This window comes from Enterocloster lavalensis, from assembly GCF_046603895.1.
Classification (GTDB): Bacteria; Bacillota; Clostridia; order Lachnospirales; family Lachnospiraceae; genus Enterocloster; species Enterocloster lavalensis.
Window position 1 is genome coordinate 230,685 of sequence record NZ_CP176637.1, and the last position, 115,343, is coordinate 346,027.

The window sequence follows — 115,343 nt, forward strand, 5'->3', positions numbered from 1 at the left end:
CGGATCTGGTGGGCAAGGTGGAGATCGGAATCCCTGAGGACGATCCCCGCAACCCCGCCGTGATCGCGGACAATGTGGGCGACAATGTGGGCGACGTGGCCGGAATGGGCGCGGACCTGTACGAATCCTACGTGGGTTCCGTGATCTCCACAGCCGCCCTGGCAGTGGCGGCTGGCCTGGAATTTAAAGGGGTGACCATTCCAATGGCCCTGGCCTCCGTTGGCATCCTGGCCTCCATCCTGGGTTCCTTCCTGGTGAGCACCCGGGAGGACGCCTCCCAGAAGGAACTGTTAACCGCACTGCGCCGGGGAATCTGGGGCAGCGGCGTGATTATCGCGGCGGTGGCCTGGCCTCTGATCCGCATCGGCCTAGGCCCGGGCTACACCGGCGTATACGCCGCGGTGCTCTCCGGGCTGGTGGCCGGTATCCTGATCGGCTACTCCACCGAGTATTTCACCTCGGACACCTACGGTCCCACCCAGAAGCTGGCGGACTCCTCCGTGACGGGCCCGGGCACCGTGATTATCCGCGGAATCTCCCTGGGAATGTATTCCTGCGTGTTCCCGGTGCTCATCGTAGGCGTGTCCGTGCTGGTCAGCTTCTATGCGGCGGGCGGCAGCGCCAACTTTAACATGGGGCTCTACGGCATCGGCCTGTCCGCGGTGGGCATGCTCTCCACCCTTGGGATCACCCTTGCCACAGACGCCTACGGCCCCATCGCCGACAACGCGGGCGGTATCGCGGAGATGGCCCACCTGGGCGAGGACGTGAGAAAACGCACCGACGCCCTGGATTCCCTCGGAAACACCACGGCGGCCACGGGCAAGGGCTTTGCCATCGGCTCCGCGGCCCTGACGGCCCTGGCGCTGATCGTGTCCTACATCAATCAGGTCAAAGTGATCGACCCGGAGTTTGTGTTCGACATGCAGATCACCAATCCGTCCGTGCTGGTGGGCCTGTTCATCGGCAGCGTGCTGCCCTTCCTGTTCGCATCCTTCACCATGGAGTCCGTTGGCGAGGTGGCCCAGAGCATCGTGGTGGAGGTGCGGCGGCAGTTCAGGGAGATCGCCGGGCTGATGGAAGGAACGGCGGACCCTGACTACGAGGCCTGCGTGGATATCTGTACCAAATCCGCCCAGAAGGAAATGATCCGCCCCGCAGTGGTCGCCATCGCGGCTCCCCTGCTCACCGGATTGATTCTGGGCGTCAACGGCGTGATCGGTATGCTGGCCGGGGCTACGGCCTGCGGTTTCATCCTTGCGGTCATGATGGCCAACTCCGGCGGCGCCTGGGACAATGCCAAGAAATACATCGAGAGCGGCAAACACGGCGGCAAGGGCAGCGAGGCCCACAAGGCGGCCGTGGTCGGCGACACCGTGGGGGATCCCTTCAAGGATACTTCCGGGCCGTCCATCAATATTCTCATCAAGCTGCTGAGTATGGTGTCCATTGTGTTCGCGGGAGTGATTTTGCATTTTTCGATTATGTGAGATGGCGGTGAGGCGTTAAAAGCAGGGAGGCGGTCCGAAAAATGGATCGCCTCCCTGCCTTTTAATCCCACATCCAAAAATTATTTTTTATCCAACCATATGCTCAATCGCCTCTTCCACGGCAGCATTTAAACTTTTTCCATGTTCGATTGCATAGGTGGCAATCGTTCTGTGTAAATCCGGGCTGATTCTCACATTAAATGTTCCCTTGTATGGCAATTCCGGCTGTACACCGCGCTCTTCACAATCTTTCAAATATTCATCAATTACACTACGAAAGTCCGCTTCCAACTCGCGTACCGAGTCGCCCTCATAGGAAAGCAAGGACTTTACACCAATTACCTTTCCGTACAAACAATTATCGGCTTTTGAATATTCCACTGTTCCGTTATAATTCTTATAGGATAATAGGCTGCTCATAGTTGGCCATCCTTTCTCAATTTCTCGGTTACCTGATCTAATACATATTTTTTCAATACACCATTGGGATGCGGCTTATGAAAATTAATTACCTCGTTGCTCCCTTCTTTGATGAACTTCACTCCTGAACCGGTTCCGCCTTGTTTTAACTCATATCCAAAGTATGACAATAATAATACCATTTCATCAAATGTAAAATCCTTCGGTTTCTTCATGAGTCTGTCGATTAATTTTTCCTTCTTGCTCATCCTGACATCCCCTTTATCAATACTATACGCTTTTCATCCGATTTATGCAACTATTTTTAGTTGCATTTTGCCCATATGATCACCCGTTATTGTAATTTAAAACGTGTATGAACAAAGGAGAGGCAACTCCCACCCCGGGAATCCCTCTCCTTCTCCATCTCCCCCTCACATCAGCGGCGCAAACAACCGCAGCGCCCTGCCCGCCGCCCGCTTAAAGAACGGATATCTCCGGCATTCCTCCAGCGTGACCGGTTTACATTTCGTGATGGTCGCCTGGAAGTCCCGCTCGATCTCCAGGACCACGGGATTCTTGTAAATATACGCGGCGCACTCAAAGTGCAGGTACAGACTGCGGAAGTCCAGATTGATAGTTCCCACCACCGCCTTGCTGTCGTCGCTGATAAATTCCTTTGCGTGCACAAATCCCGGCGTGTACTCATAGACCTTCACGCCGGCCTCGATTAACTCCGGGTAATAGGTCCTGGCCAGAAGGTACGCGTACAGCTTGTCGGGAATGTGGGGCATGATCAGGGTCACGTCCACGCCCCGCTTGGCTGCGAAACAAAGCGCGTTCTCCATCTCATCGTCCAGAATCAGGTAGGGCGTCATAATGTGCACATAGTCCTCGGCCTGATTCAGGATATCCAGATAGAGCTGCTCTCCCACCTGCTCGTTGTCCATGGGGCTGTCGCCGAAGGGGAGGACATAACCTTCCCCGCCCTCCACGGGCAGCGGCTCCCGCAGAAACGCCCGGTAGTCGTCCTGTTCCTTCTCGGTCACATTCCACATCTGCAAAAACATCATGGTAAAGCTGGTCACCGCGTCGCCCTTGATCATCACCGCCGTGTCCTTCCAGTGCCCGAAGCGCACCTTGGCGTTGATGTACTCGTCCGCCAGATTCACGCCGCCCGTAAACGCGGTGCGCCCGTCGATCACCACGATCTTGCGGTGATCCCGGTTGTTCTGGTAGGTGGACAGGGTGGGCTTTATGGGTGAGAACATCTTGCAGCGGATGCCCATTTTCTCCAGCTCCTTCGGGTAACCGTAAGGGAGCAGGATCAGGGAGCACATGCCGTCGTACATCACCCGGACCTCCACGCCCTCCTTCACCTTCTGCTCCAGAATTCCCAGAATCTGGTTCCACATCGTGCCGCGCTCGATGATAAAATACTCCATGAAAATAAATTCCTTCGCAGCCCGCAGCTCCCGCTTCAGCGCCTCAAACTTATCCTCCCCCAGGGGGAAATGGCAAACCGAGGTATTTTCATATACCGGAAAACCCGCCCAGCGGTTCATGTATCCGGCCAGCCGGAACTGGGACGGATCGTCTTTGGCCAGCCGGTCGGTGACAGCCGCGTTCTGGGTCAGGCAGGGCGCAGCCATTTTCCGGGTCATTTTCAGGCGCAGCTTCAAAATCCTGGTCCGCAGCTGCACGTGCATGAACAGGAAAAACAGCACGCCGAACACCGGAAATACCAGCACCGGGATGATCCATGCCATCTTAAAGCTGGCGTTCTCCCGGGCGTTTAAAATATAGATCACGGCGAAGGAAGTGATGATCAGCGCAAGTCCGTAGGCGTAAATCAGATAATCTCCCAACCAGCGGATCACTCCGAACAGGATCCCAACCTGAATCAGCAGGAACAAAATCACAAAGGCCGTCCGCCCAAACACGACGCGGAACAATCCGCGCAATTTCTTCATAAACGTTTTCTCCTTCCTCGCCGCCGTTTTTCCTTTGTCAGCCGGACGGTCAGTCCTCCAGAGCCTGGCGGATGTCCTCGATAATATCGTCCGCGCTCTCAAGCCCCACGCTGAACCGGATCATGGACGGGTCCACACCGGCTTCCACCAGCTGCTCATTGGTCAGCTGACGGTGGGTATGGCTGGCCGGATGGAGCACGGCCGTTCTGGAGTCCGCCACATGGGTCTCGATGGAGCACAGTTTCAACTTATCCATAAACTCCGCAGCGGCCTCCCTTCCCCCTTTCAGTCCAAAGGAGATCACGCCGCAGGTTCCGCCTGGCATATACTTCTGCGCCACCTGGTAATACTTGTCGCCGGGCAGTCCGGGATAACGCACCCATTCCACGTCCTCCCGGGACTGCAGATAGGCCGCGATCTTAAGCGCGCTCTCGCAGTGCCGCGGCATGCGCAGGTGAAGGGTCTCCAGGCCAAGATTTAACAGGAAGGAGTTCTGAGGGGACGGAATGGACCCCAGATCGCGCATGAGCTGGGCGGTGGCCTTCATAATATAAGCCATCTTTCCGAACCGCTCCGTGTACACGATGCCGTGGTAGGACTCGTCCGGCTCGGTGAGACCGGTGAAACGGTCGTGGTGGGCCTCCCAGTCGAAGTTTCCACTGTCCACGATGCAGCCTCCCACACAGGAGGCGTGGCCGTCCATGTACTTGGTGGTACTGTGGGTCACAATATCCGCTCCCCACTCAAAGGGACGGCAGTTGATGGGGGTGGCGAAGGTGTTGTCCACGATCAGCGGCACGCCGTGCTCATGGGCCACCTTGGCAAATTTTTCAAAATCCAGCACGGTCAGCGCAGGATTGGCGATGCTCTCGGCAAACAGCACCTTGGTGTTGGATTTGAACGCCGCGTTCAGCTCCTCCTCGGTGGAATCCGGGCTGACCAGCGTGCACTCCACGCCCATCTTGGGGAAGGTGACGGTGAACAGATTGGTGGAACCGCCGTAGATCGCGGAGGAAGCCACGATGTGATCTCCCGCCTGGCAGATGTTGAGCACCGCGTAAAAGTTGGCCGCCTGGCCGGAGGACGTCAGCATGGCTCCCACACCGCCCTCCAGCTCACAGATCTTCGCCGCCACCGCATCGCTGGTGGGGTTCGCCAGACGGGTGTAGAAATATCCGTTCTCCTCCAGATCGAACAGACGTCCCATCTGCTCGCTGGTGGTGTATTTAAATGTGGTGCTCTGGTAGATGGGAAGCTGACGGGGTTCCCCGTTTTTCGGCTCCCATCCTCCCTGTATGCAGATCGTGTCCAGTGAACGTTTCGTACTCATGCCAAATCCTCCTGTTGGTCGCTTTTTATATGTTTATTTTAACAAATTCCTCAGATGGTGATCAGATTGTACTCCCGGTTTCCCAGCCCAAGCTTCACGCCGTGGTCGATGCAGGTCTCCCAGTTGGTATCCGGGTGGGTGTCCTTAAAATGGTCGTGGTGGCAGTGCTCCTGCTCCGCCAGATAGCTGCCGTTGATCACGGGCTGGCGGTTGACCGCGTCCACGCAGGCCATATCCAGGGCCACCGGATCAAAGGAGGCGAATATACCCACGTTTGGCACAATGGCCGCGTCGTTCTCGGAATGGCAGTCGCAGTTGGGGGAAACATCCACCACCAGGCTCACATGGAAATGCGGGCGGTCCTTTAAAACAGCCCAGGTATATTCGGCAATCTTCTTATTTAAAATGTCGTTGGCCTCGTCGCACATGCTGTCCACCGCGTCCACGGGACATGCGCCGATGCAGCGGCCGCAGCCCACGCACTTGTTCACGTCGATGGAAGCCTTGCGGTCCTCAATGGTGATCGCCCCGTGAGCGCAGTTCTTTTTGCAGGAACCGCAGCCCACGCAGAGCTCCTGGTTCACAAAGGGCTTGCCGGCATTGTGCATCTCCATCTTTCCGGCTCTGGAGCCGCCGCCCATGCCCAGGTTCTTCAAAGCCCCGCCGAAGCCGGTGGACTCGTGTCCCTTGAAATGGGTCAGGGAAATGACGATGTCCGCATCCATCAGCGCCCGGCCGATCTTGGCCTCCTTCACATATTCCCCGTCGATGGGAACCAGCACCTCGTCCGTGCCCTTAAGGCCGTCGGCGATGATCATATGGCAGCCGGTGCAGAAGGGATTGTAGCCGTTCTCATAGGCTGCATCCAGGTGATCCAGGGCGTTCTTGCGCCGGCCCACATAGAGGGTGTTGCAGTCGGTGAGGAAGGGACGGCCGCCCTTGGAACGGATCAGGTCCACCAGCACCTTGGAATAATTGGGCCGCAGGTAAGCCAGATTCCCGGGCTCGCCGAAATGTATCTTGATCGCGGTAAATTTATTTTCAAAGTCCATGTCCATCATGCCGGCCTTTCTGACCAGCCTCTCCAGCTTCTGCAGGAGATTTTCCTGTAATGTGGTGCGCATGTTGGTGTAATATACGTTCGATACTGCCATGATATCCTCCTTTGGAATCGTTATAATCCATTATTATACTTCATCCGGAGCGGATATTCAATCTACATTTGGAAAAGCCTTCCGCGACTTTTAACATTTTTCTAACGCCCCTGGTTCTTGCAAAAAGCTTCGTCCCTGTGTTAAGCTATTATCGTTATACAGAGCTAACCGGAGCCGGGTCCCGGCTCCAACATTCTCATAGACGCACCAACTGTATTGGCGACGGACTGACCTTCGATCAATCGTCCATTTTTCCGTTTTCATGATTTGCTTCGGGTATGCGTGCAAATGCAACCCAATGTCCGCCCACAGCGGACCGCCTGCCTGCGCCAAAACCGGGAATGCCGGACTCCCGGTCCGCGCTCTGGGAACAGGCAAAATCCAGTTAATAGGAGGAATCTGTTTGAATAAAAAATTAAATGAAAAAATTTCCGAATCTCTCTCCTGTGTCCTGCCGGTGACCTGCATCGTGCTGCTTCTTTGTATCACGATCACCCCCATGCCGCTGGACCCCCTTATGCTGTTTCTGGCCGGGGCCGCCTTTCTGATCGTGGGTATGGGCTTTTTCACCCTGGGCGCGGACATGGCCATGATGCCCATCGGCGAACGGGTGGGCGCCAAACTCACCTCATCGGGGCGCCTGTCCCTGATCGCGTTGGCCTGCTTTATCATCGGTGCGGTGATCACCATGGCGGAACCGGACCTGAAAGTGCTGGCCAACCAGACCCCTGCCGTGCCGGACGCTGTGCTGATGGTCTCGGTTGCGGTGGGCGTTGGCATTTTTCTGGCCCTCGCCTTCCTGCGCAGCCTGTTCGGCTGGAGCCTGTCCCGGATACTGCTGGTCTGCTACGGCGTGCTGTTTCTTCTGACCGCCTTCGTGCCCGGCGATTTTCTGGCCGTGGCTTTTGACTCCGGCGGCGTGACCACAGGACCCATCACGGTTCCCTTTATCATGGCCCTGGGCGTGGGCCTGACCTCCGTGGGGCGCACCCGGGAGGGCGGGAGCAGCAGTTTCGGCCTGGTGGCCCTCTGTTCCGTCGGTCCCATCCTCTCGGTCATGCTGCTGGGTATGGCCTACAGCTCCTCCTCCGGCAGCTATACGCCCTTTACCATCCCGGAGATCGCCAACTCCCAGGACCTGTGGCTGGCCTTCCAGCGCCAGTTTCCCGAGTACGCTCTGGAAGTATTTTCCGCGCTCTTCCCCATCCTGCTGTTCTTTCTGATCTTCCAGGTCTTTTTTCTGCGGCTGCGCAGGCGGCAGGTGGTAAAGATCCTGGTGGGCATGCTCTACTCCTACATCGGCCTGACCCTGTTTCTCACCGGCGTCAACGTGGGCTTCATGCCCGCGGGGAATTACCTTGGAATGCAGCTGGCTTCCCTGCCCTACCGCTGGATCATGGTCCCGGTGGGTATGGTGATCGGCTACTACATCGTCAAGGCCGAGCCTGCAGTGCAGGTGCTCAACAAACAGGTGGAGGAGATCACCGGCGGCACGATTCCCGCCAAAACCATGATGCTGGGGCTCTCCGTTGGAATGGCCATCTCCCTGGGCCTGTCCATCTTCCGGGTGCTCACCGGTCTGCCCCTCTTGTACCTGCTGGCGCCGGGTTACGCCCTGGCCCTGGGGCTCTCCTTCGTGGTGCCGCCCATTTTCACCTCCATCGCCTTCGACTCCGGCGGCGTGGCCTCCGGCCCCATGACCGCCACCTTCCTTCTGCCCTTTGCCATGGGCGCCTGTGAAGCCGTGGGCGGCAACATCCTGACGGACGCCTTCGGAATCGTGGCCATGGTCGCCATGACGCCCCTGATCATCATTCAGCTGATCGGCCTGCTGTACAAGGTAAACGCAGGCAAGCCGAAACCCAGCCATACATCCCCCGCGCCCTCTGCCGCCGGGGAAATCATCGACCTAAACGAGGAGGAGCCAGCATGAGCCAAAACCGAATCCAATGGATCGCAGCCATTGTAGACCGAAAAAAGGGAACGGCAGCCGCAGAAATATTCCGCGAAATGGGCGCTGAGGTCCTGACCGTAATCCGCGGCCACGGCACCGCCAGCTCCCGGATCATGGACTGTCTGGGCCTTGACGAGCCGGAAAAAGAGATCGTCACCGGCATCGCCGGGCCGGGAGCTGCACCAGGCCTGTTTAACGCCTTAAAATCCCGGCTGAATTTTTCCCGCCCCGGAAAGGGCATCGCCTTCGCGGTTCCCTTATCCGGCGTCAGCGCCGCCATCTCCGGCCGCCTGGACCTCCAGGCCCCGGCCCCAAAGTCGAATACAGCACCAAACCATCCAAAGGAGGACCACGCCATGTCAAACCCAACCGCCTATGAACTGATCGCCGCCGTCATCGACGACGGCCTGTCCAACACCGTGATGGACGCCGCCCGCCTGGCCGGCTGCCGCGGCGGCACCCTGGTCAAGGCCCGTGAAACCGGCGGAGCCGCCTCCCGGACCCTGTTCGGCCTGACCATGGCCGAGGAGCGCGAAATCCTCTTCATCCTGGTCCCCTCCACGGACAAAAAAACCGTGATGAATGCCATCAGCCAGACCATTCTGCGCGAAACCGGAGACCACGGCACCGTGTTTTCCATGCCCGTGGACGCTGTGGCCGGGCTGGTACCGGAAGAGGCAGCGCAGTAAACCTGCGCAATCCACTGTTCCACGCACAAAATCGCCGCCTGGAAATCCATATTGCAGGATTTCCGGGCGGCGATATACAAATTTCATTATTCAGTCGTAATCTGCACTATGAGCACATCATACTTTCTCTCACAGCCTCTTTATAATCTCCTCCACATACTCCGCCGTCGTCGCGTTCCCCCCGATATCCGGCGTATTAAACGCCCCTTCCTCCAGCACGGTATCCACGCTCCTTCGGATCTTCGCCGCGCACTCCATCTGGCCAAGGTGCTCCAGCATCATGCAGGCGGACCAGAGCAGGGCCGTGGGGTTGGCGATCCCTTTGCCTGCGATGTCCGGGGCGCTGCCGTGTACGGCCTCGAACATGGCGAATTCCTCGCCCAGATTGCTGGAGGGCAGAAGCCCCAGACCGCCGATCAGGCCGCTGGCCAGGTCGGAGAGCATGTCCCCGTAGAGATTGGGCATCACCATCACGTCGAACTGCTGGGGATTCATGACCATCTGCATGCACACGTTGTCCACGATCTTGTCGTCCGCCGCAATCTCCGGGTAGGCCTCGCGGATCTCGTAGAAAATATCCCGGAACAGGCCGTCGGAGATCTTTAAGATATTGGCCTTGTGCACGCAGGTCACCTTCTTCCGGCCGTGGGCCCTGGCGTACTCGAAGGCGTCCCGGATGATGCGCTCGCTGGCCCTTCTGGTGATGAGCTTGGTGGCGTGCACGGTGTTCTCGTCTATCTTCTCCTCCACTCCCACGTACAGATCCTCGGTGTTCTCCCGGAAAATTACAATGTCCACATCCTGAAAGGGCGTTTTCACCGCATGGTTGCTCCTCGCCGGGCGGATATTGGCGTAAAGGTCGTATTTCTTGCGCAGGAACACATTGAGGGACCGGAAGCCCTTACCCACGGGCGTGGTGATCGGGGACTTTAAAAGCACCTTGTTGCGCTCCATGGATTCAAACGCAGCATTGGGAATCAGCTCCCCGTGGGCCTCGTACTCCGCCTCCCCAACATTGTAAATCTCATAGTCCAGTTCCGCGCCGGCCGCGTCCATAACGCGGATCACCGCATCCGTGATCTCCGGCCCGATTCCATCCCCTTTAAATACCGTAATTGTCTGTCTCATCGCTGTTTTCCTCCTACTGTCCTTCATCTGTTTTAATCCCCCCGGCCTTTTGCCGGATGGCGATCGCCTGCAGGCCGCGCTGGCGGCCCATCGCATCCAACTAAAAATGGGCAGACCGAATCCTCAGCCATGCCCCATTGCAAACCGCTGTTTAACACTATATAATAATTTTTTCTATTTGTCCAGTTTTTTCATTGTTGTTTTCACAACTTTTTAACTGTATTAATTGGTGTAAAGAACTCTGCCGTACGCCAACGGGTCCGGCAGAGTTCCTTTCGCATCTAACGAAAATGAGAAGATAACAAATTAACGGTTGCGGTTGTAGTTGATCAGGCAGCCCGCCTTCACAATCTCCCGCTCTTCGGCCGTCATGTCGGCAACGTAGAGGTCTAACTCCTTCACGGTATCGCCGATCACATATGCCTTGATGTGTTTCATATCGCCTTCCAGGGCCTTGCGGATTCCCGGAACGTAAATGTAGTCGCCCACCTCGAACTCGGGATCGGCTTCCATCTGGAAGGGGATCATACCCCAGTTCATCACGTTGGAGCGGTAGCGCTTAGTAGCGTATTCCTTACAGATATTCGCCAGGCCGCCGATCACACGCTGGCAGCTGGCAGCCTGCTCGCGGGCGGAGCCGTCGCCGGGTTTCACAGCGTAAACCATGCTTCCGATCTCCGTCTCTCCTGCCTTCACGTTCTCGCTTCCGGGGATGGTGCGGATGGTCTCAAATACGCCCTTTAACTCGGGAGCCAGGCCGGTCTCAGCCTCCTCTCCCTCGTTCACTCTGGCCTTCTCCAGCTGGTCCACAACCTTGGTTCTGCCCACGTACTCGGGATCACGTCTGGACAGGGTGAATTCTGCCAGTCCCAGGGGATTGGAGCGGAAGGAGGAGGTCTCGCCGGAGGGGATCAGCTCGTCGGTGGTGGTGACGGGATCCATGATCTTGGAGCAGACCTTCAACAGGATGTTGTCGGTCAGCGGGCTCATTTCCGGCCAATCCTTGATGTTGGGGCCGTAAATCAGCTCTTTCTCCGTCTCCGCCTTCTCGTAACCGAAGTATACGCGGTTCTTGTAGGAGCTATCGTCGAACTCATACTCCGGAATATTCCCCCAGCAGTCAAGTTCAGCCGCGGAGGTGAGCACGCCGCCCTTGGCAGCGGTAGCCGCGATGGAACGGGCGTCCATGAGGGCCACTGCGGACATCTGTCCGTTACCCGGCTTGGAGCCTTCGCGGTTGGGGAAGTTGCGGGTGGTGTGGCGGATGGAAAGTCCGTTGTGGCAGGGCGTGTCTCCGGCGCCGAAGCAGGGGCCACAGAACGCGGTGCGGATGATGGCTCCCGCCGCCATCAGGTCGGAGATGGCTCCCTTCTTCACCAGGTCGGCGAACACCGGCTGGGAGGAGGGGTACACGGCCAGGGAGAACTGGTCGCAGCCGCAGTCCTGTCCTCTTAAGGCGTTTGCCGCCTCGATCACGTTGGTGTAGTTGCCGCCCGCGCAGCCTGCGATGATTCCCTGCTGCACCATGAGCTTTCCGTCCTCCGTGATCTTATCCATCAGGGTGAAGGTGGATCTGCCGCCTGCGATCTTCTTGGCTTCCTCCTCCACGCCGTGGAGAATGTCCTTTAAGTTGGCGTTCAGCTCGTCGATCTCGTAGGCGTTGCTGGGATGGAAGGGCAGCGCGATCATGGGCTTCACGGTGCTCAAATCCACGTAAACGCAGCCGTCGTAGTAGGCAACATCCGCCGGGTTCAGCTCCTTGTAGGCGTCCTCTCTGCCGTGGGCCGCCAGGTAGCTTCTGGTGTCCTCGTCAGTTCTCCAGATGGAGGACAGGCAGGTGGTCTCGGTGGTCATCACGTCCACGCCGTTGCGGTAATCCGTGGTCATATGGGAGATGCCGGGGCCCACAAACTCCATCACTTTATTCTTCACATAGCCGTTCTTGAACACCGCACCGATGATAGCCAGGGCGATGTCCTGGGGTCCCACGTAGGGAGCGGGCTTGCCGTCCAGATAGATGGCGACCACGCCGGGACGGGCTACGTCGTATGTATCGCACAGAAGCTGCTTCACCAGCTCGCCGCCGCCCTCGCCGATGGCCATGGTGCCCAGCGCGCCGTAACGGGTGTGGCTGTCGGAGCCAAGGATCATTCTGCCGCAGCCGGCCATCATCTCGCGCATATACTGATGAATCACGGCGATGTGGGGGGGAACGTAGATTCCGCCGTACTTCTTGGCAGCGGAGAGACCGAACATGTGGTCGTCCTCATTGATGGTGCCGCCCACCGCGCACAGGGAGTTGTGGCAGTTGGTCAGAACGTAGGGGAGCGGGAACTTCTCCATACCGGACGCCTTGGCGGTCTGCACGATGCCAACAAAGGTGATGTCGTGGCTGGTCATGGAGTCGAATTTGATCTTCAGATTCTCCATGTTGCCGGATGTGTTGTGCTGCTCCATAATGGAGTAAGCCATCGTGCCCTTTCTGTCGCTCTCGCGGTCAGCTTCCCGTCCGGTCAGAGCCTTTACTTTCGCCGCTTCCGCTTCCGGAACGATCTCTTTACCGTTAACCAGGTAGACGCCCCCGTCATACAGTGATACCATAAAAATTTACCTCCTTATTTTTGCCCTTTTTCAATTCGGTACTTTTCTTTCTGATGATTCTAATATATACTATAAATAGTTTATAGGCAAATACTATATATCTTATAGCCTCTATAGAGTTTTCCTATACTTTTTCCGGCCTGTCCACAGCGCCGGTTACGGAGGAGGAATCACACCATGACCAGCAAGGAACTGATGTATGTAAAAACCATTGCGGAGGAGAAAACCATCTCCAAAGCAGCCCAGAAATTGTTCGTGGCCCAGCCCTCGCTGAGCCAGTCCTTACAGCGCATCGAGGAGGCCCTGGGCGCACGCCTGTTCAACCGCACGGCGGGCGGCCTGACCCTGACCTACGCCGGGGAGCGCTACTACCACATGGCCACTCAGATTCTGAAAATGTACCAGGACTTCGAGACCGAGGTCAGCGACATCAACAACCTGAAAACCGGGCGCATCCACGTGGGCATCACCAACCATCTGGGCACCATCGTGCTCTCCAGAGTTCTGCCCCTCTTCCACACCCTCTGTCCCAATGTGGAGGTATACGTGTCCGAGGAAAATTCCTGCGTTCTGGACCAGAAAATCCTCAGCGGGGAGCTGGATTTCGCGGTGATGCACGCCCCCGGCCGGGAGGATTTGCAGCCCCTGATCAATTATGAACGCCTGAAGGACGATCCCTTTCTCATCGTATTGTCAAAGGACCATCCCCTGGCCTCCCAGGGAAAGGCCGACCCGGACGCTCCCTACCCGGTGCTGGACCCCCGCCGCTTAAAGGACGAGCCCTTCATCATGCTCCACAAGCAGCAGCGCATCCGCCAGGTGGTGGACTACGTGTTGAAAAAGGCCCGCATCCAGCAGCCCCGCATCATCCTGACCCTGCGCAGCTACCAGACGGCCCAGCTTTTGGCCGCCCAGGGCCTTGGCGTCACCCTGGTGCCCACGGAGTACGCCAACTTCAGCCAGACAAGCTTCAATCCGGCCTTTCTCTCCATTCCCGCCAAGTACGAGGCGGGCTGGAGCATGTGCATCTCCACCTTAAAGAGCGGATTTCTCTCCCGGGCGGACCAGATGTTCATCTCCCTGGTACGGGAGCAGTTCGGGGACAAAGAGCCCGAGTCGCAGCCCTAGGGAAAGCAATTTTCAAACACACCCTAGTACTACAGCGAACAAGATAATTTCTTTTTACGGTGTGACAGGTAGGCACAATGATTCCTTTTTATGTGATAATATACAATTTTTTGCATACAGGAAGACGTGTACTCCATCATGCTATAGAACAACCTGACGACCATAGGCATTGTTAAAGGGACCCCCTTTTTTTAACGTTCTCTCGTATTTGGGTTGTAAACAGATGTGCGATCATTACAAATAGTATGTGACGTTTCCAGCCCGGATAGCTGCAACCCTCATAGTGGGTCATTCCAAGATAGCTTTTGCACTCCTCAAAGCATTGTTCGATTGGCCATCTTAGGGTTGCTGCACGGTCCAGCTCTGCACAGGGGATGTCTTGCGGAGCATTCGACACAAAATATTTGATGGTCCCATCCTCGTATTTACGGATATACAGCCAGACTTCTTTCCCCGGTTTTAAATAATTACGGTTTCCATCCTTACGGCAAGCGACAACGCGCAGCATGAATCTCTGTGCCAGGATGGGCCCCTTAGAACCTTCAGCCAGTGTTACCTGCTCCCATGGAGCAGCAGGATCTTCCGCTATGCTTTTGACACTGACTGGCTGTATCGTCCATATCGGATGTTTCTTTGGGCGGCCGCGGTTCTTGCCTGGTTCTGGGTTACATATCTGGGGCTGTTCCAGGAATACCTGTTCCTTTGCGTTTGTAGCCGCAAAATACCATACTTCTCCGGGCAGCTTCAGGCCATCCAAAAAGGCATGGTCACATCCATATGCAGCGTCACATCCGATCCATTGTGCCTGAAACCGTCCGGTTTCGAAGGCATGGTTGAGAAGGTTCTGGGCAATCTGGTTTTTTGTAAGGAAGCGCCGCTGTTCTGGGAGCCGGCATCTAGTACGCAGGTCCTGATGGGAGTCCTGGAACCATTCCTGGGGGATATAAAGCTCATAATCCACCAAACCGTATCCAGAGTCCCCGGCATAGGAAAGGAATACTCCAACCTGACAGTTTTCCCGTTTACCCAGTCTGCCACAGTATTGCCGCTTTACCCCAATGGAATGAGTCCCTTTCTTTACAAAGCTGGTATCATCAACAGAAAGCATTGAACCAGTGTGGTTTAGCTGGGCTGCCAGAAGCTGCTGGTAGGTATCAAGAATATCATCTTCCTTGAGTGGTGCACGTGTAAAAAACTGCTGCATGGGACGGACCGACTTTTCACCAGCTAGATGTAAAGCAATCGGTTCAATGGATTTACGGTCCAATGGACTAAGCAGCCCCCTGACAAAGTTTGCAAAATGTTTAGACTGTTTTTGAGAGGTAAAGGCGCAATCGTATTGATGCAGGTATGGCTCTAAGCATTGTTCAATTTCCTGGGTACTGTTTAGATCAACTGCCCACTGTTCTAATAGCCGTGGGTCGTATGCTGTATTTATCATCATAGTATCCACCCCCTTTTATTATATCAAAAACAGGGGGATATTTAAATAAAGTAATCAAAGTTCGCTGTAGTACTAGCGGCGGCGCCCGGCGTCCGGAAACCACTGTCCGCATAATTGAATTTTAAAATGGATCATGCTATGATTTGATCAGAAAACAAGTGATCACGGTTTCCGCGCAGCGGAAAAACCGGCCAGACGAAAGAAGGTATTATATGAATCCGAAACATGCGCAGTACATGCTCACGGTATATCAGGAGGGCAGCATCACCAACGCCGCCAAAAAGCTTTACGTCTCCCAGCCCTCTTTGAGCCAGATGATCAAGCTGGTGGAGTCCAATTTAGGCGCTCCCATCTTCAACCGCTCCACCGATCCCCTGACCCTGACCTACGCCGGGGAAAAATACATAGAAGCCGCCCAGAAGATTCTCACCATCAACGCCAACTTAGCCCGGGAGATCGAGGAGATCAACGACGAGGAGCACGGCAAAATCCGCCTGGGCATCCCCGTACAGCGCGGAATGCAGGTTCTCCCCTACGTGCTTCCCAAATTTTTCCAGAAATATCCCCATGTGGACATCGTGATCTCCGAGCACGGTTCCGCAGCCATCGACAAGCTGGTGTTAGACGGTTCGGTGGACCTGGCCTGCATGACCACGGTGCCCAAGCACGACGAACTGAACTACATCATCGTGGAACGGGAAGAGCTGGTGCTGTTGGCAAGCCGGAACACGGAGCTGGCCCGGCGGATCCCCAGCGGCACCCCCATCTCCATTCTGGAGGCCCGCAATGAGAAATTCGTCTCCAACAAGCACGGACACAGCGTCCGGGCGCTCCAGGACAGTTTATTCATCACCAACAACATCCAGCCCAAAATCATTCTGGAGACCATGAGCATCGAGATCGAAAAAAAGGTGGCCCTGGCCTGCGACGCGGTGACCATCTGCCCCTTAAACTACATTGAGAACACGGAGGAAATGCGCGCCCGCGCGGCCCTCTACCCGCTGAAAAACACGGAGAGCCTGCGCCACTGCTACATCTGCCACCGCAAGGAGCTCTATCTCACCCGGTATATGAAGGATTTCATCGACATCCTGCTGGAGGTGGAGAACCCCTTCCTGAAGGACAGTCCGCTACCCAAAAATCAGGCCCAGGACGGCTGCCAGTAGAATGGTCTTGGGCACGCTTAAGTGAAAACGGATCATGACCACCGCGGTGATCACGGCGATGAACACCATGTTCCACTGGACCAGGTTGTTGGCCAGCAGGATGGAGTGGCCCATGGTCAGCCCCACGGAGAACACCATACCCAGGCACACGGGCCGCACTCCGCTCATGGCGGACTCCAGCGCCGGATTGTCCTTCAGCTTGATAATGAACCTGGCCGCCAACATACACAGCGTGAGGGAGGGAACCATCACCCCCAGGCTGGCGGCCAGAGAACCGGCCAGGCCCGCGGTGCGCAGGCCCACGAAGGTGGCGCAGTTGATCCCCAGGGACCCGGGCGTCATCTCCGCGATGGCCACAATGTCCATCACCTCCCCCGAGGTCATCCAGCCGAAGCGCAGCACCTCGTCGTTGATCACCGGAACCATGGTGGTGCCGCCGAAGCTGAAAAAGCCGATTTTGAGGAAGGACCAAAAAAGCTGCAGATAGATCATCTGTGCCGCCCTCCTCTCTTCACGGCCAGGGCTAAAAGCCCGAAGACCGCCCCGCCAAGCACCACGAGAATTTTGTTCACCTTGGTGAAGGTACAGACAAACAGCGCGATCGCCGCCAGCACATAGCTGGATTTATCGGTCAGGGATTTCTCCCGCAGCCGCAGGGCCGCCCCCAGGATAATGGGGATCACCGCGCAGCGCACGCCGCCCAGGGCGCGGGCCACGATCACGTTGCTCTTAATCGCCGAATAGAAATATGTAACCACCGCGATGCTGATCAGGGCCGGCAGCGACAGCCCGAAGGCGGCCAGCACCGCACCCCAGAAGCCCGCCACCGTATAGCCGAAAATGACGGAGGTATTGATGATCATAATGCCCGGGAAGGACCTTCCCAGAGAGAGGAAATCGATCAGGTCCTCCTCCTCGATCCATCCCCTCCGGTCCACGAACTCCTCCTGCATCTGGGCTATAATCCCCCATCCTCCGCCGAAAGTGACGCAGCCCATCTTGAACATCACTATAAAAATCGTCAGAAGACGGTTCTCTTTTTTTCTTTCCGGCGCGCACGCCGCCTTTGCTTCCTGTGTGGTCTCCAATCCGCGACCCCTCTTTCCATCCGTATTTTTCCATTACCGGCCCCAAGGCCGCCGTTTTATCCATTATACCGCCAAACATGCTCTTTTTCACCCGTTTTTTGGCAAGGGGGACATATCTTTTTCCTTATATCCCGTATTGAAAAATGCTATATTGGCCGGCGGGCGGCCCAGAGGCAGAGGGTTGCAGTGCAGGACCGGCGGGCGCGGCGCAAACCGCCTAATCTCCCTGCCGCATGCCTCAACCCTCCCCTGGCGCCCCATTTAATAACAATAATAATGATACCCCGTCCGCAGATAAACGCCCTTTCCCTGCCGTCCACCCGACTGGAACACCACGTTCCCGGGCAGCACACTGCCGTTCTCCAGCAGCCACCTGGCGTTAGCCCAGTTGGCCTCGGTGGGCGTGCGGTAGTAGTTGCCGTCCCGGGTGCAGGAATACTGGCCCGGCTGGAACACCACGCCCCTGATGGTGCCCGGATACCGGCCACTGTTTCTGCGGTTTAATACCACGGAGCCGATGTAACGCTGCTCGTCGTCGGGACAATTCTGGGCCTCCCCGCAGATCACGTGGGCCAGCACGTAAAGGTCCTCCTCAGTCCAGCCCTGGACAGCGCCGTACCCCGTCATCTGCCCGGAAGCGGCGCTCCCCGGCCCTTCGCAGATCTCCACCCTTCCTTCCGGCGCGGTCTCCAGCGCCGTCTCCATGCCCGGCCCGCCGAACTTCACGTAGATCACGCCAGGGCCGTTTACGCTGGCCACCGCCTCCGGGGCCATAGCCTGAATTTCCTGGGCCTGAACCGTTGTCGCCATAACCGCCGCCGCAAACAGGGCCGCCGCTGCAATCTGTTTCAATTTATTAAACATAAAAAAATCCTCCTATTGGATTTGCATTCGCATCTCTTCAAAGAGGATTTTATCCATTTTTTCACTAATTATTACAAAAAGGTTACAAAATGATTAACTAATGCCGTCCGTCCATCCTCAACCGCGCCGCGATCTCCCTTAGCCTTGGCAGCGCGGCGTCAAAAAATCGCTTGTAAGCCGGGCAGAAATAGTTCTTCCCCAACGCCCCGTCCGGCCCGATTTCCCGGTTCCTGCGGCAGCCGCCCCGGCAGAGACGAAAGTAAGGGCAGGTCCGGCACTCCGCGTCCGGCTCCAGGGAAGCCTGCACAAAACCCGACTCCCTGCCGCCCTGCTCCAGCTCCTCCACCGTGTTCTCCAGGAAATTCCCCATCCGGTAGCGGTCCAGCACATAGAAGTCGCAGGGATAGACCGAGCCGTCGGCCTCCACCACGTACTGGAGGCTGCAGCGCCCCCTCTGCTCGCAGGACTCCGGCTCATAACCCAAAAGCAGAGCCACGTAGTTCTCGAACTGCCGGATGTAGGGCTGCCTGCCCTTCTGCAAATCCAGATACCACAGGTCGAAAAGCCGGATCAGAAAGTCCCCGTAGCGCTCCGGCGTCAGGGAATAATCCCGCCCTCCCGCCGGCTCCCCCATGGGGTCTAAGCAGGCGATGTACTGCTGGTAGCGGAAATGATTTTTCGCGTAAAAGGCGTATATCTTGTCCGCCCGCTCTGCGGTGGCCCGGTTCACCACGGTTAGAATATTGTACTCCACAGAAAAGCGCTCAAACAAGGCGATGGTCTTCATCACCGCCTCGAAGGTGCCCCCTCCGTCCGGCCCCACCCGGCAGGCGTCGTGGGTGTATTTGTTCCCGTCCAGGGAAACGCCCACGAGAAAATGGTTTTCCGCAAAAAAAGCGGCCCAGGCCTCATCCAGGCCGAAACCGTTGGTCTGGATGGCGTTGGAAATCTGCACCCCCTTGCGGTTGTGCTTCTCCTCCAGGCGAATCAGCTCCCGGAAGAAATCCAGGCCCGCCAAAGTGGGCTCCCCGCCCTGGAAGGTGAACCCACAGGACCGGTCCGCGTAGGCCAGGCTTTTCTCCACCACCGCCTCCAGGGTCTCCAGGGACATGATCCCATAGTTGGCCGTGCTGCGGAGGCTCATCTCATCCTCGTAAAAACAATATCTGCACCGCAGGTTGCAGGAACCTGAGGCGGGTTTGATCAAAAGCTGTATGGGCGGCATGGCCGTGTCCTCCTTTGTCTGTCCTTAAAACTCGTTTATACCGACACCCCAGTTATCCTGAACGCCCGCTCATCCCGTCCCTCCGGTCCGTCCTCCCCGCTCCGTCCCTCCGATCCGCCGGATTGACCGCCCCTCATAGATGCGCGGTTCGAACACATAGCTGTAGCCGTTGTCCGCGTACTCATGGTTCTCGATCATCCGCAGCAGGCGGCTCCCCACCTGCTGGCCCATCTGGTAGCCCGGGTGCACGGAGCAGGTGATCCCCGCCTCCTCCCAGTCGCTGCCGGAGTAGTCGAAACAGACCAGGGAGTAGTCCTCCGGCACCCGCTTGCCCGACTCCTCCATGGACCGCCGCACCGCCTGGAGAATCATGAAATTGCAGCAGACGATGGCCGTGCATTTGGGCAGCCCCTTCAGGAACTTCCCAACTTCCTTGTAAAAGCCCGGGCTGTGGGCCTCGTTGGACACGCACCACTTCACATAGTCGTCGTCGAACTCCACCCCGTACTTGCGCAGGGCCGTCACGTAGCCCCGGAATTTCTCAATACTCTGGTAATTGTCGTACACGAAAATCCCCGCGATGTGCTTGTGCCCCGCCCGGGCCAGAAGGCCCAGAAGCTCCAGGGCGCATTTCCAGTCGTTGTTGATCACCCGGGGATATTTCAGTTCCTTGTAATAGTTGTTGTAAAAGATCACCGGTATCTTCTTCTGGTAAATATACCGGTAGCAGTCCAGATTCGGGTTCAGCAGGCTGGCCTTCACGCCGTCCACGATGAACCCGTCGTAATCCTGGTAGGCCACCACGTTCAAGCAGTTGCGCTCGCTGGAAAACTTGTTGTCCGTGAAAAACAAATGGAGGTCCGCCTGCTTCTCCCGCATGACGTTGCGGATGCCGCTTATGAGCCCGGAGTTGGCGTTGGCGTCCTGGCCCTGTAAAATAAGCCCGATTTTAACACAGGCGGGAGCGTTGCCCATCTCCCTGGACAACGCCACCGCCTTATTGATATAGGTTCCGCTTCCCCTGACCTTGTAGACAAGTTCCTCCCTCGCCAGCCGGTCCAATGCCTGGCGCACCGTCTCCCGGCTCACGTCCAGCCGCATGCAGATCACATGCTCGGACGGCAGCTTTAAGTTGGCAGAAAACTTGTTCTCGTCGATATAGGCGCGAATCCAGTTGTATACCTGATCCGATTTTCGTCCCAGAGCGCTCATGCCCACCTCATTCCCGCAGAATCTCCCTATTCCCCGTCGATGATGCGGGGCCTGGCGCCCTCCGCCCGGTAAATCCAGTCCAGAAGCTTTCCTCTCAGCTCCTCCTTCACCGCCCCCATGGACGGGTCGGCCGCCCGGTTATTTAACTGGAAGGGGTCCGTCCTCATGTCGTAGAGGAAGTCGTCCGCGTACACCTCGGCGGCCGCGGCCTCCCCGCCGTTCACCCCCGGCGCGTACACCGCGTACAGGTAGTCGGGGGTGCGCACCGCCCGGCCCACGCGGCTCTCGGATATCTGCATATAGACCTCGTCAGGTCTATTATCAGTCTTTCCCAACGCCACGTCAAGCAGATTTTCCCCGATCATCCGGCCGCCCACGTCCACCCCGGCCAGGGCCAGAATGGTCTTTGGCAGGCTCTCCGTGCTCACCAGCTCCTTCACCGTCTTTCCGCCCTTAAAGGGGCCTCCCGCGATCACCAGGGGCACGTGGGCCGCCGCGTCGTGGCAGGAGCGTTTGTAGTCGTCGTAACCGTTCAGATGGCCGTCCAGGTTGCGGGTTCGGAAGTGGGAACCGTGGTCCGAGGCGAAAATGATCACGGTGTCGTCGTAAATCCCCTCGTCCTTAAGCTTCTGCACCAGACGGCCCAGATTCTCGTCCAGGCTGGCGCAGGCCCCCAGGTAGTCCGGGTATTCCTCCGCGCTGTCCCCCTTCAGGGCCTCCAAATCCCCCGGCAGCACAAAATTGCCAAACCGCTGCCTGGAGCCCTCCGGCCCCTCGTAGTGCTTCCGGTCGTTCTGGTGGTGGGGTTCGATGTGGGAAATCGTCATAAAAAACGGCTTCTCCTTATCCCGCACCTTAAAGAAATCCAGGGCCAGGTCCGTGATACAGTCCACCCGGTAGCCCTTAAAATCCACCCGGTTATCATGTTCGTCGAACACGTACCCGTCGTAGCCGTGGGAGGTGAACTCCAGCACGTCCGCCGCCCGCCAGTACCCGGTGTAGCCGCCCCGCAGCTCCCGCGGAACAGCGGTCACGGTGTGGTCGATGCGCGGCGGCTTCTCCAAGTCCCCGTCGCTGGCCAGATGCCATTTCCCGATGTAGGCGGTCTCATAACCCGCCTCCTCGATGTAATCGGCCAGGGTCTTCACATTTCCCGGCAGCATGATATTGTTGCGGAAACACCCCGTCTCCGTGGCGTAGCGCCCAGTCTGGAACAGCGCCCGGCAGGGGCCGCAGACCGGCTGTGGCGAGAAGGCCATGTCGAACTTGACTCCCTCCCCGGCCAGGCGGTCCAGGTTGGGCGTGATGTCAAGGGGCTGCCCAAAGCAGCCGCAGGTGTCCGCCCTCTGCTGGTCCGTGAAATAAAAGATAATATTGTATGCCATGTCCTACTCCCCCTTCCCCGCGCTGCGTTCCCGTATCTTGCTCTTGATGATCATCGCCACCGCCGCCGTGATCAGCACCAGGAAGGCGATGCAGTAACCGCTGCTCACAAAGATCGACAATCTGCCCTCGGACAGCAGCAGGGCCCGCCGGAAATTGGTCTCCGTCATATTTCCCAGCACCAGCCCCAGAAGAATGGGCACCGTGGGGAAATCCAGCTTGTAGAGCGTCCAGGCGATCACCGCGAACACCAGGATCACCGCCACGTCAAAATAGGACTTGTTGACCGAGTACGCCCCGGCGAAGCAGAAAATCACGATGATGGGCGTCAAAATCTCCTGCGGGATGGACACCACCTTGGCGAACAGCTTCGTCAGATACTTTCCCTGGATCAGCATGAACAGGTTCACAAACAGCAGACCGATCATAATCGCGTACATGATATCGCCCTGGGTGGTGAACAGGCTCAGCCCAGGGTTGAGTCCGTTGATCATCAGCGCCGACAGCATGATGGCCACGCAGCCGTCCCCCGGGATTCCCAGCGTCAGAAGGGGGATCAGGGTCGCGCCGGTCACTGCGTTGTTGGCGCTCTCAGCGGCGGCGATGCCCTCCACCGAGCCGTGGCCGAACTCCTCCTTGTGCCGGGAAATGGCCTTGGCCCGGTCGTAGCTGAACCAGGACGCCATGGAAGCGCCGGTGCCCGGGATGATTCCGATGATGGTTCCGATGATGGAGGACAACAGCACGGGCGGCAGCATCCGTTTATACTCGCTCTTTGTGATGGTCCCGTCGTCCTTGATCCGCTCCGTGTCCAGCACAAGCCGCCCCGGCTTCTTCTCCGCCTTCTTTAATATCTCGATCAGCGCGAACAGGCCGATCAGGCAGATGGCCAGGTCCAGCCCCATGTAGAGTCTGGGGATTCCAAAGGTAAAGCGGTCGTAGCTGGTCAGCGGGTCAGAACCGATACAGGAGATGAACAGGCCGATGCAGGCGGAAATGATCCCCTTGATCATGCTCTTTCCCGAGATGCCCGCGATGATGGTCAGACCGAACAGGCAGACCAGGAAATATTCCGCGGTTCCCAGCTGGGCCGATACCCGGGCCACCTGGGGCGCCAGAAACAGCAGCATCAGGGCGGAGAAAATACCGCCGAAGGTGGAGGCGTACAGGGCGATTTTTAACGCCGCCTTGGTTCTGCCCTTCTGGGACAAGGGATGGCCGTCCAGCATGGTGGTAGCCGCGTGGGGCGTCCCCGGAGTGTTGATCAGGATGGCGGAAACGCTGCCGCCGTAGCCGCCCGCGCAGTAGATTCCCAGCAGAAACATCATGCCGGGGATGGCCGTCATCTTGTAGGTAAACGGCAGAAACAGGATGATACACAGGATCACCGTCAGGCCCGGAATGGCCGCGAACACGGAGCCGATAAACACGCCCAGGTTGATCCAGAGGAAATTTTCCAGCGTAAACAGCATTTTAAGCGCCGGAAGAATAAACTGCGACATAAAAATCCCCCTCTCTAAAACCGGACGCCAAGGCCGAAGCGGAACGCCGCCCAGATGAGCACCGCCATGCCGATGGTAATCCCGTAATACAGCTTCTTTTTACAGCGGAAATAGACCAGAAACGCCACGGCGCAGAACACCGCGCCCGCCACAAACAGATCGGTCCATTTGCAGATCAGATAGGCCGCGATCAGGATGCCCAGGATGATCAGGGCCTTGACCTCGGTCAGCAGATTGATGGTGCAGGTGTGAAGCGGCTCCTTCTTCGCCAGCTTGATCAGATTCTGGATCAACAGCAGGGCGCAGCAGACGATCATCAGCCACATGAGCATGGCGGGGAACTGCCGCCCGTTTACCACGTCCGCCTCCGACACCGGCACCTGCCCCGGCATCAGATAAAGGATCAGAGCCGCCAGAATCAGAAACAGCGCCGCCCCCAGCAGGTCCGTGGGCACCGTGATCTCCTTCCTTCGCAGCCGCCCGGCGATCTCATCCAGCCTGGCCTCCAGACCCTTTCCGGTTTTCTCTTGGATTTTCATGGTCAAATCCCTCCAATCTCAAAGATGGCGCAGGCGGATATTTTCCCTGCGCCATCTCCAATTACTCACAGCCGCATATCAGCCGTTTTCCTACTGAACCACGATATCACGGTACTCGTTTACGATGTTCTGCACGTTCTCGATGTGCTCTTTCACCTGCTCTCCGGTCATGGTGTCAACCTCCAGCAGCATGGTGTCTGCCAGCCAGTCCGCCACTTCCTTATCCGCCAGAATCTTGTCGTAGAGCTCCTTTAACTCCGCCACCTTCTTGGCGTCCGTTCCCTTGCGGGCCAGGATGAAGCAGCGGTTGCGGAAATAGGGGTAGCCGTGCTTTCCAACGCCCTCCACTCCGGCGAAGGGACCGTCGGAGATGTCCTCTCCGTCAAAGGCGCAGACGATGGAAGCGCCCTTCTGCTGCCAGGTTTCCAGAATCTGGGACTGATGGGACACGGCGAAATTGGTCTCGCCCTTGGCTACGGCCTGGGCCGCCTCCGCCGCGGAGCTGTAGGCCACCAGCTTCATCTGGCCGCCGTAGCCCATTGCGCCGAACAGGGACGCCGCTAAAAACGCCTCGGAGCCGGTAGCGCCGTTGACAGCCACCGTCACCTGGTTCCCCGCCTTCATGTATTCCTCCAGGCTGCCGATGGAGTCGATCCCCAGCTTGGCGTCCGCGGACATCACGAACACGGAGGAGTAAAGGTTTTCCACAAACTCAAAGTCGTCGTATGTAAACTGCATCTTCGCCGGGTCCAAAATGGAGGTGATGGAGAACAGTCCCTCCCCCGCGAACACCAGCTTGGGATCATTGGCCTTGGTCCCGGCCACCCAGGTGTTCACCGTGGCCGCATCCCCCTTCACCGCGTCTGCCACCAGAATGATCTTCTCCGAGTACGTGTTGGAGAGCGCGGCCGCCTTCTGGCTCACCATCGCCGCCACGCCGGAGGGGGCCCAGGGACATGTGACGGTCCACGTCGTCGTCTTGCTGCCGCAGCCGGCCAGCGCGGCCGCCGCCATCGTCATTGCCAAACCGATTGCCAATACTCTCTTTTTCATCAATACACGCTCCTTTTTATTAAAATGCAAATACTGTGTCCAATGGTTATCTTGTAAATTAACAGTACCACAGCGTTTCACGGTTTTCAACAACTTAGGCAATTTTCTTTAAAAAGTTGTCTGTTTTTAGGCCGTTTAGACAAAAGTTGTATTGATATGATTCCAATTAAGGCAATATCTCCCAAATCCGCTCCCGGCGGAATTCGTAATTCTGCTGTCAAATCCGCTGTCACTACCCCGGCTCACCGGCAAATAGTCCAAACTCCGGTTCCTTCCCAGACGCCAGACAGGCGGTGCGCATACGCGCACCGCCTGTCTGTCTAGGGATTTATCGAATCATGGGGTTCCGAAAGAACCTTTACTTGAACTCATACTCTTTTACTTTGCGTACCACGTCGATGACGCTGCCGTCGCGGGCCTCGATGATGCCCACCACCTGGTCGTCGAACTGTACCGGATCGGGCTCGCCCACGATGGAGTAAGCCTTGTCGCGCAGCTCCTCGATGGTGCAGAAGGGCAGCTTCACGCCCTTCATAGCCTCGATCAGGTCCTGTCTGGCCGGGTTGATGGCGATGCCGTAGTCGGTGATCACCACGTCCACGGTCTCGCCGGGGGTGGTAACCGTGGTCACCTGGCTGCAGATAGCCGGGATTCTGCCCTGTAACAGGGGCGCGATCACGATGGTACACTTGGCTCCCGCCGCCGTGTCGGGATGTCCGCCCTGAGCGCCGGTGACCACTCCGTCGGAGCCGACCACCACGTTGCAGTTGAAGTTTACGTCCACCTCAAGGGCCGCCAAGATCACGAAATCCAGCTGGTTCACATAAGCGCCCTTGTTGAAGGGGTTGGCGTACTCGGACGCGGAAATCTCAAAGTGGCGCGGATTGTTCTTGATGGACTCAATGGCGATGGTGTCGAAATCCTGGGTGTCCACCAGCGTCTCGATCAGACCTTCCTCCAAAAGCTTGCACATGGGGCCCGCGATGCCGCCCACGCCGAATTTCATCTTGATCCCGCGCTCCTTCATGATCTTGCCCAGGGAGATGGTGGAGGCGATGGACGCGCCGCCCACGCCGGTCTGGTATGTAAACCCATCCTTGAAATACGGGGTGTTGATCACGAACTCCGTGCAGTAGTCCGCCATCAGGATCTTGCGCACGTCGGTTGTTGGCTTTGCAGCGCCGGTGGCGATCTTGGCCGGGTTGCCGATCTCATCCACTACCACCACGTAGTCCACGTCCACCTGAGAGATGCTGGCGGGCAGGTTGGGGGAGGGAACCAGGCAGTCGGTGATGGCCACTACCTTATCCGCGTACTTGGCGTCCGCCATGGCGTAGGATAACACGCCGCAGTCGCTCTTGCCGCCGTTGGCCCGCATGTTGCCGTACTCGTCGCAGGTGGGAGCGCCGATGAAGGCGATGTCGATGTGCACTTCGCCGCTCTCGATGGCTCTCACGCGGCCGCCATGGGAGCGCATGATGGCCAGATTCTGAAGCTTGCCCGCGGAGATGGCCTCGCCGATCTTTCCGCGCACGCCGGAGGACTGGATGCCGGTGACGGTGCCGTCCTCGATCATGGGAACGATGGGATCGTGGGCCTTACCCATGGAGCTGGCGCAGATGGTGATGTCCTTGATTCCCATCTTGTGCACTTCCTCCATCACCATGTTCACCACGTAGTCTCCCTCGCGGAAGTGGTGGTGGAAGGAAAGGGTCATGCCGTCCTTGATGCCGCATTTTACCAGCACGTCGTGGATGGAATCCACCCGTTTGGACTTATTGGGGTCCATGTAGGCGCGGACCGTGGGAGCGGCCTTTTTATATTCATAACCTTCCTTTGCGAAGGTGCCTCTGAAAATATCCTTGCCTGTTGCCTTTAATACTTCTTCCGGAATATCTCTTCCTACTGCGTTTATCATAATTACAGATCCCCCTCATATACACCAGATGCTTTGGCCAGATCGATGGTTCTCCTCGCTCCGTCATAGAATGCGATATCGATCATCTTGCCGTCTACGGTAAACACGCCGATTCCCTGCGCCTTCTTCTCATCGATTTCCCGGACTACCTTCTCGGCGAAGATAATCTCCTTCTGGGTGGGAGTGAAAATCTCATGTACAATGGCGATCTGACGGGGGTTGACCAGGCTCTTTCCGTCAAAGCCCATCATCTTGATCATCCGAGTTTCCTTCTCAAAGCCTTCCATATCGTCTAAGTTGGTGAACACGGTGTCAAAGCACTGCACGCCGGCCGCTCTGGCCGCCATGATCATGTGCTGTCTGGCGCCCATGAGCTCCACGCCAGTGCCGGTGATCACGGTCTGTAAATCCTTGGTGTAGTCGCCGCCGGACAGGGCGATGCCGATCAGGCGCTCGGAGGACTGGCACACCTCCAGGGCGTTGAGCACGCCTTTGCAGGACTCCAGCGCTGCCATCAGAAGGGTGCTTCCCTCGGGACGGCCGAACTCGCGCTCAGCAGCCAGCACGTGCTCCTCCACAGTCTTTACGTCCTGTGCGCACTCGGTCTTGGCGATGCGGATGGTGTCGGCTCCACCGGCCACACAGACGCGGATATCTTCCTGCCAGTGGGGGGTGTCCAGGCCGTTGATGCGGACCACGCGCTCGGTTCCGCGGTAATCGATCTCCTGTAATGCATGGTACAGGGAATAGCGGGCAGCGTCCTTCTGGTTCTCAGCCACGGCGTCCTCTAAGTCCAGCATGATGGAGTCGGCTCCGTAAATATAGGGATCCTTGATCAAGCCCGGCTTCTGGGCGTTTAAGAACATCATGGATCTTCTCAGTCTCTTTTTATTCGGATGAATCATTTGATCGCACCTCCCCAGGGCAGATTTTCTGTCACATCATTGGAACGGTAAACCGCGCACTCCACGCGTGCCTTCAGCGTGCAGTCCAAAGCGCCCTTGTCCACCACGGTCACTTTGGCGTCCTTCACGTCCAGACGGTCCAGAGTCTCCATCACCGCCGCCTTAATCTGTCTTCCAAACTGATGAATCACACTGCTCTCGATCGAAAGCTCAATCCCCTGTGCGCCAGGCTCCACTGTAACCTGTGCATCGCTGGATTCCAAGGTTCCGGCCATCGCCGCTTTCTTGATTTCCATTTCCATTCTCCTCCTTGTGGTTTTGCTCGGGGGGTACCCTCCAAATTGGTATCGGCCTCACATTTGCTATATTCATTTTATTCCTTTTTCCGGTATTCGGCAAATACTATATTCCTTATGTGTGGTATAGGTTTGACCTATATTTTGGGCCCCATTTTCCCTTATGAAAAACGGGGGACGTTTGTGAGCACGTTCCCCCGGGTTTGGTACGATTACAGGATCGGCAGATAGCCCAATGCAAGGCCCATGCCCATAAAGATGACGAAGATTCCGATACACCATTTGAAGATGTATCCCTGATATTCCGCCAGAGTGATTTCCGTCTTATCCATCAGCAGATAGATGAAGGGAACCAGCGGGCTCAAGAAGTGGAACGCCTGGCCCATCAGGGCTGCAAAGCCCACCTGCAGGTCGGTAAAGCCGTATGCCTGGGCCGTTGCGGCCAGAGGCGGCAGCACGCCGTAGTAGAAGGCGTCGTTGTTGAGCAGATAGGTGCCGGGGGCGCTGACAACGGCGATGACCACTGCGAAGAAACGGCCCATGGACTCCGGAATCACGGATACTAAAAACTGCGCGATGGCGTTTGACATGCCCGCATCCTCCGGTCCGTTTAACACGCCCATCAGCACGCCCGCTCCCAGTACCATCATAATCACGTTGATCATGTCAGGCGCAATGGAGCTGATCACATTTCTCTGCACCTTGTTCTTGGGATAGTTCACCAGCAGGGCGATGGCGGTACCTACGCCGAAGAGGATGGCGGAGCTTGCCAGTCCCATGATCAGGGCAGCGATGATGGCGGCGGTCAGAATCAGGTTGAAAATAATGAGTTTCGGACGCTTCCACGCCTTCTCCTCATCGGAGACTTCCACCTTGTTCACCGTGTAGGACACGTCCTTGGTAACGCCCAGGCGCTTGCGCTCCTTGAGGCCCAGATAATAGGACACGCCGATGACATACAGAGCGGAAAGAGCCATTCCGGGCACCAGGGGAGCCAGAATCTCGCCCGCATCCAGGTTCATCACGGACATCACGCGGGCGGTGGGACCGCCCCAGGGGATCAGGTTCATGATACAGTTCTGTAAAATGATCAGGTTTGCCAGATAAATCTTCTTGATTTTCAGGCGATTGTAAATCGGGATCATGGCGGTACAGCAGATCATAACCGTGGTGGTTCCGTCGCCGTCCAGAGAGACGAAGGCGGCCAGCACGGCGGTGCCTACCAGAACCTTGAGCGGGTCGCCCTTACACCAGGAAACCACCTTGTCGACCATGGGGTCGAACATGCCTGCGGTGAGCATCACGCCGAAGTAGAGAATGGCGAAGGTCATCATGGCGAAGGTAGAGGCCACGTCTTTGATACCGTCCATGGCGTATTTCAGCGTATCCCAGCCGTAACCGGCCAGCAGGCCGAACACGATGGGCACCAGAATCAGGGATGTAAAGGGACTCAGTTTCTTTGCCATAATCAGCCCCATAAATACTACGATCATAGCAAATCCAAGCAATGCTAAAGGCATAATCGTTTCTCCTCCTTGTGGAAAATAGTCATTTATTTTTAACTCAGATGGAGCGGGGCCGGCTTCCCTCTTCCAATGAGCTAAATTCCATCAGGTGTTTCTCTTATCTCCCGGCTTCCCGGTTGACCGCGTCGATCAGGGTCTGGCACTCAAGCGGCTTTAACAACAGCTCGTGGATCAGGTTCTTTCGGTAATACTCCAACACCTGGTCCTCCACCAATCCCGTGATCAGGATCACTTTGCAGTGCAGGCCCAGGGTTCTGGCCAGGGCTGCGATCTGCGCGCCGTTCATTTTCGGCATGGCGTAGTCCGTGACAATCACGTCGATGCCACCCTGCCGCAGAACGGCCTCCGCGTCCAGGGGATTGCCGATGGCCGTCACCTCAAATCCGGCGGCCGTCAGGGCTTTATCAAACAGTTTCAGGATTTTCTTGTCGTCTTCCACTAAAAGGATGCGCCTGGCGCTCCCACGGTTTCCCCCGGCGGGGCGGTTCAGACCTGCGCCCTCTTCTCTCCCGCCCTTACACAGGGGCAGGTAAAAGGTAAAGCGGCTGCCCTGCCCGGGTTTACTCTCCACGCGGATTCCTCCGCCCAGGGATTCCAGGATGCTGGTGACCGTGGAAAGTCCCAGCCCGGTTCCCTCCCCCGCCTGTTTGGTGGTAAAGAAGGGATCGAAAATGTGGCTCTGCTGCTGCTCGGGGATTCCCTCCCCGTCGTCCGCCACCCAGAAGCTGGCGTAGTCCTTCTCATACTGCGGGGCGTGGAACAGAAGCTTCGCCTCCTCCCCGCTCACCATGCCGCCGCCCAGGCCCAGATGGCCGTCCCGGCTGCGCATGGCGTAAAACGCATTGGTACAGAGATTTAAAATGATCTGGTTGAACTCCGTCTCGCTGCACCGGATATGGCAGCCGTCCGTCCAGGAAAAACAGGTGGTCAGGTGTACATTGGGCGGGATCACGGTGTCGATGATCCGCAGCACCCGCTCCGCCGCCTGGCGGATCTCCAGGGGCTTTACCGCCGTCCCCGGCTGTTTGCGGGACAGGGAGGCGATTTGCCGGATGATCTCTTTGGCCTTTTCCGCCGCGCTGTAAATCTCCTGGGCGCTGTCGTAGACGTCGTCCGCGGGGTCGGCCTCGGCCAGAATCATGCCGGAATACCCCATAATGGGGGTCAGCAGGTTGTTGAACTCGTGGGCGATGCCCCCGGTGAGCGTGCCCATCAGCTGAAGGCGCTGGTTGTGGGCCATCTGTTCCTGCCTGCGGCGCAGCTCCTCCAGCTTGCTGTTGAGTTCCCGCAGATATTCATTCTCCTCCTCCGCCCTGGTCCGGGCAATGGAGGAGATTCGCAATTTATAGAGAACCACCACAAAGGTGGTCATGAGTGCAATGGTGAGCAGCGAGATGCTGATCATAGCCTGGCTGATGGGCGCCGCGATCTCGTCGTAGTCGATAACCGCGCTGACGATGATGAAATCGTCCTGGAACCAAACCGGCGTGTAAGCCGCGATCTTTTTCACCCGCTGGGGAACCTCGTCGGTCCACCAGTAGGAATGGTAGATTTCCGCCGCCTCCCGGCCCTGCTTCTGGTGCTCGATCAGGGTTTCCAGCTCGCTTAAATCAAAATCCGGGTACATGGCTTCCCGGCCTGAGATCACATCCTTGCCGATCTGCTTTTTCACCGGGTGCATGAGGATGCGGCCGGTGGAGTCCTTGATCATCACGTAACCGTTCTGGCCCACCTTGATGTAGGAGGCCACCTTCTGGTACATGCGCTCGATGTTGATCACAAAGTACAGCCGCAGGCTCCCGTCCAGCGTAGGCATGGACAGTCCCAGGTAAAACTGGTTCTCCTCGTCCTGCAGAATGTCGATGCGCGAGTCCTTCTCCTTGCCGTCAAAATAGTTGACGCTGGTGTAGGTCCGATCCTCTCCGCCCTGAATCAGCACCTCGTGCTCCCCGTCGTTCTCCGGGTCGCTGCTGACCAGGAAGTTGGACACGTCCTCGTTCTGGATCCGCATGTGCTCGGTGAGGAATTTCCGGATCGGCCCTTCCTCCCCTGTCTCCAGGTACAGCTTTCCGGCCTCCTGGTACTCGTCGTATGTATTCACATCCAGCAGATCCGCAAAGTAGAAATCCGTGTACACGGAGATGCTGTTGGAGACCGCCTTGGCGATGGTCAGAAGCTGTTCCTCCTGTTCCTCGATGATCTGGTCCTTATATTGGTTGAAGCTGTAGACCAGCCCCAGGGCCAGGGCCGCCGCCAGTGCGAACGCCGCCGCGATTCCCAGATGGAACCGGACGTTTGTTTCCCTCCACCGTTTCATAGCATTTGTACCTCCCATTTTCGGCTTGTATTTCCGTTTTACATCCATTATACTATAGACATCGCTCAAAGGGTATTTCGATATTGTTTCGCTTTTCATCGGGGATTCACATTTGCTATGATTTTATTATAAATGCCCGATCTTAATATCCCATAAAATAGTCTTAAAATTTTTTAATAATTTGTTGATTTCTGTTATTTTAACAGAAAATTAACGATTGATTTTCGTGTATTTTCCTATATAATAGGAGAATAGACAGGTGGTATAGCCACAAAAGGGGGAAATCATTATGGCGGATGAAAAGGTGCTGATCGTGGACGACGATCCGGCCATACGCAAGCTGCTGACCAAGGTGGTGGAGAACAACGGTTTCAAATCCATGACCGCCGCAAACGGCCAGGAAGCCGTGGCGCTGGCTCAAAACCGGAAATTCGACTTGATTCTTTTAGATATTATGATGAACGGAGTGGACGACGGCTTCGACGCGATCCGCAATCTGCGCGCCACCGGCAACGACATTCCCATCGTCATTCTCAGCGGGCGCACTGAGGATTTCGACACCCTGTACGGCCTGGACATCGGGGCGGACGACTACATCACCAAACCTTTCAATCCCGTGGTGCTGGGGGCCAAGATCAAGGCCCTGATCCGCCGGAACAAGAAGGCCGCCTACAACGCCCACAATTTCATCACGGCCGGGCCCTTCCGCTACAGCAACATGACCCTGGAATTTTTCAAGAACGAACAGCTGATTCCCCTCTCCTCCAAGGAGAACGTGATGATGAAGCTGTTTATCAGCAACGTGGGAAGGGTTTTCACCAAAGAGCAGCTCTACGAGCTGGTGTGGGGCAATTCCATTGTGGACGAAAACGCCATCATGGTCTACATCAGCCATCTGCGCAACAAGATCGAGGACAATCCCAAAAGCCCCCGCTACATCAAAACCGTGTGGGGCCTTGGTTACAAATTTACCGTAAATGAAGGAGAATGATTTATGTCGGATTATCATTTCAGCCAGATCCGTTACCGCGACAAACTGGCCGTCCGCCAGATGGAACAGCTTCTGGCCCAGGAGGGCATCGAGCGGGACGGCAATCTGGACTACACCGTCGGCCTCTACGACGAGGACTACAACCTGGCCGCCACCGGCTCCTGCTTCGGCAACACCCTTCGCTGCCTGGCCGTGGACAACCGCCACCAGGGCGAGGGACTTTTAAATCAAGTGATCAGCCACCTGATCGACTATCAGTACCGCCGTGGCATCCTGGACCTGTTCCTCTACACCAAGTGCAATACCGCCCTGTTTTTTAAGGACCTGGGATTTTACGAGATCGCCCGGGTGGAGGGCAAGGTGGTGTTCATGGAGAACCGAAAGGGCGGATTCGAGCGGTATCTGGAGCGGCTTCTGGCGGAGACGGAAAAGTCCGGGCTTACCGGAGAGCGGGTGGGCGCGGTGGTGATGAACGCCAACCCCTTTACCCTGGGCCACCAGTACCTGGTGGAGACCGCCGCCGCGGACTGCGACGTGCTGCACCTGTTTGTGGTCAGCGAGGACGCCTCCCTAGTGCCCTTTGCAGTGCGGGAACAGCTGGTAAAGGAAGGAACCGCCCATTTGAACAATGTGGTATACCACCGTACGGAGAGCTATATGATCTCAAACGCCACCTTCCCCTCCTATTTTTTAAAGGACAAGGACACGGTGATCCGCTCCCACGCGGTGCTTGACATCACGATCTTTGAGAAGATCGCAAAGACCCTGGGAATCCGGGTTCGGTACGTGGGCGAGGAGCCCTTCAGCGCGGTCACGGGCATCTACAATCAGGTGATGGCCGAACAGCTGGACGCGGCGGGTCTGACGCTCACGGTGATCCCCAGAAAGGAATCCGGCGGCACGGCCATCAGCGCCTCCAAGGTGCGGCAGCTGATCAAGGAAAACCGCATGGAGGAGATGCACGGCCTGGTGCCCGAGTCCACCTACTCCTATTTCATTTCCGATGTAGGACGGGAGACGGCGGAGAAGATCCGGGGCTGCGCGGACGTGGTACATTACTGACCATCAGGAGGAATTATGCCGGACACACAAGCTTTGAACAACAACCAGAACCCCGGCCTGCTGGAAGAAGTGGCGCTGGAAGATATGTTAAACGCAAGGGAGCGGCGGGCCGCCATCCAGAAGTCCTTTCTGGATGAGTTTCACCGCCCCCTTGTCTGCCTGACCTTAAACATCCCCGGCCCGGTCAAGGTGCTGGACCGGGTGCCCGAGGCCTTTGACCGGGGCTGCCGGCGCATCCTGGACGTTTTGGACGAGGCCGGTTTTACCGTACTCAGACAGCTGGTGATCCGGGAGAAAACCGGATACGAGCTGTTTCTCAGCGTGAACGGGGACGCCGTTGAGATCAAGGAGCGCATGGCCGCCATCGAGGACGGCGGCCGCCTGGGGCGGCTCTACGACATCGACGTGATCCGCCTGGACGGGCAGAAGGTCAGCCGCGAGGAATTCGGCCTGGCCCCCAGAACCTGCCTGCTCTGCGGCCAGCCGGCCCACGCCTGCAGCCGCAGCCGCCGTCACAGCGTAGCGGAGCTGGTGGAGGAGATTCAAACCATACTGAGGGAGGGGAGTTATCGGTCTGATGAATGAAAAAAGCAGCTGTGAGCACAGCCGCCGGGACGATACACGGTTAGACAACTTTTTGGATTGCATCAGGGACGCGGCCGCTTACGGCCTGCTGGAAGAGGTGCGCACCACCCCCAAGCCGGGCCTGGTGGACCTTCACGACAACGGCTCCCACCGGGATATGTGCTATGACACCTTTGTGGCGAGCACCGGGGCCGTGGTGCCCTATCTGGTGGAGATGGCAAAAGCCGGCTGGTCTCTCGATGGCTCCCCGTCGGAGCTGTTTCCCGCCATCCGCCCCATCGGGGTCAGAGCCGAGGCCGCCATGTTCGCCGCCACGGCCGGGGTCAACACCCACAAGGGCATCATCTTCTCCCTGGGAATCATCGCCGCATGCCTGGGCTACCGGTACCGGCGCACCGGCGTTTTGGACCCCTGCGAAGTGCTGGAACTGGGAGGGCTGGCTACCCGGGACTGGCTGGAGCAGGACTTTGACCGCATGAAAACCCGTCCCCCCGTGACCCATGGAGAGCATTTGTTCGCCGAGTACGGCTACCGCGGCATCCGCGGAGAGGCCCAGGAGGGTTTTCCCGCCCTGCGCCTCTTCGCGCTGCCCGCCATGAAGCAGGCCCTGGCCGTCCAGCCGGACGCCAACCGCGCCCGGCTCCACGTACTTTTAACCCTGATGGCCAATGTGGACGACACCAACATCCTGATCCGCTCCAATCCCCAAACCCTGGAGTACGCCCAGGAGGAAGCCCGCCGCCTGCTGCTCTCCCACCCCATTATCACGGACCAAGCCATGGAAGAGCTGGCCGCGCTGAACCGTGAATTTGTGGCCCGGAACATCAGCCCGGGAGGATGCGCGGATCTGCTGGCGATTGCTATATTTTTTGTGCGATTGCAGGAGCTTATGGATGAAAGAAAGGACAGGGATCAGCCATGCTGCAAAGCAAACAGCGCACCCCGGAAGAGATTGACGCTTACCTGGAAGAATTAAAAACCTGGTTAAAGGAGGACCGTGATACCCCTGCGGAGGAGATGACGGACTTTTTTTCCAAACGCCTGGGAATCTATGAGGACGTGCACCTGGGTCACTGGCCGGAGGAATACGCCCATATCGCGGATTTTTTCCGGGATGGGCTGAACAGCCTGCTGGACATCGGATGCGGCACCGGCCTGGAGCTGAACGCGGTTTACCGGCGTTTTCCCCAGGCGGAAGTGACGGGGATCGACCTCTGCCGGGATATGATGGATAAGCTTCAGCAGACCTACCGTGACAAACATTTCAAGGCCATTGTGGCCGACTACTTTGAATGCCCCTTTGAGGCGGAGCGCTACGATGCTGCCCTCTCCTTTGAGACGCTGCATCATTTTCCATATGAAAAGAAGAAACAGATCTACCAAAAGCTGTACCGCGCCCTCAAACCCGGCGGATACTATATCGAATGCGATTACATGGCCTGCTGCGCTGAGGAGGAACGCCTCTGCCTGGAGCAGTACGAGTACAAGCGCAAAAAAAGCGGCCTGCCCGGCCACGTATTCGTCCATCTCGACATCCCCTTAACCCTGGAGCGCCAGGTGGAGCTCATACGCAACGGGGGATTTCAGTCTGTGGACGTGCTTTATCAAAACGGCGGCACGGTGATCCTGCGGGCGGAAAAAAGCAGAAATTCATGACGCGCCAAAAGGGCGGGAAACGTGAGGGAAAACAGATGACAGAACGTGAAAAGATGCTGGCCGGAGAGCTTTACGACTGCGGCGACAGAGAGCTGCTGGACAGGTGGCACAGAGCCCAAAACCTGGTCCGCGACTATAATCAGACTGATTCCGACAATCTGGCGGAAAAGGACCGCATCCTCGGAGAATTGCTGGGAGGCCGCGGCGACAACCTCTGGATCACCGCCCCCTTTCATGTGGATTACGGAAACAATATTTATTTTGGCAACAACTGCGAAGTGAATATGAACTGCACCTTTCTGGACGATAACCGGATCGTAATCGGGGATAACGCGCTGATCGCGCCCAATGTGCAGATTTACACGGCCTTCCACCCCACCGATGCCAGAGACCGCTTCGGGGAAGCCCGGGAGGACGGCTCCTTTGCGTTCTGCAAAACCCAGACAGCCCCGGTGGTGATCGGGGACAATGTCTGGATTGGCGGAGGAGCCATCATCATGCCAGGCGTCACCATCGGGGACAACGTGGTGATCGGCGCGGGCAGCGTGGTGACCCGGGATATCCCATCGGACACCATCGCATACGGCAGCCCCTGCCGGGTCATACGTGAAAACCGCCAGCGCAGCTGATTATCTCACTCAATACCGGGCGCCGGTTGAGTGAAGCGCAGCTTCAATCCTGTTTTCTCACCGGCCTGATGTATTTCCAAAACCGCTCCGGATTGAAGTAAAAGTAGATAAGCCTGCCCGGGGTAGTGTCGTAGCAGTAGCCGGTGCCGGAGAAGTCAAAGTCGGCCATGGCCTTTTCAACGGTTTCCTCCACGCTGCGTTTTTCCTGCTCATAGTCAAAGGGGCCGTGTTCAAACACGAGATATTCCGCTTCCGGCACGTCCGCCAGAAGCATCTGCGGCGGCACTTCCCCGCTGTAATCAGCGGGCAGGCGCGCTCCGTAGCACTCCGTCCGCGGGATTCCCCAGTCGCAGAGCCTGCCCTGGGGATCGTTCATATACGCCATGATCTGGCCGCTTCCGCTGTTGACTTCACTCCCGCCGTCGTCGTCCAGCTTTCCCCTCATGCTGTCGAGCAGGCCGCAGATCGTCTCACAGTCCTGCCCCGGGATCACGCTCTGTTTTTGCCAAAAATCCCAATACCCATTGCTCTCATAGTTTTTGATGTGCAAGAACTTGTGCGCGGGGATGGTTACAAAATAAATCTTTACGTCGTCTGTGGATTTCATCATTCCAATTTCTCCCAATCCGAAAAAGTAGCGGTCGAAAGGGTTTATTTTGGTGCGAAGGACCAACAGCCGGGGCTGCTTCCGGTATTCGCTGGGGGTGACGCCGTACATGCCCTTGAACGCCCTGGTAAATGCCTCGTGGGAGGAAAAACCGTAGGCTACGGCTATCTCCAGGATGCTCTTTTTGCTGTCCCGCACCTCTTTCAGCGCAAAGGCCAGTTTTCGATGCCGCAGGTAATCCCGAAACTGCATACCCGATATCTCTTTGAATTTTCGGGTTGTGTAAAACTCGGAATACCCCAGACAGCGGGCCAGATCGCCAAGCGTCAGCGCCTCGTCCTCATAATTCCGGATACATTTGTCGATTTCATCAACGATCATTTGAATCTGCTTCTGCCATTCGTACATTCGTCTGCTCTCCCATTCAACCGCTCTGTATCCATTATAGGGAAACTGAGAAATACGCGCTTGATTTTACTTGCTGTATTTTTAAACAGCCCGCCTCAAAAGCCGGTACTTCCATCTCTACTGCCTGTGCGAAAACAGCTTCTTCATCACCTCGATAAAGTACCGCTCCGCCCCGTCCAGATAGGATTCCTTCAGATAAATCACGTTCACATCCCAGGCGTACGCCTCCCCCAAAGGATAACAGTTGAACTTTTCCCGTCCGCCGAAGATCTCCACGGCGCGTTCCGGCACAATGGTCGCCCCGTAGCCGGAGTTGGCCAGCTGCACCGCATTGATATTGCTGGTAGTCTCCATGATGATGTTGGGCGTGGCGCCGCAGTTCCTGAATAACCGGTCCACCGCCCGGCGGATGGCATGGCCCTTTTTGAGGATAATAAAGGGCAGGTCTGTGACCTTCTCCATCCGGATATACGCGCCGTCCTCCGTCAGCATATCCGGCGTCACCACCCCGGGGCCGGCCACAAACAGCAGCTCCTCCCGGTAGATCAGCTCCTCCTGAAGCTCCGGCCCCAGTCCATCCTCGTTTTTGGGGATCACCACCAGATTCGTCTCCCCCTTTTGCAGGCTTTCCAGCAGCACGGAGGCCTTGGCCTCCTGGGTGCGGATCTCTACCCCGGGGTAAACCTGGCGAAACTCCTTAAGCGTTTCCGGCAACATGTAGCCCGCCCGCTCCACCGGAATTCCCACGGTAATTTTTCCACGGACCCCATTGCCGATATCCGTCAGCTCCCGGCGCAGATTGTCCTTCATCATCAGAATTTTCCGGGCCGTGTCCACGTATTTCTCCCCCGCATAGGTCAGGGTGATGGGGTAAGCCGTCCGGTCGAACAGCTTGATGCCCAGGTCGTTTTCCACCTTGGAGATGATCTGGCTTAGGGACGGCTGTGAAATATACATTTTTTTCGCCGCGGCGGTCACGCTTTTGCAGTCCGCCACCACCGTGATATAGACCAATTCCCGAAAATCCATTCGCTCACTCCTCTCCGGCGCGGTCTTCCCGCTCCATCTGATCCAGGCGCTGTCTGGCGGTTTCTCTGAGTTTCAACCTACCGCCGTGAGCGCAAACCTCTGTCAGAAGCCTTCTCTCATCCCCAAACTGCCCGCGGCTGTGATACACGTCCGCCAGCACCATACAGACCTGCTGCTGGTGAAGGGGGCTGGCGCTCAGCCGGATTTCCTCCTCCAGATATTCGGTATCCACCGGACCGCCCCCGGCAAAGCTTAAGTATTCCCCGAACAGCCGGGCATTATAGGAAAGATTTTTGGCCACCGCAGGCTGCCTGCCCTGCATCTGCACGGCCAATTCCCGCAGCTGTTCCAGAGTTTCCTTCGCTCCCTCCAGATCGGACCGTGCATACTGGCACTGGAATTTCTGGTTCAGCACCAGTCCCAGGGCCGCCTGTCCCCGGTTTTTCAACAGCTCCGGCTTAAGGCTGTCCAATAGCTTCAGGGCTGTCTCCCACTCCCCCAGGGCGCTGTAGCCGCTGCTCACATACACCCAGGCCATGATTCCCTGAATGGTATCCCGGCGGCAGCGCCTGGCCGCAGGTTCAAATTCCCGCAAAAACGCTTCCGGGTCCAGGTCCCGGTTCAGAAAGGCCAGGTCCCGGTTCATCCGGTTCAGCGAACCGTACTGGGCAACGGCAAAGCTGATCACACCGACAACCGCGAAAATCAACACTCCATAGAGAATGCGCACAACCAGGTGCCCCGTCCCGCCAAGGCAGAAAAGCGCCCCGGCCGCCGCTCCCACCGCCATGCCGCCATATTTGATCCATCTGGTAAGCTGATAGCAATTACTCATGTGTGATTCTCCTTCCGCGAAATAAGCATCAGACCGCCACAGCCAAACAGCCGGGGCGAAAATGCCCCGGTTGTCTCCTATGGCTCTCTGTTATGATACTTTGGTTTCCTTGATTATAGCATAAATGAGAACATAAAGCTCGCCACAATTAATACAATTCCGCCGCCCAGACGGGAGGAAAGCTGTGCGTAAGCGATCAGTTCCATTCTGTCCGCAGCTCCGAGAACCGCGATATCTCCGTTTCCGCCACGGTTTGCCATACACAGGCCGGCGGTAACCGCGGAGTCGATGGGGTAGAATCCCACCAGATAGCCCACAACCGCGGAGCCCAAAATCGCTCCCACCACAACCATCAGCGCGATGATCACATTGGCGGGCGTACAGGCGCTGACCAGCTCTATCAGGTCGAAGTCACATCCCATGCCCACCATGATGATGATGGAACAGGCGCCGGTCATAAAGGACTGGAGGCGCTTGGCTCCGGCGCAGATATTGGCCGGGATAATTCCCGTTGCGGCCAGAATAACCACGAAAATAATCATGTACGCAAACTGGTGGATGCTGGCTCCAAAGATTGTGGGAAGGATCACCTTGGAAAACAGGCGGCCCACCGCGTAGCAGGTCAGGGCTACCATCATGGCTCCGGCCATGTCCTTGACGCCGGTCTGCACCTTTTTGTCCTCCCGGGCAAGGCCCGCGTTGTTGCGCAGCAGGTTTCTCTTATCTCCGGTCCACTCCGTTTTCACCGTGCCCAGCTTGTTGAGCAGCGCGCCGGCTAAAATACAGATGATGTTGGCGATGGTCAGAATAATGATGGCAAACGCGTAATAGTTGGCCGCCGGATCGCCCGTCACTTCCTCATAAATCTGCGACAGCGGAACCGCCCCGGCGCCGTTGCCTCCGCCCATAATGGGAAGCACATACTTGATCAGGATATCCGAGGGGCCGATTCCGAACACGAATCCGGTCACCACTCCAAAGAGCATGGCACAGACCAGGCCGCCCAGGATGGCGGGTATGTATCCCGCGAAGGATTTCAGCAGGATGTCGCGCTCCAGAGAGAGGATGGAGCCTGCGATCAGGAAAATGATGAAGAAGGTCAAAAATCCCGTATCACCGCTGATAAAGGTGTTGATGCCCTCCACATACTTTTCCGGGATCAGGTTGAACTGTACCAGCACTGCGGTTCCGAAGAATACCATCAGAAGGCCGCCGCCGATGTAGCTGTTCCAGATGGGAAGGCGTTCGCCGATCTCATTGAAGATCACCGCAATGGCCACGCAGAGCGCCAGCACGCTGGCCATATCCGTCCCCAGCACGCCCAGGTACGCGGATGCCAGGATAATCAGAATACATCCCAATGCAATATACCACGGTGCGCCGTTCAGTTTCAATCCGCTTTTTTTGTTTTCTTCCATGTGTTAGTCCCCCTATTTTTATACGATTGATCCAAGGCCGACAACCTTCACCTCCCCCCTGCCTCGGATATTAACTATATTTTATATGAAATCTTCCCATAGTTAAAATACATATAATTAGATAATGGTTATATGGTTTTTCCTATCGCTTCACCTTCTTGTAGTACCCGCCGGTCAGAAACTCCTCCACCATACCGCTGTCCGTCTCCGTCAGCCCAAAGCCTCCCATGGAAGCCAGCACGTTCATTTTACACATCTGCTCCGTGATCTCAACGGCCATTACAGCCTCCTCAAGACATGTGTCCAGGGTCAGAATACCGTGATTGGACATAAAAATCACCCCCGCCTCTCTCGCAGCCCGGGCGGCTCCCTGAGCCAGCTCAGGGCTTCCGGCGTGAAAATAGGGAATCCGCGCCACCTTCCGGTCATAGTACATGGCTTCGATGAACAGATTGGTTTTCAGCGTTATCCCGCTGCACGCGCAGAGCGTGGTGTAAAAGGGCGAGCAGTGGACAATTCCCTCTGCGTCCGGCCGTTCCCGATACACGGCCAGATGCATGCCCGTCTCCTTGGAGGGTTTTTTCTTACCGGCCACCACCCTGCCCTCCGGATCACAGACCAGAATATCCTCCTCCGTCAGCGCTCCGATCCTGGTACCGCTGGCCGTGATCCATACGCGGTCCTGTCTCCGCACGCTTAAATTGCCCGAGGTTCCCCAGGTCAGTCCCTTTTCCACAATCGTTCTTCCCGCCTCAATCAGACGTTTTGTCATCTCATCCATTATCCCGCTCTCCTCCCTCTGTCAGCCTCAACGCCCGCTCAAAAAAGTCCTCCGCGCCGAAATTGCCGGATTTCAAAATCAGCCGCAGCTCAGGCCGGTCCAGAGGCGTCATCACCGGCACGCCGGGAGCCACGCTTTCTCCGATCCGGTATCCCACACAGCCCAGAGCCCTTGTCACAGCGCCGGAGGTCTCGCCTCCCGCGGAAATCACTCTGGTCCAGCCCGCTTCCACGGCTCGGACGGCCAGCCCGGCAAACAGCCCTTCAATGGCCTGGGCCACCCGCGCTCTTCCCAGCTGCTGGCTCCTTAACACGTCCTCCGGCGCGGCGGAACTGTAGACCAGAGGCGCGCTCCGGGCATCCCGGATCTGCTCCCACACCGTATCCACAGTCTGCGCGCCCGCCACAATTTCTTCCGGAACCAGGCGCACCCCCAAGCATCCGTTTGCCAGGTAGACTTGAACCTGCCTCCTCGTCATGGCGGAGCAGCTCCCGGCCATAAGAATCGCCCGCCCTGGCGTCCCATCTCTCCTGGATTCCCTCGCAGATTTTCCAGTTTTTTCCTCTTCCTCTGCAAATACCCAGCTCAATGCCCCGGCCAGGCCGGATCCTCCTGTGAGAAAGGGCAGATGGCCGAAGGCCCTGGCAATCCCCTGGCCCTGACCGTCCGTCTCATAATCCGGCACGGCGTAGAGATGGCCCCAGCGGGCCGCCAGCTCTTCCAATTTCGCATTTATCCCGGCGATTGCGCCCGGCCCTGCGTCCATGCCGGTTTCACCCCCGGCCGGACACAGCGCGTTTGTCTCCGGCACACCGCTGGTCAAACCGGTGATCCTCCCGTTTCCGTCCACCGTCACACAGGGGTAATGGCTCTGCCCCCGCATAAGCTCGCTGATCCGGCAGTCCCACATAGGCGTCAGAGGATGGTTCCGCATATGGCTCTCATGCAGCGGGAGGCCGTTCACATACAGCGCCCCATCCCGCACCGTCCTGCCGTTCACCGGCAGGGAGGGGCAAAGCAGCGTGTAGGGGATTCCCAGCTCCTCCATCACAGCGTCCGCCACCGGGCCGATATTTCCCTCCGGCGTGGAGTCAAAGGTGGAGCAGTATTTAAAATACAGATGACGGGCCCCCGCCTTTCTCAGCCAACGGAAGGCCTCCATACTCTCCTCCACCGCACGCTCCCGCTCCACGGTCCTGGTTTTCAGCGCAATGACCACCGCCCGGGCCCCATGGATATTTTCCCATCCGGACTCCGGCACGCCGCTAAACAGCACCGTGTCCAGCCCGCCCTGCACCATAAAGGACGCGGCATCCGACGCCCCGGTGAAATCGTCCGCCACCACGCCCAGTTCAAACCCGCTCATAGTACCTCCCCGCTCACAGCCCTCATCAGGGACTGGTACGCGCTCTCCGGGCTGGTAAATACTCTGGCGTGTCCGGCCACACCACCGGCCGCCGCTCCGGCCATGGAAATCTGGGCCAGCACAATCTGCTCATACCGTCCGTCCAGTTCCCGTATCTTCTCCTGAATCAGGCGGTCGTGGGCAGCGAAATCCCGCCGTTTACCCGCCTCATAAGCCCCATCCACCACGTACATGTCCACCGTCTCCGGCAGTCCGCGCTTTCTTCGGAAACCACAGTACATATTCCGGGTAATATCCACGGTTCCGGTAAAGGTACAGAGAATCGCCGTCCGCCCCGGACATCCCGCGGCCTCGTCCAGCATGGCCCCGTCCGGACACACCACCGGTCTGGACAGCAGGCCGGAAAAATACTGCACATAGGGCGAGAAAATGGTACAGGTGAGGATCACGCCGTCCGCCCCGTCCGCACAGGCCGTTGAGAGCATGTCAAACATCCGGCGGACCGAACTGTCATTAATGCCGCCCTCGTTCCCCACCTTTTCCAGCAGATAGCTGTCCAGATAATTCACCAGGTGCAGTTCAGGATCCCGGCTGCTCAGATATTCGGTCATGGGATTGACCGCGTTCAGAGTCACGCTGACCAGCGCTATTTGTTTCTTCATCAATCGTTTCCTCCATTTCTACTGGTAATCGTACAGATACTTAAGCGTCAGAGCCGAGAGGGCCGACGCCCTGCGGCTGTCCGGCCACTGGCGGATCTCCATTGAGAGATAGCCCTCATACCCCATCTCCTCCAACGCCTGCAAAATCCTGCGGATCGGAAGCTCTCCCAACCCCGGAACCATGCGCCCGCTGTCCGCCATATGTACAAAACCCACCAGATCCCCGGCGGCCTTCAAGCTGTCCGCCACCGACTCCTCCGTGATGCCCATGTGATAGATGTCCGCCTGAATCCCCAGATTGTCCAGTCCCAGCCGCCTGATAAAGGCCAGCGCCTGGCCGATGGTGTTCAGATTGTTGATATTGTCGGGATTCTGGGGTTCCATGAGAACGCGGACGTTCCCAGCAGACGCGAACCCGCAGATTTCCCTGAACACACGGTCCAGGTCCGCCTCACGGCAGCCGGGCAAATCGGCCAGCTGCCCGCGGTATTTCCCGATCAGCACCGGTGCCCGGTAGTATTCCCCCAGCCGGACCAGTTCCCTGCAGCGAGCCATAGCCTCCCTGCGGTTCTCCTCCTCCGGGTGCAGTAAAAACAGGTGGTCCTGCACCTGCATGGGGCTGGTGCCGATGGCCGATACGCTCAGCCCCCACCGTTCCAGCAGGCCGTCCAGGCGCTCCACCGAGAGCGCGGCCGGGTCCCGCACCAGAATCTCCACCCCCGCGTACCCGTGTTCCGCCAGCCATTCAAACGCGGCCTCATATTCCCCGCAGAACGCCTGAACCTTGGCCTGGCTGTCCGGCGCGGAAACAGGATAAGACAACTTCATGATCCTTCCTCCCCTCCATCTCGGATGTGCCCTGCCGCGGCCCCGAAGGTCCGCGGCAAACACTCTCTCACCCCTGTTTTTTCTCAAACACCACGGCCCCGCTGTCCGCCGTGACTGCACGCCCGTTCTCGCCGAACACCTCGGGACAGGACACGCCGCGGCGCAGGGACTCCAGGTACAGACTGTCCAGAATATTCTCAGTCAGAGGAATGCCATTCTTCAGGGCCTCCTGCGACTTCCGGTCCTCCGGCTCGCCCGGCATCAGAATCTCGTCGCAACCGGCCGCCCTGGGCAGCGCCTTCAACCGCTTATAGTACACGTCCATGCGCTTCTTATATTCATCCTCGCTCACAAACAAATCCGGCCGCATAATAAACATCATATGCCCCAGATTCTGAGGCTCCTCAAACCGGTAATACAAGCTGCTCACATCACCCGCATAATTGCTGCCCGTATACATTCCCGCCATCATATCCATCAGCATCGCCAGAGCCGCCCCCTTGGGACCGCCGAAGGGCAGGCAGATTCCCTCAAACGCCTTCTTCGCGTCCGTGGTAGGATTTCCCTCCTGATCCAGAGCCAGGCCCTCGGGAATGGGCTGGTTATTAATCATAGCCACCCTGATCTTTCCTCTGGCCGTCACCGTCATGGCCATATCCAGCAGATAATCCGGGCTCTCATATCCCCCCGGCATCCCCGCCGCAAAGGGCGCGGCCCCCAGAAACGCCGTCCGTCCGCCGCACACGGGCAGGGCCGCGCTGGAGTTCGTATACACCATACACGCATACCCCTTAGCCAGGGCCTGCTTCACATACAGAGCCGACATCCCGAAATGGGTGCTCCGGGTACATCCCACCATCGCGATCCCCGTCTTTTCCGCCAGCTTAAGCCCCTCCTCCATAGCCTTATGCGCCACCAGAAACCCCATTCCATCGTCTCCATCCACCCGAAGCACTGCAGTCCCCACCTGCTCCACCCGGATATCCGGCCTGGGATTCACGCACTTACACTCAATCCGTTTCAAATACATCGGAATCCTGGAAACCCCATGGCTATTCAACCCCCTCATATCCGCCGCCACCAGATCCCCCGCTATCGTCCGCGCGTCCTCCTCCCTCAACCCTCCGGTCAAAAGCAACCGAAACCCCAAATCCTCCAACAATTCCTTCCCAAAAATCTCCACTTCCATCTCTTTTCCTCCTACTTAATCTCTTGATTCCCTTTATCTCTTTTCCCCTCACTCCCTGAAACGCCAGCGCCCGGGCGGGGTGGGTTTTCCCGGTCAGGTGCGCGGCGACTAATTTCGGGCGACAATGCCGCTTAGGCGGCCGGGGTGGGAAAATGCGGACCGAAAACCGGTTCTCAAAACCGGTTTTCGCTGAACCTGAGCGGAGAAAGCCTTTCAGGATTTCTCCGCGAATGTGAAGGCAGTCCGCATTTTCCCACCCCGGGCGTCTTAGCGGCATGTCGTTCGAAATCCGGAGCCGCGCACCTGACCGGGAAAGCCCACCCCGCCCGGGCGCGTACCATTCTCACATCCTCCCCACAATCTCCTCCGCCACCCCCATCGTCGTACCCGTTCCGCCCAAATCCGGTGTCAGCGAAAGACGCTCATTCAGCACCTCCGCCACGGCCTGTTCCACCCGTATTGCCTGGTCACACCGTCCGATATGGCGCAGCAGCAGCGCGCCGGACAAAATCAGCGCAATGGGGTTTGCGATCTCTCTTCCCGCAATATCCGGCGCAGCCCCGTGGGAAGCTTCCACCACGATCTCGCCGTTTTCCCCCACGTTGGCACCCGGGGCCAGCCCCAGGCTCCCCACCAGTCCGGCCGCCAGGTCGGAGAGAATATCCCCGTACTGGTTGGAGGCCACGATCACGTCAAATTTCTCCGGACATTTGGCCAGATAGTAAGCCGTGGCATCCACCATGAAGTCGTCGGAGGGGATATCCGGATTTCTCGCCGCCACCTCCCGGAAGCAGGCCAGAAACAGCCCGTCGGCCATGCTCACCGCGTTGGCCTTGTGCACGCAGGTCACCTTCTTGCGACCGTTTTTCCGGGCGTAGTCGAAGGAGTATTCCACCACGCGCAGCGCCGCCTTGCGGGTGGTCAGCTTGATGCACTCAGCCGCGCAGTCGCCCACCATGTGTTCAATGCCGCTGTACACGTCCTCCGTGATCTCCCGCATAATATGTACGTCCAAATCCTCGTACGCGCCGGAAATGCCCTTGAATCCCCGGATGGGCCTGGGGCAGACGTACAACCCCAGCTCCCTGCGGATGGCGTTGTTCAGCGAAGGGTAGACTCCCACGCTGCCGTCCTCGTGCTCGCAGTAGAGACGGCCCTTGAACTTATCCACCAGCAGCGGCGCCTTGATGGCCAGCTTCAGTTCCTTTAACAGCTTCACCGACTCCTGGGGCAGCGGATGGCCGTACTGCTCCACCCCCTCGTCCCCGATGGCCACCGGCACCCACTCAAACTCAATATCCGTGGCTTCCAGCACCCGCAGCGTAGCCTGCGTAATCTCCGGGCCGATTCCATTTCCCCTGATCACTCCAACTCTGATTCCCATTCTGCAACCTCCCTGAATTCATTTTGTTGATTCCCTCTGCATTCAGTGTACCGCAGCTTGACATCATTGTAAAATGGCATTATAGTATAGTTAATCATTCTAAAATCAAATGATAGAAAGGATGGAAAGCGCCATGAAAACCAGCGACTGGGCCTTAATCCAGACTCTCTACGAATGCCGCAACATCACCCGGGCAGCCGCGCAGCTCTACATCTCCCAGCCCACCCTGACCAAACGCCTGCGGGCCATCGAGGAGGAATTGGGCGTGGTGATCGCCTTGCGCGGAAAACGGGGCGTCACCTTCACGCCCGAGGGGGAGTACCTGGCGGTCAAGGCCACTCAGTTTCTCTCCCTCATGGACGAAGTCAACCGGCATCTCACCGAGCTGAAGGAGGAGCCCTCGGGCACCCTCTGCATCGGGGCGTCCAACTCCATGGCCCGCTTCTCCCTGCCCGGATTGCTGCAATACTATCAGGAATCCCACCCGGGGATCAGCTTTGAGATCACCACCAGTCTGAGCAGCCAGCTCTGCAAGCGGGTGGAACGCCGGGAGCTGGATCTGGCCTTTGCCTTCGGCGACATCCCATTTAAGGGGGTAAAGTACCGGTTTGCCAGCGAGCAGGCCTACCTGGCCAGCGTGAAGCCCCTGGACATGTCCCGTCTGTCCTCCTATCCCTATATCACCTACTTCAAGGACAAATACACCCAGCAGCTCATCGAGAACTGGTGGGCGGAATACTACCTGACGCCGTTTCCCAGAGGGCTGGTGGTCCAGCACGGGGACATCTGCCGGGAAATGATCTTAAAGGGCCTGGGTTACAGCTTTTTCTTTGTCCGGGGCTACATGGCGGACCATCCCCAGTACGTCTACCCGCTGCACTACAAGGACGGAACGCCCCTGCTGCGCAACACCTGGCTGCTATGCCCGGACCAGCCGGAAAACCTGCGGCCGGAGGTGCAGAGCTTCATCCGGGAAGCCCTGGACTACAGCCGCTCGCAGCCCTCCCACGCGTGATGGACACAGCCGAATTCCGTTTCTCCACAAGGGCGGACAAGACTGCCTCCAAGGCCCTGGCCAGGTCCTGCGGTTTCTCCTGCCTCTATTCGGAGCAAAAGACGGACCCCCGAAACGGAAAACGCTATGAACTGGAGGTTTACAGCAAAAAACTGTGAGCCCGCGGCTCATTACATTCAAAAAAGCGGGACCCCTGTGGAATCCCGCTCTCTCTCTTATTTCAGACCGCCCGTCAGAAGCCCCGGAAGCTCCGCCAGACTGTCGATGTACCAGTCTGCGCCCCTCTGATCCACTGGGAACCTCCGCTCCCGCCGGACCGCAACGGGAATCCCCGCCCGGACCGCGGCCTCTATGCCATAGGGCGAGTCCTCCACCACCAGGCATTTCTCCCCGGGCAGTTTCAGAAGCTCCAGACATTGCAGATAGATTTCCGGGTTGGGCTTGCTCTCCCGGAACATATCGCCGCACAGCACAAACTCCATATAGGCCCCGAAGCCGCAGAGCGCTTTGATTTCCTCCGCCTTCTCACGGACCGTGGAGGTAGCAAGCACGGTCCGGTATCCGTGGCCCTTTAACCATTCCAGCGCCGGAAGCGCATCCGGGAACAGGATGCCGGGATAATCGATGGGTTTGTCCTTTCCAAATTCCCGGTAATGGGACCGGAACACCTCTATATCCCAATCCGGCGGGCAGTATTCCCGGACCGCCTCGAAGTGGCCGTTCCCCGTGGCGCCCACCATGGTCAAAAGGCGCTCCTCGGGAACCTGCTTTCCCAGAAAATCCCGGACAAACCATCTCAGCCGGTTCATATAGACCACTTCCGAGTCGATCAGGACCCCGTCCATGTCAAAGATCACCGCCTCAACCGCCGTGGCATTTGTCATGTTCTCCCTCCTCTGTCTCCGTCCAAACCGCCGTACTGATAGATTCCGTCCCGATCCTGGAGCGCGAACAGTTTTTGCTTCCAGAGCCGTTCAAACCGTTCCCGGCCCGCCATGATATCCTTTATCAACCCCAGCTGGATGAAAAACCACCAGGCCGATTTCCCCGCGCTGTAAAAGACGCCCGGCAAAAGAAGCGCCACAAGGACCGGATTCCAGCCCCCGGCCAGGCCGAACAGCCCGGCAAGGGTCATAGCCGCGGACACAAAGCCGTTTAAGGGCAGAACAAACGGGAGAAGGCCGTACACCGCGGCGGCGGACAGCGCCGCCCAGCTCTTGGTAAAGACCGCACACGTCACAGCGCAGGCTGCCGGAAGAATCATCTGCAGGGCGAACCCCACGGCGATTCCCACCCGGCCGTTTTCAACCTGGCCGCAGAGCTCCCCGCTCCTGTTTTTCACGACCCGCACCACCAGGCTGCGCGCTTCGATGGCGTTCCGGACTTCCCCATAGTTTCTGCACGGTGTGTTCAGATACACGGCCCTTCCTCCCCTCTTTTCCTTATCTCTGCAACGGTTTCGCCTTGGTGGGAAGCGCTTCCCTGGTCCGCGGATAATTGCGCACCTGCAGGTCAATCCCTCTGGCGGTATAGGTCAGGTACGCCAGAAGCTGCAGCGGGATGGCGTATTCGAACACGGAGAAATCCTCGTCGTTCACAAATCCCCCGTCCAGCACGTGATCCGATTCCACGCCGTCCTGTACTCCGATGGAGTACACGTGGGGATTCTGGTCGTGCATGATCTTAAACAGCGCGTTGGCCCGCTCGTAACCGTAGGTCCTGGGAGCGATGAGCACCGTGTAGACGTCCGGCTTCACGGATGCCAGGGGACCGTGGAGAAATTCCTCCGTCTCAAACCAGAAGTAGGGATACCGAACCGTCTCCATGCTCTTGAGCGCGCCCTCCATGGCGGTTCCCACATTGGCTCCGTAACCAAGAACATAGCACTTCTCGCATTTCACAAACTCTTCCCGGACCGCCTCGAACCATGTTTTTGTCTTTTCGATCACCGGGTCGATATTGCGCAGCACGGATCCAAGTCTGGACACGTTGTCCCCATATGCGGCCTCGTCCACGTACCCGCGCGCTTTCGCGGCCTCCAGGGCCATCAAAAACAGGGTCAGCACCGTGCACGTATATCCTTTTGTCTTTGGCCCCACAAACTCGCGGCCGCAGTCGATGGTCACTTTCTTTTTCGCCGTCTGGGTGCAGGTGTTGTTTAAATACTCCGTAACCACGAAATTGTCGATCCCCAGACCGTTGGCCTTTGTGAGGGCGTCGATGGTGTTCGTGCTCTCTCCCTCCTGGGTCACGGCAATCACCAAATCCATGTCCGGGTAAAATGTCTTATCGTAGTGGGCAAATGCGTAGGACGTGATCGTTTCACAGGGCACCCTCAGCATTTTTTCCATATAATATTTCGCCGTCACACAGGAATTGTACGAGGTTCCGCTGGCGGTGAGCAGCACTCTCCCATATTTCCCGGCGGCAAAATCGTGGGCGAACTCCCCGCAGATCTCCGCGCGTTTCTCCAGAATCCCCAGTGCCGCTTCCTGCGTCTCGTGGATATAATCCAGCATTACAAAATTACTCATCACAAACCTCCCAATTATAGAATTCCAAAAAATTTACCCACAATGCCTACCACGATGATTCCGATCATGATCCACCAAGCCTTCACGCCTTTTTTCAGTAGGCGGTAAATCAGGAAGGTGACGCCCAGGGGCAGGATGCAGGGGCAGATCTCGTCGAAGATCCCCTGGATGTTAAGGGTGACGTCGGCTCCGAAATTGGCCACCAGCGCAATTTTGATGCTCACCATGGAGGCGATCATGCCGCCGATCACCGTAAGGCCCATGACAGAGGCCGCTTTGGTGGCGCGGTTCATCAGTCCGCCGGAGACCAGGGTGTCGATGGAGCCCGCGCCCAGCTTGTATCCGAACTGTACCCCGTAATAACGGACCAAAAAGTTCGGAATGTTATAGATGATCAAAAACAGCACCGGGCCCAGCAGATTCCGCTGCATGGCCAGGGAGATACCGATACCGGATCCGATGATTCGGAAGGTCCCCCAGAAAAAGGTGTCGCCAATGCCGGAGAGCGGTCCCATTAACGCAACCTTGATGGCGTTGATGGAAGAAACGTCAAATTCCTCGTTGGCAGCCGCTTCCTCCTCCATGGCGGCCGCGATGCCCAGCACAAAGGGCGAGCAGGCAAAGGTATTGTTGTAAACCTCGGAGTGGCGGGAAAGGGCCTGGGAGAACTTTTCCTTGTTGTCCCCGTACAGTTTTTTCAGCACCGGAATCATGGAATAAGCGAATCCGGGGGCCTGCATACGGTCCATGGAATAGCAGGCAGGCAGTAAAAAGCAGCGGAAGAACAGCGTCAGCAGGTCATGCTTTGTAATCTTTTTTCCGTTTTCCATTGTATTAGATTTCGTCGACATCGACAGACACCTCCTTGTTTCCACGGTCGCTGAAGTTGAAGATCAGCACTGCCAGGATTGCTCCGATAATGGCAACGCCTACGTTACTCATGCCCAGGAACGCCACGATCACGAACCCGACAAACAGGAACGGGGCCAGCTCCCGGTTGTAGGTCAGCTGCATCAGCAGCGCAAAACCCAGCGCCGGCAGCATGTTGGAGGCAACCTTGATTCCGTCGGTGATAAATGTAGGGATCACCCGGATCAAATACTCGAACAGCGGCGCGCCCACCAGCATACCCAGCAAAACGACCAGGAACGGGAAGAAGAAATAGTTAAACAGACCCATCCACTGGCAGATTTCCATGGTTTTGGCATCGCCTCTCTCCGCCGCCGACTTGGCCCGCTCGCTGAGCAGGTGGTTTAACGGAATCCAGGTCAGATATCCGATGGTTGTGCCGAAGGTGGAAATCGGCAGGGCCAGGGCCAGCGCCACCTCCGTGCCGGTGCCGCTTCCCAGAACAAAACCGGTGCACAGGGCGCTGCCCAATGTAATCTCCGGCATTCCGGAATGGGCTCCGATTCCCACAAGTCCCATGCTCAGAAGCTCAAACTGCGCGCCTATGATCATGCCTTCCACAGGGTTCCCATAGATAAATCCCACCAGCGTACCCACAATCAGCGGGCGCTGTATCATCGTCATACCGAATACGCGGTTATCGATCTTACAGATGCCCGCGATCAGCGCCACCAAAAATGCTTTCATAAACATATGGCTTATCCCTCCCGATTTTCCGAAGCCTTTCTAAGGAGCTTCTCAAGATTCACGAATTTGTCTCTCGGCGTCGGCAGCATCCCAACCGGAATTCCCGCCTCCACAACCGAGAGAAGCGCCTCCACATCCTCTTTGGTCAGATTCAGATTGTCCGTTATGTAGTCCGCCTTTTTCCGGACACCGCCCACGGTCAGCCGTTCAATCCCGTTTACGCCTTTGCAGACTTTGGCCGCGTCAACCGGCGTGCTCACCAGAGCCATAATCCTGTACTTTTGACTCTCCGGGCCGTTTAAGAACGCGATTCCCTCTTCCACACCCCGGAACCCGTACTTGACGCCCGGAGGCACGGCCATTTTCAGGGCTTTCTTTCTCATCTCGTTCTTCATGATCTCATCGTTGATCACCAGCAGCACATTCGCGTCCAAAAATCTGGTCCAGGAAATGGCCACCTGACCGTGAATCAACCGGTCGTCCAAATGAAGCGCCTTAATCATATCTCTTCCTCCTCGCCCTTTTCTTCCATCAGACAGTTTACGTGTTTCACCCCTTCCCGGCCGGACCGGCAGAGCTGGTCCACCAGCGTCTCCGTGTCCATGGACGGGTCCGACAGCAGGGCCTCCAGGACCATGGCCAGATTCATCCCCGTGATCAGATGGAGCCGTTTCCTCCCGATGTACTCGGTGAGGATGTTCGTCACATTGCCGCCGAACACGTCGGTCATTGCGATGATCTCATCCTCCTCGCCGTAGGCTGAAAACACGGATTCCACCCGCTCCCGGATCGTGTCGCCGGAATCTTCCATCAGCACCTCGATCACACCCACGCCGGCGATGACATCCTCACCCCCGATAAACGCCGCCGACTTGAGGATCGCTCCCGCCAGAGGACCGTGGGAAGCAGTTAAAAAATGCCTCATCGCGCTCATTTCCCCCCTTTCTCTTGGTTTTTTACATTTGCCGGGAAAATCTTCCGCCCGGGCCAGGCCGCGTTTCAAGCCAGGGCCAGGCGGTTCTCTCCCGGCGGCAACCCATTAAATGTATATGCCTTATCCCATGAGTCTCCACCGATATGTCTACAAAAACTCTAAATGTATATACATTTAAGTTGCCTACATCGTACCACATATGACTGTATAAATCAATATTTTTTAATCAAATATTTATTAATTTTACTTATGATTTTATAATTTGTACACAATTATTTTCTATAATGTATATACATTGACCTTTTTCGGGAAACCCTTTATAATAGGGATATCGAATGATATGCGAGGTGATTATGGGAAAACAAATTGCGAAATACAAAGAGATCGAACATGATATCTTATCCCAGATACAGGACGGAAAACTGCAGACCGGCGACCAGATTCTGACGGAGAGCGAGCTGTGCAGCCGCTATCAGGTGAGCCGGATGACCGCCAGAAAGGCGCTGGATCTTTTATCCTCCAAGGGAATCCTGGTCAGAACCCCGGGAAAGGGTACGTTTGTCAATTCCGTTCAGATTACCAAAACGGCCAACCGCACCAGAAGCTTCAGCAACGATATGCGCTCCATCGGAAAGGTCCCCGGTTCCATCCTGGTCTCCTACCAGGTGCTCCACGGGTCCGAGGTTCCGGAGGCCGCCGAAGCCCTTGACATCGGGCCGGAGGAGCTGGTGCACTGCATCGAACGAATCCGTACCGGGGACGGAGTCAAGATGGCTTTGAGCTACACCTATCTGCCGTGCAGCCTGTTCCCCTCTTTTGATCTGAGGATGTTGGAGGGGTCTCTCTACGATTATATCAGCGGGCAGTATGAAATCGACCTGACGGACGGCTCCCGGACAATCAGCGCCCTGCTCCCCACCCCCCATCAGAAACAGATGCTGGAGATCGGCGACGAGCCGCTTTTAAAGATCAGCCATCCCGGCTATCTCAAGGACGGGCGGCGGTTCGAATACTCTGCGACCTACTATATCGGATCGCGCTTCTCCTACCGCTACGAGAGACCGGAATGAGAAGCTGCGGGCGCGCCCCGATCTTTACCCGTTCCATCAAAAAACAATCGGATCCGCCTCCCTGCGTTTTCCTCCCCGAAAACGCAGCCCGGCGGACCCGGTTGTTTTAATTGGATACGGCAGGCTGACGGCACAGCCGGCAGTTCACTGCACACCTATTCCGGCCCGGACAGACCGTTCCCTGTCATCACTGGCGCACGTACACCGTGCCGTCCATAATCCGTCTGGCCGTTCTCTGCACCGCCACGCCCGGCAGTTTCAGCTCGCCATCCTGCCGCACGATATCCGGGTACATGGTCATCACGCCGCTGGGGTGGCCGATGCGCACGCAGCCACTGGCATTTCCCGGCATACCCAGGGTTTTCTCGATGATGGAGCCCTCCAGCTGGGCGGCCACGGAGATGGAGCTGGCCGAGGTCAGCGGGCAGGCCTTGTGGCACTTAAACACGGAGATCACGCGGGCGCAGAGGTCCATATCCGAAGCCTCAACCTGTTCCCCGGCGATATCCGTAAAGGTCACGGGCGCGGTGAAAAAGCCCACCTTGGGAACGGCGGGACTGTTGGCCGTGGCGTCCTCCAAATCCTTTGCAAAACCCATCATGCAGGCCGCCGTGCCGCGAATCTTCTCCAGCAGCGCGCTGACCTCAGCGTTAGAGTTTATTTCCTCGGGAAGCTCCGTGCCCTTCATGCCGATCTCTTCAGCCCGCACCAACACCATGGGGTTGGACACGTCCAGGATGCTGGCCTCGATTTTTCCGAAGCCCGGGATATCCAGCACGTCCAGCACATTTCCGGTGGGCAGAAGTTTACCTGTCTTGGAACCGGCGGGATTCAGGAAATTCACCTTCAGCTCCGCCGCGGTGCCGTCCACGCCCGCGATGTGGCAGTCCCCGTCCTGGGCGAAGGTGCCGGTCTGCGGGTCGATGGGCACGGTGACGTTGATGTATTTGTCCGTGTTGCGGTTGAGCATACGCACCGTGGTGATGGGCTGCGTGATCGTAAGAAGTCCCTCCTCAACGGCAAAAGGCCCCACGGCGGCGGTCATGTTGCCGCAGTTGGACTTGTAGTCCACCTGGCTCTTGCCCACAATCACCTGGCCCACCAGATACTCCACGTCCACGTCCTTCTCCTCGCTCTTCCACACGATCACGATCTTGTTGTTGCTGGACACGGTGCCGCCCATGCCGTCGATCTGCTTGGGATCAGGGTTGCCCATCACCTGTAAAAAAATGGGATCCCACTGGTTTCTGTCCTCCGGCAGGTCCTCCCTGAGGAACATACAGCCCTTGCTCGTACCCCCGCGCATAAATACTGTCTTAAATTTTCTCATTGTCTACCCCTCTCCGCCGGATTCCACATCCGGCTATCTGTAAATAATTTTGTTTAAGGGACAAGGCGGTCCCATCGGGCCGCCAAATCTTTTGCCAGGAAGGCGGACGCCCGGCCTGTGCCGTTTTGTCCGCCATTCTTCTATTTTTTCAGCCCGTCGATGGTCTCCAGCAGGTAATCCGTGAATTCCGCCGCGCTGGCGCCGTCCCGGTCCGTGGTCACCACCAGCCTGCGCTCGGTGATGGTGCAGATATCCAGAGCCTGGTCCAGAATCTGCTTGCGGTCCGCGTAACCGATGTGGGCCATGAGCATGCCCACCGCCCGGATCAGGCTGCAGGGGTCCGCATAATCGCCCCGGTTGTGGTCGATCAGGAAGGGAGCCGTGCCGTGGATGGCCTCAAACATGGCGTATTTATTGCCCAGGTTGGAGGAGGAAGCGGTTCCAAGGCCGCCCTGGTGCTCCGCCGCCACGTCGGTCACGATATCGCCATAGAGGTTGGGCAGCACGATCACCTCGATGCCCTTGTTGAACTCCGGGTCCAGCATCTTGGCGCTCATGGCGTCCACCAGACGCTCCTGAATCTCAATCTCCGGGTACTCCTCGCCGACCCTGCGCACGGCCTTGATGAAGTTGCCGTCCGCCAGCTTCACGATGTTGGCCTTTGTCACAATGGTCACGTTCTTCTTTCCGTTCTTTCTGGCAAACTCAAAGGCCGCCCGGGCGATGCGCTCGCTGCCCTGTCTGGTCTGCACCTTGAAGTCCACGGCCAGGTCCTCGTTCACCTGGATGCCCTTGTTGCCCCAGATGTACTCGCCCTCGATATTTTCACGGAAAAAGGTCCAGTCGATGTTTTTCTCCGGGATGCGGATGGGGCGCACGGCCGCGAACAGCTCCAGACCCCGGCGCAGCAGGCTGTTGGCGCTGATCAGGTTGGGCCAGGGATCGGATGCCCTGGGCGTCACCATGGGGCCCTTTAACAGCACGTTGCACTGTTTGACCTCCTCGAACACCTCGTCCGGCAGGCTCTGAAGCTTGGCGGCCCGGTTCTCAATGGTCATTCCCTCGATGGTCCTCACCTCCACCCGGCCGGAAGCGATCTCCGGTCCTAGCAGATCGTCCAGCACCCGCAGGGCCTGCTTCATGATAATGGGGCCGATGCCATCGCCGGGCAGGATGCCCACCACAATTTTCTCCAGTTTGGCGAAATCCGTCACCTCATTGTCCGCCTTCATCCGCTCGATCCGCTCGTACTCGGAGCGGATCAGCTCCGCAAATTTCTCCTGTGCCGCAGCAATATTCGCGTCAACGCTCATGTTCTTCTCCTCCATCCATTGTTCTGCGCTCCTGCGCATAATAGTTGATCAGGCAGCCGGAAAGCAATATCTTGCGTTCCTCTTCGGTCAGCTGCCCCAGGGTGCACGAAATCTCCCGCTGCCCCCCAGTCACCCGCCTCACCCGCAGGTCGCTCCGTCCCTCTTTTAACGCGCTCCGGATTCCCGGAACCAGCAGATAGTCGCCCACCCGGATGTCCTCCAGGCTTTCCGCGGTGACGAGGGGCAGAATCCCCCAGTTGATCAGGTTGGACCGGTAACGTTTGGTGGCGTACTCCCCCGCCAGATCCGCCAGGCCGCCCAACACCTTCTGGCTGCTGGCCGCCTGCTCCCGGGAGGACCCGTCCCCGATCTGAGGGCCGGTGATGATACTTCCCAGGGCGATCCCGCCCTCCTCACAGCCAAGCTCCGCCTGAAGCCGCCGTAAAATTGTTCCGGCCTCCTGGTCGGTAACCGCCGCCAGGCCCATTTCCCGGCGCAGGCGCTCCTGGGCCCGCACCTCCCTGGCGCGGCCCACATAACCCGGATCACGGCTGATCAGGGTGTATCCGGCCAGTTTTTCCGGCTTGGACCGGTAGGACGAGGCCTCACCGGACGGCACCAGCTCATCGGTGGTCACTGACGAATCGTAGGCCCCCGCCACTTTAAGCAGCAGATGCTCCGCCAAAGGCGCCATCTCGGGCCATTCCCCGATATTCGGCCCCATCACCAGGGGCTCGGCCGGATTTCCCCCGCCGAAATTGTCGTACACCTGCCCCTTGTAGATCGCGGGATTGAAATGGTATTCCGGGGAGGAGTAATGCACCTGATCCAGCTCCGTGGCCGCCGTCAGGCGTCCGCCGTTTCGCACGGTGGCGGCAATGGACCGGGCGTCCATCAGAGCCACCGCCGCCATCTGCCCCTGGCCCGGCTTGGAACCGTCCCGGTTGGGATAGTTGCGGGTCACATGGCGGATGGAAAGCTGATTGTTGGCCGGAACGTCGGTCACGCCGAAGCAGGGGCCGCAGATAGCCGGGCGCAGCGTGGCCCCGCTGACCGCCAAACGCCCCGCGATGCCCTGATCCATCAGGTCCGCCATCACCGGCACGCTGGCCGGGTTCACGCCCAGGCTGATTCCGTTTCCGCTTATGGCGCAGCCGTCCAGGATATCGGCCATGGCGGCGATGTTCTCAAACATGCCTCCGCTGCAGCCGCTGACCAGGGCCTGGTCCACCACCAGCTCCCCGTCCCGGATCTTATCGGCCAGACGGAAGGGCTCTCCCGCCTCCCCCTTGATTCTTTGGCCCTCCGCCTCTACCTGGGCCACGATCTCGTCCAGATTTTCCTTTAACTCCCGGATGGGCAGCGCCCTGCTGGGGTGGAAGGGCAGCGCGATCATGCACTCCACCGCAGAGAGGTCGATCTCGATCAGCCCGTCGTAGCAGGCGCCCTCCCCGGGGGCAAGGGGCCGGTATTCGCCGCCCCGCCCGTGCATTTTCAGGTACGCCTCCACCGCCCCGTCCGTGGTCCAGATGCTGCTTAAGGCCGCGCTCTCGGTGGTCATCACGTCGATGCCCATGCGGTACTCCACGGACAAACTGCCCACGCCGGGACCCACAAACTCCAGAATTTTGTTCTTGTTAAACCCGTTTGCAAAGGTTGCTCCCACCAGAGTCAGGGCCACGTCCATGGGGCCCACGCCGGGCCTCGGACTCCCCTCAAGCCACACGGCGATCACCGGCGGGCGCTTCAGGTCGTAGGTGCGGCCCAAAAGCTGCTTGGCCACCTCGCCGCCGCCCTCCCCGATGCCCATGGTTCCCAGAGCGCCGTAGCGGGTGTGGCTGTCCGAGCCAAGGATCATTTTCCCGCAGCCCGCCATCATCTCCCGCATGTACTGGTGCAGCACCGCCCGGTAGGGAGGCACGAAAATGCCGCCGTAGCGTTTGACGTTGGACAGGCCGAACACATGGTCGTCCTCATTGATGGTGCCGCCCACCGCGCACAGGGTGTTGTGGCAGTTGCTGAGCACATAGGGCACCGGAAATTTCTCGATTCCGCTGGCCCGCGCGGTCTGCAGAATGCTCACATAGTTGTTGTCCGGGGACACCAGGGCGTCGAATTTAAGCCGCAGGTTTTCCATGTCGTCCCACTGGTTGTGGGCTTTTAAAATTTCGTAGGCCATGGTTTTCTCCCGGCCCTGTTCCACATCAAAACCCGCCGGTGCCGGCGCAGGGCATCCCTGAGTCCCCAGCACGACCGGGCAATCCAATAATCGTATCATATCCGCTCCTTTTGAATGCTGTCCGCGGCTAAACCGCCGCCATTTTCGTTCGATCCGCTACCGGTCCATTTGAATCCTTGTGACCGCCTTTCCCGTGCGCTCCATCTCCTCCGCCGCCCGCTTCTGGGCCGCCACTTTTTTCGCCGCCCGCTCCAGCACAGTCTCCGCCTGATCCCTTGGGATCACACAGACGCCGTTTACGTCGCCCACGATAAAGTCGCCCGGATTTACCGCCACGCCCGCGCAGCTCACCGGCACGTTGATCTGCCCCTCTCCCGTCTTCTGAGCGGTCCCGCAGGTCAACGCCCTGGCAAATACTGGAAATCCCGCTTCCTCACAGCCCTCCAGATCCCGGAACGCCCCGTCGATCACCACCCCGGCCGCGCCCTGAAGCCGCGCGCAGAGGCTGCGGTGGTCTCCCCAGTAGGAACACTGGCAGACCCCCTGTCCGGCGATCACGATCACGTCGCCATCCCCGGCCAGTTCGATGGCCCGGCTCACAATGGCTCCCTCTCCCGCCGGAACCTTGACGGTCAGCGCCCGGCCCACGATCTTCGTGCGCCCGGTCCACGGCTTGATGTGGTAGTCCATAGCGCTGAATACCCCGGCTCCGTCGCACAGCTCCGGCACGGTAAACTCCCGCAGCCGCTCAAAGAGTTCCCTCTCCTTCTCCAAAATCCGCACCTCCGAAATCATCTTTTATCGTATCTGTTCAATGCCTTCACCGATACGAGCAAAAATCCATTTAAAATCGCCTTCGGCGATGGGATTTTTGTCTGCAAGCTTACCGAACAGTTACCTTTTATCACCATTATATAGAAAAGCGTCTCATAAGTAAAATATATGATTTAATATGGAAGTGATAGGCAAAATCATATAGCCCCGCCAAAGCCCGTCCCACGCAAAAAAACAGAGCGCACCGGCCGCTCAGGCCAGAACACTCTGCTCTTATCAACTTCTATCCAACTCCGCTCACGCCGCCTCTACGCCAGGAAAATGCACCACAGCGGCGCGGTCACCATGGACAGTAAGGTGGAGCTGATCACGCATTTGGTTGCGAACACCTCGTCGCAGCTGTATTTCGCCGCCAGAATCGCCGTCACGCTGGCCGCGGGCATCCCTGCCAGCACCACGGACACGCCGGTCACCAGGGGATCCAGATGCAGCAGCGCGCAGACCGCCCAGACCAGAAACGGCACCAGGAACAGCCGCACAAAGGCGTAATAGACCGTCAGCCTGGTCCACATGGACTTAAAGCACTGCCCCGCCAGGATGCTGCCGATAAACAGCATGGAGATTCCGGTGTTGGCCCCGGCCAGGGTGTGCGCTGTCTGCCCCACAAAGCCGGGCAGGCGCAGCTGGGCGATCATCAGAAACAGGCCGATGGCCACCGCAATGATACAGGGGTGGGTGGCTACCTTTTTCACCAGGGACTTCTTGTCCGGGCACTCCGTAAAATAGGTCAGGCCCATGGACCACATGAACGTCCGCTGGGGAATCAGGTACACCGAGGCGTACATGAGGCCCAGCGGTCCGAATATGCCCTCCGCGATGGGGTTGCCCAAAATTCCCGCGTTGGAGCAGATGGTCGCGTATTGGAGCACCTTTTTGTGCTTTTCCTCCACTCCCGGGTACAACATATAGCTGAGCAGGAAGCTGCCGATCTGTATGCCGATGGCCACCAGAAAGATCACCATGCAGCTGCGCAGAATCTCGCCGTTAAATTCCATCTCAAAAGATTTTACGATGCTGCACGGCAGAGTGACATTCACCACCAGGTCCGTCAAAAGCTCCCGGTTGCTGTCCGTGATCATTCCGATCTTGCGCAGATACAGCCCCAGGAGCATAAGGGAAAATAACATTCCCTGCATAATAAATAAATTGTTGAAATCCATGTCCATCCGTCCTCTGTCTTTTCATTAGAATCAGACATAACTGCCCGGACTCCCGGCAGCCACAATCAGACAAAGTATAACGCGATCCGCCCGTCCCGTCAAATATCTATTTCCTATATCTGCCATAACCTATGATGGTATTGGAACAGTTCACGCCAGGGAGGACATCCAAAAAAGGCCCGCGCAGAGCAGAAGGTAAAGAATCACGCCGGGATTGAGCACCACGGCGGAAAAACGCCGTCCCCAGACCATGGGCTTCTCCCCGGGCCTGAACACGATCTCCTTGCGCCTGGAAATGAGAATCACCAGACCGCCCACCGCGCAGACGACGCTCATCACCAGATAGAGCGTCAAAAGCGCATTGCAGACCAGGGGCACCACCGGTCCTAAGTCCACGCCGAAAATCTGCTCCAGCCGCGCCACCATTCCCGCGGGATCCCGAACCTCCATCAGTCCCTTATTCAGCTCCACGGTGAACACGCCGCCGATCAGATTGAAAAACATGTGAAAACCGATGGTGTAGCCGATATGTCCGGTCTTGATGTACACGTAGGCAAACAGGGCTCCCAGCCCGAAGGCGTAGAAAAACTGGGAGAAATTCCCATGGGCCAGGCCGAACAGCAGACCGGACACCACAACGGACACACCGTCGCCGTAGGCCGCGATGCGGTCGATAAGCATTTTCCGGTACAGCAGTTCCTCCACTATCGGGGCGGCAAACACCACCATGGCGATATTGAGCAGCATCCCCACCCCGGTCATCATATCCTCGGGCTGAACGCCGTCTCCTCCGGCCGGAAACAGGGCGTCCACAAACTGGCTGAGCAGGATGCCCACAAACCCGATGCCGATGCAGATCACAAAACAGGCCGTGAGCTTCATCGCGCTCCAGCTCTCACCACCCGGACGCCCCTGCTTGGGGATCAGGCGCATGAGAAGGGCGGCCACTGGAAACGCCACCCCGTACATGGAGATGGCCGAGATCACAATCTGCACGGTCTGGTTCTCGAAATCCACGTCCAGACCTCCCACCAGGCCCACCAGCATCATGATCACGATCAGCACCAGCTGGGCCGCAAAGGCCACACCCATAAAGGCGAACAGCACCAGGCCCAGCCGTGAAAACTGGCGGGACTGCTCTTTGGAGCGGGCCGTTTTCTCCTGCTCCTCCATGAAAATCCTGGCCCGGGTCCGGGCCTCCGCCATCGCACAGGCCTGCTGTACCTGCATCTGGATGTAGGCCGCCGTGGAGGACTTAATCTCCTCCATGGCAGCCGCCTTCATCCGGTCTATCTCCATCTGCGTCTCTCTCAGCAGCCGCTCCCGCTCCGGGTCCCGGCCGCTCTCACTCCGACTCGTCGTGTCCGGCTGACCGGAAGCCCCGCGGGACTCCCTCTCCGGCTGTTCAAAACGTTCATCCATCTGTACTGAATCCTCAGACCCGGGACATCAATCGAACAGACGCTCCACCTGCTCTGTGATGGCCTTAAGGTCCTCTTTCTTGGGAATATAATTGACCCGGATCTTGTCCAGGCAGATCTCAAATCCGCAGGCCTTAAGCTCGTCCTCCACCTGTCCGATGCTCTGTCCGCCCCAGCCGTAGGAGCCGAAGGCAAAGGCTTTGCGGTTCTTGGGCGAAAGGCCCTTTAAATAGCACAGGAAGGCCGCCACCTCGGGCATCATCTGGTTGTTCAGCGTGGGGGAGCCCACTGCGATATATTTGCGCTCCAGAATCTCCGGCACGATCTCCGAGCGGTGGGTGTTCTTTAAGTCGTAGAGCTTGACGGAAACGCCCTTGTCCGCGAACGCCTCGGCGATGGTTTTCGCCATCATTTCCGTGGAATGCCACATGCTGTCGAATACCACCATTGCCCCGGATTCCGGTTCATTTGCGCTCCAGCGCTTGTAGGCGTCCATGATCGTGTCGATGTGGCTTCTCCAGATAATCCCATGGCTGGGGGCGATCATGTCCAGCCCCAGCTCATGGACCACGTTCCAGGCCGCTGCCGCCTGTCTGCCGTAGCACATCACGATGTTGGCGTAATACTTTTTCGCCTCCTCCATAGCCACAGCCAGGTCCGTCTGGTCGTCAAAACGCTCGCTGGTTGCATAGTGCTGACCGAAGGCGTCGTTGGAGAACAGAATGCGCTCCTCCGGGCAGTAGGTGACCATGTTGTCCGGCCAGTGCAGCATGGGGGTGGTCACAAAGGTCAGATTGCGTCTGCCGATGTTGAGGGAATCCCCCGTCTTCATGGGCTTGTAGTTTAAATTGCCGTAGTGGGCGCTCAGGCCCTTTAATCCGCTGGGCGCGCTGGTGATGATCGTGGCGTTGGGGCAGGCCCGCACCATGGCGGGAAGGGCTCCGGAATGGTCCATCTCCACATGGTTTGAGATAATATAATCGATCTTCGCCGGATCGATCACATCGGAAATCCGCTCCAAAAGCTCGCCGGAAAATCCTTCCTTCACGGTGTCGATCAGCGTCACCTTCTCATCCAGAATCAGATATGCGTTGTAGGTGGCCCCCCGGTTGGTGGTATAGCCGTGAAAATTGCGTATATGCCAGTCGATGGCTCCGACCCAATAGATACCCTCGCGAATCTCTGTCGCTCTCATAAAATATGTCCTCCTTGCAAGTGTTTCTTCTGTCCGTCCAGGGTTACAAAACCCCATTTCGTCTTGATCGTCCTTATCTTAACAAAATACCGGCCGCATTTCTGTTGCATTTGCAACAAAAATGCGGTATGATAAAGATAATCATCCGCTGCATATCATAACACAGAAAATCAGGAGGGGAAAGGGACATGACCGAATATTTTCAAAAAAATTTATTCTACAATATATCGCTGGAGGAGTACAAACATCTGCTGGGCTGTCTGAATGCCAGGGAAAAGCATTTTACCGGCGGCGAAACCGTCCGTTCCTACGACCAGGCGTTTCACAGCATCGGCATCCTGGGCAAGGGCAGCGCCCTGGTGGTCCGCTACGAAATCAACGGCGCCCGCACCATTTTGGAGCGCCTGGAGCCACAGGATATTTTCGGCCAGCTGCTGTCCGCCTACCAGAAAAATCCCTTAAACGGCATCTCCGTAGTCTGTGACGAGCCCTGCGACGTGCTGTTCATCAACTACAACGGCATCAGCCGCCCCTGCGCCAAGGCCTGCACCTATCACCAGCAGCTGATCCAGAATATGCTGACCCTGATCTCCGAGAAGGCGGTGGATTTGAGCGAGCGGGTAGAGGTCCTCTCCCAGCGCACCATCCGCGAAAAGCTGATCTGCTTCTTTTTGCAGATGGCAGGCCGCCAGAAAAGCGAGTCCTTCACCCTGCCCTTCACCATGGTGGATCTGGCGGACTATCTGTCCATCGACCGCAGCGCCATGACCCGGGAGCTGAAACGGATGAAGGAGGAGGGGCTGATCGAGATCAACCGGAGAAATATCCGGTTGCACATCGAAGCCGCCGTCTAAAGGGATCATCCCATTTTCTGGGCAAGTCCGCCCAACAGCGACGGCATAACCACCGCCATCCCCATAATCGCCGCCAGGAACAGAGCCGCGACCAGCAGCCACCGGAGGATCGCGCCTCTGCCGCCACCGGCAAGCTCCGCGTCCTCCCCGCTATTCCCGGCATATTGCCCGTCCATCCTTCCATTCCCGGCGCAGCTCCTGCTCTCCCCGCCGCTCCCGGCCTGTTCTGCGCATGCCGCTCCGGCCGCTTTTTCCTCCTCTGCCGCCCTCATCTCCCCCTGGCTTGCTCCGCAGTAATTGCAGAACCGGGAGTTGTTCTCAATCTGCTTTCCGCAGTTCTTACAGTACATCCTCAAATCCTCCTTTTTTGCCTCAAAGGGCGCGGGGCGCTGCCCTGACCGCTGCGCCCCCAGTAATCGGTTCCATTGCATTCACAAAAAAATGCTCCCCCGGCCCCATACGGCGCCGGAGAAGCATCGCGTCAATCACCTGTTACCGGTCCCTATTCCTCCACCGGAGAGAATACGTCCTTGCCCATGCCGCACAGCGGGCAGACCCAATCGTCGGGAATGTCCTCAAACGCGGTTCCCGGTTCGATACCGCCGTCGGGATCGCCAACCTCAGGATCATAGACATAGCCGCAGGGATCACATACATATTTCTTCATCGTTACGTTTCCTCCTTAAAATAAAGATCTCAATTCGTTTGATATCCAGATAATATCATAGTTATTCCTAATTTGCTGTGATATATGCAACAAAAGCAAATTTTTAAGAGAAAACATAGGAATTGTTTACTCTGCCTCTTTGGCTGCGGCTCTGGCCTCAACCTCACGCTTCTGCACATCGCCGGGAGCCTGCTCGTAGCGGCTGAACTCGTAGGAGTACAGTCCGATACCGCCGGTCATGGAGCGCAGATCCGTGTTGTAGCCGAACAGCTCGCTCATGGGGATATCTGCCTCGATCACCTGTTTGCCGTGGTGGTCGGAGTTCATACCCAGCACGCGGCCGCGTCTGCGGTTCAGATCGCCCATCACGTCGCCGGTGAACTTATCCGGAACCGTAACCTTTAAGGAGGCGATGGGCTCCAGCAGCACGGGGTTGGCATCCATAAAGCCGCTCTTGAACGCCAGGATCGTTGCCATCTTGAATGCCATCTCGGAGGAGTCAACCGGATGGTAAGAACCGTCTAACAGCGTAGCCTTAAGGCCAACAACCGGATAACCGGCAAGCGGTCCCTTGACGACGCAGTCCTGCAGGCCCTTCTCAACTGCCGGGAAGTAGTTCTTGGGCACGGAGCCACCGAACACCTTCTCCTCAAATACATAGGGCTTCTCCAGATCGCCGGAGGGCTCGAATTCCATGATAACGTCGCCAAACTGGCCGTGTCCGCCGGACTGCTTCTTGTGCCGGCCCTGTACCTTTACTTTCTTGCGGATGGTCTCGCGGAAGGCGAATTTCGGTTTGCTTAAGGTTACGTCCACCTTGTAGCGGTTCTGCAGCTTGCTGAGCACCACGTCCAGCTGCTGGTCGCCGATGCCGTACAGCAGCGACTGGCGGTTCTCCGCGTCGTTTACAACCTTTAAGGTCAGATCCTCTTCCATCATGCGGGCCAGAGCGGTGGAAACCTTGTCGTCCTCGCCCTTGTTGACGGCCTTGTATGCCATATATGTATAAGGAGTGGAAATTTGCGGTTTGTGGTACACGATGGGTGCGGTGCGCACGGCCATGGTGTCGCCGGTCTGGGTAACGGTCAGCTTTGCAACCGCTCCGATATCTCCGGCCTTCAGCTCAGGCACCTCGATCTGCTCCTTGCCGCGCAGCACGTACAGCTTGCCGATCTTCTCCTCCATGTCCTTGTTCACGTTGTAGACAACCGTGTCGCCCTTTAAGGTGCCGGTACAGATCTTCATCAGGGAGTATTTGCCGATGAAGGGATCCACAATGGTCTTGAACACTCTGGCGGAAAGGTTTACGTCGTCGTTGTACTTGGCGGTAAAGCGCTCGCCCGTGGACACGTCCACGCCGATGCACTCGAAGTGATCCGGTGACGGGAAGTATTTGTCAATGGCCTGCAGCAGAACCTTAAAGCCCTGGCAGTTGAGGCCGGAACCCATCATCACGGGAACGATGTCGCCCTGGATTACGTGGGTTCTGAGGGCGGTGGAGATCTCCTCCTGTGTAAATTCCTCGCCCAGGAAATAGCGCTCCATATATTCTTCACTGGTCTCTGCAACGGCTTCGATCAGGGCATCCCTTGCAATGGTCAGGTTCTTCTGAACATAGTCGGGAATCGGGCACTCTTCATAGTCGCTGAGAGTGGTAAAGCGGCGGCCCGCCATCTTGACCACGTTTACAAAGCCCACAAATTTTTCATTTTCACGGATCGGCAGCTGGAACGGCGCGATCTTACGGCCGAAACGAGTCTCCAGCTTTACGACCAGTTCGCGGTAGCTGGCGTGGTCGTCGTCCATATTGGTCACAAAAATCAGGCGGGGCAGGTTGTACTTCTCGCAGATCTCCCAGGCTTTCTCCGTGCCGGGCTCGATACCCGCCTTGCAGTTTACCACGATAATGGCGGCGTCGGCTACGCTGATCGCCTCTTCCACTTCGCCCACAAAGTCGAAAAATCCGGGAGTGTCCAGCAGATTGATCTTGATGGGTCCGCTCTCGCCTTGATACTCCAACGGAATCAGAGTTGTTGAGATGGAGAACTGTCTCTTGATCTCTTCCTTGTCATAATCGCTGATGGTGTTGCCGTCCGGCACCTTGCCCATACGTTTGGTAACTCCAGTCAGAAAAGCCATAGCCTCCGCAACGGTCGTCTTGCCGGAACCTCCGTGACCAAGTAATACGACGTTGCGGATTTGTTCAGTACCATAAACGTTCATAAACTTCCCTCCTTATATGTGTATACTTCAAGATGACAAAGCATCCCTTTAAATCCATGGGTCTATTTTACTAAATTATTCGGAATTTATCAAGCAATTTGCTCAAATTTAGACAAAAATTATAAAATCGTTTTTCACTTTCGGGAAAGAACCCCGTAAAACAAGGGAAATTTCGCAATATATTCCCTCAAATCCACAGTTTCCAAATTTTAGGCAGCCCCATCCTTTCCGTTCCGGCGGGACGTACATCCCGCCGAAGGGAACTACAGGCCCTGCTCCCGCATCTTTTCCCACAGCCGCGCAAAGCCTTCCGGGTCGGGCGTCGGTCCTCCCTCCGCCTCCACCTCGGCCTCGGCTTCCTTAAAATCCTTAAGCAGCTGGTCATCGGAAAAGCCGTACAAGCGCTGTAATAATTCCGTTATCTCATCTTTCTGTTTCATGTTCCGTCTCTCCTTTCTGTAAAAGGTGTACCTGTTTTTTTATTATACCATCGGTATTTTACAATTTTGTGGCTAATTTCGTCTATTTGCCTTAACATTTTATAAACATACTCCAAAGCCCCTCCCATTTCCTGCTCTGCGCCCGCCGATCCTGGCGCGCGTCAAAGTTTTAAAGTTTAACGCAATAAAGTGTTGACATTTTAATTCCAATCGCTTACACTATCAGAAGCAAAAGACATACGCGCCGGTCCGGACGGCATACGTTTTCTTAATATACCGAATAAAGGAGCATTTCTCTCATGATTATTATTATGAAACCAAGCGCCTCCGACGAGGCGATCCGCAAAGTCACGGATATCATTGAATCCAAAGGGCTGCAGGCCCATCTGTCCAAGGGCTCCCAGGTCACCATCGTAGGCGTGGTGGGCGACAAGACCCAGCTGGCAGGCTGCAACATCGAGATGAGCGAGGGCGTGGAAAAGATCGTCCCTGTAACCGAGTCCTACAAGCTGGTCAACAAAAAGTTCCACCCCGAGGACTCTGTGATCCCGGTAGGAAACACCCACATCGGCCCCGGCACTATGACCGTGATGGCCGGTCCCTGCGCCATTGAGAGCAGGGAACAGCTGATGGAGACGGCATTTGCCGTGAAAAAGGCCGGCGCCACCTTTCTGCGGGGCGGCGCTTACAAACCCAGGACCTCCCCCTACTCCTTCCAGGGTCTGGAGGAGGAAGGGCTCAAATACATGAAGGAGGCCAGGGAAGCCACCGGCCTCAACGTCATCTGCGAGGTGACCAGCGCCCACGCCATCGAGGCGGCCGTCCAATATGTGGATATGCTTCAGATCGGCGCCCGCAACATGCAGAACTTCGAGCTGTTAAAGGAGGCCGGTAAATCCGGCATCCCCGTGCTCTTAAAGCGCGGCATCGCCGCCACCGTGGACGAGTGGCTCAACGCGGCGGAGTACATCATTTCCGAGGGCAACCCCAACATCGTGCTCTGCGAGCGGGGCATCCGCACCTACGAGACAAGCACCCGCAACACCCTGGACATCAGCGTGGTGCCCGTGATCCGCCAGAAGAGCCATTTGCCCGTGATCGTGGACCCCAGCCACGCCACCGGCGTGCGGGCCTACGTGGAGCCTTTGGCCAAGGCGGCCGTGGCCGTGGGAGCCGACGGTCTGATGATCGAGGTTCATCCCTGCCCGGCCAAGGCCCTCTCCGACGGGCCCCAGTCCCTGACCTTCGACGCCTTTGATCAGCTGATGGGGGATTTAAAGCCATATGTGGAGCTGGCGGGAAGGCATTTTTAAGGGAACGCGGAGCCGGTTGGAAAAACGGTCTGAGACAGTATCCGGCAAAAACGTATCATAGCGGCGCGGGAACCGCAAAATCCTCCCGCCGCATTTACAGAGAAAGAGGGATAGGAAATGGGAGAACAGAACATGACGGATTCCACCATCGGTTTTATCGGCCTGGGGCTCATCGGCGGCTCCATCGCCAGGGCGATCAAGCGCAGGCAGCCCCAGGTGCGCATCATGGCCTATATGCGGACCCGCGCCAGGCTGGAGCAGGCCAAAGCGGACGGCATCGTGGACGTGATTCTGGAGGGCATCGGCGATCAGCTGTCCCAGTGCGACCTGATCTTCCTCTGCACCCCGGTGGAGTACAACGCCCAGTATCTCACGGCCATCCGGCCCTATTTAAAGGAGGGCGCCCTGATCACGGACGTGGGCAGCACCAAGACCAGCATCCACCAGGAGATCGCGCGCCAGGGCCTGGAGGACCGCTTCGTGGGGGGCCACCCCATGGCAGGCTCGGAAAAGACGGGCTATGAAAATTCCTCTGACCACTTGCTGGAAAACGCCTACTACATCGTGACGCCGCCCGTGGGCGCAGACGGTTCCCTGCCCTTTGAGGAGCAGCCGGAAAATGTACGGCGCATCCTGACCGTGGCCCGGATCATCGGCGCTATCCCCATGGTGTTGGACTACCGGGAGCACGACCGGGTGGTGGCCGCCATCAGCCATCTGCCCCATCTGATCGCCTCCTCCCTGGTCAACCTGGTGCGGGACAGCGACACGGCTGCGGGCACCATGAAACGGGTGGCGGCCGGAGGCTTCAAGGATATCACCCGCATCGCCTCCTCCTCCCCGGAAATGTGGGAGCAGATCTGCATGACCAACACGCTCCCCATCGCGGAGGTTCTGGAGCGCTACATCGCCTCCTTAAACCTGGTGCTGGACCAGATCCGTGGGCGGGACAACGAGGGGATCTACAAGCTGTTTGAGACCTCCCGGGACTACCGCAACTCCATTACCGAACGGGCCAGGGGGCCCTTAGAGCCGGCCTACGAGTTCTCGGTGGACGTGGTGGACGAGGTGGGTTCCATCTCCACCATCTCCGTGATCCTGGCCGCCAAGGGCATCAGCATCAAAAACATCGGCATCAACAACAACCGGGAGCACGGCGAGGGAGCGCTCAAGATCGCCTTCTACGACCAGGAGTCCATGGAGGCGGCCTGGAAGCATCTCGACAAATACAAATACGAAATGTTCAGGGTGTAGCCGTAAGGGCGCACCCTTTCAAAGATTACGAGGGGGAATTGAAAATGGAATCTATGGAATTTACCAAAGCAATGTCCGGGTTAAACGGCGAGCTGGCCGTGCCCGGCGACAAGTCCATCTCGCACCGGGCCGTCATGTTCGGCTCCATCGCCAAGGGATTGACTGAGATTCGGGGCTTTCTCCAGGGCGCGGACTGCCTCTCCACCATCGCCTGCTTCCGGCGTATGGGCGTGGGCATCGACAATCTGGGCGACCGGGTGCTGGTGCACGGAAACGGCATGCGGGGACTGAAGCGCCCCGCCGGACTGCTGGACTGCGGCAACAGCGGCACCACCATGCGCCTGATCTCCGGCATCCTGGCGGCCCAGAACTTCGACGTGACCCTGACCGGCGACGCGTCCATCCAGAAGCGCCCCATGAAGCGCATCATCGACCCGCTGTCCATGATGGGCGCGGATATCGCCAGCGTCAACAAAAACGGCTGCGCCCCTCTGCGCATCAAGGGCCGCCGCCTCACCGGCATCCACTACAACTCCAAGGTAGCCTCCGCCCAGGTGAAGTCCGCCGTCCTCCTGGCCGGACTTTACGCCCAGGGCGAGACAAGCGTCACCGAACCGGCGCTCTCCCGCAACCACACGGAGCTGATGCTGCGCCACTTCGGGGCCGCGGTAAATTCCTGCGGCGCCACGGCCACGATCTCCCAGGCGGACGAGATGTTCGGAACAAAGGTTGCGGTGCCCGGGGACATCTCCTCCGCCGCTTATTTCATCGCGGGCGCTCTGATGGTTCCCAGCTCCCAGGTGCTGATCAAGGGCGTGGGGATCAATCCCACCCGTGCCGGAATCCTGAAAGTCTGCCGGGACATGGGCGCGAATCTGACGCTGTTAAATGAAAACCACAGCGGCGCCGAACCCACCGCCGACCTTCTGGTGCGCCACTCTCCCCTCCGCGGAACTGTGGTGGAGGGCGAGGTGATCCCCACCCTGATCGACGAGCTGCCCATGATCGCAGCCATGGCCTGCACGGCCCAGGGCGAGACCGTCATAAAGGACGCGGCGGAGCTGAAGGTCAAGGAGTCCAACCGCATCGCCATCATGGTGGAGAGCTTAAACGCCATGGGAGCGGACGTCACAGAGACGGAGGACGGCATGATCATCCGGGGCGGACACCCCCTGCACGGAGCGGAGATCGACAGCCATCTGGATCACCGCATCGCAATGACCTTCGCGGTGACCGCCCTCTGCGCCGACGGCGTGACCGCCATCAAGGACGCCCAGTGCGTCAATATCTCCTATCCGGGGTTCTACCGGGATTTGGAGAAGCTGACGGAATAAATCATCTGACCATTGGATGACCGCAGGCTGTTATATTCAACCAAAAATCCCCAGCCCGGGATATCTGCCAACCGCAGCGGCAGATATCCCGGCCGGGGATTCTCTTTTGTTTCTTTTTCTCTTTTCATTATCCCAACGCCACGTCCAAAATCATCATCACCACAAACCCTGCCGCGAACCCGATGGTCCCGATATTGGAGTGTTCGCCCTCCGCGGACTCCGGGATCAGCTCCTCCACCACCACGTAGACCATGGCGCCTGCGGCGAAGGACAGCATATAGGGCAGCGCCGGGCCGAGGAAATCCGACAGCGCCAGCATGATCCCCGCGCCGATGGGCTCCACGATCCCGGAAAGCATGCCGTAGACAAAGGCCTTGTTCCTTCCTGCCGCCTCCTTTAAGGGCAGGGAAATGATGGCTCCCTCCGGGAAATTCTGGATGGCGATGCCGATTGCCAGGGCCAGAGCCCCCGCCATGGTGATGGTGCCGTTGTCAGCCAGCAGACCCGCGAAGGCCACGCCCACCGCCATGCCCTCGGGGATGTTGTGCAGCGTCACCGCCAACACCAGCATGGTGCTCTTCTTCCAGTTGCCGCTGGGACCTTCCGGCTCCTCAGCGTCCAGGTGCAGATGGGGAATCAGCCGGTCCAGTGCCAGCAGAAATCCGATTCCCAGGCAGAAACCCACCGCAGCCGGAATAAACGCCAGCTTCCCCATTCCCTCGCTCATATCCATGGCCGGGATCAGCAAAGACCACACCGAGGCCGCGATCATCACGCCCGAGGCAAAACCCAGAAGCCCTTTCTGCACCACCTGGCGCATCCCCTGGCGCAGAAAATAAACGCAGGCCGCCCCGGCCGTGGTTCCGATAAACGGGATCATAATCCCAATAAAAATATTCATTACTTAAACCGCCTTTCTAAATACAGAAGCGGGCGCAATGTATGTCCCGCGCCCGCTCCCTCACCGCTTATGGCCGCCCGCCGCTCACGCCCGGCCGCCTTTAAATCTCGTATCCCCGCAGCACCAGATAGTCCTTGATCAGCTTGATCATCTGGTCGTAGTCGATGCGGCTGGCGTTGATGGGCAGGTCGTAGTTCTCCATGTCCATCCACTCGCGCCCGGTAAAATACCGGTGGTACTCCTTGCGCTCCTTGTCGATGCGCTTCATGCGCCGCAGCGCTTCCTTCTCGTCCACCTGGTCCACCTCGATGACCCGGCGCACTCTGGTGACGGTGTCCGCGTAGACGAAGATGCGGATCACGTCGTCCAGCTGGTCCTGCAGCACGTAGTTGCCGCAGCGTCCCACGATGATGCAGCTCTCCTGGCCCGCCAGCTTTCGGATCACCGAGGACTGGAAGCGGAACAGGTTCTCCGGGGAGGTGATATTGTCCCCGTCCCGCACCGGCTCGCCTAAGTCCGGCTTCATGCCGGTGACGATGCGGTAAAGCAGGTTGTTGCCCGCCTTCTCGTCGGCCAGGCGGTAATACTGCTCGCCGATGGCGCTGGTCTCGGAGGTCATTTTCAGAATCTCCTCGTCGTAAAAGTGGATGCCCAGCTCCTCGGCAAGGCGCTTGCCGGTCAGGCGTCCGCCGCTGCCGTACTGCCGTTCAACCGTGATCACAAAATGTTTTTTGTTCATAGTATAGCCCCCTAAAAATATGTTGATGGCCGACCGATCTACAGAATGTCGATCTGGCACACTTTCATTGCAGCGATTGCGTTGTCGTGGCTCTCCGGGCTGACGCCGGCGCAGCAGGCCGGATCCACCGCGATGGGCGTCTCGGGCACGGCGGCCTTTAAAATCAGCGCATTGGAGATCACACAGATATCGGTACAGAGCCCGACCAGCTCCACGGACCGGTAATCGCCGCCGCGGACGTACTCGGACAGCGAGCCGCTTCCAAAGGTATGTTTCTCAAAGCGCCTGCCCTCGAAGGCTTTTAACTGCCCGCAGAGCTCCCACCCTGGGGTGCCCTTGATACAGTGGGGAACCGGAAGCTTCCTGCCCTCCGCCGTGTCCATATAGTCGTCGAAATGGGTGTCCAGCGTGAACACCACCTCGTCGCCCGCAGCCGCGTAAGCTTCGGCCTTTTTCACCACGGCCGGGACGATGGACTGGGCCTCTTTGGTCCCCAGAGCGCCGTCTATAAAATCATTCTGCATGTCCACAACTACAAGTAACCGTTTCATGTCGGCTTCCTCCTGTTTGATTGTTCAATTACAGTCTATCACATTTCCACGGGCAATAAAAGTCATTTTATTTTAAATCGGCTCTTGACAAACCGGCGGTTCTGTATTAGGATATGGGTTAATAAAATAAACCGTTGAGAAAGAGGAGTAAGCTTCCAGACGTTTTATCACAGAGAGCCGCAGGTGGTGGGATTGCGGTATAGGACAGGCGGCTGAATGGACTTTCGAGGGCGGTCCTGAACGGACGAACGTCTCTGTATGGACCGACGGATTCCGCAACCGTTAATCGTGCGGCGCATATGTTTGTATGTGTAGAGTGGACTGTTTAGTCAATATTGAGTGGCACCGCGGATTTTATTCGTCTCAATCGCAGCATCGGCTGTGATTGGGACTTTTTTTGTGCGCACAACCTGGTCCCGGCCCGCTCCGCTCCCCTTTACCTCTGCAAATCAAACGGCATTTTATTACGAACCATACACATATTTCATGGAATGAGGAGGAAACTATTATGAAAAAGTCTATCGCAATTCTCTTAACCGCTGCTCTGGGTGCTTCCCTGCTGACCGGCTGTGTGACCAAAGCCACGGACACGACCACCACCGCTGCCGCCGACACCACGGCCGTGACCGAGACCGCCACGGAGGCGGACACCGCCGCTGAGACCGAGAAAGAAACCGAGACAACAGCGGAGGCCAAGGCGGACGGCTACACCATCGGAATCGGACAGTTCGCGGAGCACGGCTCCCTGGACAACTGCCGCGAGGGCTTCATCCTGGGCTTAAAGGAAGCGGGAATCGAGGAGGGCAAAAACCTGACCATTCTCTATGAGAACTCCCAGGCGGACGGCGGCACGGCCAGCCAGATCGCCACTACCTTCGCAGGCAAACAGGTGGACCTGATGTGCGGCATCGCCACCCCCATGGCTCAGGCCCAGTACGGCGTGGCCAAAAAATCCGGTATCCCCGTAATCTTCACCGCCGTCACCGATCCGGTGGCCGCCGAGCTTGCCACTGAGGACGGAACCCCCGTTGGCGAGATCACCGGCACCAGCGACAAACTGCCGGTGGAGGCCCAGCTGAAAATGATCCGCGAGATTCTTCCCGATGCCAAAACCATCGGCATCATGTACACCACCAGCGAGGTGAACTCCGAGTCCACCATCGCCGAGTACAAGGCGCTGGCTCCGTCCTACGGCTTTGAGATCGTGGAGTCCGGCATTTCCGCCTCCAGCGACATCCCCCTGGCCGCCGACGCGCTGCTGGGCAAGGTGGACTGCATGACCAACCTGACCGACAACACCGTGGTAGCTTCCCTTCCCGTGATTCTGGATAAGGCCAACGCCAAGAACATTCCCGTGTTCGGCAGCGAGATCGAGCAGGTTAAAATCGGCTGTCTGGCAGCCATGGGACTGGATTACATTGAGCTTGGCAAGCAGACCGGGCTGATGGCCGCCCAGGTGTTAAAGGGCGAGGCTAAGGCCAGCGAGCTCAAATATGAGATTTTAAAGGAAGCCGCATTCTACGGCAACACCAAGGTCGCTGAGAACCTGGGAGTCACCCTTCCCGACAGCCTGACCGGGGAAGCCGCTGAAATGTTCGACTCAATCAGCACACAGTAAGATACAACCTTGACGGAGGACGATCATGTTAACCATATTACTCGGTATTTTGGAAGAAGGCCTGGTATACGCCATCATGGCGCTGGGCGTATACATCACCTACAAAATCCTGGATTTTCCGGATTTGTCCGTGGACGGCACGTTCCCCCTGGGGGCTGCGCTGACCGCAGCGGGCATCGCAAACGGGCTTCCCTTTGTGGGAAAGATCTCCCCAATCGCCGCCCTGTTCATTTCCTTTTTCGTGGGCGCGCTGGCGGGCTGCTGTACCGGACTCATCCACGTGAAGCTGAAGGTGCGGGACCTACTCTCCGGAATCATCGTCATGACCGCCCTCTACTCCATCAACCTGCGGATCGCGGGAAAGGCCAACCTGCCGATCTTCAGCCAGGAGACCATTTTCGCCAACGAATTTCTGGAAAAACAGGTTCCTGAGGCCTTAAAGCCCTACACGGTGGCGCTGATCCTGCTGCTCATCGTGGCGGTCTGCAAGGTGCTGTTAGACCTCTATCTGAAAACCCGCTCCGGCTACCTGCTGCGGGCGGTGGGCGACAACGACGTACTGGTGACCTCCCTTGCCAAGGACAAGGGCATGGTGAAGATTGTTGGCCTTGCCATCGCCAACGGTTTCGCCGCTCTGGCGGGCAGCGTTTACTGCCAGCAGAAGGGATTTTTCGAAATCTCCACGGGCACCGGCACCATTGTCATCGGCCTGGCAAACGTGATCATCGGAACCCAGCTGTTTAAACGGTTCGGTTTTGTGAAGGGCACAACCGCTGTGATCGCCGGTTCCATTATCTATAAAGCCTGCGTGTCCCTGGCCTTGAATCTGGGCGGCCAGTACCGCCAGGGGGACTATATCGTATCCATCCCCATCACGGCCTCGGATTTGAAGCTGATCACATCCATCCTCTTCCTGGTCATCCTGCTGGCCAGCACAGACAGACGAAAGAAGGTGAAGAGCCATGCTTGAGCTGAAGCACATCAATAAATACTACAATGCCGGGACGGTCAATGAAATGTGCCTGTTCGACGACTTTTCCCTGACCGTGAAGGACCACCAGTTCGTCTCCGTGGTGGGCAGCAACGGCTCGGGCAAGACCTCCATGCTGAATCTGATCTGCGGCAGCATCCCCCTGGACGACGGACGCATCCTGATCAGCGGCCAGGACATTACCCGGATGCCGGAGTACAAACGCCAGCGGCGCATCGGGCGGGTTTATCAGAACCCGGCCATGGGCACCTGCCCAAGTATGACGATTCTTGAAAATATGTCCCTGGCCGACAACAAGGGCAAGGCTTTCAACCTGCGAAAGGGCACCAACCGCCAGCGCATCGATTATTACCGGGAAAGCCTGCGGACCCTGGGACTGGGCCTGGAGGATAAAATGCACGTGAAGGTTGGCGTGCTCTCCGGCGGACAGCGCCAGGCCATGGCCCTGCTCATGTCCACCATGACCCCCATCGAGTTTCTGATTTTGGACGAACACACCGCCGCCCTGGACCCCAAGACGGCCGAGACCATCATGGAACTCACGGATAAGGTGGTCCGGGAAAAGAATCTGACCACCATCATGGTCACCCACAACCTGCGCTACGCCGTGGAGTACGGGGACCGGCTGCTGATGATGCACCAGGGGAACGTGGTGATCGACCGGGAAGGGGTGGAGAAACAGGCCATGGATATCGACGATATTCTGAAGAAATTTAATGAGATCAGTATTGAGTGCGGGAACTAACGGGCAGGTGGAATGCCTGACCGGAAAAAGCGGCGCGGGAGTTGGTGTAAATGACTCCCGCGCCGTTTTTTTGTTTTTGTTGAATGCAGCAGGCCCGTCGCATGATCTTAAAATCCCACCACCTGCCCGTCCGCCGCTTTTATAGACACCAGCAAATTACGCTTTTTGGCATACTCCTGCAAGGGGCTGCCATTTTCCAGTTTATCCCAGTTCTGATCCGTGATCACCACGTCCCCATAAAAGCTCCACACCGGCTCCAGCCGTCCCCGGTCTGTGGTGTTTCCCTGGTCAACCTCATAGGTCAGCAGGTATTCCAGCCTGACCTCCGACACCAATATATAGGTGCGGGGTTCAGGGGATACGGGGAGCAGCGTGGAGGGCCGGGTACTTTCGGGCTCCCATTCCAGCGCAGCGCTGTCCGCGGCCTGGATTTTGGTTTCATCCCCGGCTTTAGCCTTGGTCTTGCCGCTATCCGCGGCCTGAATTTGGGTTTCATCTCCGAATTTAGCCTTGGTCTTGCCGCTGTCGGCCTCCTGGAGCTGGCTCACCTCATCCGCGTCGGGAATCCCCGGCTTACTCTGCTCAAAATATGTCTTGGCGTACTGTTCAAAAATCTCAGTGACGGCTGAGAACGGCAGCAAAAAGCCTTCCTCCTCCCGCTCCTTCACCACGGTTGCCCGGTTGATATCCTTAAGTTCCACCAACTCTCCGTCCTGGGCATAGACGAATTCCACATACTGGCTCAGGGCCGGGCCCATCCCCCAGGCGGACCCGCCGCCGGAGGGCTCCGGTATCCCGTCCACATTCCGGCAGTAGCTCAGTTTTAAACCATACCGGCCGTCCGGGACCCACTTGTAATCCGTGGATCTGGACAGAGCCCGCCACTGGCTGCTTCTCAGCTCAAAATGCTCCAGGCCCAGGCCGGCCAGGATTTTCTCCGCCTTTTTCTGCATTTCCCCCTCAATCTGTTCCCGCTCCTGCGCGCTGAGCGTCATATCCGAGAGGTCCGTGGCATCAAAGCTGTCCCCGCTGCCGTGGGAGAGCTGACGCTGGTTCAGCCAGATGAGCGGCGTCTCGCCGCCGGGCCCCTTGCTGAAGGACACAAAGTAGCGGTCGTCCTTTGATGTACAGCTGTTGAGGTCCGTGTTCTTCTCCGGCGGATATTCGTTCTCATTCCACTGGATTCCCTCTGCCTCGGACACCACTTCCTTAAACCGGGCGAAATCCTCCTCCGTATAGGGCTTTTCCCGCTCCACCCGCAGCACGGGCGCGGCGTACACCTCCGGCACCTTCACCGCAGCGTCGGCCTCCAGCCTCATGGTTTCACCGATCAGCTTCGTCTCGTAGCGGGCCGGCGCCTCCGTCTGCTCCGCCAGGCGTTTCTCCGGTTTCTCCGCGTCTGCTCCTTTTGTCTCTCCCCCGGCATCGGATATCTCTTTGCCGCCCTGGGGCTGTTCCGCCTGGGATGTGCGCTCTGCGATCACCGGTTCCCCCTGCTGCGAAGAACAGCCTGTCTGCGCTGCCAGAATAGCGGCGGCGCACAAAGCCAGCCCTGCCGGGAGGCAAAAACGCCTCCAGTTTCCACGATTCTCCTTGTCCATCTTGTCATAGCTCCTTTCCCGGAAACCGCTTCCTGCCCGGTTTCCTCTCCTGATGACCCCATGATAACAGACATGGTCCGCAAAGAAATCACCGGCATGTAAAATAGTTGTAAAAACCGCATCTCTTCTGTTTTCCGGCGCTCCCATTCCCTCTTTTAAGGAAATGTTACCGACACCCGCGTCCCCTCCCCAACCTTGCTTTCGATCTCCATGGTTCCCCCGTGGAGCTGCACGATGCGCTGTCCCAGGGCCAGCCCCAGGCCGGAGCCGCCCTCGCTGCGGCTGCGGGACTTGTCCGCCATATAAAATGCCTCCGTCACATGAGGCAGGTCCTTCTCCGGGATTCCGCAGCCCTTGTCCTCCACTGTCACCGTCCGCCCGCGGGCGCTCACAAGCACCTCCCCGCCCGGTTCGGAGGCCTTACAGCCGTTGTGAACCAGATTGACAAACAGGCTGCACAGCAGCTCCCGGTCGCCCAGAATCCGCATGTCCTCCTGAAGTTCCACCCGCAGCGTCACATCCCTGGCGGCAGGCAGCGCCCTCGTCTCCTCCCGCACCTGTTCCAGCAGGTCTCTCAGGGACAGCTCTTCCCTCCGGATAGCCTCGTTCTCATACATTCCCACCAGCGCCAGCAGCTTGGCGCTCATATGCTCCATGCGCACGCCTGCGCTGTGGATATTTTGCAGCGCCTGCTTTTTCTGCCGCTCCGAAAGGCGCACGCTTAACAGGCTTTCCGAATATCCCATGATGGAGGTCACCGGCGTTTTCATCTCGTGGGCCAGAGCGCCTAACAATAACTCCAGGTTCTCCACCTGCGCCTCCACCTGCTCCGACATACGGTTAAACGCCTCTCCCACCTGGGCAATCTCGTCCCGCCCACGCACCTTCACCTTGCTGCCCAGCTCCCCACAGCTGATGGCGGACGCCGCCCGGCGCAGCTCCTCCAGGGACTTTAAGGCCCGTCCAAGGCACAGGGCGAAGATCACGGCCGCTGCCAGGGAAACGCCGCCGAACACGGTCAAATACAGCCCCGCCTGCCGCTCCAACAGCTCCCAGGAATCCGAGATGTCCCGGGCCGCCAATACCTCGAAGCCGTCCGGGTATTCCAGGGCCCGGCGCAGCAGCAGGATGTGCTTTTTGCCCAGCTCCTGAACCATGTACTCGCCCTTCAGGCCGCTTAGGTTTACAATCTCGTAATCGGTCTGGTTGGCGATGCACACGCCGTCCTTGATCAGCGCATAACCGCTCTGGTAACAGCGGCCGAACTGATACTTCAAATACGCGTCCCGGGCGATCTCGCCCATGTTCTCAAAGTCCTCCCGGGTTCCCACCTGCCGGAAAGCCCGACCTGCGATCCTCAGCTTTTCCCGCTCGCTCTCCACCTGCACCGACAGGCTGTACTCCTTAAGGCGTGCGATGGAAAATGCCGCGCAGGCGCCCATGGAGACCGCCAGGATGAAAAATACCAGCAGCACCAGTTTCGTTTTCAGTTTCATAGGCCGTCGTCCTCAAACATGTATCCCGCCTTGGGGATCGTCTTAATCGCCCCGGCGCTTTTCAGTTTCTTGCGCAGCTTGGCCACATGGACGTCCACGGTCCTGGTCTCCCCGTAGAAGCCGCTGCCCCAGACCAGATCCAGCAGCCGGTCCCTGCCCAGCACCACGTTCCGGTTTTTCAGGAACACGGTCAGCAGGCCGAACTCCATGGGCTTTAGGTCCACCTCGGCTCCCCCTTCCCAGACGCGGTGCATGTTTAAGTCCACTACCAGATCGCCATAACAGAGCTCCGGTTTCATTTTCCCGGTCCGCTCCAGCACTTTTTCCATGCGGACCAGCAGCTCCAGCACCTCAAAGGGCTTGACAATATAATCCTCCGCCCCCAGCTTCAGCCCCCGCACCTTGGACGTCACGTCGGCCTTTGCCGTCAGGTAGATCACCGGAATGTGTTTTCCCTGAAACAGCTCCATCAGCGCAAAGCCGTCCATCCCCGGCAGCATGATATCCACCAGGGCCAGGTCCGCGGCCTCCTGCCCCTGTTCCCGCAGAAGCCCGGCCGCCTCGCTGCCGTCGTAAACGGCCCTCGTCTCGTAGCCCGCCGCTTCCAGATTCATGCAGATCAGATCCGAAATGATCCGCTCGTCCTCCACTACCAGTATCCTGTTCTTCACGCTTCTCCTCCCTGTATGCCCTTTGATCTCTTAATTCTACCATCAACCGCACCTAAAAATCTTTACCAAAATGTAAAATACGGGCATCCGGCCGCTCACGCGATTCGGATGCCCGCATCTCTTGGGAGATAAATCCCGGGGGATCTTTGATTATTCCGCAAATACCACGATCTTCTGCGCAACGCCCTGGTCGTCGGACCAGATGAGGCAGGTTCTTCCCTGGCTGAGATCGTCCATGGTCACGATGTTCTTCGTCAGGTAAGGAAGGATGGTGCAGTCGGAAGGAATCTCAAATGTTGTGCCGTCCGCTGTGGTCAGCTCGGCTTTGGAGGAAGCCGCGTCCGTCACCACGGAATCCACGGTCACATAATCCGGCACCTTGAAATCAGCCGGAATGTTGCAGAGAATCATCTCGGCGCTGGTCTGCGGGGGCAGGCTCATGGTCATGGCCTGGCTGATGTACACATAAATGGTATCGCCGTCCTTGATGTCCTCGATGTTTACCGGCAGCCCTTCCACCGCGTCTAAAACCAGCGTCTCCTCGTCGGAGACATTCAGAACGATCTCGCCGCTGTAGCTCTGGCCGGACTGGTTGTCGATGGTCAGCCGTCCGCTCTCATCTCTGGTAACGGTGCCGTAAATCCGAATGGACTGGAGCGCCTCGGCCTGAGTCTCCTCCATGCTCTCAATGGTTCCGTCCACGGTCTCGATCACATCCGCAGTGGTCTCAGCGGTGGTCTCCACAGTCTCAGCCGGCGTGGTGGTAACCGCCTCGGTCTTGGCCGCGCAGCCTCCGATTCCCAGCGCCACAGCCGCGCATGCACTGATTGCAAATAACTGATATTTTCTCAATTTTGTATTCTCCTTATGTTCATATTTTATTCATATAACTGTATCAGGAGTATACAATACTTTCCTGTAGATTCCAATAACGTTTTTCTTAACAATTCCTAAGAAATGCAAAATCGGATTCATAGAATATTCAGAATATTTCAGTCATTTTCTGGCCGGACGGCGCATTTACGCGGCCGGTCCGGCAGCCCCGCGGGCAGAGGCGGGCGGTTCACACACACGGCAGCCGCACGGGCGGGGGCGGGCGGTTCACACACGGCAGCCGCACGGGCGGGGGCGGGCGGTTCACACACGGCAGCCCCGCGGACAGGGGCGGGCGGTTCACACACGGCAGCCCCGCGGACAGGGGCGGGCGGTTCACACACACACGGCAGCCCCGCGGGCGCGGGCGGGCGGTTCTCCCTCCGCTTTAACGCTCCCCGCCGATCAGGGATTCCACCGCGTCCACCATCGCCTGATAGCCGGTGCAGCGGCACAGGTTGCCGGACAGGCCGCGGCGGATCTGGGCCTCCGTGGGGTTGGGATTCTCCCGCAGCAGCGCGCAGGTGGCCAGGATCATACCCGGAGAGCAGAAGCCGCACTGAACGGCTCCGTGGTCCACAAAGGCTTTCTGGATCTTCGCCAGCTCCGGGTCCCGTTCCACCCCCTCGATGGTCATCACCTGGCGGCCATCCGCCTGAATGGCCGGGTAAATACAGGAGTTCACGGTCTTTCCGTCCACCAGCACGGTGCATGCGCCGCAATCCCCTTCCCCGCAGCCCTCCTTGGTCCCGGTCAGACCCAGGACCTCACGGATCACATGAAGCAGGGTGTCCATTGGCCCGATTTCCACCTGCCGTTCCTCACCGTTTATATAAAGCGTAATCTTTTCCATCACTCAAAACACCTCCACAATTCCGTCACGTTGTGAAGCACCATGCGAAAGGCGATGCGCCTTCTGTACTCCGCCGTGGCGCGGATATCCGCGATGGGGGCAATGTCCTCCATCAGGGCGGCGCGCAGGCGCTCCCGGAACGCGGACTCCGCCAGACAGGCGGGCGCGCTGGCGGCAAGGCCCACGGCAAGCTTTGCAGGCCCACCTTTGCCCGGCCCCGCCGGAACCTCTCCGGCCAGCTCCGCCGACGCCTCTCCGGCCAACTCCGTCAGCTCTCTTCGGCACAAATCCCCAGGCCTAGCCCCAGCCAACACCTTCTCCGCCCTCTGGGCCCGCACTGCGGTGGGTGCCACCGAGCCCAGGGCCACGGCGATCTCTCCCACCGCGCCCTGGCGTTCCTCCATATACACCGCGCAGCTGCACAGTGAGATAGCCAATGCGTTGCGTTTTCCGGCCTTGTAGAACACCGACCGGCCGCTCTTGTGGGGCAGAATCACCTCGGCCAGCAGTTCGCCGTGCCTTAAATCCGTCCGCCCGGGCCCCTTCATGAAATCCTTAAGCGCAACCTCCCGCGAAATACCGCCCGCCTTCACCAGGCGGAGCACGGCGTCCAGCGCCAGAAGGGGCGGCACCGAATCTGCGGCCGGGGAGGCCGAGATAATGTTTCCGCCCACGGTTCCCCGGTTGCGGATCTGCGGCCCTCCCACCTGGGAAGCCGCCGTGACCAGCGCCCCGGCAAAGGGGATCCCGCAGCGCTCCAGCTCGGAAAAGCTGGTCATGCTGCCGATATGCCATCCGTCGGCCTCCTTGCGGATTCCCCGAAGCTCCGTCAAATGTTCCAGGCTCACATAATCAAAATCCAGATATTTGCCGTGTCTGCGGTCCACGTACAGATTGGTGGCCCCGGCGCAGGCCATGGCCCGTTCTCCCGCCAGCGCCTCCAGGGCTTCCTCCAGCGTTTCCGGCTGAATCATTCTGCACACAGTCATTGTTCTCCCTCCCCCATGTTGTCGAAATAGCTGTCCAAGGAATAGGTCAGCTTGTCAAATTTTTCCAGGTAGCTGCCGTCCGGAAAATCTTCAAAGGCAATCACCTTATACCGCCCGTCCTCGTACACAAACGGCAGCTCATAGACCATACCCGGCAGCCTGGCGGCCTGTGAGAAAACGGCTTTCCCGCTCCTTCCGTCCTCCGCCAGCTCCATAGACTCGTAATTGATAAACAGCGGCGTCAGATAGGGGTAGGAGCGCTCCTTCACAAAGGCCCGGACAAATTCCTCCCGGCTCATCCGGGACTGGAAATCCTTTGTCAGATAATCGTACAGCCGCTCCGGCTCCTTGTAATGGTAGTTTAAGTCCTCCGCAAACGCGCACACGGTCCGCTCCGCCTCCTCGCGGGAGGGCCTGACCCGCCCCTGTGAAAAGGCGCACAGACCGGCCGTAAGCCCCAGGCAGACCAGCGCGGCGCAGATCCAGGCCAAACGCCGGCTGTTTTTCTTCATTCTCATCGCTCCAATCTCGAATAGGGCACTGTGTAGGCGCTGGGGAACTCCGCCTTCCGGGACGCGGTCACCAGGGCCAGAATGGTCAGCACATAAGGCAGCATCAGCATCAGCTGGTTGGCGATATTGATCCCCAGGGCCTGCAAACGCATCTGAAGCGCCGTTGCAAAGCCGAACAGCAGCGCGCCCCAGATGGCCCGGAAGGGCATAAACCGGGCGAAAATGACCACGGACACGGCGATAAATCCCCGCCCGCTGATAATGTCCTCGGTAAACAGGTTCATGTACGCGGTGGACATAAAAGCGCCCGCGGCCCCGGCGTAGGCTCCGCCGATCAGCACCGCCGCGTAACGTGTCTTCGCCACGCTGATGCCCTTGGAATCCGTGGCCCTTGGGTTCTCTCCCACCGCCTTGATCTTCAAACCGAAGGTGGTTTTCTCCAAAATGAACCAGGTGACGATAGCCATCAGGTAGCTTAAGTATACCAGAATATTGTGCTGGAAGAAAATGGGGCCGATCACCGGGATGGACGACAGCACCGGCACGTGCACCGCCGCAAAGGGTTCCACCTGGGGCGGCAGGCTCTGGATGCCGAAAATCACCCGGTAAAGGTAAACCGCCGCGCCTCCGCCCAGAATATTTAAGGCGGTGCCCGCGATCACCTGGTTGGCCCGCATGGTGACGGACAGCCAGGCCATAACCGTGCTCCAGAGCACGCCGGTGAGAATGCCCGCCAGCACGCCGGCCCAGAGACTGCCGGTCATAAAGGCCGCCGCAAAGCCGGTGACCGCTCCCATGGTCATGGTGCCCTCCACGCCCAGATTTAAGACGCCCGCCCGCTGGGTGTAAATCTGTCCCAGGGCCGGAAGCAGGATGGGCGTTGCCAAACGCACGGTGCTGGCGAACAGGCTCACCAGAAAGCCTACGGTAAAAATATTGCTAAGCATGGCGCTGCCTCCTTCCAATCCAGTTTTTTACCACCGTCAGATTCAGGGTGGTCCGGGCGATGATGAACACGATCACCAGGCCCTGTATGATATCCACGATGGAGTAGGGGACGTCGGTCATCCTCTGCATGGTGGCCCCGCCCACCATCAGGGCGGAGAAGAAAAATCCTGCAATCACAATGCCCACCGGGTTTAAACTTCCCAGCAGCGCGATTACCACCGCGATATCTCCGTAACCGCTGGCCACGCCCTCCAACAGGCGGTACTGCACGCCGTAAATCTCATTCCAGCCCGCCAGGCCGGTCAACGCCCCGGAGATCATCATGGTGATCAGCACGGTGCGCTTCACGCTCATGCCGGAGTAGGTGGCAACCTTCTCCCCCTGGCCCGCCAGGTCGATGCGGTAGCCAAGGACGGTTTTCCAGAAAAACAACATTACGGCCACCACCAAAATCCCCACGAAGATACCCGCGTGGATGCGCAGGCGGTCCGAGAACAGGGGAAGGCGCAGGGCCTCCGCGATATTGGGCGACTGTGGGAAATCCCCGCCCACCGGGTCCTTCATAGGTCCGTGAACCAGAAATGCCAGGAAATAGGTGGCGATGTAGTTGAGCATCAGTGTGGTGATCACCTCGTTGGCGCTGAAGCGGATCTTTAAGACCGCAGCCAGCCCCGCCCACAGCGCGCCGCCCAGCATGCCGCAGATCAGGGACAGGGGCAGTAAGATCACCGGAGGCAGCTTCAGGTAGAGCCCCGGCAGGATGGCTGCAATGGCTCCCAGGATAAACTGGCCGTTGCCTCCGATGTTCCAGAGCTGCGCCCGGAAGGCCACGCTGGTTCCGAAGGCCATCATGCACAGGGGAACCATTTTCACAAACACCTCGGAGATGCGCTGTTTGGAGCCAAAGGCGCCCCGGAACAGGGTCTGGTACGCCTCCACCGGATCATTTCCGGAGAGCTTTACCAGCACTGCGCCGATGGCCAGCGCGATGGCGATGGTGAGAACTGCGGCGCAGACCTCCCCGGCCGCTGATTTCAGTTTATTTCCCATGTTCGTCTGCCTCCTTCTGCTTTCCCATCATCAGGCTGCCGATCTCGTCCACCGACGCGCCCCTGGGCAAAATGCCCATCAGGCGGCCGTCGTAAATCACCGCGATGCGGTCCGAAAGCTGCAGAATCTCCTCCAGGTCCGCGCTGACCAGCAGCACGGCGCAGCCCTCGTTTCTGGCGTCCAGCAGTTTCTGGCGCACGTACTCGGAAGCGCCGATGTCAAGGCCCCTGGTGGGCTGGTTGGCCACCACCACCCGCGGGTGCTCCGACAGCTCCCTGGCTAAAATCACCTTCTGCTGGTTGCCGCCGGACAGGCTTCTGGCCTGCTCGTCCCCGGAGGAAGCCTTGATCTGGTATTCCGCCCGGGCCTTGTCCCAGAACGCATCGATGGTTTTTTCATTGATAAAGCCGTGGCGGGAGAAGGGCTCCCGGCCGAAGGCCTTTAACACCAGATTCTTTTTCAGGCTCCATTTGAGGGCCAGACCCGTGGTGTGCCGGTCCTCCGGGATGTGGGCGATGCCCTTTCTGATGTAAAATACCGGCGGACGGTTGGTGATGGGCTCCCCGTCCATTTTCAAAACGCCCTTGTCCGCGGTCCGAAGCCCCGTGATCACCTCGCAGAGCTCTTTCTGCCCGTTGCCGTCCACGCCGGCCAGGCCGACCACCTCGCCCTCCCGCAGTTCCAGGGAAAAATCCGTCAAAGCCGGGTAATCCTTGTCGTTCCTGGCGCAGATTCCTTCCAGACAGAGGCGCACCTCCCCCGGGGACCGCTCCGGCTCCGTGAAGTTAAACAGCACGTCCCGGCCCACCATCATGCGGGTCAGCTCCTCCTTGGTCATGTCCGGTCCGGCCAGGCGGGTTCCGATCAGCTTTCCGTCCCGAAGGACCGTCACTTCATCGACAATCGAAATAATTTCTTCCAATTTATGGGTAATCAGGATGATGGACTTGCCATCCTCCTTCATGTGCCGCAGGGTCTCAAAGAGCACCTCTGTCTCCTGGGGCGTGAGCACGGCCGTCGGCTCGTCCAGGATCAGGATGTCCGCCCCCTGGTAGATGGCGGTAAGAATCTCCACCCGCTGCTGCTCTCCCACAGACAACTGCCAGACCTTGGCATAGGGATCCACCTTCATCTTGTACCGCTCGGCCAGAGCTACCAGCTCCTCCGCCGTCTCCCGGGTGTCCAAAAGGATGCCTTTGCGGGATTTGCGCCCCAGCATCACATTTTCCACCACCGTCAGGGACCGGGCCAGCATAAAGTGCTGGTGCACCATGCCGATGCCCAAAGAAATTGCTTTGATTGGCGATGAAATCTCCTGCTTCTGCCCGCGGATGAGGATTTCCCCCTCCTCCTGGCGGTACAGACCGTACAGGATATTCATCAGTGTCGTCTTGCCCGCGCCGTTTTCACCCAGCAGGCCGTGTATGGAGCCGGCCCGCAGGCAGAACTGAATCCTGTCGTTGGCCTTTACCCCTCCGAATATTTTGGTTATGTCACGCATCTCAACTGCTAATGTTTCCATCTGTACAGACCTCCTGAATCGAAACGCAGGGAAACCGCGGCGGGGAAATGAAACCTGCCCCGCCGCAGCCCGTTTGCCGGTAAAAAGCGCCCTACTTCGCCGCCTCGCCCTGAGTGAACTCCGGCATCTCGATCTCGCCGGCCTGAAGCTTCTTGAAGGTATCCTCAATCTGCGCCTTGTCCTCGTCGGTCAGCCATCCCTTGGGATCGCTGATGGGAGCATAACTTAAGCCTCCGTCCTCAGCGTTGATCCAGTAGAAGCGGTCCGCTTCCTCGCGGCCGGTAAAGCTGCCGCTGCGGATATCGTCAAAAATTCCGGAGATAACGGCTTCCCACTGATACACCACGCCGCTGAGCACATTGTCGGGCGCCAGGGAGTTCTGATCCGCCACGTTGCCCAGGCAGTACATATCCTTCTCCTTGGCCGCCTGCACAACGCCCAGGCCGATGCCGTCGCCGGAATGCCAGATCACGTCCACGCCGGAATCGTACATGCCCACGGCCGCTTCCTTGGCGCCAGCGGTGTCGGTCCAGTCTCCGGTGTAAACCTCCTGAATCTCAATGTCGGGATTCACGGATTTTGCGCCGAACTTAAAGCCCTCATGTCCACGGAAAATCTCGGAGGCATCCGCGCCGCCTACCACGCCGATCTTGCCCGACTGGGAGGCCAGGGCCGCGATCACGCCCATCAGATAACCGCCGCTCTGCAGCGACACATCGTAAATCGCAGAGTTGTCAACTGACTTGTATCCGGTTCCCAGCAGGAATTTTGTATCCGGATAGTTGGGGGCAACTTTGACGATGGGTTCCATAAACTGGAAACCATGGCCGAACACCACGTCGTAGCCCTGGTCCGCAAAGTCCATCAGCGCCGGCTCAATGTCCGCCACCTCGTACACGTTCTCCACAACCTTTAAATCGATCTCATTGGCGTGGGCGTCCACATATTTCTGCATACCCTGGAACATGGCCTGGTTAAAGGACACGTCGTCCTTCTTGCCCGGAAGGATCAGGGCCACCTTTAAAACGCCGTCCGCGCCCGCTTTTTCGCCTTCCGCCGCGCCGCTCTCCTTAGCCTCGGTTCCGGCCTCAGCCTGGGTCTCGGCCGCCTTGCTGTCCCCAGCGGGAGCCGCGGTGGTGGATCCGGCGCTTCCGGAACCGCAGGCGGTGAGAATCATCACCGCGGCCATGGCGGCCGCCAGCATTCTTGCACTCTTTTTCATTGTTTCTCCTCCTTTTTCTCCATTGCTTGTAAGATTTTATCTATATCGAAGGGCAGGCTGTTGAGCCTGGCCCCTGATATCTGTTCGATGGCCCCGCCGATGGCCGGGGCAATGGATACGGTGGAAACCTCCGCCGCGCCCTTGACTCCCATGGGCCCGGCCTGCTCGTAGGCGTCCACGTGGTAGCTTGCGATGTGGGGCACGTCCAGGGACGTGGGCATGAGGTAGGTGGAAAAGTCCGCGTTCAGCAGCCTTCCGTCCTCAAACACGCAGTTCTCGCCCAGGGCGTAACCGACGGACATGGCCACGCCGCCCTGAATCTGCCCCGCCATGGACAGCGGATTGATGATGCGCCCGGCCTCGGTGGCCGCGGCCACGTCCAGCAGGATCACATTTCCCGTCACCGGGTCCAGCCGCACCTTCACCGCCTGGGCGATGAAGGTGTACATGGCGTGAGGGAAACCCGGGGTGGAAAACGCCTTGGCGGACTCGGGGAATGAGGCATGGCCGGTGGCAGCCAGGGGCGCAGCGCCGCCCTCCTCCGCTCTTTTTCTCCTGAACTCCTTCACCGCCGCCAAAAGTGCGTTTCCGGCGATAAAAGTGGAACGCGAGCCCGCGGCGGAGCCGCAGTCCAGGGTTTCGGCCGTGTCGGACATAATCATCTCGATGTGATCCAGGTCCGTCTCCAGAGCGTCCGCCGCCATGGCCTTTAGGGCGGTGCGGCTGCCCTGGCCGATATCCACAAAACCTACGCGGATGCGGTAGTATCCCGGCTTCGTCTCCTCCACCACCACACTGGCCGTGTCGGGGATGTTCTTGCCAAGCCCGCAGCTCAAATGGCCTCCCGCGATCCCGTAACCCACGTACGGGTCCCGGTTGGCCTCCCGGCTCTTCCACAGATCGCTGGCCCGGATCAGCTCCAGCGCGCCCTTAAAGTCCACGCAGTGTTCCATCTTCTGCCCAAGCGCGCCGTATTTTCCGGTCTCCAGGGCGTTTTTCAGGCGGATTTCAATGGGGTCCAGCCCCAGCTTTCCCGCCGCCCGGCTGATCAAAGTCTCCGTGGCAAAAGCCCCCTGAGGCGCTCCGAAACCCCTCATGGCGTGGGCCGCCGGTTTGTTGGTGTACCACAATCTGCTTTTAATATGTACGTTGGGAATGTCATAGGGTCCCGCAAAATGTTCCGTGAACAGCCCCAGCACCGCCGGTCCCAGCCCGGCGTAAGCCCCGGTGTCCAGGTCCCCGGTCCCGTCGAAGGCCAGGATACGGCCGTCCCGGGAAAATCCCATCTTCACGTGCATGCGCACCCCATGGCGTTTGTAGCTGGTTTCCAGGGACTCCCGTCGGTCAAACACCAGCTTTGCGGGCCGCTTGGTGAGCCAGGACACGGCCGCCGCGAAAATCTGGGCCGTATTGCCGTCCTTTCCGCCGAAACCGCCTCCCACCGTGGCCGCCTTCACCCGCACCTGATCCGGCGCAAGGCCCAGGGCCCGGCAGATCATCCGGTGGTCGTGGAACACGTTCTGGGTGGAAGTGTAGGCCAAAAGCCTCCCCTCCCCGTCGATCCTGGCAAAGCAGGCCTCCGGCTCCATGTAGCCGTGGTCCTGGACCGGCGTCTCAAAATCCTGCTCCAGAATCAGGGCGCTGTCCGCAAAGCCCTGCTCCACCGATCCCTTTTCATTTTCAAAGTCCACCAGCAGGTTCCCCTTCTCGTGGAGGGAAGGGAATTTTGGGTCTGCCGCGTCCGCCACATCCCGGACTACCGTCAGGGGCCGGCAGACCACTTTTGCAAGGGCCGCCGCCTCACGGGCCCGCTCCCGGGTGGCCGCCGCCACAATGGCCACCGGCTCCCCCTTAAACCGCACATGACGGTCCGCCAGCACCGGCTGGTCCTCGATCACGTCCTCCACCACGTTGACCGCCAGATCCTTTGCCGTAAATACCAGCACGTCCTCCGGCAGCGCCGAGAAATCCAGCTCCTCCAGAATCCCGTGGCTGACGGGCGAGCGCACCAGAGCCAGCTCCAGCATCCCTTCCTCCCGGTAATCTCCCGCGTACATGGCCCGCCCCGAAGCCTTGTCCATTCCCTCGCTCCGTCCCAGGCCCAGGCCCACATAGTGTTCCGCCATCTTGATCCGCTCCCTCCCGGCGGGCCTCTGCCCGCCATTTTCTTACAGTTATCCGCCGGACGCGCCGTTTCGACGCCCGGCGCTCCGGCCGTCCCCTCGCCGCTGCTCCATTTCCAAGAAAAAGAAGTTTTCAGCGAAATCACATGTTCCCGGCCTCATTGCCGGGAGAATGAAATTGTTCACCAAAAACTTCCCCGCGCCGGCAAATCCCGCCGGCCTATATTTTTTTACGCATCACCGTATGCTTTAAAATTCCATCCATGTAGTATTCCTTCGACATCAGTATCGGTTCTCCCCAGAAATTATATCCAACCTCGTCCATGTGCAGCAGCGGCGTACCTTCCGCGGTATTGAACACGGCTGCCAGCCTGCTGTCCGCGGCCACGGCACGGACCTCGGTCAGATCCATGTAAACCGTCTCCTTGCAATACTGCTCCAAAAACCAAAAAATCGGCTTTTTCAGCTCCGCCATCTCGTAAAAGCCGGTTTTCACGTGCCGCAGGCCGATGTGGTCCACGCAGTAGATCGCGGGCCTTCTGTCCGCCGTGATCAGCCTGTCCACCCGGAAAATGGGCTCTCCGGGCCCCAGCTTCAGCTTGTCCGCCGTCTCCCGGTCGCAGTCCATGATCTCCACCTTCACGCTGGCGATCTCCGCCTGATAACCCGCGTCCTTTACCATGTCCAGAAACTCTTTTTCCAGGTCCATCCTGGTCTCCACGTCCAGCACGTGTTTGTTGATCACCGTGCCAACGCCGTGCTTGCGGCTGATAAATCCCTCCCGCTCCAATATGGCCAGGCAGTCCCGAAGCAGCGTCCTGCTGACGCCCAGCTGGCCTGCCAGCTCCACCTCCGGCGGAAGTTTTTTCATATCCTGATAGCGGCCGAAGCGTATCTCCTCCAGCAGCCTGCGGGTCACTTCCTCTGATAACTGCAATCCCTGATCCATGCGTTCCTCCATTTATCTCACACGCCGCCCCTGTGCGCAACCGTAGCCTGTGGCAGCGCCATATGGTGGCCGCGGCCACACCCGCGCCCGCTAAACATGCTTCACCGGCTGCGGTTCGAACATGGAACCGCCGGGCGCATAGCGCAAAATAGGTAGTACCTATATTGGTACTACCTATTTATACTATATCATTCTCTGTTTTCTGTCAATCTGAAGATACCAAAACCGTTTATCTTTTTAGAGAATAGCGCCATTGATTACTCCAATTACTCCAGCACCACCGGGATCAGTTTGTGTTCCAAAACATCCACCAGTCCCATGTCCGTCAGCCCCAGCTCCGGCACAGTGGGCAGGGAGATAAAGCTCAGGGCCATAAAGGGCGCCGGGGTGTCGCAGCCCAGGGAAGCCGCAGCCCGGTTCAGCCCGTCCAGCCGTTCCTCCACCTCCCTGGGGCCCTCCTCGCTCATCAGGCCGCCGATGGGCAGCTCCATGGAAGCCAGCACCTTACCGCCGCAGACCACGGCCAGGCCGCCCCGCAGGCGGGCTACCTCGTTCACCGCGGCCGCCATATCCCCGTCGTCCACGCCCGCGGTCACGATGTTGTGGTGGTCGTGGGACATGGAGTAGGCCATGGCCCCCTTTTCCAGATGGAAGCCCCGGACAAACCCGGTTCCCACGTTGCCGTTCTTGCCGTAGCGCTCCACCACGGACAATTTGGCCACGTCCTGGGACGGATCCGCCAGCACGAAGCCGTCCTTCACCGGCAGCTCGGCCCGGTCCTCTTCGTTGATGATCTGGTCCTTCACCAGGCGGATCACCCGAACCGGCGCGGCTGCCCCGCCGCCGTGTCTGCCCGCGGGTACCGCAAAACTCCCGGCCGTCACAGGCGTTTTCAGCTTCACCGTGTCCTTGATCCAGTCGGGATACACACGGACCTTTGTCTCCTCCAGCATAGCGCCGCCCACCGCGGCCGGTTTGCCCTCAAACCATACCTCCTCCGGCTGAATATCCCGGATATCCTTTGCCAGAATAATATCCGCCATGCGGCCCGGCGTGATGCTGCCAATCTCCTCCTCCATGCGGAAATGCTTGGCCGCGTGGATTGTCGCCATTCGGATGGCCTCCACGGGATCCAGGCCAAGGGCGATGGATTTGTTCACATTGTAGTTGATATGACCTTCCCGCCGGATGTCGCCGATGTGCTTGTCGTCGGTGCAGAACATCAGATTTTCCGTGTCCAGCCCGTGTTCCACCACCGCGCGCACCAGGCCCTCCACGTTCCGCTCCGTGCTCCCCTCCCGGATAAAGACCTTCATGCCCACCCGCAGCCGCTGCACCATCTCCTCCTCGGTGACGCACTCGTGGTCGTCGGAGATGCCGGAGGAGGCGTAAATGTTCAGCTCCTGGCCCAGCCGCCCGATGGCGTGTCCATTGGCCGGTTTGCCCCGGTTCAGGGCGGAGCAGATTTTCTCCAGGTACTCGTCCTCACGGGACAACAGAATCTTGGAGGAATCCATCTCCCCCAGGCTGACGCTCTCCTTCCAGCCCAAAAGCGCGTCCACCTCGGCCGCGCCCAGCACCGCGCCGGTGGTCTCAAGACCCGGGGCGGTGGGCACCCGGGAGGACACCTCGATCAGCATGCGGCAGGGCATCCGCTCCAGGGACTTCAACATCTCTTTGAGCCCCGCCTCCCCGGCCACGTTGGCGATCTCCATCAGGTCCGCCATCATGGTGGTGGTCCCCTTGAGCACCACCACGTCGGCCAATGCCTCCGGCGACAGCATGGTGGACTCAAAATGCATGTGGGAGTCGATCATCCCCGGGATGGCGTACAGATTGCCGCAATCCTTCACCTGCTTTGCCTCCAGATGGACGCCCGGTTCGATGGAGACGATGCGTTTTCCTTTTATATAGATATCCGTGGGATAAATCTCCCGGGAATACACGTTCACCAGCTGCACATTGGCCAGCTTCCAGTCGCAGGCAATCTCCCCCTTGCCGCAGGCGACCAGTTCCTTCAGTTCCTCTAATGTTCTCATGGAATGTTCTCTCCTCACTTATTTTGATTGTACTCTAGGCGTTTGCGAAACGCCACAGCCCTCATAAATTCGGGCTTTTTTCTTTGTCAAAATAAAACAACTCCTCACAGGTTTATGGTAAAATTGAGATGTCCAGTAACAATCAACCATATCCACCTGAAAGGAGTTGTACCTATATGATACCATACAATCAGCTTTCTTTGGCAGATATTTTTTCATGTTGCCAGGATATTTATGAATCTGACAAACCTGCTTTCCTGTCACTGCTCCAATCCCATATTGACCTTATTGAAATTGTCCCTGCTTCCTTCCGGAAGCGTTTCTATGCATCAACGGGCAGAACCCGCAAATACCCTTTGTTCGCCCTTTTATGGGCCTTAATCATTCAACGTATTTTTTCTATTCCTACTGACTCGTTACTGCTTATTTTCCTTCATTATTCCAGACATCTCAGAGAATTCTGTGGCTTTGACAAAGTCCCCGATGCTTCTAAGATAACCCGCTTCAAACAGGATTTTCTTCCTGAACTCGAAGATGTTTTCTCACGCCTTGTTGACCTCACTGAACCTATCTGTCAGGCGATTGACTCTTCCAAAGCCAGTATGACTATCTTCGATTCTTCTGGTATAGAAGCTTGGGTTACTGAAAACAATCCTAAATACGCAAACCGCATCATTAAACAGCTAAAAGCGTATGCAAAATCCAAAGGCTTTGACGATTCTTATGATCCATATAAAGCTGCCTATGCTTCCATGCCCTCACATTCAGCTGCCAATCCGGAGATCAAACAGCTCTATATCGATGGGCATTTCTGTTACGCCTATAAGATAGGAATTGTTACTAATGGCCTCGGCATTATCCGGCACATTGATTTCTACAACAAAGCTTTCTTTGAGAAGCATCCTGAAATTACCATTTCTAAGAAATCCGATTCGCCTGATGAGGACAAATCTGTCCATGACGCAAGGCTCTTGATTCCTACTCTTCAGGACTTTTTCGCTACACATCCTCTGATCCGGCCTGACACCTTCCTTGGTGACTCCGCCTTTGATTCGGTCCGCCTGTACAAGGAACTTCTTTCCGGGGATACCTTTGGTAATGGCAGGCACTTCAAGAAAGCCTATATTCCTTTGAACTCCAGGGCACATCTTGAAAACCTTGACTATACCATTGATGAAAACGGGATTCCCTGTTGTCCAAAGGATCCCTCTCTTCCAATGAAATACGAAGGAACCTGTAAGCTTAAAAGCGGCGTCACACGATACAAATTCGTCTGTCCCAAAGTTGTTTGGATAAAAGATCCTTCTTCTGGAAACTATCACCGGCTCTGTAAATGTGACAACCCATGTACCACGTCTTCCTGTGGCAGAATGATTTACATTTATCCAGAGAAAAATCTTCGTGCCTATCCAGGTATTCTGCGAGGGACTGACGAATGGAATAAGGTCTACAAAACCAGAACCTATGTGGAGCGGTCTATCAATCACTTAAAAGACTGCTTCTGTCTGGCCGGACGTAAAACCCAAAATGAGAAAACACTTCATGCCGACCTAATCCTCGCAGGCATTACACAATTAATCGGTGTGGTTCTCGCAGATAAGATTCATAAGCATGAATGCATACGGACGTTAAAATCTTTAATTGCATAGGACTTACCAACTCCATAAAACGTATGGCTTATGAATGTGCGCCATTATCCGAATACATCCCACTTATTCAGGTCCTCCTGCTTCGCAAAGTGGCTTCCTTATTTGGAATCAGGATTGAATACCTGTTTCGCAATCAACTATTTGATTGTACTCTGCCTCACAGCCCTGTTTTCGCGATGCACTCCCGCAGCATTTGACCCGTTTCCAGAATCTGGTTCCGGTCCCGGCCATCCAGCGCCGCCTCAAAGGCCCGCATACAGCGCTCGATCCGCTCCCGCGCCTCGCCGGTGCTCTCCTCATAGCACTGCTCCCCCTTTAAGAGCAGCAGGCGGTTCTCCTCCTGATCCCGGGGCGGTATTTTCAAATAGGAAAGCTCCTCCATCCGGGCCCGTATTTCCTGGTCCGTCATGGTGTTGTGCTTGCCCTTTATGATCTGCCGCTTCACCTGGCCGGTGGAGAGCACCTTCACCTCCACCTCCAAAATGGAGTTGATGTCATAGGTGTAGGTCACGTCCACCGCCTCCCGGCCCGCCCGGTTCTTCGGCACCTGAATCTCCAGGCTGCCCAGGAGCAGGTTGTTGGCGGTCAGCCGGCTCTCGCCCTGGTAGACGCTGATGCGGATCCGGTCCTGGTTGTTGTAAACCGTGTAAAACCGCTCCGTCCGGCTGGCGGGGATCACGGTGTTGCGCTCGATCACCGGGCAGAAATGTCCCGGCTCGAACACGCCTTCCCGGCGCTCCATCACCACCTCCACGCCTAGGGTGAAGGCGCAGACGTCGGTGAGAATCATTTCCTTTACTTCCCGGTTCCGGCTCTTCATGGCGCCCTGGACGGCGGCTCCCAGGGCCACCGCCTCGTCCGGGTGCACGGTCACGTCCGGGAACTTGTGGAACAGCTTCACCACAAAATCCCGCACCACCGGCATCCGGGTGGCCCCGCCCACCAGCACCACCTCGTCGATATCCGACAGACGGACGTGGGCGTCCGCGATGCTGCGCTGCAAGGGCTTTCGCAGGCGCTCCAGAAGCGGTTCGCAGAGGTCTTCGTACTCTTTGTGGCTTAAGACCAGGCGTTTTTCCTGCCCGTCGACCGCGCAGCACATTTCCACCGGGTTCTCCTGTCCGAACCGCTTTTTGCAGTTCTCCGCCGCCTGGTGGATCATGGCCGCGGTTTTCCGGTCCAGCTTCTCCTCGTCGATCTCATTTCGGGTGAAAAACGCCTCCTCCAGCACCCGGGTGAAATTCTCCCCGCCCAGGTAATTGTCCCCGGCCACGGCCCGGACCTCCAGAATGGGCCCCGCAAGCTCCAGAATGGACACGTCGAAGGTCCCGCCGCCCAGGTCGAACACCAGAAACCGGGTGTTCTCGGTCTTTTCATACAATCCGTAAGTGATGGCCGCAGCCGTGGGCTCGCTGATGATCCGCTCCACCTTCAGTCCGGCCAGCTCCCCGGCCGCCTTGGTAGCCCTTCTGCGCTTGTCGTCAAAGTAGGCAGGCACGCTGATCACCGCCTCGGTCACCGGCTCCCCCAGAAATGCCTCCGCATCCTCCTTTAAGGATCGCAGCACCATGGCGGAGAGATCCTCCGCCCGGAATTTGTGCCCGCCCAGATCGTACTGGCGCTCGCTGCCCATAAACCGCTTAAAGACCTCTGCCGTGCGCTCCGGATGCAGCTGACCGTACTCCCTGGCGGTCTCCCCCACCAGAATCTGCGCCAACTCGTCAACCGCCACAATGGACGGGGTCAGATTTTTTCTCAAACGGTTGGGAATGATCACCGCCCGGCCGTCCTGAAAGCAGGCGGCCAGGCTATTGGTGGTTCCCAGGTCGATTCCGATTATCATGTCTCTTTGCTCTCCTCTAAAAGCCTGGCAATGGCCGCGCAGGCGTCCTTGTTGATCCCCAGCCAGATCACCTGGTTGGCTTTCCGGAAGGCGGCAAGGGCTTCCTCCACAGAGCCGTCCAGCATAGCCAAAAGGCCCCTGGCCTCCCAGAACTCCGTACAGCCGTCCTCGTCGCACCACCAGCACATATCCCGCTGCTCCATCAGCCCGATGTACCGGCGGGCCTGATCGCCGCGGCCGGTGTAGTAGGCCCAGCAGAACAGGTTGTAGAGCGTCTGCCTGGACTCCATGTTGGGCCTGGTCATCAGCTCTTCCACGGACAGTCCCAGATCATCGCACTCCTCATAAACGGATTCCATACGTTTCCGGTACAGGTCCCCAAAGGCTCTTGCCTCCTCCAAATCGCCCAGCCAGTAATAGGTCTCCATCAGCTTGCGCGTCAGACTCCGGTAATAGCCGTATTTCTTGCACTGGCAGGCCAGCTCCCAGGCATTTTTCAGATATCCAATGGCCGTATCGTACTGTCCAAGGCGGCAGTAGGCCTCCCCCGCGTTCTGGCAGGCCAGGGCTCTGCCCTCCGGGTCCTTCCCGCTGTCGGCGTACGCCAAGTCCGCCAGTGCGGCGGCCTGGGTGCATTTTTCCAGAATCTCCTCCCCGGGATTCTCCCGGAAACGCAGCCAGATGTCCAGAACCTCTTCCATCCGCTCGGCCTCCCGCTCCCAGTCGTCACAGCAGCGCTGTGTGAGGTCCGCGCTTCCATACCGCTCACTGATCCAGTCCAGGGCGCGGTCATAGCGGCCCGCCGTGGCCTCCAGGTACGTCAGGCTCTCCAGGCATTTTTCCCGCCCGTCCTCATCGATGTCTTTGTCCAGGGCATTTTCCAGGTACACCGCGCCCCGTTCCAGCTGTCCCATGCGCAGGAAACACTGGAACACACGCTTAAAGCACTCCTCATCGTCCTTTCCGAAGAGGTCCTCCGCCGTCATGCTCTTCTCGCAGCTCCCGATGGCCTCCTCGTAGCGCCTCATGGCCCGCAGGACCTTGCCCCGCAGCAGCCACATATCGCTGTCTCCGTCCCGCTTGACGCCCTCCTCGATCTCCTTGAGCGCCTTGTCGTATTCTCCCATCCGCAGGTAAATATCGGCCCGCCTGCGGAAGCTCTCCGCCGACTCCCCGAACTTCTCGTCGTAGAGGTTGATATAATACAGGGCTTTTTCCGCGTACTCGGGCTGGCAGACCCGGCAGAACTTCTGTTTGTACAGCAGTCCCAGCCGCCAGTAGCAGCCGGAAAACTCGGGATTTTTCTCCAATGCCTGCTGGTAGTAGGCGATGGCTTTGTTCCACTGGCGGAACCGCTCGTGGCACCTGGCGATGTAGTAGCAGAGACGGTCGTAATCCATTCCACGCTTCTCGCAGATTTTCAGGTGAAGATAAGCCATCTTCGGTCTGCCTCCGTACTCGATCCAGTACCTTCCGAGGGCGTACCGGGCGGACAGGCTGTCGTTTAACCGCAGGGATTCCTCGGCGTAAACCCGGTCCAATCCCAGTTTTTTACTTTGATTGTGTTTCCCGCCGCTGTCATTTAAAAAGGACCGTTTGAGGTACGCCTGGGCCAGCAGCCATCTGGGCGCTTTGCTCTTTTTCAGCCAGCCGATCACATTGGCCGCGAAGCGGTCCGCCCGCTTCCAGTCCTTCTCATCCTCCGCAAGCTGGTCCAGAACGCCGATTTTCTCCACCAGCAGCTCGCCGCTTTTCACCTCCGCCTGCTCTGCCCGCCGGATGACGTCCAGCGCCGCTTCGTACCGGCCGTAGCGCTTGAATACCCGAAGGGCCCGCAGATAAACCTCCGGGTGGCCGGGATAAATTTTGATCATGCGGCCAAACAGGTTCACCACCTCCTGGTCCTGCCCCAGCTCCTCGCAGATTTCCTGCAGATAGAAATAGGCCCAGTAGGCTTCATCATCCATGGAGATAATCTCCCGGCACTGTCCCGCCGCTTCCTCCCAGGCGTTCCTGTCCTTTAAAACCAGCACCTGATGGAGGCAGAAATCCAGATTCTCCGGTTCCAGCCCGATCGCCCGGCTACAGGCGGCCAGGGCCCGGCCGGAGAGCTCCTCCGCCATCTCCGGGGGCAGCTTTCCCGCGCGCTTCTCTTCATAATAGATATCCCGCCAGAGACGGCCTTCCAGGTCCAGGCTGGCAGCCATGGAACGGAGGTTTTTGGCGGAACCGGCGGTATTCTCCGGGCCGGCAAGACCTTCCGCTCCCCCGGCATCCCGATCCAGACAACTGCGCCAGCTCTTCACCACCTCCATCGACTCCCAGTACCGCTCCTCTTCCCGGTACATCAGGGCCATCTGCTCATAAAAATCCGCCCGGTCCGGCACCAGCTCCGGGTGGCTCTCAAAAAATCCGATCCCCTCCCCGGTCCGTTTCCCGTGAACAAAACATCCGGCTAAGAGCAGCACCTGCTCCTCCGTCAGCTGCTCCTCCCCGGTAAGCCCGTCGATCAGCGCGTCGTCCGCCTGTTTCATCAGTTCTTCCGTGGCATCGGTGCTGCGCAGATCATCCGCCATTCCGGCCAGCTCCCGGACGCTCTTCCAGTCCTCCCGGATCACCGCCATCCTGGCCAGGCTCAAAAGCGCCGTGTAGGTGCCGCGGACCGTCTGATTGTTCCGTTTCAGGTAGCCCACATAGAGCTCTCCCGCCTCGTCCCCACATCCGCAGACGCCCAGAATAAACGCCCCGGACATATAAACCCGGTCGTCCTCCGGGTTCTCCCGGATCAGGCCGCGGACCATCTCCGCCGCCCGCTGCGTCTCCCCAATCCTGGACAGGTAATCGGCCTGTTCCAGCTCGTACCAGGGATGGCTGATCCCGAACTGCTTCAGCTGCTCCAGAATCTCCCCCACTTCCCTGAGCTGCTCCGGGGAATCCCCCCGCTCCCGGTTGGTGAGATTAAAGAAGAGCTGCATAAAACCGTCGTAATCCGCCTGAGGCTCCCCGGAAAGCTTCTCCAGTGGGAAGTCCCCTTCCTCATCGTCCTGAATCCGCCGCAGCATATACTCCACAAAGGGCTCCGGCAAACGCTCCTTAAACTCCTCCGCGTTCTCCTCAATCCCGAAAGTCTCTCCCAGTATTTTCCATATTCTTCCTGGAAGCCTGTAATGCTCCGCCAGAAATGAGAACAACCCCCACTTGGCCTGCTCCCCTCCGTCCAGGGACGCGAGCACCGGCTCCCGCAGCAGCCCGCTCCACTCCGCCTCGTCAAGCCGTCTCGGGAGACAGCCGTAGACATCCGCCAGCCGTCTCAAAAATTCTCCCTCCGGCCCCAGCTCCTCCATCCACAGCGCGCTGTTCACCGCCTCCCCCTCCGGGGTCCGGGCATACTTCACGGCCTCCTCGTAAGCCCCTCGCAACCGCATAAAACCCTGAGGATCATCCTCCGGGTTAACGGAAGTCAGACGGCTGCGGTACGCGGCCCGTATGGACTCCTCGTCCCGGGTTGGCCCGATCCCTAAAATTTCGAATATTTCCTGAACGCTCACGTTATTCCTCCTCATTCCTGTATTTGGCGGCTGTCAGGCCCGCCACGGCACTGGTGTGCCCCATTGATTTCCGTAAATTGGTAATACCTATTGTAACATAGAATTAAAAAAATGTCTCCACTGTATTTGCGGTTCTGTTAATTTAAAAAAGGGCCCTGATGAGAAATACATCGATTTCCCACCAGGACCCTCAGGCGAAAGAGCAAATACGGACTTTGCGTCAAATATGAATTTGTCCGCGTATCTCAAAGCCTCTCAATTTCTCTCAATATCCCCTCACCCGCTCCAACCCCATACTCAGAATTCCCGCCTCAAAATCCGGCCTCAGATCCGCGCAGAACTCCATTTGGGGCATCATAATCCGGCCCAGCGGCTCCCCCAGGGCTTCCCGGATCATTTCCTCCATTCCGCCCTGCTCCACGTCTCCGTAAATCACCAGACGGTGAGGGTTGTACATGAGAATGCACACCTTAGCCAGCCGCGCCAGGGCGTTTCTGCGGCTGGCGGCTTCCCCGGGCTGTCTCCAGTTCACTTCCGGAAGCAGTCCCTCCACCTCCCCCACCATCCCGTCTCTGCCGCACCAAAGCCTGCCGTGGATCCACACGCCCATGCCCGGCCCGTACTTTTTCGGCACATAAATGCCGACGGCCACCTGGTCCTCCGGCGTCTGCCTGCGCGCGCAGTACCCGGCAATAGCCGCGTTTACGTCGTTCTGCACAAAGGCCTGCCGCCCGAAATTCCGCTGCACATGGCCGCAGATATCCGCGCCGGTCAGGCGCTCGTAGTCGCTGGTCACCAGACGGCCGTCCACCGCCTCGCCGGGGATTCCGAAACCCACGGCCGCGATGGAGGGATAGGCCTCCAGAAACGAGGCGATCTCGCCGTCAAAGCTGTCCGCCTCCGGCTCCACCAGGGGAATCTCCCGGGTCTCCACCACATTTCCCAGCAAATCGCAGGCGGAGAAAACCGCCGTGTCCTCCCCCTGCTTCTCGTACATACAGATGGATAATACCATCTGCGCCCGCTCCTCATAGCGGTAAACCGCAGCGGGACGCCCGTGGTCCGGCTGGAACATTCCTTCCCGGCGTATTTCCCCCCGCTCCTCCATGGCCTGCAACAGGGATTGAAGAGCCACCACGCTGAGGCCGGACTCCCGGGACAGCTCCGCCTTGGTGGCCCGGACGCGCCGGTTCATCAGACGCCGGACGGTCTTTAAGTTCTGCTCCCGGATCAGATTGGTTCCCCGCTCCATCAGCGCCCGCCTCCATGTCCGCCGAAAATGCCCACGGCCTCCGCGGCCTCCAGCACGGCCTGTTCCTCCGCCGGTTCGCAGCCCGTATCCCCGGGCATTAGACTGGGTTTGCTCCTTCCGTGGAAATCGCTTCCCGCAGTGGCCGTAAGGCCCAGGCGGCTGGCCAGATCCCCATAGTAGCGGCGCTGCTCCGCCCTGTGATAACTGGAAAATACTTCCATTCCGTTGACCCCGCAGCCAGCCATATAGCGGACCGCCTCCTCGTCCTCCTTCACGGTGGCGCCGGGATGGGCGATTACCGTCACCGCGCCCATGTCCAGCATGGCCCGGTTCAGCTCCTCAAAGCTGCGGTACTTCACCTCCTGATAGGCCGGTTTCCCCTGGGAGGCGTAATCCCAATAGAAATTCACGTATGGATTGCCGCTCCTGGCCCCGCCCGGGCGGTAGGGCTTTAACAGCTCGCAGCCGTCATTTTCCGGGTTCTGAAGCGCCACCATGGCGATATCCTCGGGCACCGACAGATGGTAGGGGTTCTGGGACAGAACCAGGCTGTCGTCGAATTTCAGCCCCATTTCGTGGAAAATCTCCAGCCTGCGGGCCGAGCACCGCCGTTCCTGATCCAGAATCTCCTCCTCTATCTCCGCAAATACCGGATGGCGCTCGTCGATCCCGTAAGCCAGAAGATGGAGATTGCGCTCCCCCAGGCGGCAGTCCAGCTCCACGCCCTTCGCCAGCCGGATTCCCAGCCGGACCGCCTCCTCCAACGCCCGGCTCACACCCCGGACCGAATTGTGGTCGGTCAGGGCGGCGGCCCTGATTCCCCGGGATGCGGCGCGCCGGATCACCTCCTCCGGCTCCAGTTCCCCGTCTATGCTGATCACAGAGTGCATGTGAAGATCGATTGTTGCCATATTGCCTACCTCCTCGAATTTGATAATTTGTAGTCAAACAACCTCCCCGATAACCTCCTCCTTCCGGCCGCGCTTCCCCGCCCGGCTCAGGCACAGCAGCAGAAGCACCGGAAATACCACGGCCGCCAGCAGTCCCGCGCGGATGCTTCCCCCCGCGGTATTGGACACCAGCCCCACCACCATCGGGCCAAGGGAGCAGCCCACGTCCCCGCCCAGGGCCAGCAGCGCGGCCATGGCCGTTCCACCCCTGGGAATCCGGGCGCAGGACAGGCTGAAGGTTCCCGGCCACAGAATCCCCACCGACAGCCCGCACAGGCCGCAGCCCATCAGCGCCATAACGGGCGCCTTGGACCACACGGCCAGCAGATACCCCGCAATACACAGAAAGCCGCTTCCCACCATAAAAGGAATCAGTGGCATATGCCGTGAAAACCTGGCGTACACGGCCCTGGAAGTACCCATGAGCAGCGCAAACAGGCACGGCCCCAAGAGATCGCCCATGGTCTTGCCCACCTGCAGAGCCGACTCCGCAAAGGCGGAAGCCCACTGGCTCATGGCCTGCTCGGACGCGCCGGAACACACCATCAGCAGCACGAACAGCCAGAACACCCCGCTGCCCGCCAGCTGCCGCATGCTCATGCCCCTGTCCTCCCCGGTCATGCTGCGGATGGGCACCCTGGCAAAATAAAAGCAGTTAAAAAATGGCACCAGCGCCCAGATAAAGGCCAGTATCCGCCAGTTTCCGATTCCAGCCACCCGGAAAAACACGGTGGAGGCCACTACCACCAGCACATGTCCCCAGCAGTAAAAGGAGTGCAGCAGGCTCATGGCCGCCTCCTTGCGCTCCGTGGGACACGCCTCCACGATAGGGCTGATCATCACCTCGATCAGTCCTCCGCCCGCCGCGTACAGCAGCACCGCCCCCAGAAATCCCAGGTAGGGGTCCGCCGTCAGCTCCGGCAGAATCCCCAGCCCGGCCACTCCCCCTGCACAGAGCAGGTGGGCCAGCACAATCGCCTTCCGGTACCCGATCCGGTCCACAAACCCGGCGGCCAGAAAATCCACCAGCAGCTGGACCGCAAAGTTCATGGTCACCAGCAGGGTAATCTTATCCAGCGAGATGCCGTAGGTTTTCTGGAAGGTCAGAAACAGCAGGGGCGCAAAATTGTTCACAATCGCCTGGGATATGTATCCGATGTAGCTGGCCCGCAGCGTATGGTTGTAGTTTTCATGGATTGACATGAACGAATCTCCTTTGCTCCACATTAATTAAATATACTTTATTAAATATACTTTAATTAATTCATCCTGTCAACCTATAACCGTTTTTTTCTTGATCTTTTCATCTCCTCACCGGCGCACCGAAGTCCGCTCCCATCCGTCAGCGCACCTCCTCGCCGTTGATAAACAAACATTCAATCTGCTCCCGCTCCCTCAGCACGCTGGTATCCGCGTTCTCGTCGCATTGGAGAAGCAGCTCCTTAAGCCCCGGCATTTCCGCAAATACGGAGAGATCGCTCACCATGGGCAGCCGCAGATCCAGCCGTTCCAGATTTTCAAGCTGCCCCAACACCCGGACATCCGAGGTCCGGATGTCAAGCCCTCCAATCCGCAGATAGACCAGCTCAGAAAGCGGCGCCAGCCAGTCCAGATTCTCCGTCTCCCCTCCGGTGAAAATCATCAGCACGTTCAGCCCTGTCATGGAGGACAAGGGCGAAAAATCATGAATCTCAGGCAGTTGAAGGCTCAATGAAACCACATTCGGAAACTCCGCCAGGTCCTCCAGCGTAATCACCTCGAGTCCGTCCGCCGGAATCCACGCGCTCAGTTCATTGGCCGAGATCTCATACTCTCCCGTCTGCTCCAAAAACCGGATCGCCAGGGATGAAAACCGGTCTAAGTCGCTGGACATCACCGGCTCATCCGGCTTCTCCACCAGCTCCCTCACCAGCGCCTCAACCGTCCGGTCCTTCCACATAATCTCATAGTCCGTGGCGCTGCGCTGTAAAGACGGGGCCTCCAGATCCATGTAATAGCCGGTGAGGGCAAATGGATTGTGCAGATAAGGATAATCCCACCGGTCCATCCCCAGGCCCGGGGCGCGCTGTCCGATCATATGGGCCTCCCCGCCCAGCTCTGCAAAGGACGCCGCGGCCTCTTTTGCCAACCGGTTAGTCGCCTCCGAATCCGGCCCCACGGCGGCAAACTCCGCCGTGTAAGTTTCCCCGAAACAGTAAAATACCGCCGTGTGGAACACGGTCCCCGCCCTCGCGGCAGAGTAGGAAAAGCTGCAAACCGGCATCTGCCCGTCCATTAACTCAGCCGGTCCGAAGGCCAGCAATTCCTCCCCCAGATTCTCCTGGGCCAGCCGGGCCAGATTGGGGGCGGTATTCTCCCAATCCCGCGCAAACTCACGGCTTACAGGGTCCGTTTCCCGCACGTCCGCCAGCAGGTCCGTCCCCTCCTCTTCATATTCCATCTTAAAATGATAGCCGTCCGGCCCCCAGTCGATCCGGTCCCCGCCGCCCTCCGGCAGATCAAAACCAAATCCCTGTCCGTCCTGCACGTCGTAGTCCTTCGAGACAGCGCCCGAGGTGCCCGGCCACACCTTCTGCCCGCCGGTCTGCCCTCCGCTGCCCGCTCCCAGACCGGCCGCTCCCCCCAATCCGATCGATTTCCACAGACCGGCCGATCCCTCCAGACCGACCGGTCCCCTCAGGCTGTCCGATGCATCCATCCCGCCTTCCGCCCCTGAGACCGCCAACATGCCCATTATCAGCCATAGTAAAACCGTTTTGCCCATCAAAAAAGCCCTCTCTTCCAAATTTTTCCTGATCACTCCGTCGCCTGCCGTCAATTACGGAAAGTATACCACACTTTCCGCGCAGGGACTTTATAATTTTGGAAAAATTATGAAAGAGGGGGCTGTTCTACCGTCTCTGTACTACCGGGCCATCTCGCTCTGGTAGCCGGTGGCGTTATGGGCCTGGATAATGGTCTCGATCTCGTCCAGATTGGAGGAGGGCAGGTCGCCGGGGATGGTGTTCTTCACCGCGGCGGTGGCATTTCCGTAGGCCACCGCCTTGGCGCAGTCCCCGCCGGAGGACAACAGGCCGTAGAGGGCGCCGGAAATATAGGCGTCGCCGCTGCCGATGCGGTCCACCACCTCAATATTGCGGTAGGGCTCCTCCTCGTAATATTCTCCCCTGGCCGCGTCGTAGATCACGGAGCCGAAGGTGTGCAGCTTGGGGCTGTGCACGATCCGCTGGGTGGAGGCCACGATGGAGATGGGGTACTCCTCGGTGAAGCTCTTCATCATCTCCTTCGCCGTGCCGGTCTTTAAGAAGGTCAGACGGGCCGTGTCCTCGGAGCAGAAGAAAATGTCCACGTAGGGCAGGATTTTCAGGATCGTCTCCCTTGCCTGATCCCCGGACCACAGATTTCCCCGGAAATTCACGTCAAAACTCACCAGGGTTCCGGCAGCCTTGAAGCGCTTCACCATCTCGATGGTGGTCTCCCGCACCTGCTCGCTGAGAGCCAGGGTGATTCCCGTGGTGTGGAAGCACTTGGAAGCCGTGTACACCTCCTGGGGAATCTCGTTGATATCCAGCGAGAAGAAGGAGCTGTTGTTCCGGTCGTAGATCACCTTGGGCTTTCTGGGGTAGGCCCCGTTCTCATAGTAGTAGATTCCCAGGCGGGCGGACGGCGAATGGTCGTACATGAAGAAATCGTCGCTGACGCCGAAGGAACGGATTTTGCCCTTCATGAAGCTGCCGATGTCGTGGGCCGGCAGCTTGGAGATCACGCCCGTGTGCAGCCCCAGTAAGGATGCGCCCACCGCAACGTTCAGCTCCGCGCCGCCCACCTGCTTCACAAAGGTGTCGCCGCGGCTCAAACGCTCGTTGTCCGGCGGCGAAAGGCGCAACAGCACCTGCCCCAGTGTGAGAAGGTCAAAATTCCTACTGCTCTTCTGTTCCATACTCTCTCTCCTTTATTCTTGCGAAGGCCGCGGACCGGGAGCGGCTGCCCCAGCCCGGACAGCCGCGGCGGTTCCATTTCCCTGCCGCGCCCACGCCTTCAAAATCCGCGCCCGGCGGATCGGTCCCCGGACGGGTGTCTATGAAAAACGGCTAATACCCAGTCGGATTAGCCGTTTTAATCTCAAATCTTGTTGTACCGTAACTGCCGCTTAGCGCTGTACGCGTCCGGAAGCGTCGCCGCCGGCCAGGTTCTCAACCTCTGCGCGGGTCACCAGGTTCAAGTCGCCCGGGATGGTGTGCTTCAGAGCGGAGGCAGCCACTGCGAACTCCAGGGCAGCCTTCATGTCCTTGCCGTCCAGCAGGCCGCAGATCAGGCCGGCCGCAAAGGAGTCGCCGCCGCCCACGCGGTCCACGATGGGGGTCACGCGGTACTTCTTGGAGTGGTAGAACTCGCGGGTCTTGCCGTCCATGATGCAGGCGGACCAGCCGTTGTCGGAAGCGCTGTGGCTCTCGCGCAGGGAGCTCACAATATACTGGAAGCCGAACTTGTCAGCCATCTGGTTGAAGATATCCACGTAGCCGCCCAGCTCCAGCTCGCCGGAGGTAACGTCGGTGTTGCCCGGCTTGAAGCCCAGCACCTTCTCAGCGTCCTCCTCGTTGCCGATGCACACGTCAACGTACTGCATGAAGTTCGTCATCACCTTCTGAGCCTTCTCGGAGCTCCACAGCTTCTTGCGGAAGTTTAAGTCCACGGAAACGGTCACGCCGTGAGCCTTGGCAGCCTTCAAAGCGGCCTCGGTCAGAGCGATGGCGGCGTCGCTGATGGCGGGGGTGATTCCGGTGAAGTGGAACCAGTCGCAGTCGGAGAAGATCGCGTCAAAATCAAACTGGTCGGGGGTTGCGGTGGAAATGGAGCTGTGGGCGCGGTCGTAAACCACGTTGGAAGCTCTCATGGCGGAGCCAGTCTCCAGATAGTAGATTCCCAGTCTCTCGCCGCTTCTGGAAATGTACTTGGTGCCTACGTTGTATTTTCTCATGGTGGCAACTGCGCACTCGCCGATGGGGTTGGCGGGAACAGCGGTCACGAACTGAGTCTCATGTCCGTAATTTGCCAGGGAAACGGCTACGTTTGCCTCGCCGCCGCCGTAAACTACATCGAACTCGTCCGCCTGAATGAATTTCTCATTGTTGGGGGTGGATAATCTTAACATGATCTCGCCCATGGTCACTACTTTTGCCATTGTTTTTCTCTCCTCTTAATATATATGGTGGGGTTTCTCCGGTTGTATCCCGGAGTTTTATGGATCTCCCGCCGGGTCCGGCTCCGGAAAACCGGCGGGGATGGATTTCGATTTACGCTCTCGCTGCGGCAACTGCCTTTACGAACTCCTGAGCCTTGGCGGTAACGGCCTCGAAGTCGCCGGTCTTGGCGCCCTTGGTCAGGCTGCTTCCGGTGCCGACCGCGTATGCGCCGGCCTTGATCCACTTGTCAACGTTGTCCACGTCAACGCCGCCGGAGGGCATGAACTCACCCTGGGGCAGGGGGCCCTTGAAGCTGCTGATGGCAGCCGGTCCCACGATGTTGCCGGGGAAGATCTTGATGATATCGCAGCCCGCTTCCATGGCGGTAACAGCCTCGGTGGGAGTCATAACGCCGGGCAGCATGGGAACTCTGTAGCGGTTGCACAGCTTAACGGTATCCAGGTTTAATGCGGGGCTTACGATGTAGTTGGCTCCAGCCAGGATGCAGGCTCTTGCGGTCTCGGGATCCAGAACGGTGCCCGCGCCGATCACGACCTTGTCGTTGTTTTTATACTTTTCAGCCATCAATTTGATGAATCCAACCGGATCCCCGTCATCCATGGTCATGGTCAGCTCGATGAAGTTGATCCCGCCGGCGATGATTGCGTCCACAACCTTCTCACCCTGCTCGTAGTTCTTCGCACGAACAACAGCAACCAGACAATCCTCTTTCATTCTCGCTAAAACTTGCTCTTTTTTCATTTTGCTTCTCCTTTTTTCTGCGATTCGTATATGCGAATCATTTTCATAATTGCGATTTATACTTAAATATTAATCGCTGCCACACCATTTGTCAACAGGAAAACCGCTAAAAAATCACGAATTTTTCCCTTTTTCTCCGTAACAATTCGGACAGCGGAAAAATCGTTCCGGAACGCAGCTTTAGAACTTCCCCAGATACCCTAACAGCCGGGATAATTCCAGGGCTTTTTTGTGGACCAGGCGGCCCAGGGCCTCGTAATCCTCAGCGGGCTTGTACAGACTGGAAACGCTGATGGCGCCGATCACCGTGCCGTCCTGGCCGAACACCGGCGCGCCCACGCACTCCATGTGCTCCTCCAACTCCCGGGCGTCCAGGGCGTACCCCTTTTCCCGCACGGTCTCAAGCTCCGCCTCCAGGGCCTCTCGACTCACAATGGTCCGGCCGGTCTTTTGCTGGAATTTCAGGCGGTCCATCACCGGCCCCGCCACGTCCTCCTCCTCGAAGGCCAGGATCGCCTTTCCCAGGGACGTGCAGTAGAGGGGGTTCTTGGTCCCCACGGTGGCTGTGGTGATGATGGGATTCTCCGGCTCGAACTTACAGATATAAATGATCTCCCCCTCGGAGCGGACCCCGAAGAACACGGTCTTGCCCACCTCCCGGGCAAATGCCTTTAACACCGGTTCGATGACGCTGATAAAATCCAGATTGTTGGTGTAGTTGATGCCGATGCGGTAGGCGGTGAGGCCGATGTGGTACCTCTGCTTCTGCTCCCTTGCCACGTGAATCATGCCGGTCTGGACCAGGGTGGTCACAATGTCGTAGGCGCTGGTCTTGGGCAGCCCAAGGCGCTCGCAAATCTCGTCCAGGGTGATGCCGTCCGGCCGCTTGGAGACCAGCTTTAAAATGTCAACCGTGCGCAGGGTAGTGCGGTTCAGTTTCATGTTTCCCCTCCTGAGTGTGTGCTGTTTGCAACTCTTTTATAATTCGTATATCCATGTCAAATCCGTATATACGATATCGTCTGTTCTCAGTATACACCGGACGGTGAGGTTTCGCAACTGTAAATTCACGGGAAAACACGCCGCTCAAACAGCTCCGGCCTGCCCTGCGCCGTCTCCGCCGTCAAACAGATTCAGCCTGCCCCGCGCCGTCTCCGCCGTTCAAACAGCTCCAGCCTGCCCCGCGCCGTCTCCGCCGCGGGGCAGGCTGGATCCGCAGTCCTTACAGCGTCACACCCTGCTTAAAAATCGCCATATCGTGGAACCCGGCCTCCTCGGCCTTCACCTTGCGGCCGCTGGCCACCTCCAGCACGTAGTCGAACAGGGCCTGGGCCATCTCCTCCTTGGTCTTGTCCTCCACCATGCGGCCCGCGTTGAAGTCGATCCAGTTGTCCTTGTGCCCCGCCAATTTGCTGTTGCTGGAAATCTTCACCGTGGGAACCGGGGAAGCGAAGGGCGTTCCGCGGCCCGTGGTAAACAGCACGATGTGGGCGCCGGACACCGCCAGGGCGGTGGAGGCCACCAGATCGTTTCCAGGGGCGGAAAGCAGGTTTAAGCCCTTGACCTTCACCGGCTCCGCATATCCCAGCACGCCCTTTACCAGAGCGCTGCCGGACTTCTGGGTGCAGCCCAGGGATTTGTCCTCCAGGGTGCTGATGCCGCCCTTTTTGTTGCCCGGGGAGGGATTCTCGTAGATAGTCTGGTTGTGGCTGGTGAAATAGTTCTTAAAGTCGTTGATCAGATCCACAGTCTTCTCAAACAGCTCCGGGGTCTCGCAGCGGTTCATCAGAATGGTCTCAGCGCCGAACATCTCCGGCACCTCAGTGAGGATGGTGGTGCCGCCCTTGCTCACCAGCAGGTCGGAGAAAGCCCCCACCACCGGATTGGCCGTGATGCCGGACAGGCCGTCGGAGCCGCCGCATTTCATGCCGATGATCAGCTCGCTGGCATCAATCTGCTCCCGTGAGAAGGCCCCTGCGTACTCTGCCAGCTCTTCCAGCATTTCCATGGCGGTCTCCATCTCGTCCTCCACGTCCTGGCACTGGAGGAATTTCACCCGCTGTGCGTCATACTCCCCGATATAGTCCATGAGCACCGGGATATTGCTGTTCTCACAGCCCAGTCCCAGCACCAGCACGCCGCCCGCGTTGGGGTGATGAATCATGTCCGCCAATACCTTGCGGGTGTTCTCCTGGTCGTCGCCCATCTGGGAACAGCCGTAGGGGTGGGGAAATGCGATGATATCCTCCACCGTGCCCTTCACCAGGTCTCTGGCTCTGGCTTCCAGGGCCTTGGCGATGGAGTTGACGCAGCCCACCGTGGGGATGATCCAGATCTCGTTTCGCACGCCCACCTTGCCGTCCGCCCGGCGGTAGCCCTGAAAATATGCGTGCTCCGTGGGCTCCACGTCCATTTTCGCAGGCTCATAAGTATAGGAAAGAACGTCTCCCAGCCCGGTCTTTACATTGTGTACGTGCACCCAGCTGCCGGTGGGAATATCCTCCTTGGCAAAGCCGATGCGAAAGCCGTACTTGACGACCTCCTCCCCCGCCTGAATGGGCCTTAAAGCGAACTTGTGGCCCTGGGGAATCTCCTCGGTGGTGGTCACGGCCGCGCCGCCAACCTGCAAGGTCTCTCCCGCCGCAATGGGTCGGAGCGCTACCGCTACGTTGTCGTTCTGATTGATTTTCACAATGTCCTGCATGATCTTCTTCTCCTACTATAATTTAGAATGGTTTGCCGCGTTGTTCCCACAAACAGGCACGGCCGGGAAACTGCCCTCCCGCCGGTCCTATTTATGTAAGTGCTTACAATTATTCTACAAAAGTTCCCGAAATAAGTCAATAAAAAAATAGAAAAGTATTGCATTACCGCCTGGGAATATGTATAATAAACATAGCGTGTAAGCGCTTACAGAATGTGAGGTTGATAGCATGAACATATACGATGTTTCCAAGCACGCCGGCGTTTCCATCGCCACGGTCTCCCGCGTCTTAAACGGCAACCCCAATGTCAGCGAAAAGACGAGAAACAAGGTTCTGAATGTGATGGCGGAGCTGGGTTACACGCCCAACGTGTTTGCCAGGGGACTTGGCCTTAACACCATGCAGACCATCGGCATCATGTGCTCCGACTCTTCCGACCCCTATCTGGCAAACGCCATCTACTATCTGGAGCGCGCCCTCAGAAGCTTTGAGTACGACGCGATCCTCTGCTGCACCGGCTACGACCTGGACGCCAAGCAGAAGTATTTCAACCTGCTGCGCTCCAAGCGGGTGGACGCGATCATCCTGGCCGGTTCCAAGTTCGTGGAGATGCGGCCCAAGGACAACTCCTACCTGATCGAGGCGGCCAAGGACCTGCCCCTCATGCTGGTCAACGGCTATTTGGAGGGGGAGAATATCTACAGTACCCTCTGCGACGACCACGCCGCCATGCATCACGCGGCCACCGGGTTGCTAAAATCCGGAAGAAGGCGTATACTCTACCTGTACACCAGCTATTCCTTCAGCGGTGTGAACAAGATGGAGGGCTACAAGGACGCCCACCGGGACTTAGGGCTGCCGCTTGACGAGTCCCTGATCTGCCAGTGCGCCAAGGATATTTCCGTGGCCCGCGACACGCTTTTGGGGCTTCATGAGCAGGGACTTGAGTTCGACGCAGTCATCACCTCCGACGACTCCCTGGCGGTGGGCGCGGTTAAATACGCTCACGAGGCCGGAATCTCCATACCGGACCAGCTCTCCGTCATCGGCTACAACAACAGTCTCCTCTCCCGCTGCACCGACCCGGAGATCACCTCCATCGACAGCAAGGTGGAGGCCCTGTGCACCACCACCATCAATACGCTTATGGGTGTGTTCAGCGGCATGAACGTCCCCAGCCGGACCACCATCGCCTCTGATCTTATAAAAAGGCAAACAACCAATTTTTAAATTCAAGGAGGAATACCCACATGAAACAGTTTATGGACAAGGATTTCTTATTATCCACCGATATGGCGAAGACGCTGTACCACCAGTACGCAGAGACCATGCCGGTTCTGGATTACCACTGCCATATCAATCCCCAGGAGATTTATGAGGACCGCAAGTTCGACAATATCACACAGGTTTGGCTGGGCGGCGATCACTATAAGTGGCGTCAGATGCGCACCAACGGCGTAGATGAGAAGTATGTGACCGGCGACGGCAGCGACCGCGAGAAGTTCCAGGCCTGGGCCGAGACCATGCCCAAGCTCATCGGCAATCCCCTGTACCACTGGAGCCATCTGGAGCTGAGACGCTACTTTGGCTACGACGGCTATTTAAACGGCGACACCGCCGAGGAGGTCTGGAACCTGTGCAATGCCAAGCTGCAGGAGGATTCCATGACCGTGCGCGGCCTGATCAAGCAGTCCGGCGTCACCCTGATCTGCACCACCGACGATCCGGTGGACACCCTGGAATGGCACCAGAAGATCGCCGCTGACGATACCTTTGACGTGCAGGTGCTTCCCGCCTGGAGACCGGACAAGGCCATGAACGTGGAGAAGCCCACCTTCGCCCCCTACATCGCCCAGCTCTCCCAGGTCAGCGGCATCGCCGTGACCGATCTGGCCTCCTTAAAGGATGCCCTTAAAAACCGCATGGAATACTTTGCCGCCAACGGCTGCTCCGTATCCGACCACGCTCTGGAGTATGTGATGTACGCTCCCGCCTCCGACGAGGAAGTGGACGCGATCCTGAAAAGGGGCTTAAAGGGCGAGGCTATCTCCAAGGAGGATGAGCTCAAGTACAAGACTGCGTTCATGCTGTTCGTTGCGAGACAGTACGCGAAGATGAACTGGGTGATGCAGATCCACTACGGCTGCAAGCGCGACAACAACGCCTACATGTTCGAGAAGCTGGGCGCGGACACCGGCTACGACTGCATCAACAACTACGCTCCCAGCGCACAGATGGCGGATTTCCTCAACGAACTCAGCGCCACCAATGACATCCCCAAGACCATCCTCTACTCCTTGAATCCCAATGACAACGCGTCCATCGCGTCCATCATCGGCTGCTTCCAGGGGGATGTTCCCGGCAAGATCCAGCAGGGTTCCGCCTGGTGGTTCAACGATCACAAGCTGGGTATGATCGAGCAGATGAGCGAACTGGCAAACCTGGGCTGCCTGGGCAATTTTGTGGGCATGCTGACCGACTCCAGAAGCTTCCTGTCCTACACCCGCCACGAGTATTTCCGCCGCATCCTCTGCGAGCTGTTCGGCAGCTGGGTGGAGAACGGCGAGTATCCGGCCGACATGAAGGCCCTGGAGAGCATGGTTCGCGGCATCTCCTACAACAACGCGGTGAAGTATTTCGGGTTTAAGCTGGATGAGGTGAAATAGACCTGGTTTTAA

101 protein-coding genes, 1 pseudogene and 1 other annotated feature (1 of these 103 only partly in view) are annotated in these 115,343 nt (G+C 58.0%); of the genes and pseudogenes, 24 read left to right on the forward strand and 78 right to left on the reverse strand.

Going from position 1 to position 115,343, the window contains the following annotated elements; translation table 11 throughout:
• Nucleotides 1-1,490, forward strand: the 3' portion of a protein-coding gene (locus ACK2JC_RS01060) for a sodium-translocating pyrophosphatase (protein ID WP_092360393.1). 628 nt of this gene lie to the left of the window's left edge; the window shows 1,490 of its 2,118 coding nt (coding positions 629-2,118); its start codon lies beyond the left edge, outside the window; it ends in the stop codon at nt 1,488-1,490.
• 87 nt (nt 1,491-1,577) lie between these two features.
• Here ACK2JC_RS01060 and ACK2JC_RS01065 read toward each other — a convergent pair whose 3' ends face one another.
• The 5 genes from ACK2JC_RS01065 to ACK2JC_RS01085 form a co-directional block, all read right to left on the reverse strand.
• Nucleotides 1,578-1,910, reverse strand: a complete 333-nt coding sequence (locus ACK2JC_RS01065) for a type II toxin-antitoxin system HicB family antitoxin (RefSeq protein ID WP_092360392.1) — start codon at nt 1,908-1,910, stop codon at nt 1,578-1,580.
• Nucleotides 1,907-2,158, reverse strand: coding sequence for a type II toxin-antitoxin system HicA family toxin (locus ACK2JC_RS01070; RefSeq protein WP_092360391.1), 252 nt, complete (start codon nt 2,156-2,158; stop codon nt 1,907-1,909). Before ACK2JC_RS01070 ends, ACK2JC_RS01065 begins: the two co-directional genes overlap by 4 nt.
• 165 nt (nt 2,159-2,323) lie before the next feature.
• Nucleotides 2,324-3,862: a cardiolipin synthase gene (cls, locus tag ACK2JC_RS01075; RefSeq protein WP_368271805.1), complete on the reverse strand. Its 1,539-nt coding sequence runs from the start codon at nt 3,860-3,862 to the stop codon at nt 2,324-2,326.
• A 49-nt stretch (nt 3,863-3,911) separates the two neighbouring features.
• Nucleotides 3,912-5,192 carry an O-acetylhomoserine aminocarboxypropyltransferase/cysteine synthase family protein gene (locus ACK2JC_RS01080; RefSeq protein WP_092360389.1) on the reverse strand — a complete coding sequence of 427 codons (1,281 nt, stop codon included), beginning with the start codon at nt 5,190-5,192 and terminating at the stop codon, nt 3,912-3,914.
• Nucleotides 5,193-5,242: 50 nt separating this feature from the next.
• Complete coding sequence (locus tag ACK2JC_RS01085) at nt 5,243-6,346, reverse strand: DUF362 domain-containing protein (RefSeq protein WP_092360388.1); 1,104 nt, start codon at nt 6,344-6,346, stop codon at nt 5,243-5,245.
• A gap of 403 nt (nt 6,347-6,749) precedes the next feature.
• Between ACK2JC_RS01085 and ACK2JC_RS01090 the strand changes: the two genes are divergently transcribed.
• A complete protein-coding gene (locus ACK2JC_RS01090) occupies nt 6,750-8,279 on the forward strand; it encodes a DUF1538 domain-containing protein (protein ID WP_320936491.1) in 1,530 nt (509 codons plus the stop codon).
• A complete protein-coding gene (locus tag ACK2JC_RS01095) occupies nt 8,276-8,989 on the forward strand; it encodes a P-II family nitrogen regulator (RefSeq protein WP_320936492.1) in 714 nt (237 codons plus the stop codon). The genes ACK2JC_RS01090 and ACK2JC_RS01095 overlap by 4 nt, the downstream gene beginning before the upstream one ends.
• Nucleotides 8,990-9,118: 129 nt before the next feature.
• Here ACK2JC_RS01095 and ACK2JC_RS01100 read toward each other — a convergent pair whose 3' ends face one another.
• Nucleotides 9,119-10,117, reverse strand: a complete 999-nt coding sequence (locus tag ACK2JC_RS01100; protein ID WP_320936493.1) for an isocitrate/isopropylmalate dehydrogenase family protein — start codon at nt 10,115-10,117, stop codon at nt 9,119-9,121.
• A 306-nt stretch (nt 10,118-10,423) separates the two neighbouring features.
• Nucleotides 10,424-12,718 carry a hydratase gene (locus ACK2JC_RS01105; protein WP_320936494.1) on the reverse strand — a complete coding sequence of 765 codons (2,295 nt, stop codon included), beginning with the start codon at nt 12,716-12,718 and terminating at the stop codon, nt 10,424-10,426.
• Between the two features lie 177 nt (nt 12,719-12,895).
• Between ACK2JC_RS01105 and ACK2JC_RS01110 the strand changes: the two genes are divergently transcribed.
• A complete protein-coding gene (locus ACK2JC_RS01110; protein WP_118755432.1) occupies nt 12,896-13,846 on the forward strand; it encodes a LysR family transcriptional regulator in 951 nt (316 codons plus the stop codon).
• A 172-nt stretch (nt 13,847-14,018) separates the two neighbouring features.
• Here the strand turns inward: ACK2JC_RS01110 and ACK2JC_RS01115 are convergent, their stop codons facing one another.
• Nucleotides 14,019-15,290 carry an IS701 family transposase gene (locus ACK2JC_RS01115; protein WP_368275013.1) on the reverse strand — a complete coding sequence of 424 codons (1,272 nt, stop codon included), beginning with the start codon at nt 15,288-15,290 and terminating at the stop codon, nt 14,019-14,021.
• A 212-nt stretch (nt 15,291-15,502) separates the two neighbouring features.
• On the opposite strand from ACK2JC_RS01115, the gene ACK2JC_RS01120 reads away from it, so the two are divergent.
• Complete coding sequence (locus ACK2JC_RS01120; protein ID WP_092360383.1) at nt 15,503-16,456, forward strand: LysR family transcriptional regulator; 954 nt, start codon at nt 15,503-15,505, stop codon at nt 16,454-16,456.
• Here ACK2JC_RS01120 and ACK2JC_RS01125 read toward each other — a convergent pair.
• From ACK2JC_RS01125 to ACK2JC_RS01190, 14 genes are all read right to left on the reverse strand, one after another.
• Nucleotides 16,421-16,948, reverse strand: coding sequence for a chromate transporter (locus ACK2JC_RS01125; protein WP_092360382.1), 528 nt, complete (start codon nt 16,946-16,948; stop codon nt 16,421-16,423). The two genes, ACK2JC_RS01120 and ACK2JC_RS01125, sit on opposite strands and share 36 nt — an antisense overlap.
• Nucleotides 16,945-17,544: a chromate transporter gene (locus ACK2JC_RS01130; RefSeq protein ID WP_092360381.1), complete on the reverse strand. Its 600-nt coding sequence runs from the start codon at nt 17,542-17,544 to the stop codon at nt 16,945-16,947. The genes ACK2JC_RS01125 and ACK2JC_RS01130 overlap by 4 nt, the downstream gene beginning before the upstream one ends.
• 261 nt (nt 17,545-17,805) lie before the next feature.
• Nucleotides 17,806-18,408 (reverse strand): cell wall hydrolase, encoded by a 603-nt coding sequence (locus tag ACK2JC_RS01135; RefSeq protein WP_320938031.1) that lies wholly within the window; start codon nt 18,406-18,408, stop codon nt 17,806-17,808.
• A gap of 97 nt (nt 18,409-18,505) precedes the next feature.
• The gene (locus ACK2JC_RS01140) at nt 18,506-19,633 is read right to left on the reverse strand and encodes an anaerobic sulfatase maturase (RefSeq protein WP_320938030.1); all 1,128 of its coding nucleotides are present in this window, start codon (nt 19,631-19,633) and stop codon (nt 18,506-18,508) included.
• Nucleotides 19,634-19,702: 69 nt separating this feature from the next.
• Nucleotides 19,703-20,845: a GntR family transcriptional regulator gene (locus tag ACK2JC_RS01145; RefSeq protein WP_320938029.1), complete on the reverse strand. Its 1,143-nt coding sequence runs from the start codon at nt 20,843-20,845 to the stop codon at nt 19,703-19,705.
• Between the two features lie 26 nt (nt 20,846-20,871).
• Nucleotides 20,872-22,230: a sulfatase-like hydrolase/transferase gene (locus ACK2JC_RS01150; protein WP_320938028.1), complete on the reverse strand. Its 1,359-nt coding sequence runs from the start codon at nt 22,228-22,230 to the stop codon at nt 20,872-20,874.
• Nucleotides 22,231-22,233: 3 nt separating this feature from the next.
• Entirely contained in the window at nt 22,234-23,730 is a 1,497-nt protein-coding gene (locus tag ACK2JC_RS01155; protein ID WP_302325821.1) for a tripartite tricarboxylate transporter permease, read from the reverse strand.
• Nucleotides 23,731-23,744: 14 nt separating this feature from the next.
• Nucleotides 23,745-24,269, reverse strand: a complete 525-nt coding sequence (locus tag ACK2JC_RS01160) for a tripartite tricarboxylate transporter TctB family protein (protein WP_320938027.1) — start codon at nt 24,267-24,269, stop codon at nt 23,745-23,747.
• Between the two features lie 90 nt (nt 24,270-24,359).
• Nucleotides 24,360-25,322: a hypothetical protein gene (locus ACK2JC_RS01165; protein ID WP_320938026.1), complete on the reverse strand. Its 963-nt coding sequence runs from the start codon at nt 25,320-25,322 to the stop codon at nt 24,360-24,362.
• 358 nt (nt 25,323-25,680) lie between these two features.
• Complete coding sequence (citF, locus tag ACK2JC_RS01170; protein WP_092360374.1) at nt 25,681-27,240, reverse strand: citrate lyase subunit alpha; 1,560 nt, start codon at nt 27,238-27,240, stop codon at nt 25,681-25,683.
• Between the two features lie 2 nt (nt 27,241-27,242).
• A complete protein-coding gene (locus ACK2JC_RS01175; protein ID WP_092360373.1) occupies nt 27,243-28,145 on the reverse strand; it encodes an aldolase/citrate lyase family protein in 903 nt (300 codons plus the stop codon).
• Nucleotides 28,142-28,441, reverse strand: a complete 300-nt coding sequence (citD, locus tag ACK2JC_RS01180; protein ID WP_024734383.1) for a citrate lyase acyl carrier protein — start codon at nt 28,439-28,441, stop codon at nt 28,142-28,144. Before citD ends, ACK2JC_RS01175 begins: the two co-directional genes overlap by 4 nt.
• 212 nt (nt 28,442-28,653) lie before the next feature.
• Nucleotides 28,654-29,961 carry a CitMHS family transporter gene (locus ACK2JC_RS01185; RefSeq protein ID WP_092360372.1) on the reverse strand — a complete coding sequence of 436 codons (1,308 nt, stop codon included), beginning with the start codon at nt 29,959-29,961 and terminating at the stop codon, nt 28,654-28,656.
• Between the two features lie 103 nt (nt 29,962-30,064).
• Nucleotides 30,065-32,284, reverse strand: coding sequence for an ATP-binding protein (locus ACK2JC_RS01190; RefSeq protein ID WP_276947894.1), 2,220 nt, complete (start codon nt 32,282-32,284; stop codon nt 30,065-30,067).
• Nucleotides 32,285-32,573: 289 nt separating this feature from the next.
• Between ACK2JC_RS01190 and ACK2JC_RS01195 the strand changes: the two genes are divergently transcribed.
• The 6 genes from ACK2JC_RS01195 to ACK2JC_RS01220 are packed head-to-tail and all read left to right on the forward strand — an operon-like array spanning nt 32,574 to nt 37,207.
• Nucleotides 32,574-33,275 (forward strand): response regulator transcription factor, encoded by a 702-nt coding sequence (locus ACK2JC_RS01195; RefSeq protein WP_092360370.1) that lies wholly within the window; start codon nt 32,574-32,576, stop codon nt 33,273-33,275.
• A gap of 3 nt (nt 33,276-33,278) precedes the next feature.
• A complete protein-coding gene (citC, locus tag ACK2JC_RS01200; protein ID WP_320938024.1) occupies nt 33,279-34,337 on the forward strand; it encodes a [citrate (pro-3S)-lyase] ligase in 1,059 nt (352 codons plus the stop codon).
• A gap of 15 nt (nt 34,338-34,352) precedes the next feature.
• Nucleotides 34,353-34,922: a citrate lyase holo-[acyl-carrier protein] synthase gene (gene citX / locus ACK2JC_RS01205; protein ID WP_320938023.1), complete on the forward strand. Its 570-nt coding sequence runs from the start codon at nt 34,353-34,355 to the stop codon at nt 34,920-34,922.
• Entirely contained in the window at nt 34,915-35,898 is a 984-nt protein-coding gene (gene citG, locus ACK2JC_RS01210) for a triphosphoribosyl-dephospho-CoA synthase CitG (protein ID WP_320938022.1), read from the forward strand. The genes citX and citG overlap by 8 nt, the downstream gene beginning before the upstream one ends.
• Nucleotides 35,841-36,578, forward strand: a complete 738-nt coding sequence (locus ACK2JC_RS01215) for a class I SAM-dependent methyltransferase (RefSeq protein ID WP_320938021.1) — start codon at nt 35,841-35,843, stop codon at nt 36,576-36,578. Before citG ends, ACK2JC_RS01215 begins: the two co-directional genes overlap by 58 nt.
• Nucleotides 36,579-36,613: 35 nt before the next feature.
• Complete coding sequence (locus ACK2JC_RS01220) at nt 36,614-37,207, forward strand: sugar O-acetyltransferase (protein ID WP_320938020.1); 594 nt, start codon at nt 36,614-36,616, stop codon at nt 37,205-37,207.
• 43 nt (nt 37,208-37,250) lie between these two features.
• Here ACK2JC_RS01220 and ACK2JC_RS01225 read toward each other — a convergent pair whose 3' ends face one another.
• The 10 genes from ACK2JC_RS01225 to ACK2JC_RS01270 form a co-directional block, all read right to left on the reverse strand.
• Nucleotides 37,251-38,222: a helix-turn-helix transcriptional regulator gene (locus ACK2JC_RS01225; RefSeq protein ID WP_092360365.1), complete on the reverse strand. Its 972-nt coding sequence runs from the start codon at nt 38,220-38,222 to the stop codon at nt 37,251-37,253.
• A 117-nt stretch (nt 38,223-38,339) separates the two neighbouring features.
• The gene (locus ACK2JC_RS01230) at nt 38,340-39,251 is read right to left on the reverse strand and encodes a LysR family transcriptional regulator (protein ID WP_276947884.1); all 912 of its coding nucleotides are present in this window, start codon (nt 39,249-39,251) and stop codon (nt 38,340-38,342) included.
• 4 nt (nt 39,252-39,255) lie between these two features.
• Nucleotides 39,256-40,086, reverse strand: a complete 831-nt coding sequence (locus tag ACK2JC_RS01235; protein ID WP_320938019.1) for a hypothetical protein — start codon at nt 40,084-40,086, stop codon at nt 39,256-39,258.
• A gap of 113 nt (nt 40,087-40,199) precedes the next feature.
• The gene (locus ACK2JC_RS01240) at nt 40,200-41,504 is read right to left on the reverse strand and encodes a 2-hydroxycarboxylate transporter family protein (RefSeq protein ID WP_320938018.1); all 1,305 of its coding nucleotides are present in this window, start codon (nt 41,502-41,504) and stop codon (nt 40,200-40,202) included.
• A gap of 142 nt (nt 41,505-41,646) precedes the next feature.
• A complete protein-coding gene (locus ACK2JC_RS01245) occupies nt 41,647-42,285 on the reverse strand; it encodes a class II aldolase/adducin family protein (RefSeq protein ID WP_320938017.1) in 639 nt (212 codons plus the stop codon).
• Nucleotides 42,278-43,651 (reverse strand): four-carbon acid sugar kinase family protein, encoded by a 1,374-nt coding sequence (locus ACK2JC_RS01250; protein WP_276855666.1) that lies wholly within the window; start codon nt 43,649-43,651, stop codon nt 42,278-42,280. Before ACK2JC_RS01250 ends, ACK2JC_RS01245 begins: the two co-directional genes overlap by 8 nt.
• Nucleotides 43,648-44,313, reverse strand: coding sequence for a hypothetical protein (locus tag ACK2JC_RS01255; RefSeq protein WP_118755400.1), 666 nt, complete (start codon nt 44,311-44,313; stop codon nt 43,648-43,650). Before ACK2JC_RS01255 ends, ACK2JC_RS01250 begins: the two co-directional genes overlap by 4 nt.
• Before the next feature lie 18 nt (nt 44,314-44,331).
• A complete protein-coding gene (locus ACK2JC_RS01260; protein WP_276855664.1) occupies nt 44,332-45,141 on the reverse strand; it encodes a sugar phosphate isomerase/epimerase family protein in 810 nt (269 codons plus the stop codon).
• A 67-nt stretch (nt 45,142-45,208) separates the two neighbouring features.
• Complete coding sequence (locus tag ACK2JC_RS01265; protein ID WP_092360357.1) at nt 45,209-46,330, reverse strand: Ldh family oxidoreductase; 1,122 nt, start codon at nt 46,328-46,330, stop codon at nt 45,209-45,211.
• 343 nt (nt 46,331-46,673) lie between these two features.
• On the reverse strand, nt 46,674-47,714 hold the full coding sequence (locus ACK2JC_RS01270) for an isocitrate/isopropylmalate dehydrogenase family protein (RefSeq protein WP_368272452.1): 1,041 nt from the start codon (nt 47,712-47,714) through the stop codon (nt 46,674-46,676).
• A gap of 133 nt (nt 47,715-47,847) precedes the next feature.
• Here ACK2JC_RS01270 and ACK2JC_RS01275 point away from each other — a divergent pair, with 133 nt between their 5' ends.
• Together ACK2JC_RS01275 and ACK2JC_RS01280 are read left to right on the forward strand one after the other, a co-directional pair.
• Nucleotides 47,848-48,729, forward strand: a complete 882-nt coding sequence (locus ACK2JC_RS01275; RefSeq protein ID WP_166434470.1) for a LysR family transcriptional regulator — start codon at nt 47,848-47,850, stop codon at nt 48,727-48,729.
• The gene (locus tag ACK2JC_RS01280; RefSeq protein ID WP_320937678.1) at nt 48,729-48,887 is read left to right on the forward strand and encodes a hypothetical protein; all 159 of its coding nucleotides are present in this window, start codon (nt 48,729-48,731) and stop codon (nt 48,885-48,887) included. Before ACK2JC_RS01275 ends, ACK2JC_RS01280 begins: the two co-directional genes overlap by 1 nt.
• Before the next feature lie 57 nt (nt 48,888-48,944).
• On the opposite strand, the gene ACK2JC_RS01285 is transcribed toward ACK2JC_RS01280, so the two are convergent.
• The 7 genes from ACK2JC_RS01285 to ACK2JC_RS01315 are packed head-to-tail and all read right to left on the reverse strand — an operon-like array spanning nt 48,945 to nt 53,784.
• Entirely contained in the window at nt 48,945-49,613 is a 669-nt protein-coding gene (locus ACK2JC_RS01285) for an HAD-IA family hydrolase (protein WP_320937677.1), read from the reverse strand.
• Entirely contained in the window at nt 49,610-50,149 is a 540-nt protein-coding gene (locus tag ACK2JC_RS01290; protein ID WP_320937676.1) for a hypothetical protein, read from the reverse strand. Before ACK2JC_RS01290 ends, ACK2JC_RS01285 begins: the two co-directional genes overlap by 4 nt.
• Before the next feature lie 22 nt (nt 50,150-50,171).
• Nucleotides 50,172-51,263, reverse strand: a complete 1,092-nt coding sequence (locus ACK2JC_RS01295) for an SIS domain-containing protein (protein WP_368274699.1) — start codon at nt 51,261-51,263, stop codon at nt 50,172-50,174.
• A 14-nt stretch (nt 51,264-51,277) separates the two neighbouring features.
• A complete protein-coding gene (locus ACK2JC_RS01300; RefSeq protein ID WP_107434994.1) occupies nt 51,278-52,114 on the reverse strand; it encodes a PTS system mannose/fructose/sorbose family transporter subunit IID in 837 nt (278 codons plus the stop codon).
• Nucleotides 52,098-52,865: a PTS mannose/fructose/sorbose/N-acetylgalactosamine transporter subunit IIC gene (locus tag ACK2JC_RS01305; protein ID WP_092360351.1), complete on the reverse strand. Its 768-nt coding sequence runs from the start codon at nt 52,863-52,865 to the stop codon at nt 52,098-52,100. The genes ACK2JC_RS01300 and ACK2JC_RS01305 overlap by 17 nt, the downstream gene beginning before the upstream one ends.
• Before the next feature lie 5 nt (nt 52,866-52,870).
• Nucleotides 52,871-53,362, reverse strand: a complete 492-nt coding sequence (locus tag ACK2JC_RS01310) for a PTS system mannose/fructose/N-acetylgalactosamine-transporter subunit IIB (RefSeq protein WP_092360350.1) — start codon at nt 53,360-53,362, stop codon at nt 52,871-52,873.
• Nucleotides 53,359-53,784, reverse strand: a complete 426-nt coding sequence (locus ACK2JC_RS01315; RefSeq protein ID WP_368271364.1) for a PTS sugar transporter subunit IIA — start codon at nt 53,782-53,784, stop codon at nt 53,359-53,361. The genes ACK2JC_RS01310 and ACK2JC_RS01315 overlap by 4 nt, the downstream gene beginning before the upstream one ends.
• A gap of 362 nt (nt 53,785-54,146) precedes the next feature.
• Here ACK2JC_RS01315 and ACK2JC_RS01320 point away from each other — a divergent pair, with 362 nt between their 5' ends.
• Nucleotides 54,147-54,863: a GntR family transcriptional regulator gene (locus tag ACK2JC_RS01320; protein WP_166434468.1), complete on the forward strand. Its 717-nt coding sequence runs from the start codon at nt 54,147-54,149 to the stop codon at nt 54,861-54,863.
• A gap of 187 nt (nt 54,864-55,050) precedes the next feature.
• Here ACK2JC_RS01320 and ACK2JC_RS01325 read toward each other — a convergent pair whose 3' ends face one another.
• The 7 genes from ACK2JC_RS01325 to ACK2JC_RS01355 all read right to left on the reverse strand — a co-directional run bounded on the left by ACK2JC_RS01325 (nt 55,051) and on the right by ACK2JC_RS01355 (nt 64,295).
• Nucleotides 55,051-56,193, reverse strand: a complete 1,143-nt coding sequence (locus ACK2JC_RS01325) for a 2-methylaconitate cis-trans isomerase PrpF family protein (protein WP_302325835.1) — start codon at nt 56,191-56,193, stop codon at nt 55,051-55,053.
• A gap of 140 nt (nt 56,194-56,333) precedes the next feature.
• Nucleotides 56,334-57,506 (reverse strand): isocitrate/isopropylmalate family dehydrogenase, encoded by a 1,173-nt coding sequence (locus ACK2JC_RS01330; protein ID WP_092360346.1) that lies wholly within the window; start codon nt 57,504-57,506, stop codon nt 56,334-56,336.
• Entirely contained in the window at nt 57,496-59,784 is a 2,289-nt protein-coding gene (locus ACK2JC_RS01335) for a hydratase (protein WP_411338366.1), read from the reverse strand. Before ACK2JC_RS01335 ends, ACK2JC_RS01330 begins: the two co-directional genes overlap by 11 nt.
• A gap of 57 nt (nt 59,785-59,841) precedes the next feature.
• On the reverse strand, nt 59,842-60,468 hold the full coding sequence (locus ACK2JC_RS01340) for an RraA family protein (protein WP_320937681.1): 627 nt from the start codon (nt 60,466-60,468) through the stop codon (nt 59,842-59,844).
• Between the two features lie 299 nt (nt 60,469-60,767).
• Entirely contained in the window at nt 60,768-61,679 is a 912-nt protein-coding gene (locus ACK2JC_RS01345) for an AEC family transporter (RefSeq protein WP_320937672.1), read from the reverse strand.
• A gap of 150 nt (nt 61,680-61,829) precedes the next feature.
• On the reverse strand, nt 61,830-63,101 hold the full coding sequence (locus ACK2JC_RS01350; protein WP_320937671.1) for a type II CAAX prenyl endopeptidase Rce1 family protein: 1,272 nt from the start codon (nt 63,099-63,101) through the stop codon (nt 61,830-61,832).
• Nucleotides 63,102-63,128: 27 nt separating this feature from the next.
• Nucleotides 63,129-64,295: an FprA family A-type flavoprotein gene (locus ACK2JC_RS01355; RefSeq protein WP_092360342.1), complete on the reverse strand. Its 1,167-nt coding sequence runs from the start codon at nt 64,293-64,295 to the stop codon at nt 63,129-63,131.
• A gap of 188 nt (nt 64,296-64,483) precedes the next feature.
• Here ACK2JC_RS01355 and ACK2JC_RS01360 point away from each other — a divergent pair, with 188 nt between their 5' ends.
• Nucleotides 64,484-65,149 (forward strand): Crp/Fnr family transcriptional regulator, encoded by a 666-nt coding sequence (locus tag ACK2JC_RS01360; protein WP_368271363.1) that lies wholly within the window; start codon nt 64,484-64,486, stop codon nt 65,147-65,149.
• A 5-nt stretch (nt 65,150-65,154) separates the two neighbouring features.
• On the opposite strand, the gene ACK2JC_RS01365 is transcribed toward ACK2JC_RS01360, so the two are convergent.
• The 4 genes from ACK2JC_RS01365 to ACK2JC_RS01380 form a co-directional block, all read right to left on the reverse strand.
• Nucleotides 65,155-65,499, reverse strand: a complete 345-nt coding sequence (locus ACK2JC_RS01365; protein WP_320937669.1) for a zinc ribbon domain-containing protein — start codon at nt 65,497-65,499, stop codon at nt 65,155-65,157.
• A gap of 152 nt (nt 65,500-65,651) precedes the next feature.
• Entirely contained in the window at nt 65,652-65,816 is a 165-nt protein-coding gene (gene rd, locus ACK2JC_RS01370) for a rubredoxin (protein ID WP_092360339.1), read from the reverse strand.
• A gap of 126 nt (nt 65,817-65,942) precedes the next feature.
• A complete protein-coding gene (locus ACK2JC_RS01375; RefSeq protein WP_092360338.1) occupies nt 65,943-68,039 on the reverse strand; it encodes an elongation factor G in 2,097 nt (698 codons plus the stop codon).
• A gap of 263 nt (nt 68,040-68,302) precedes the next feature.
• Nucleotides 68,303-68,479 (reverse strand): hypothetical protein, encoded by a 177-nt coding sequence (locus ACK2JC_RS01380; RefSeq protein ID WP_166434466.1) that lies wholly within the window; start codon nt 68,477-68,479, stop codon nt 68,303-68,305.
• A gap of 299 nt (nt 68,480-68,778) precedes the next feature.
• Between ACK2JC_RS01380 and aroF the strand changes: the two genes are divergently transcribed.
• From aroF to aroA, 3 genes are all read left to right on the forward strand, one after another.
• Nucleotides 68,779-69,792, forward strand: coding sequence for a 3-deoxy-7-phosphoheptulonate synthase (aroF, locus tag ACK2JC_RS01385; RefSeq protein ID WP_320937668.1), 1,014 nt, complete (start codon nt 68,779-68,781; stop codon nt 69,790-69,792).
• Nucleotides 69,793-69,909: 117 nt separating this feature from the next.
• Nucleotides 69,910-71,046, forward strand: coding sequence for a prephenate dehydrogenase (locus ACK2JC_RS01390; RefSeq protein WP_320937667.1), 1,137 nt, complete (start codon nt 69,910-69,912; stop codon nt 71,044-71,046).
• Between the two features lie 53 nt (nt 71,047-71,099).
• Nucleotides 71,100-72,380, forward strand: coding sequence for a 3-phosphoshikimate 1-carboxyvinyltransferase (gene aroA / locus ACK2JC_RS01395; RefSeq protein ID WP_368271366.1), 1,281 nt, complete (start codon nt 71,100-71,102; stop codon nt 72,378-72,380).
• Nucleotides 72,381-72,507: 127 nt separating this feature from the next.
• Here aroA and ACK2JC_RS01400 read toward each other — a convergent pair whose 3' ends face one another.
• From ACK2JC_RS01400 to ACK2JC_RS01410, 3 genes are all read right to left on the reverse strand, one after another.
• Nucleotides 72,508-73,281 (reverse strand): ZIP family metal transporter, encoded by a 774-nt coding sequence (locus ACK2JC_RS01400; RefSeq protein ID WP_092360336.1) that lies wholly within the window; start codon nt 73,279-73,281, stop codon nt 72,508-72,510.
• A 100-nt stretch (nt 73,282-73,381) separates the two neighbouring features.
• On the reverse strand, nt 73,382-74,020 hold the full coding sequence (locus tag ACK2JC_RS01405; protein WP_007717519.1) for an AAA family ATPase: 639 nt from the start codon (nt 74,018-74,020) through the stop codon (nt 73,382-73,384).
• Between the two features lie 38 nt (nt 74,021-74,058).
• Complete coding sequence (locus ACK2JC_RS01410) at nt 74,059-74,571, reverse strand: cysteine hydrolase family protein (protein WP_092360335.1); 513 nt, start codon at nt 74,569-74,571, stop codon at nt 74,059-74,061.
• A gap of 125 nt (nt 74,572-74,696) precedes the next feature.
• Nucleotides 74,697-74,940 (forward strand) — a binding site (T-box leader).
• Between the two features lie 139 nt (nt 74,941-75,079).
• On the opposite strand from ACK2JC_RS01410, the gene ACK2JC_RS01415 reads away from it, so the two are divergent.
• The 3 genes from ACK2JC_RS01415 to ACK2JC_RS01425 are packed head-to-tail and all read left to right on the forward strand — an operon-like array spanning nt 75,080 to nt 77,925.
• Nucleotides 75,080-76,189: an ABC transporter substrate-binding protein gene (locus ACK2JC_RS01415; RefSeq protein ID WP_092360334.1), complete on the forward strand. Its 1,110-nt coding sequence runs from the start codon at nt 75,080-75,082 to the stop codon at nt 76,187-76,189.
• Nucleotides 76,190-76,214: 25 nt separating this feature from the next.
• The gene (locus tag ACK2JC_RS01420) at nt 76,215-77,159 is read left to right on the forward strand and encodes an ABC transporter permease subunit (RefSeq protein WP_320937666.1); all 945 of its coding nucleotides are present in this window, start codon (nt 76,215-76,217) and stop codon (nt 77,157-77,159) included.
• The gene (locus ACK2JC_RS01425) at nt 77,152-77,925 is read left to right on the forward strand and encodes an ABC transporter ATP-binding protein (RefSeq protein ID WP_092360332.1); all 774 of its coding nucleotides are present in this window, start codon (nt 77,152-77,154) and stop codon (nt 77,923-77,925) included. The genes ACK2JC_RS01420 and ACK2JC_RS01425 overlap by 8 nt, the downstream gene beginning before the upstream one ends.
• A 107-nt stretch (nt 77,926-78,032) precedes the next feature.
• Here ACK2JC_RS01425 and ACK2JC_RS01430 read toward each other — a convergent pair whose 3' ends face one another.
• The 14 genes from ACK2JC_RS01430 to ade form a co-directional block, all read right to left on the reverse strand.
• Nucleotides 78,033-79,526: a DUF6034 family protein gene (locus ACK2JC_RS01430; RefSeq protein ID WP_320937665.1), complete on the reverse strand. Its 1,494-nt coding sequence runs from the start codon at nt 79,524-79,526 to the stop codon at nt 78,033-78,035.
• A 155-nt stretch (nt 79,527-79,681) separates the two neighbouring features.
• The gene (locus tag ACK2JC_RS01435; protein ID WP_320937664.1) at nt 79,682-81,022 is read right to left on the reverse strand and encodes a HAMP domain-containing sensor histidine kinase; all 1,341 of its coding nucleotides are present in this window, start codon (nt 81,020-81,022) and stop codon (nt 79,682-79,684) included.
• Entirely contained in the window at nt 81,019-81,693 is a 675-nt protein-coding gene (locus ACK2JC_RS01440) for a response regulator transcription factor (protein ID WP_368271362.1), read from the reverse strand. The genes ACK2JC_RS01435 and ACK2JC_RS01440 overlap by 4 nt, the downstream gene beginning before the upstream one ends.
• Before the next feature lie 150 nt (nt 81,694-81,843).
• Entirely contained in the window at nt 81,844-82,545 is a 702-nt protein-coding gene (locus ACK2JC_RS01445) for a hypothetical protein (protein ID WP_118755380.1), read from the reverse strand.
• A 409-nt stretch (nt 82,546-82,954) separates the two neighbouring features.
• Nucleotides 82,955-83,419: a (2Fe-2S)-binding protein gene (locus tag ACK2JC_RS01450; RefSeq protein ID WP_320938180.1), complete on the reverse strand. Its 465-nt coding sequence runs from the start codon at nt 83,417-83,419 to the stop codon at nt 82,955-82,957.
• Nucleotides 83,419-84,408: an FAD binding domain-containing protein gene (locus ACK2JC_RS01455; RefSeq protein WP_320938181.1), complete on the reverse strand. Its 990-nt coding sequence runs from the start codon at nt 84,406-84,408 to the stop codon at nt 83,419-83,421. The genes ACK2JC_RS01450 and ACK2JC_RS01455 overlap by 1 nt, the downstream gene beginning before the upstream one ends.
• Nucleotides 84,405-84,920 (reverse strand): hypothetical protein, encoded by a 516-nt coding sequence (locus ACK2JC_RS01460; protein ID WP_320938182.1) that lies wholly within the window; start codon nt 84,918-84,920, stop codon nt 84,405-84,407. The genes ACK2JC_RS01455 and ACK2JC_RS01460 overlap by 4 nt, the downstream gene beginning before the upstream one ends.
• 2 nt (nt 84,921-84,922) lie before the next feature.
• On the reverse strand, nt 84,923-85,867 hold the full coding sequence (locus ACK2JC_RS01465; protein ID WP_092360324.1) for an ABC transporter permease: 945 nt from the start codon (nt 85,865-85,867) through the stop codon (nt 84,923-84,925).
• Nucleotides 85,860-86,918, reverse strand: coding sequence for an ABC transporter permease (locus ACK2JC_RS01470; RefSeq protein WP_107434985.1), 1,059 nt, complete (start codon nt 86,916-86,918; stop codon nt 85,860-85,862). The genes ACK2JC_RS01465 and ACK2JC_RS01470 overlap by 8 nt, the downstream gene beginning before the upstream one ends.
• Complete coding sequence (locus tag ACK2JC_RS01475) at nt 86,908-88,440, reverse strand: ABC transporter ATP-binding protein (RefSeq protein ID WP_092360322.1); 1,533 nt, start codon at nt 88,438-88,440, stop codon at nt 86,908-86,910. The genes ACK2JC_RS01470 and ACK2JC_RS01475 overlap by 11 nt, the downstream gene beginning before the upstream one ends.
• A 91-nt stretch (nt 88,441-88,531) precedes the next feature.
• Nucleotides 88,532-89,662 (reverse strand): BMP family protein, encoded by a 1,131-nt coding sequence (locus ACK2JC_RS01480; protein ID WP_368271361.1) that lies wholly within the window; start codon nt 89,660-89,662, stop codon nt 88,532-88,534.
• A complete protein-coding gene (locus ACK2JC_RS01485) occupies nt 89,659-91,788 on the reverse strand; it encodes a xanthine dehydrogenase family protein molybdopterin-binding subunit (protein WP_368271360.1) in 2,130 nt (709 codons plus the stop codon). Before ACK2JC_RS01485 ends, ACK2JC_RS01480 begins: the two co-directional genes overlap by 4 nt.
• 217 nt (nt 91,789-92,005) lie before the next feature.
• Nucleotides 92,006-92,734 (reverse strand): GntR family transcriptional regulator, encoded by a 729-nt coding sequence (locus ACK2JC_RS01490; RefSeq protein ID WP_227169349.1) that lies wholly within the window; start codon nt 92,732-92,734, stop codon nt 92,006-92,008.
• Between the two features lie 266 nt (nt 92,735-93,000).
• Nucleotides 93,001-94,773 carry an adenine deaminase gene (gene ade / locus ACK2JC_RS01495; RefSeq protein WP_411338376.1) on the reverse strand — a complete coding sequence of 591 codons (1,773 nt, stop codon included), beginning with the start codon at nt 94,771-94,773 and terminating at the stop codon, nt 93,001-93,003.
• Nucleotides 94,774-94,949: 176 nt separating this feature from the next.
• Here ade and ACK2JC_RS01500 point away from each other — a divergent pair.
• A pseudogene (locus ACK2JC_RS01500) lies at nt 94,950-96,327 on the forward strand (transposase).
• Between the two features lie 252 nt (nt 96,328-96,579).
• Here ACK2JC_RS01500 and ACK2JC_RS01505 read toward each other — a convergent pair.
• The 11 genes from ACK2JC_RS01505 to ACK2JC_RS01555 form a co-directional block, all read right to left on the reverse strand.
• The gene (locus tag ACK2JC_RS01505; RefSeq protein ID WP_411338378.1) at nt 96,580-98,265 is read right to left on the reverse strand and encodes an Hsp70 family protein; all 1,686 of its coding nucleotides are present in this window, start codon (nt 98,263-98,265) and stop codon (nt 96,580-96,582) included.
• Nucleotides 98,262-101,813, reverse strand: a complete 3,552-nt coding sequence (locus ACK2JC_RS01510; RefSeq protein ID WP_411338380.1) for a tetratricopeptide repeat protein — start codon at nt 101,811-101,813, stop codon at nt 98,262-98,264. Before ACK2JC_RS01510 ends, ACK2JC_RS01505 begins: the two co-directional genes overlap by 4 nt.
• Nucleotides 101,814-102,078: 265 nt before the next feature.
• On the reverse strand, nt 102,079-103,065 hold the full coding sequence (locus ACK2JC_RS01515) for an ROK family protein (protein WP_107434980.1): 987 nt from the start codon (nt 103,063-103,065) through the stop codon (nt 102,079-102,081).
• On the reverse strand, nt 103,065-103,976 hold the full coding sequence (locus ACK2JC_RS01520) for a PHP domain-containing protein (RefSeq protein ID WP_320938187.1): 912 nt from the start codon (nt 103,974-103,976) through the stop codon (nt 103,065-103,067). Before ACK2JC_RS01520 ends, ACK2JC_RS01515 begins: the two co-directional genes overlap by 1 nt.
• 33 nt (nt 103,977-104,009) lie before the next feature.
• Complete coding sequence (locus ACK2JC_RS01525) at nt 104,010-105,218, reverse strand: MFS transporter (RefSeq protein ID WP_320938188.1); 1,209 nt, start codon at nt 105,216-105,218, stop codon at nt 104,010-104,012.
• A 139-nt stretch (nt 105,219-105,357) separates the two neighbouring features.
• Complete coding sequence (locus ACK2JC_RS01530; protein ID WP_368274889.1) at nt 105,358-106,713, reverse strand: hypothetical protein; 1,356 nt, start codon at nt 106,711-106,713, stop codon at nt 105,358-105,360.
• Nucleotides 106,714-106,920: 207 nt separating this feature from the next.
• The gene (locus ACK2JC_RS01535) at nt 106,921-107,955 is read right to left on the reverse strand and encodes a sugar kinase (protein WP_092360312.1); all 1,035 of its coding nucleotides are present in this window, start codon (nt 107,953-107,955) and stop codon (nt 106,921-106,923) included.
• Between the two features lie 210 nt (nt 107,956-108,165).
• The gene (locus ACK2JC_RS01540; protein WP_007717453.1) at nt 108,166-109,197 is read right to left on the reverse strand and encodes a sugar kinase; all 1,032 of its coding nucleotides are present in this window, start codon (nt 109,195-109,197) and stop codon (nt 108,166-108,168) included.
• A 112-nt stretch (nt 109,198-109,309) separates the two neighbouring features.
• A complete protein-coding gene (locus tag ACK2JC_RS01545; RefSeq protein ID WP_092360311.1) occupies nt 109,310-109,960 on the reverse strand; it encodes a bifunctional 2-keto-4-hydroxyglutarate aldolase/2-keto-3-deoxy-6-phosphogluconate aldolase in 651 nt (216 codons plus the stop codon).
• Nucleotides 109,961-110,140: 180 nt separating this feature from the next.
• A complete protein-coding gene (locus ACK2JC_RS01550; RefSeq protein WP_227169343.1) occupies nt 110,141-110,902 on the reverse strand; it encodes an IclR family transcriptional regulator in 762 nt (253 codons plus the stop codon).
• 280 nt (nt 110,903-111,182) lie between these two features.
• Entirely contained in the window at nt 111,183-112,664 is a 1,482-nt protein-coding gene (locus ACK2JC_RS01555) for a UxaA family hydrolase (RefSeq protein ID WP_107434975.1), read from the reverse strand.
• Nucleotides 112,665-112,893: 229 nt separating this feature from the next.
• On the opposite strand from ACK2JC_RS01555, the gene ACK2JC_RS01560 reads away from it, so the two are divergent.
• Both ACK2JC_RS01560 and uxaC read left to right on the forward strand, forming a co-directional pair.
• Entirely contained in the window at nt 112,894-113,895 is a 1,002-nt protein-coding gene (locus ACK2JC_RS01560; RefSeq protein ID WP_107434974.1) for a LacI family DNA-binding transcriptional regulator, read from the forward strand.
• A 20-nt stretch (nt 113,896-113,915) separates the two neighbouring features.
• Nucleotides 113,916-115,331, forward strand: coding sequence for a glucuronate isomerase (gene uxaC, locus ACK2JC_RS01565; RefSeq protein WP_092360307.1), 1,416 nt, complete (start codon nt 113,916-113,918; stop codon nt 115,329-115,331).
• Nucleotides 115,332-115,343 lie beyond the last annotated feature (12 nt).

Coding starts and splice junctions, on each gene's coding strand:
- ACK2JC_RS01105 (WP_320936494.1), bottom strand. CDS start 12,718: ATGGTATCACTGTATGACGGGGGCGTCTACCTGGTTAACGGTAAAGAG.
- ACK2JC_RS01255 (WP_118755400.1), bottom strand. CDS start 44,313: ATGAAGAAACAAATAGCGCTGGTCAGCGTGACTCTGAACGCGGTCAAT.
- ACK2JC_RS01120 (WP_092360383.1), top strand. CDS start 15,503: ATGAATCCGAAACATGCGCAGTACATGCTCACGGTATATCAGGAGGGC.
- ACK2JC_RS01335 (WP_411338366.1), bottom strand. CDS start 59,784: ATGATACGATTATTGGATTGCCCGGTCGTGCTGGGGACTCAGGGATGC.
- ACK2JC_RS01260 (WP_276855664.1), bottom strand. CDS start 45,141: ATGAAGTTGTCTTATCCTGTTTCCGCGCCGGACAGCCAGGCCAAGGTT.
- citD (WP_024734383.1), bottom strand. CDS start 28,441: ATGGAAATCAAGAAAGCGGCGATGGCCGGAACCTTGGAATCCAGCGAT.
- ACK2JC_RS01190 (WP_276947894.1), bottom strand. CDS start 32,284: ATGAAACGGTGGAGGGAAACAAACGTCCGGTTCCATCTGGGAATCGCG.
- citF (WP_092360374.1), bottom strand. CDS start 27,240: ATGATAAACGCAGTAGGAAGAGATATTCCGGAAGAAGTATTAAAGGCA.
- ACK2JC_RS01195 (WP_092360370.1), top strand. CDS start 32,574: ATGGCGGATGAAAAGGTGCTGATCGTGGACGACGATCCGGCCATACGC.
- ACK2JC_RS01085 (WP_092360388.1), bottom strand. CDS start 6,346: ATGGCAGTATCGAACGTATATTACACCAACATGCGCACCACATTACAG.
- ACK2JC_RS01080 (WP_092360389.1), bottom strand. CDS start 5,192: ATGAGTACGAAACGTTCACTGGACACGATCTGCATACAGGGAGGATGG.
- ACK2JC_RS01490 (WP_227169349.1), bottom strand. CDS start 92,734: ATGGATCAGGGATTGCAGTTATCAGAGGAAGTGACCCGCAGGCTGCTG.
- ACK2JC_RS01345 (WP_320937672.1), bottom strand. CDS start 61,679: ATGGATTTCAACAATTTATTTATTATGCAGGGAATGTTATTTTCCCTT.
- ACK2JC_RS01420 (WP_320937666.1), top strand. CDS start 76,215: ATGTTAACCATATTACTCGGTATTTTGGAAGAAGGCCTGGTATACGCC.
- ACK2JC_RS01350 (WP_320937671.1), bottom strand. CDS start 63,101: ATGGATGAACGTTTTGAACAGCCGGAGAGGGAGTCCCGCGGGGCTTCC.
- ACK2JC_RS01480 (WP_368271361.1), bottom strand. CDS start 89,662: ATGAAAAAGAGTGCAAGAATGCTGGCGGCCGCCATGGCCGCGGTGATG.
- aroF (WP_320937668.1), top strand. CDS start 68,779: ATGATTATTATTATGAAACCAAGCGCCTCCGACGAGGCGATCCGCAAA.
- ACK2JC_RS01525 (WP_320938188.1), bottom strand. CDS start 105,218: ATGTCAATCCATGAAAACTACAACCATACGCTGCGGGCCAGCTACATC.
- ACK2JC_RS01185 (WP_092360372.1), bottom strand. CDS start 29,961: ATGCCTTTAGCATTGCTTGGATTTGCTATGATCGTAGTATTTATGGGG.
- ACK2JC_RS01310 (WP_092360350.1), bottom strand. CDS start 53,362: ATGATTAAGGCGCTTCATTTGGACGACCGGTTGATTCACGGTCAGGTG.
- ACK2JC_RS01240 (WP_320938018.1), bottom strand. CDS start 41,504: ATGGAAGAAAACAAAAAAAGCGGATTGAAACTGAACGGCGCACCGTGG.
- ACK2JC_RS01545 (WP_092360311.1), bottom strand. CDS start 109,960: ATGAAAAAAGAGCAAGTTTTAGCGAGAATGAAAGAGGATTGTCTGGTT.
- ACK2JC_RS01515 (WP_107434980.1), bottom strand. CDS start 103,065: ATGGAGCGGGGAACCAATCTGATCCGGGAGCAGAACTTAAAGACCGTC.
- ACK2JC_RS01065 (WP_092360392.1), bottom strand. CDS start 1,910: ATGAGCAGCCTATTATCCTATAAGAATTATAACGGAACAGTGGAATAT.
- ACK2JC_RS01450 (WP_320938180.1), bottom strand. CDS start 83,419: ATGGAAAAGATTACGCTTTATATAAACGGTGAGGAACGGCAGGTGGAA.
- ACK2JC_RS01320 (WP_166434468.1), top strand. CDS start 54,147: ATGGGAAAACAAATTGCGAAATACAAAGAGATCGAACATGATATCTTA.
- ACK2JC_RS01160 (WP_320938027.1), bottom strand. CDS start 24,269: ATGAAAATCCAAGAGAAAACCGGAAAGGGTCTGGAGGCCAGGCTGGAT.
- ACK2JC_RS01540 (WP_007717453.1), bottom strand. CDS start 109,197: ATGGCAAAAGTAGTGACCATGGGCGAGATCATGTTAAGATTATCCACC.
- ACK2JC_RS01550 (WP_227169343.1), bottom strand. CDS start 110,902: ATGAAACTGAACCGCACTACCCTGCGCACGGTTGACATTTTAAAGCTG.
- ACK2JC_RS01465 (WP_092360324.1), bottom strand. CDS start 85,867: ATGCTTAGCAATATTTTTACCGTAGGCTTTCTGGTGAGCCTGTTCGCC.
- ACK2JC_RS01280 (WP_320937678.1), top strand. CDS start 48,729: ATGGACACAGCCGAATTCCGTTTCTCCACAAGGGCGGACAAGACTGCC.
- ACK2JC_RS01100 (WP_320936493.1), bottom strand. CDS start 10,117: ATGAGACAGACAATTACGGTATTTAAAGGGGATGGAATCGGGCCGGAG.
- ACK2JC_RS01530 (WP_368274889.1), bottom strand. CDS start 106,713: ATGGATGCATCGGACAGCCTGAGGGGACCGGTCGGTCTGGAGGGATCG.
- ACK2JC_RS01110 (WP_118755432.1), top strand. CDS start 12,896: ATGACCAGCAAGGAACTGATGTATGTAAAAACCATTGCGGAGGAGAAA.
- ACK2JC_RS01380 (WP_166434466.1), bottom strand. CDS start 68,479: ATGAAACAGAAAGATGAGATAACGGAATTATTACAGCGCTTGTACGGC.
- citG (WP_320938022.1), top strand. CDS start 34,915: ATGAATGAAAAAAGCAGCTGTGAGCACAGCCGCCGGGACGATACACGG.
- ACK2JC_RS01470 (WP_107434985.1), bottom strand. CDS start 86,918: ATGGGAAATAAACTGAAATCAGCGGCCGGGGAGGTCTGCGCCGCAGTT.
- ACK2JC_RS01300 (WP_107434994.1), bottom strand. CDS start 52,114: ATGTCGACGAAATCTAATACAATGGAAAACGGAAAAAAGATTACAAAG.
- uxaC (WP_092360307.1), top strand. CDS start 113,916: ATGAAACAGTTTATGGACAAGGATTTCTTATTATCCACCGATATGGCG.
- ACK2JC_RS01070 (WP_092360391.1), bottom strand. CDS start 2,158: ATGAGCAAGAAGGAAAAATTAATCGACAGACTCATGAAGAAACCGAAG.
- ACK2JC_RS01295 (WP_368274699.1), bottom strand. CDS start 51,263: ATGAGTAATTTTGTAATGCTGGATTATATCCACGAGACGCAGGAAGCG.
- ACK2JC_RS01235 (WP_320938019.1), bottom strand. CDS start 40,086: ATGAGTAATTGCTATCAGCTTACCAGATGGATCAAATATGGCGGCATG.
- ACK2JC_RS01165 (WP_320938026.1), bottom strand. CDS start 25,322: ATGAAAAAGAGAGTATTGGCAATCGGTTTGGCAATGACGATGGCGGCG.
- ACK2JC_RS01305 (WP_092360351.1), bottom strand. CDS start 52,865: ATGTTTATGAAAGCATTTTTGGTGGCGCTGATCGCGGGCATCTGTAAG.
- ACK2JC_RS01250 (WP_276855666.1), bottom strand. CDS start 43,651: ATGAGCGGGTTTGAACTGGGCGTGGTGGCGGACGATTTCACCGGGGCG.
- ACK2JC_RS01435 (WP_320937664.1), bottom strand. CDS start 81,022: ATGAAACTGAAAACGAAACTGGTGCTGCTGGTATTTTTCATCCTGGCG.
- ACK2JC_RS01375 (WP_092360338.1), bottom strand. CDS start 68,039: ATGAACGTTTATGGTACTGAACAAATCCGCAACGTCGTATTACTTGGT.
- ACK2JC_RS01125 (WP_092360382.1), bottom strand. CDS start 16,948: ATGATCTATCTGCAGCTTTTTTGGTCCTTCCTCAAAATCGGCTTTTTC.
- ACK2JC_RS01455 (WP_320938181.1), bottom strand. CDS start 84,408: ATGACTGTGTGCAGAATGATTCAGCCGGAAACGCTGGAGGAAGCCCTG.
- ACK2JC_RS01425 (WP_092360332.1), top strand. CDS start 77,152: ATGCTTGAGCTGAAGCACATCAATAAATACTACAATGCCGGGACGGTC.
- ACK2JC_RS01220 (WP_320938020.1), top strand. CDS start 36,614: ATGACAGAACGTGAAAAGATGCTGGCCGGAGAGCTTTACGACTGCGGC.
- ACK2JC_RS01230 (WP_276947884.1), bottom strand. CDS start 39,251: ATGGATTTTCGGGAATTGGTCTATATCACGGTGGTGGCGGACTGCAAA.
- ACK2JC_RS01270 (WP_368272452.1), bottom strand. CDS start 47,714: ATGGGAATCAGAGTTGGAGTGATCAGGGGAAATGGAATCGGCCCGGAG.
- ACK2JC_RS01275 (WP_166434470.1), top strand. CDS start 47,848: ATGAAAACCAGCGACTGGGCCTTAATCCAGACTCTCTACGAATGCCGC.
- ACK2JC_RS01265 (WP_092360357.1), bottom strand. CDS start 46,330: ATGGAAGTGGAGATTTTTGGGAAGGAATTGTTGGAGGATTTGGGGTTT.
- ACK2JC_RS01535 (WP_092360312.1), bottom strand. CDS start 107,955: ATGGAACAGAAGAGCAGTAGGAATTTTGACCTTCTCACACTGGGGCAG.
- aroA (WP_368271366.1), top strand. CDS start 71,100: ATGGAATTTACCAAAGCAATGTCCGGGTTAAACGGCGAGCTGGCCGTG.
- ACK2JC_RS01115 (WP_368275013.1), bottom strand. CDS start 15,290: ATGATGATAAATACAGCATACGACCCACGGCTATTAGAACAGTGGGCA.
- rd (WP_092360339.1), bottom strand. CDS start 65,816: ATGAAGAAATATGTATGTGATCCCTGCGGCTATGTCTATGATCCTGAG.
- ACK2JC_RS01285 (WP_320937677.1), bottom strand. CDS start 49,613: ATGACAAATGCCACGGCGGTTGAGGCGGTGATCTTTGACATGGACGGG.
- ACK2JC_RS01140 (WP_320938030.1), bottom strand. CDS start 19,633: ATGCCGCCCATACAGCTTTTGATCAAACCCGCCTCAGGTTCCTGCAAC.
- ACK2JC_RS01135 (WP_320938031.1), bottom strand. CDS start 18,408: ATGTTTAATAAATTGAAACAGATTGCAGCGGCGGCCCTGTTTGCGGCG.
- ACK2JC_RS01330 (WP_092360346.1), bottom strand. CDS start 57,506: ATGAGCGTTGACGCGAATATTGCTGCGGCACAGGAGAAATTTGCGGAG.
- ACK2JC_RS01415 (WP_092360334.1), top strand. CDS start 75,080: ATGAAAAAGTCTATCGCAATTCTCTTAACCGCTGCTCTGGGTGCTTCC.
- ACK2JC_RS01245 (WP_320938017.1), bottom strand. CDS start 42,285: ATGGATGAGATGACAAAACGTCTGATTGAGGCGGGAAGAACGATTGTG.
- ACK2JC_RS01225 (WP_092360365.1), bottom strand. CDS start 38,222: ATGTACGAATGGCAGAAGCAGATTCAAATGATCGTTGATGAAATCGAC.
- ACK2JC_RS01505 (WP_411338378.1), bottom strand. CDS start 98,265: ATGATAATCGGAATCGACCTGGGAACCACCAATAGCCTGGCCGCCTGC.
- citX (WP_320938023.1), top strand. CDS start 34,353: ATGCCGGACACACAAGCTTTGAACAACAACCAGAACCCCGGCCTGCTG.
- ACK2JC_RS01175 (WP_092360373.1), bottom strand. CDS start 28,145: ATGATTCATCCGAATAAAAAGAGACTGAGAAGATCCATGATGTTCTTA.
- ACK2JC_RS01430 (WP_320937665.1), bottom strand. CDS start 79,526: ATGGACAAGGAGAATCGTGGAAACTGGAGGCGTTTTTGCCTCCCGGCA.
- ACK2JC_RS01460 (WP_320938182.1), bottom strand. CDS start 84,920: ATGAAGAAAAACAGCCGGCGTTTGGCCTGGATCTGCGCCGCGCTGGTC.
- ACK2JC_RS01365 (WP_320937669.1), bottom strand. CDS start 65,499: ATGTACTGTAAGAACTGCGGAAAGCAGATTGAGAACAACTCCCGGTTC.
- ACK2JC_RS01520 (WP_320938187.1), bottom strand. CDS start 103,976: ATGGCAACAATCGATCTTCACATGCACTCTGTGATCAGCATAGACGGG.
- ACK2JC_RS01215 (WP_320938021.1), top strand. CDS start 35,841: ATGCTGCAAAGCAAACAGCGCACCCCGGAAGAGATTGACGCTTACCTG.
- cls (WP_368271805.1), bottom strand. CDS start 3,862: ATGAAGAAATTGCGCGGATTGTTCCGCGTCGTGTTTGGGCGGACGGCC.
- ACK2JC_RS01405 (WP_007717519.1), bottom strand. CDS start 74,020: ATGAACAAAAAACATTTTGTGATCACGGTTGAACGGCAGTACGGCAGC.
- ACK2JC_RS01390 (WP_320937667.1), top strand. CDS start 69,910: ATGGGAGAACAGAACATGACGGATTCCACCATCGGTTTTATCGGCCTG.
- ACK2JC_RS01355 (WP_092360342.1), bottom strand. CDS start 64,295: ATGAGAGCGACAGAGATTCGCGAGGGTATCTATTGGGTCGGAGCCATC.
- ACK2JC_RS01485 (WP_368271360.1), bottom strand. CDS start 91,788: ATGGCGGAACACTATGTGGGCCTGGGCCTGGGACGGAGCGAGGGAATG.
- ACK2JC_RS01155 (WP_302325821.1), bottom strand. CDS start 23,730: ATGTCGCAGTTTATTCTTCCGGCGCTTAAAATGCTGTTTACGCTGGAA.
- ACK2JC_RS01555 (WP_107434975.1), bottom strand. CDS start 112,664: ATGCAGGACATTGTGAAAATCAATCAGAACGACAACGTAGCGGTAGCG.
- ACK2JC_RS01145 (WP_320938029.1), bottom strand. CDS start 20,845: ATGAGCGCTCTGGGACGAAAATCGGATCAGGTATACAACTGGATTCGC.
- ACK2JC_RS01560 (WP_107434974.1), top strand. CDS start 112,894: ATGAACATATACGATGTTTCCAAGCACGCCGGCGTTTCCATCGCCACG.
- citC (WP_320938024.1), top strand. CDS start 33,279: ATGTCGGATTATCATTTCAGCCAGATCCGTTACCGCGACAAACTGGCC.
- ACK2JC_RS01410 (WP_092360335.1), bottom strand. CDS start 74,571: ATGAAACGGTTACTTGTAGTTGTGGACATGCAGAATGATTTTATAGAC.
- ade (WP_411338376.1), bottom strand. CDS start 94,773: ATGAGAACATTAGAGGAACTGAAGGAACTGGTCGCCTGCGGCAAGGGG.
- ACK2JC_RS01475 (WP_092360322.1), bottom strand. CDS start 88,440: ATGGAAACATTAGCAGTTGAGATGCGTGACATAACCAAAATATTCGGA.
- ACK2JC_RS01325 (WP_302325835.1), bottom strand. CDS start 56,193: ATGAGAAAATTTAAGACAGTATTTATGCGCGGGGGTACGAGCAAGGGC.
- ACK2JC_RS01095 (WP_320936492.1), top strand. CDS start 8,276: ATGAGCCAAAACCGAATCCAATGGATCGCAGCCATTGTAGACCGAAAA.
- ACK2JC_RS01150 (WP_320938028.1), bottom strand. CDS start 22,230: ATGGCATACAATATTATCTTTTATTTCACGGACCAGCAGAGGGCGGAC.
- ACK2JC_RS01315 (WP_368271364.1), bottom strand. CDS start 53,784: ATGAGGCATTTTTTAACTGCTTCCCACGGTCCTCTGGCGGGAGCGATC.
- ACK2JC_RS01360 (WP_368271363.1), top strand. CDS start 64,484: ATGACCGAATATTTTCAAAAAAATTTATTCTACAATATATCGCTGGAG.
- ACK2JC_RS01400 (WP_092360336.1), bottom strand. CDS start 73,281: ATGAATATTTTTATTGGGATTATGATCCCGTTTATCGGAACCACGGCC.